This is a genomic window from Sorangium sp. So ce321, from assembly GCF_051530195.1.
Lineage (GTDB): Bacteria > Myxococcota_A > Polyangia > Polyangiales > Polyangiaceae > Sorangium.
This window is the reverse complement of sequence record NZ_CP150329.1, coordinates 9,682,590-9,797,098: the sequence shown is the minus strand read 5'-3', so window position 1 is coordinate 9,797,098 and position 114,509 is coordinate 9,682,590. Positions and strand designations below refer to the sequence as shown.

The 114,509-nt window shown below is 72.3% G+C and carries 90 protein-coding genes, 12 tRNA genes and 1 pseudogene (2 of these 103 cut by a window edge); 57 read left to right on the top strand and 46 right to left on the bottom strand.

Annotated elements, in window-relative coordinates; translation table 11 throughout:
- On the top strand, positions 1–342 hold the final stretch of the coding sequence (locus tag WME89_RS36140) for a helix-turn-helix domain-containing protein (protein ID WP_438004181.1). The gene continues 744 nt to the left of window position 1, outside the view; the window shows 342 of its 1,086 coding nt (coding positions 745–1,086); its start codon lies beyond the left edge, outside the window; it ends in the stop codon at positions 340–342.
- 100 nt (positions 343–442) lie between these two features.
- Positions 443–2,050, top strand: a complete 1,608-nt coding sequence (locus WME89_RS36135; RefSeq protein WP_438004180.1) for an ABC-F family ATP-binding cassette domain-containing protein — start codon at positions 443–445, stop codon at positions 2,048–2,050.
- Positions 2,051–2,231: 181 nt separating this feature from the next.
- Here the strand turns inward: WME89_RS36135 and WME89_RS36130 are convergent, their stop codons facing one another.
- The 3 genes from WME89_RS36130 to WME89_RS36120 all read right to left on the bottom strand — a co-directional run bounded on the left by WME89_RS36130 (position 2,232) and on the right by WME89_RS36120 (position 5,222).
- Positions 2,232–2,906 carry an HAD family hydrolase gene (locus WME89_RS36130; protein ID WP_438004179.1) on the bottom strand — a complete coding sequence of 225 codons (675 nt, stop codon included), beginning with the start codon at positions 2,904–2,906 and terminating at the stop codon, positions 2,232–2,234.
- Positions 2,907–2,982: 76 nt separating this feature from the next.
- Positions 2,983–3,930: an aldo/keto reductase gene (locus WME89_RS36125; protein ID WP_438004178.1), complete on the bottom strand. Its 948-nt coding sequence runs from the start codon at positions 3,928–3,930 to the stop codon at positions 2,983–2,985.
- A gap of 17 nt (positions 3,931–3,947) precedes the next feature.
- Positions 3,948–5,222, bottom strand: coding sequence for an MFS transporter (locus WME89_RS36120; protein ID WP_438004177.1), 1,275 nt, complete (start codon positions 5,220–5,222; stop codon positions 3,948–3,950).
- Between the two features lie 511 nt (positions 5,223–5,733).
- Between WME89_RS36120 and WME89_RS36115 the strand changes: the two genes are divergently transcribed.
- Entirely contained in the window at positions 5,734–6,543 is an 810-nt protein-coding gene (locus WME89_RS36115) for a class I SAM-dependent methyltransferase (RefSeq protein WP_438004176.1), read from the top strand.
- A 286-nt stretch (positions 6,544–6,829) separates the two neighbouring features.
- Positions 6,830–7,633 (top strand): class I SAM-dependent methyltransferase, encoded by an 804-nt coding sequence (locus WME89_RS36110; protein WP_438004175.1) that lies wholly within the window; start codon positions 6,830–6,832, stop codon positions 7,631–7,633.
- Positions 7,634–7,944: 311 nt separating this feature from the next.
- Here WME89_RS36110 and WME89_RS36105 read toward each other — a convergent pair whose 3' ends face one another.
- A complete protein-coding gene (locus WME89_RS36105; RefSeq protein ID WP_438004174.1) occupies positions 7,945–9,156 on the bottom strand; it encodes an alpha/beta hydrolase family esterase in 1,212 nt (403 codons plus the stop codon).
- Positions 9,157–10,445: 1,289 nt separating this feature from the next.
- Here WME89_RS36105 and WME89_RS36100 point away from each other — a divergent pair.
- Positions 10,446–11,315: a phytanoyl-CoA dioxygenase family protein gene (locus WME89_RS36100; RefSeq protein ID WP_438004173.1), complete on the top strand. Its 870-nt coding sequence runs from the start codon at positions 10,446–10,448 to the stop codon at positions 11,313–11,315.
- Positions 11,316–11,340: 25 nt separating this feature from the next.
- Here the strand turns inward: WME89_RS36100 and WME89_RS36095 are convergent, their stop codons facing one another.
- The 6 genes from WME89_RS36095 to WME89_RS36070 all read right to left on the bottom strand — a co-directional run bounded on the left by WME89_RS36095 (position 11,341) and on the right by WME89_RS36070 (position 17,876).
- A complete protein-coding gene (locus tag WME89_RS36095) occupies positions 11,341–12,939 on the bottom strand; it encodes an aldehyde dehydrogenase family protein (protein ID WP_438004172.1) in 1,599 nt (532 codons plus the stop codon).
- A gap of 3 nt (positions 12,940–12,942) precedes the next feature.
- Entirely contained in the window at positions 12,943–13,659 is a 717-nt protein-coding gene (locus WME89_RS36090; RefSeq protein ID WP_438004171.1) for a hypothetical protein, read from the bottom strand.
- Positions 13,660–13,931: 272 nt separating this feature from the next.
- The gene (locus WME89_RS36085; protein ID WP_438004170.1) at positions 13,932–16,295 is read right to left on the bottom strand and encodes a hypothetical protein; all 2,364 of its coding nucleotides are present in this window, start codon (positions 16,293–16,295) and stop codon (positions 13,932–13,934) included.
- A 501-nt stretch (positions 16,296–16,796) separates the two neighbouring features.
- Positions 16,797–16,973, bottom strand: a complete 177-nt coding sequence (locus WME89_RS36080; RefSeq protein WP_438004169.1) for a hypothetical protein — start codon at positions 16,971–16,973, stop codon at positions 16,797–16,799.
- 40 nt (positions 16,974–17,013) lie between these two features.
- Positions 17,014–17,286, bottom strand: a complete 273-nt coding sequence (locus tag WME89_RS36075) for a hypothetical protein (protein WP_438004168.1) — start codon at positions 17,284–17,286, stop codon at positions 17,014–17,016.
- Complete coding sequence (locus tag WME89_RS36070; protein WP_438004167.1) at positions 17,283–17,876, bottom strand: hypothetical protein; 594 nt, start codon at positions 17,874–17,876, stop codon at positions 17,283–17,285. The genes WME89_RS36075 and WME89_RS36070 overlap by 4 nt, the downstream gene beginning before the upstream one ends.
- A gap of 50 nt (positions 17,877–17,926) precedes the next feature.
- On the opposite strand from WME89_RS36070, the gene WME89_RS36065 reads away from it, so the two are divergent.
- The 3 genes from WME89_RS36065 to WME89_RS36055 all read left to right on the top strand — a co-directional run bounded on the left by WME89_RS36065 (position 17,927) and on the right by WME89_RS36055 (position 21,972).
- Complete coding sequence (locus WME89_RS36065; protein WP_438004166.1) at positions 17,927–19,585, top strand: Ppx/GppA phosphatase family protein; 1,659 nt, start codon at positions 17,927–17,929, stop codon at positions 19,583–19,585.
- A 244-nt stretch (positions 19,586–19,829) separates the two neighbouring features.
- Entirely contained in the window at positions 19,830–21,320 is a 1,491-nt protein-coding gene (locus WME89_RS36060; protein WP_438004165.1) for a hypothetical protein, read from the top strand.
- A 238-nt stretch (positions 21,321–21,558) separates the two neighbouring features.
- Positions 21,559–21,972, top strand: coding sequence for a hypothetical protein (locus WME89_RS36055; RefSeq protein WP_436622154.1), 414 nt, complete (start codon positions 21,559–21,561; stop codon positions 21,970–21,972).
- 66 nt (positions 21,973–22,038) lie between these two features.
- On the opposite strand, the gene WME89_RS36050 is transcribed toward WME89_RS36055, so the two are convergent.
- Entirely contained in the window at positions 22,039–23,760 is a 1,722-nt protein-coding gene (locus WME89_RS36050; protein WP_438004164.1) for an NAD-dependent malic enzyme, read from the bottom strand.
- Positions 23,761–23,857: 97 nt separating this feature from the next.
- On the opposite strand from WME89_RS36050, the gene WME89_RS36045 reads away from it, so the two are divergent.
- From WME89_RS36045 to WME89_RS35965, 17 genes are all read left to right on the top strand, one after another.
- Positions 23,858–25,036, top strand: a complete 1,179-nt coding sequence (locus WME89_RS36045) for a protoporphyrinogen/coproporphyrinogen oxidase (RefSeq protein ID WP_438012014.1) — start codon at positions 23,858–23,860, stop codon at positions 25,034–25,036.
- A gap of 260 nt (positions 25,037–25,296) precedes the next feature.
- Positions 25,297–25,473 carry a hypothetical protein gene (locus tag WME89_RS36040; protein ID WP_438004163.1) on the top strand — a complete coding sequence of 59 codons (177 nt, stop codon included), beginning with the start codon at positions 25,297–25,299 and terminating at the stop codon, positions 25,471–25,473.
- Positions 25,474–26,173: 700 nt separating this feature from the next.
- Positions 26,174–26,247 (top strand) — tRNA-Lys (locus tag WME89_RS36035).
- 169 nt (positions 26,248–26,416) lie between these two features.
- Positions 26,417–26,488 (top strand) — tRNA-Asn (locus tag WME89_RS36030).
- A 102-nt stretch (positions 26,489–26,590) separates the two neighbouring features.
- A tRNA-Pro gene (locus WME89_RS36025) sits at positions 26,591–26,663 on the top strand.
- 12 nt (positions 26,664–26,675) lie between these two features.
- Positions 26,676–26,750: transfer RNA gene (locus WME89_RS36020), tRNA-His, on the top strand.
- A gap of 100 nt (positions 26,751–26,850) precedes the next feature.
- Complete coding sequence (locus tag WME89_RS36015) at positions 26,851–28,530, top strand: TROVE domain-containing protein (protein ID WP_438004162.1); 1,680 nt, start codon at positions 26,851–26,853, stop codon at positions 28,528–28,530.
- Between the two features lie 66 nt (positions 28,531–28,596).
- Positions 28,597–28,720 (top strand) — tRNA-OTHER (locus WME89_RS36010).
- A gap of 7 nt (positions 28,721–28,727) precedes the next feature.
- Positions 28,728–28,799: transfer RNA gene (locus WME89_RS36005), tRNA-Asp, on the top strand.
- 186 nt (positions 28,800–28,985) lie between these two features.
- A tRNA-Ala gene (locus WME89_RS36000) sits at positions 28,986–29,057 on the top strand.
- A gap of 185 nt (positions 29,058–29,242) precedes the next feature.
- Positions 29,243–29,316, top strand: a tRNA-Gly gene (locus WME89_RS35995).
- Between the two features lie 89 nt (positions 29,317–29,405).
- Positions 29,406–29,479: transfer RNA gene (locus WME89_RS35990), tRNA-Glu, on the top strand.
- A 93-nt stretch (positions 29,480–29,572) separates the two neighbouring features.
- Positions 29,573–29,646, top strand: a tRNA-Pro gene (locus WME89_RS35985).
- 15 nt (positions 29,647–29,661) lie between these two features.
- Positions 29,662–29,743, top strand: a tRNA-Leu gene (locus WME89_RS35980).
- Between the two features lie 4 nt (positions 29,744–29,747).
- Positions 29,748–29,820, top strand: a tRNA-Leu gene (locus tag WME89_RS35975).
- A gap of 104 nt (positions 29,821–29,924) precedes the next feature.
- Positions 29,925–30,410, top strand: coding sequence for an HNH endonuclease (locus WME89_RS35970; protein ID WP_438004161.1), 486 nt, complete (start codon positions 29,925–29,927; stop codon positions 30,408–30,410).
- A gap of 124 nt (positions 30,411–30,534) precedes the next feature.
- Positions 30,535–32,673 (top strand): protein kinase domain-containing protein, encoded by a 2,139-nt coding sequence (locus WME89_RS35965; protein WP_438004160.1) that lies wholly within the window; start codon positions 30,535–30,537, stop codon positions 32,671–32,673.
- On the opposite strand, the gene WME89_RS35960 is transcribed toward WME89_RS35965, so the two are convergent.
- From WME89_RS35960 to WME89_RS35950, 3 genes are all read right to left on the bottom strand, one after another.
- Positions 32,670–33,245, bottom strand: a complete 576-nt coding sequence (locus WME89_RS35960; protein ID WP_438004159.1) for an HPF/RaiA family ribosome-associated protein — start codon at positions 33,243–33,245, stop codon at positions 32,670–32,672. The two genes, WME89_RS35965 and WME89_RS35960, sit on opposite strands and share 4 nt — an antisense overlap.
- A 1,226-nt stretch (positions 33,246–34,471) precedes the next feature.
- Complete coding sequence (locus WME89_RS35955) at positions 34,472–35,524, bottom strand: hypothetical protein (protein ID WP_438004158.1); 1,053 nt, start codon at positions 35,522–35,524, stop codon at positions 34,472–34,474.
- Between the two features lie 36 nt (positions 35,525–35,560).
- Positions 35,561–36,319, bottom strand: coding sequence for a DUF4215 domain-containing protein (locus tag WME89_RS35950; protein ID WP_438004157.1), 759 nt, complete (start codon positions 36,317–36,319; stop codon positions 35,561–35,563).
- Between the two features lie 271 nt (positions 36,320–36,590).
- Between WME89_RS35950 and WME89_RS35945 the strand changes: the two genes are divergently transcribed.
- Positions 36,591–37,559, top strand: coding sequence for an ornithine cyclodeaminase family protein (locus WME89_RS35945; RefSeq protein ID WP_438004156.1), 969 nt, complete (start codon positions 36,591–36,593; stop codon positions 37,557–37,559).
- 21 nt (positions 37,560–37,580) lie between these two features.
- Here the strand turns inward: WME89_RS35945 and WME89_RS35940 are convergent, their stop codons facing one another.
- From WME89_RS35940 to urtA, 6 genes are all read right to left on the bottom strand, one after another.
- The gene (locus tag WME89_RS35940; protein WP_438004155.1) at positions 37,581–38,804 is read right to left on the bottom strand and encodes a formylglycine-generating enzyme family protein; all 1,224 of its coding nucleotides are present in this window, start codon (positions 38,802–38,804) and stop codon (positions 37,581–37,583) included.
- 1,040 nt (positions 38,805–39,844) lie between these two features.
- Positions 39,845–40,546 (bottom strand): urea ABC transporter ATP-binding subunit UrtE, encoded by a 702-nt coding sequence (gene urtE, locus WME89_RS35935; RefSeq protein ID WP_438004154.1) that lies wholly within the window; start codon positions 40,544–40,546, stop codon positions 39,845–39,847.
- Between the two features lie 5 nt (positions 40,547–40,551).
- On the bottom strand, positions 40,552–41,409 hold the full coding sequence (gene urtD, locus WME89_RS35930) for an urea ABC transporter ATP-binding protein UrtD (RefSeq protein ID WP_438004153.1): 858 nt from the start codon (positions 41,407–41,409) through the stop codon (positions 40,552–40,554).
- A gap of 17 nt (positions 41,410–41,426) precedes the next feature.
- Positions 41,427–42,593: an urea ABC transporter permease subunit UrtC gene (gene urtC, locus WME89_RS35925; RefSeq protein ID WP_438004152.1), complete on the bottom strand. Its 1,167-nt coding sequence runs from the start codon at positions 42,591–42,593 to the stop codon at positions 41,427–41,429.
- Between the two features lie 13 nt (positions 42,594–42,606).
- Positions 42,607–43,503, bottom strand: a complete 897-nt coding sequence (gene urtB, locus WME89_RS35920; protein WP_438004151.1) for an urea ABC transporter permease subunit UrtB — start codon at positions 43,501–43,503, stop codon at positions 42,607–42,609.
- A 214-nt stretch (positions 43,504–43,717) separates the two neighbouring features.
- Positions 43,718–45,028 carry an urea ABC transporter substrate-binding protein gene (gene urtA / locus WME89_RS35915; RefSeq protein WP_438004150.1) on the bottom strand — a complete coding sequence of 437 codons (1,311 nt, stop codon included), beginning with the start codon at positions 45,026–45,028 and terminating at the stop codon, positions 43,718–43,720.
- Positions 45,029–45,673: 645 nt separating this feature from the next.
- Between urtA and WME89_RS35910 the strand changes: the two genes are divergently transcribed.
- On the top strand, positions 45,674–46,444 hold the full coding sequence (locus tag WME89_RS35910; protein ID WP_438004149.1) for a hypothetical protein: 771 nt from the start codon (positions 45,674–45,676) through the stop codon (positions 46,442–46,444).
- A 461-nt stretch (positions 46,445–46,905) separates the two neighbouring features.
- Positions 46,906–47,427, top strand: a complete 522-nt coding sequence (locus WME89_RS35905) for a hypothetical protein (protein ID WP_438004148.1) — start codon at positions 46,906–46,908, stop codon at positions 47,425–47,427.
- A 166-nt stretch (positions 47,428–47,593) separates the two neighbouring features.
- Here the strand turns inward: WME89_RS35905 and WME89_RS35900 are convergent, their stop codons facing one another.
- Genes WME89_RS35900 through WME89_RS35890 form a run of 3 tightly spaced genes read right to left on the bottom strand, consistent with a single transcriptional unit; the run spans position 47,594 to position 52,285 of the window.
- Positions 47,594–49,396 carry a hypothetical protein gene (locus WME89_RS35900; protein ID WP_438004147.1) on the bottom strand — a complete coding sequence of 601 codons (1,803 nt, stop codon included), beginning with the start codon at positions 49,394–49,396 and terminating at the stop codon, positions 47,594–47,596.
- Position 49,397: 1 nt separating this feature from the next.
- The gene (locus WME89_RS35895; RefSeq protein ID WP_438004146.1) at positions 49,398–50,561 is read right to left on the bottom strand and encodes a tetratricopeptide repeat protein; all 1,164 of its coding nucleotides are present in this window, start codon (positions 50,559–50,561) and stop codon (positions 49,398–49,400) included.
- A gap of 5 nt (positions 50,562–50,566) precedes the next feature.
- Positions 50,567–52,285 carry a protein kinase domain-containing protein gene (locus WME89_RS35890; RefSeq protein ID WP_438004145.1) on the bottom strand — a complete coding sequence of 573 codons (1,719 nt, stop codon included), beginning with the start codon at positions 52,283–52,285 and terminating at the stop codon, positions 50,567–50,569.
- A 271-nt stretch (positions 52,286–52,556) separates the two neighbouring features.
- On the opposite strand from WME89_RS35890, the gene WME89_RS35885 reads away from it, so the two are divergent.
- The 3 genes from WME89_RS35885 to WME89_RS35875 all read left to right on the top strand — a co-directional run bounded on the left by WME89_RS35885 (position 52,557) and on the right by WME89_RS35875 (position 56,144).
- Positions 52,557–53,492, top strand: a complete 936-nt coding sequence (locus WME89_RS35885) for an ATP-binding cassette domain-containing protein (protein ID WP_438004144.1) — start codon at positions 52,557–52,559, stop codon at positions 53,490–53,492.
- The gene (locus WME89_RS35880; RefSeq protein ID WP_438004143.1) at positions 53,492–54,544 is read left to right on the top strand and encodes an ABC transporter permease; all 1,053 of its coding nucleotides are present in this window, start codon (positions 53,492–53,494) and stop codon (positions 54,542–54,544) included. Before WME89_RS35885 ends, WME89_RS35880 begins: the two co-directional genes overlap by 1 nt.
- A gap of 241 nt (positions 54,545–54,785) precedes the next feature.
- Complete coding sequence (locus tag WME89_RS35875) at positions 54,786–56,144, top strand: LLM class flavin-dependent oxidoreductase (RefSeq protein ID WP_438004142.1); 1,359 nt, start codon at positions 54,786–54,788, stop codon at positions 56,142–56,144.
- Between the two features lie 377 nt (positions 56,145–56,521).
- Here the strand turns inward: WME89_RS35875 and WME89_RS35870 are convergent, their stop codons facing one another.
- The 4 genes from WME89_RS35870 to WME89_RS35855 form a co-directional block, all read right to left on the bottom strand.
- On the bottom strand, positions 56,522–56,890 hold the full coding sequence (locus WME89_RS35870; protein WP_438004141.1) for a VOC family protein: 369 nt from the start codon (positions 56,888–56,890) through the stop codon (positions 56,522–56,524).
- 5 nt (positions 56,891–56,895) lie between these two features.
- The gene (lysA, locus tag WME89_RS35865; protein WP_438004140.1) at positions 56,896–58,203 is read right to left on the bottom strand and encodes a diaminopimelate decarboxylase; all 1,308 of its coding nucleotides are present in this window, start codon (positions 58,201–58,203) and stop codon (positions 56,896–56,898) included.
- 117 nt (positions 58,204–58,320) lie between these two features.
- Positions 58,321–59,868, bottom strand: coding sequence for a phospholipase D-like domain-containing protein (locus WME89_RS35860; protein WP_438004139.1), 1,548 nt, complete (start codon positions 59,866–59,868; stop codon positions 58,321–58,323).
- Between the two features lie 238 nt (positions 59,869–60,106).
- Positions 60,107–60,328: a hypothetical protein gene (locus WME89_RS35855; protein ID WP_437303350.1), complete on the bottom strand. Its 222-nt coding sequence runs from the start codon at positions 60,326–60,328 to the stop codon at positions 60,107–60,109.
- A 962-nt stretch (positions 60,329–61,290) separates the two neighbouring features.
- Here WME89_RS35855 and WME89_RS35850 point away from each other — a divergent pair.
- Both WME89_RS35850 and WME89_RS35845 read left to right on the top strand, forming a co-directional pair.
- Positions 61,291–63,411, top strand: coding sequence for a serine/threonine-protein kinase (locus WME89_RS35850; RefSeq protein ID WP_438004138.1), 2,121 nt, complete (start codon positions 61,291–61,293; stop codon positions 63,409–63,411).
- 9 nt (positions 63,412–63,420) lie between these two features.
- A complete protein-coding gene (locus WME89_RS35845) occupies positions 63,421–64,407 on the top strand; it encodes a tetratricopeptide repeat protein (RefSeq protein WP_438004137.1) in 987 nt (328 codons plus the stop codon).
- Positions 64,408–64,655: 248 nt separating this feature from the next.
- On the opposite strand, the gene WME89_RS35840 is transcribed toward WME89_RS35845, so the two are convergent.
- Positions 64,656–65,645 carry a hypothetical protein gene (locus WME89_RS35840; protein ID WP_438004136.1) on the bottom strand — a complete coding sequence of 330 codons (990 nt, stop codon included), beginning with the start codon at positions 65,643–65,645 and terminating at the stop codon, positions 64,656–64,658.
- A gap of 461 nt (positions 65,646–66,106) precedes the next feature.
- Positions 66,107–67,891: an alpha/beta hydrolase gene (locus tag WME89_RS35835; RefSeq protein ID WP_438004135.1), complete on the bottom strand. Its 1,785-nt coding sequence runs from the start codon at positions 67,889–67,891 to the stop codon at positions 66,107–66,109.
- Positions 67,892–68,306: 415 nt separating this feature from the next.
- Here WME89_RS35835 and WME89_RS35830 point away from each other — a divergent pair, with 415 nt between their 5' ends.
- Positions 68,307–69,239, top strand: coding sequence for a class I SAM-dependent methyltransferase (locus WME89_RS35830; protein ID WP_438004134.1), 933 nt, complete (start codon positions 68,307–68,309; stop codon positions 69,237–69,239).
- Positions 69,240–69,324: 85 nt separating this feature from the next.
- On the opposite strand, the gene WME89_RS35825 is transcribed toward WME89_RS35830, so the two are convergent.
- On the bottom strand, positions 69,325–70,695 hold the full coding sequence (locus tag WME89_RS35825) for a sigma-54 interaction domain-containing protein (RefSeq protein ID WP_438004133.1): 1,371 nt from the start codon (positions 70,693–70,695) through the stop codon (positions 69,325–69,327).
- Positions 70,696–70,858: 163 nt separating this feature from the next.
- Between WME89_RS35825 and WME89_RS35820 the strand changes: the two genes are divergently transcribed.
- From WME89_RS35820 to WME89_RS35805, 4 genes and pseudogenes are all read left to right on the top strand, one after another.
- Positions 70,859–71,158, top strand: a complete 300-nt coding sequence (locus WME89_RS35820) for a 4Fe-4S dicluster domain-containing protein (protein WP_437660720.1) — start codon at positions 70,859–70,861, stop codon at positions 71,156–71,158.
- A 431-nt stretch (positions 71,159–71,589) separates the two neighbouring features.
- The gene (locus WME89_RS35815) at positions 71,590–71,958 is read left to right on the top strand and encodes a TolB family protein (protein WP_438004132.1); all 369 of its coding nucleotides are present in this window, start codon (positions 71,590–71,592) and stop codon (positions 71,956–71,958) included.
- 33 nt (positions 71,959–71,991) lie between these two features.
- Positions 71,992–72,369, top strand: a pseudogene (locus tag WME89_RS35810) (alpha/beta hydrolase family protein); the annotation flags it as partial.
- A 44-nt stretch (positions 72,370–72,413) separates the two neighbouring features.
- Entirely contained in the window at positions 72,414–73,091 is a 678-nt protein-coding gene (locus tag WME89_RS35805; RefSeq protein ID WP_437619103.1) for a hypothetical protein, read from the top strand.
- An 8-nt stretch (positions 73,092–73,099) separates the two neighbouring features.
- On the opposite strand, the gene WME89_RS35800 is transcribed toward WME89_RS35805, so the two are convergent.
- Positions 73,100–74,452, bottom strand: coding sequence for a restriction endonuclease subunit S (locus tag WME89_RS35800; protein WP_438004131.1), 1,353 nt, complete (start codon positions 74,450–74,452; stop codon positions 73,100–73,102).
- Positions 74,449–75,912 (bottom strand): N-6 DNA methylase, encoded by a 1,464-nt coding sequence (locus WME89_RS35795; RefSeq protein WP_438004130.1) that lies wholly within the window; start codon positions 75,910–75,912, stop codon positions 74,449–74,451. Before WME89_RS35795 ends, WME89_RS35800 begins: the two co-directional genes overlap by 4 nt.
- A 165-nt stretch (positions 75,913–76,077) precedes the next feature.
- On the opposite strand from WME89_RS35795, the gene WME89_RS35790 reads away from it, so the two are divergent.
- The 4 genes from WME89_RS35790 to WME89_RS35775 all read left to right on the top strand — a co-directional run bounded on the left by WME89_RS35790 (position 76,078) and on the right by WME89_RS35775 (position 79,365).
- Positions 76,078–76,713 (top strand): hypothetical protein, encoded by a 636-nt coding sequence (locus WME89_RS35790; RefSeq protein WP_437619100.1) that lies wholly within the window; start codon positions 76,078–76,080, stop codon positions 76,711–76,713.
- Entirely contained in the window at positions 76,710–77,549 is an 840-nt protein-coding gene (locus WME89_RS35785; protein WP_438004129.1) for a DUF4159 domain-containing protein, read from the top strand. The genes WME89_RS35790 and WME89_RS35785 overlap by 4 nt, the downstream gene beginning before the upstream one ends.
- Before the next feature lie 7 nt (positions 77,550–77,556).
- Positions 77,557–77,976, top strand: coding sequence for a hypothetical protein (locus WME89_RS35780; RefSeq protein ID WP_438004128.1), 420 nt, complete (start codon positions 77,557–77,559; stop codon positions 77,974–77,976).
- 420 nt (positions 77,977–78,396) lie between these two features.
- A complete protein-coding gene (locus WME89_RS35775) occupies positions 78,397–79,365 on the top strand; it encodes a hypothetical protein (protein WP_438004127.1) in 969 nt (322 codons plus the stop codon).
- 206 nt (positions 79,366–79,571) lie between these two features.
- Here WME89_RS35775 and WME89_RS35770 read toward each other — a convergent pair whose 3' ends face one another.
- Positions 79,572–81,029, bottom strand: a complete 1,458-nt coding sequence (locus WME89_RS35770; protein ID WP_438004126.1) for a PAS domain-containing protein — start codon at positions 81,027–81,029, stop codon at positions 79,572–79,574.
- Positions 81,030–81,311: 282 nt separating this feature from the next.
- On the opposite strand from WME89_RS35770, the gene WME89_RS35765 reads away from it, so the two are divergent.
- Positions 81,312–83,756, top strand: coding sequence for a glutamine amidotransferase (locus WME89_RS35765; protein WP_438004125.1), 2,445 nt, complete (start codon positions 81,312–81,314; stop codon positions 83,754–83,756).
- 60 nt (positions 83,757–83,816) lie between these two features.
- Here WME89_RS35765 and WME89_RS35760 read toward each other — a convergent pair whose 3' ends face one another.
- From WME89_RS35760 to WME89_RS35730, 7 genes are all read right to left on the bottom strand, one after another.
- The gene (locus tag WME89_RS35760; RefSeq protein WP_438004124.1) at positions 83,817–84,887 is read right to left on the bottom strand and encodes an SMP-30/gluconolactonase/LRE family protein; all 1,071 of its coding nucleotides are present in this window, start codon (positions 84,885–84,887) and stop codon (positions 83,817–83,819) included.
- 528 nt (positions 84,888–85,415) lie between these two features.
- Positions 85,416–86,372 carry an RNA polymerase sigma factor SigJ gene (gene sigJ, locus WME89_RS35755; protein ID WP_438004123.1) on the bottom strand — a complete coding sequence of 319 codons (957 nt, stop codon included), beginning with the start codon at positions 86,370–86,372 and terminating at the stop codon, positions 85,416–85,418.
- Entirely contained in the window at positions 86,369–87,730 is a 1,362-nt protein-coding gene (locus WME89_RS35750; protein ID WP_438004122.1) for an FAD-dependent oxidoreductase, read from the bottom strand. Before WME89_RS35750 ends, sigJ begins: the two co-directional genes overlap by 4 nt.
- A gap of 216 nt (positions 87,731–87,946) precedes the next feature.
- Entirely contained in the window at positions 87,947–89,500 is a 1,554-nt protein-coding gene (locus WME89_RS35745; protein ID WP_438004121.1) for a hypothetical protein, read from the bottom strand.
- 132 nt (positions 89,501–89,632) lie between these two features.
- Positions 89,633–90,739 (bottom strand): ABC transporter substrate-binding protein, encoded by a 1,107-nt coding sequence (locus tag WME89_RS35740; protein ID WP_438004120.1) that lies wholly within the window; start codon positions 90,737–90,739, stop codon positions 89,633–89,635.
- Positions 90,739–91,521, bottom strand: a complete 783-nt coding sequence (locus tag WME89_RS35735; RefSeq protein WP_438004119.1) for an ABC transporter permease — start codon at positions 91,519–91,521, stop codon at positions 90,739–90,741. Before WME89_RS35735 ends, WME89_RS35740 begins: the two co-directional genes overlap by 1 nt.
- Before the next feature lie 377 nt (positions 91,522–91,898).
- Positions 91,899–92,030: a hypothetical protein gene (locus WME89_RS35730; protein WP_437303328.1), complete on the bottom strand. Its 132-nt coding sequence runs from the start codon at positions 92,028–92,030 to the stop codon at positions 91,899–91,901.
- Between the two features lie 396 nt (positions 92,031–92,426).
- Between WME89_RS35730 and WME89_RS35725 the strand changes: the two genes are divergently transcribed.
- The 6 genes from WME89_RS35725 (at position 92,427) to WME89_RS35700 (ending at position 97,990) form a co-directional block, all read left to right on the top strand.
- Positions 92,427–93,296: a hypothetical protein gene (locus WME89_RS35725; protein WP_438004118.1), complete on the top strand. Its 870-nt coding sequence runs from the start codon at positions 92,427–92,429 to the stop codon at positions 93,294–93,296.
- 58 nt (positions 93,297–93,354) lie between these two features.
- Positions 93,355–94,002 (top strand): HAD family hydrolase, encoded by a 648-nt coding sequence (locus WME89_RS35720; protein ID WP_438004117.1) that lies wholly within the window; start codon positions 93,355–93,357, stop codon positions 94,000–94,002.
- Between the two features lie 154 nt (positions 94,003–94,156).
- Positions 94,157–95,137 (top strand): hypothetical protein, encoded by a 981-nt coding sequence (locus WME89_RS35715; RefSeq protein ID WP_438004116.1) that lies wholly within the window; start codon positions 94,157–94,159, stop codon positions 95,135–95,137.
- 294 nt (positions 95,138–95,431) lie between these two features.
- On the top strand, positions 95,432–95,929 hold the full coding sequence (locus WME89_RS35710) for an RNA polymerase sigma factor (RefSeq protein WP_437303325.1): 498 nt from the start codon (positions 95,432–95,434) through the stop codon (positions 95,927–95,929).
- Complete coding sequence (locus WME89_RS35705) at positions 95,926–96,693, top strand: hypothetical protein (protein WP_438004115.1); 768 nt, start codon at positions 95,926–95,928, stop codon at positions 96,691–96,693. Before WME89_RS35710 ends, WME89_RS35705 begins: the two co-directional genes overlap by 4 nt.
- Positions 96,694–96,703: 10 nt before the next feature.
- The gene (locus WME89_RS35700) at positions 96,704–97,990 is read left to right on the top strand and encodes a glycosyl hydrolase family 8 (RefSeq protein WP_438004114.1); all 1,287 of its coding nucleotides are present in this window, start codon (positions 96,704–96,706) and stop codon (positions 97,988–97,990) included.
- Between the two features lie 144 nt (positions 97,991–98,134).
- Here WME89_RS35700 and WME89_RS35695 read toward each other — a convergent pair whose 3' ends face one another.
- Together WME89_RS35695 and WME89_RS35690 are read right to left on the bottom strand one after the other, a co-directional pair.
- Positions 98,135–98,908: a class I SAM-dependent methyltransferase gene (locus WME89_RS35695; protein ID WP_438004113.1), complete on the bottom strand. Its 774-nt coding sequence runs from the start codon at positions 98,906–98,908 to the stop codon at positions 98,135–98,137.
- Positions 98,909–98,970: 62 nt separating this feature from the next.
- Positions 98,971–99,414: a hypothetical protein gene (locus WME89_RS35690; protein WP_438004112.1), complete on the bottom strand. Its 444-nt coding sequence runs from the start codon at positions 99,412–99,414 to the stop codon at positions 98,971–98,973.
- 583 nt (positions 99,415–99,997) lie between these two features.
- Here WME89_RS35690 and WME89_RS35685 point away from each other — a divergent pair.
- Positions 99,998–101,083: a metallophosphoesterase gene (locus WME89_RS35685; protein WP_438004111.1), complete on the top strand. Its 1,086-nt coding sequence runs from the start codon at positions 99,998–100,000 to the stop codon at positions 101,081–101,083.
- Positions 101,084–101,196: 113 nt separating this feature from the next.
- Here the strand turns inward: WME89_RS35685 and plsY are convergent, their stop codons facing one another.
- Positions 101,197–101,847 carry a glycerol-3-phosphate 1-O-acyltransferase PlsY gene (gene plsY, locus WME89_RS35680; protein ID WP_438004110.1) on the bottom strand — a complete coding sequence of 217 codons (651 nt, stop codon included), beginning with the start codon at positions 101,845–101,847 and terminating at the stop codon, positions 101,197–101,199.
- 129 nt (positions 101,848–101,976) lie between these two features.
- On the opposite strand from plsY, the gene WME89_RS35675 reads away from it, so the two are divergent.
- The 5 genes from WME89_RS35675 to WME89_RS35655 all read left to right on the top strand — a co-directional run bounded on the left by WME89_RS35675 (position 101,977) and on the right by WME89_RS35655 (position 109,172).
- On the top strand, positions 101,977–103,254 hold the full coding sequence (locus tag WME89_RS35675) for a patatin-like phospholipase family protein (RefSeq protein ID WP_438004109.1): 1,278 nt from the start codon (positions 101,977–101,979) through the stop codon (positions 103,252–103,254).
- A 245-nt stretch (positions 103,255–103,499) separates the two neighbouring features.
- Positions 103,500–105,770: an SUMF1/EgtB/PvdO family nonheme iron enzyme gene (locus WME89_RS35670; RefSeq protein ID WP_438004108.1), complete on the top strand. Its 2,271-nt coding sequence runs from the start codon at positions 103,500–103,502 to the stop codon at positions 105,768–105,770.
- Between the two features lie 335 nt (positions 105,771–106,105).
- Positions 106,106–106,822 (top strand): STAS domain-containing protein, encoded by a 717-nt coding sequence (locus WME89_RS35665; protein ID WP_438004107.1) that lies wholly within the window; start codon positions 106,106–106,108, stop codon positions 106,820–106,822.
- A 130-nt stretch (positions 106,823–106,952) separates the two neighbouring features.
- Positions 106,953–108,143, top strand: coding sequence for an oxygenase MpaB family protein (locus WME89_RS35660; RefSeq protein ID WP_438004106.1), 1,191 nt, complete (start codon positions 106,953–106,955; stop codon positions 108,141–108,143).
- Positions 108,144–108,269: 126 nt separating this feature from the next.
- A complete protein-coding gene (locus WME89_RS35655; protein ID WP_438004105.1) occupies positions 108,270–109,172 on the top strand; it encodes a hypothetical protein in 903 nt (300 codons plus the stop codon).
- An 88-nt stretch (positions 109,173–109,260) separates the two neighbouring features.
- Here the strand turns inward: WME89_RS35655 and WME89_RS35650 are convergent, their stop codons facing one another.
- Positions 109,261–110,706: a right-handed parallel beta-helix repeat-containing protein gene (locus WME89_RS35650; RefSeq protein ID WP_438004104.1), complete on the bottom strand. Its 1,446-nt coding sequence runs from the start codon at positions 110,704–110,706 to the stop codon at positions 109,261–109,263.
- A 374-nt stretch (positions 110,707–111,080) separates the two neighbouring features.
- Positions 111,081–112,154: an aldo/keto reductase gene (locus WME89_RS35645; RefSeq protein ID WP_438004103.1), complete on the bottom strand. Its 1,074-nt coding sequence runs from the start codon at positions 112,152–112,154 to the stop codon at positions 111,081–111,083.
- Positions 112,155–112,276: 122 nt separating this feature from the next.
- Between WME89_RS35645 and WME89_RS35640 the strand changes: the two genes are divergently transcribed.
- Together WME89_RS35640 and WME89_RS35635 are read left to right on the top strand one after the other, a co-directional pair.
- Complete coding sequence (locus WME89_RS35640; protein WP_438004102.1) at positions 112,277–113,221, top strand: LysR family transcriptional regulator; 945 nt, start codon at positions 112,277–112,279, stop codon at positions 113,219–113,221.
- Positions 113,222–113,504: 283 nt separating this feature from the next.
- Positions 113,505–114,326, top strand: a complete 822-nt coding sequence (locus WME89_RS35635) for a hypothetical protein (RefSeq protein WP_438004101.1) — start codon at positions 113,505–113,507, stop codon at positions 114,324–114,326.
- Positions 114,327–114,428: 102 nt separating this feature from the next.
- On the opposite strand, the gene WME89_RS35630 is transcribed toward WME89_RS35635, so the two are convergent.
- Positions 114,429–114,509, bottom strand: the final stretch of a protein-coding gene (locus WME89_RS35630; protein ID WP_438004100.1) for an alpha/beta fold hydrolase. Its footprint extends 651 nt past the window's final position; only the last 81 of its 732 coding nucleotides appear in the window; its start codon lies off the right edge, out of view; its stop codon occupies positions 114,429–114,431.

Here is a 114,509-nt window from a genome sequence, read left to right as displayed (position 1 = left end):
GATGCGGGCGATCCCAGCCTGGTGCGCGTCGGCGAGAGCTTCGGGATGAGCGCGCGGACGTTGCAGCGGCGCCTGGCCGCGGTGGGCGTCCGCCACCGGGAGCTCCTGCAGGAGCTGCGGCTGGAGCGGGCGCGGCAGGCGCTCGGCAGCGCCCAGCTCAAGGAGGTGTCCCTGGATCTCGGCTATTCGAGCCCGAGCGCGTTCCATCGCGCGTTCAAGCGGTGGACGGGGCTGACCCCCGGCGCCGCGACCACGGCCGACGGCACCTCGCCGTCGCCGGCCGGGCGGCGAGGTCCCCCCCGGCCGAGGGCGGGGGAGCCGTCCGCGCGGCGCTCGTCGTAGCCAGCGCGCGCCGCGTCCGTCGTCGCCGGTCGGCGCGGGCGCTTCCGCAGGAATTCACCGGAAACGCAGGCGCACACGTGCTACGCCCCGCGCCGCTGAGATGATCACGCTCGAAAAGCTCACCAAGCGGTACGGTCCAAAAATTCTCTTCGAGAACGTCTCGATGCGCTTCGACCCCGGCAAGCGCTACGTGCTCGTCGGCGCGAACGGCGCGGGGAAGTCGACGCTCCTCAAGGTCATCTCCGGCGAGGAGGAGTCGGATCAGGGCTCGGTCGAGATCCCGAGGCAGCTCCGGGTCGGGGTGCTCAAGCAGGACCATTTCGCCTACGAGTCCAGCCGCATCATCGACACGGTCCTGATGGGGAACCGGGCCCTCTGGGAGGCGATGCACGAGCGCGACCGGCTGTACGAGGGCGAGATGACCGACGAGGTCGGCATGCGGCTGGCCGAGCTCGAGGGCACGATCGGCGAGGAGGACGGCTACACCGCCGAGGCGCGCGCGGCCGAGATCCTCGAGGGGCTCGGGATCGCGACCGCCCGGCACACGAGCACGCTGAGCACGCTCGCGGGCGGGTACAAGCTCCGCGTCCTCATCGCGCAGACGCTCTTCGCGGGCGCCGACGTCCTGCTCCTCGACGAGCCGACGAACCACCTCGATCTCGACTCGATCCGCTGGCTCGAGTCGTACCTCACCGACACCTTCCGCGGGACGCTGCTCGTCGTGAGCCACGACCGGCACTTCATGAACGCGATCGCGACGCACGTCGCCGACGTCGATTACCAGACGGTCACGGTCTACACGGGCGACTACGACGATTTCATCGAGCAGAAGACGACGGGCAAGCGCCAGTCGGACGCCGACGCCGCGCAGAAGAAGAAGAAGATCGCCGAGCTCAAGGACTTCGTGGCCCGCTTCGGCGCGAGCGCGAGCCGGTCGAGCCAGGCCCAGTCGCGCGTGAAGGAGATCGAGAAGCTCGAGGCCGGCATCACGGTGCGGCGCTCGAGCGTCGTCCGGCCGTACATCAAGTTCGAGATCGACAAGCCCTCCGGCCGCGACGTGCTGCGCGTCGAGGCCCTCGCCAAGAGCTTCGGCGACCTGCGCGTCCTCAAGAAGCTCGATATGAACCTGAACCGCGGCGACAAGCTCGTCGTGATCGGGCCGAGCGGCATCGGCAAGTCGACGCTGCTCAAGCTCCTCGTGGGCGAGCTCACGCCCGACGCCGGGACGGTCACGTGGGGCCACGACACGAACGTGGGCTACTTCGCCCAGGACCACCACGAGGCGATCGAGCCGGGGTTCACGGCCTACGACTGGCTGTACCGCTTCGACCCGAGCGCGCCGAAGGAGCACGTCCGCTCGGTGCTCGGCAAGCTGCTCTTCAGCGGCGACGCCGGGCTCAAGAAGACGGAGAACCTCTCCGGCGGCGAGGCGGCGCGCCTGTTCCTCGCGAAGCTCATCCTGGTGAAGAACAACGTGGTGGTGCTCGACGAGCCGACGAACCACCTCGACGTGGAGAGCATCGACGCGCTCCTCCAGGCGCTCATCGACTACAAGGGGACGGTCATCGTGACGAGCCACGATCGGCACTTCGTGGGCAAGCTCGGCACGCGCGTGCTCGAGCTGTCACCGAAGGGGCCGCAGCTCTACAACGGCACGTACGACGACTACCTCGAGGGGCCGGGAAAGCCGGACGCCAAGGCGTCGTAGCCTCGCGCTCGGCGGCGGGGGCGCGGCGCTTCAGGGCTGCCGGCCCCCTTCGGCGTGGGGGAGCGCCCGCTGCATGAGGACCACGTCGAGCCAGCGGAGGATGCCTGTCCTGCTCCGGGATCGCAACGCCGGAGCCGTCATCGGTCATCGGTCATCGGGCGCGCGCCTCGTCGGGACCGCGTCAGACGAGCGCGAGGAGCTCGCTCAGGCCGTCGATCGCGGTGTGAGCGCTCTCCGGGGCCGGGAAGTGCGGCGTGCGGAGCCAGACGGCGTGGAGCCCGGCGTCGCTAGCGCCCAGCACGTCCTTCACCGGGTGATCGCCGACGTAGCAGGCCTGTCCTGCGCGCAGGCCGAGCCGCTCGACCGCCCGGAGGAAGATCGCCGGGTCCGGCTTCCGGAGCTGCTCGCGCTCGGAGATGAGCACCACGTCGAGGTACGGGAGGAGGTCGAGGGCGCGCAGCTTCGCCTCCTGCACGCGCACCCTGCCGTTCGTGACGACCCCGAGCCGATGGCCGCGGGCGCGCAGCGCGGCGAGGGTCGCGCGCGCGCCGGGGAGCGCCGGCGCCACCGCGGCGTAGGTGTCCCAGAAGTGCGCGTGGAGGCGGGCGGCGAGGGGCTCGGGCAGCCCGAGCTCCCGGACGAGGCGCGGGTAGATCTCGGACTTGTCGCCGTAGCCGTGCGCGTCGAGCTCCAGCGCGCGGCCGACGAACTGCTCCCGCGTCGCCCCGGCGAGCTCGGACGAGAAGGCCGCGTACTGGCCCGCGACGACCTCGCGCACCGCTGTCTCGCGGTCGAACAGCGTGCCGTCGAGATCGAACAGGACGGCCTGGATGTCCCGGAGCGGCGTCGAGATCATGGGCGAGCTCCCCGGCGAGGGGCCTGCGTCGTCGAGCATCGCTGCCGGCGCAGCGACGCGCGGCCGGGCCGATCCATCAGCGCGCCGGCGGCGGCGCGAGGCGGTCGATCTCCTGGAGGTCGTCGGCGGTCAGCCGCCAGCCCACGGCCGCGGCGTTGGCGCGCACCTGCTCCGGCGACGTCGCGCCGGCGATCACGGAGGCGACCGTCGGCCGGCCGGCGAGCCACGAGAAGGCCAGCTCCAGCAGCGTGTGGCCCCGGGCCGACGCGAACGCGGCGAGCGCCTCGGCGGCGCTGCGGTTCTGCTCGGTCAGGAAGCGGGCGGTCAGCCGGTCGCCGGGCGTCGAGAGCCGGGCGCCCGCGGGGGCGGGGCGGTCGGGGAGGTACTTCCCGGAGAGCAGCCCGCTCGCGAGCGGGAAGTACGGCAGGAAGGCGAGCCCGAGGCGTTCGCTCTCGGCCAGCACCTCCAGCTCGGGCTCGCGCTGGAGCAGGCTGTACTCGTTCTGGACGCTCACGAAGCGCGCCGCTCCCTTTCGGGTCGCCTCCTCGGCGCCGCGCAGCTGGGAGGCGGAGAAGTTCGAGTTGCCGATCTCGCGCACCTTGCCGGCGCGGACCAGCGCGTCGAGCGCCTCCAGGGTGTCGCCGATCGGCGTCTCGGGGTCCGGGCGGTGGATCTGGTAGAGGTCGATCCAGTCGGTGCCCAGCCGCCGCAGGCTGTCCTCCACGGCGCGCTGGATGTACGCCGGCTTCGCGCCGCCCTTGCGCTCGTCGTCGAGCGGGAGGCCGAACTTGGTCGCGATGATCACCTGGCTGCGCCGGCCGCCGAGCGCCCGGCCGAGCAGCTCCTCGCTGCGGGTGCCGCCGTAGAAGTCGGCCGTATCGAAGAAGTTGATGCCCGCGTCGAGCGCCGCGTCGACCACCGCCGCCGTGCGCTGCTCGTCGATGCGGCCGCCGAAGTTGTTGCACCCGATGCCGACGACCGACACCTCGAGCGATCCGATCCGTCTCTTTTCCATCTGAATCATCCCTTCCACACGAGAGATCACGCCAGGTCCGGCGCCGCCGGGGCGGCCGGCGCGGGCGCCGCGGCGACCCGGCGCCGGAGCGCCCGGGCCGTCACGGCGGTGTAGGCCCCGAGCAGCGCGCCCGCGGCCCCGAAGACGGCCGCATAGCCGAAGCGGTCGATGGCGCCGGCGTAGAGGAGCGCGCCCGCGCCGCTGCCGGCGAAGAGCGAGAAGGCGAACAGCGACACAGCGGTGCCGCGCGCCTGCGGGAAGGCCTCGGTGGCGCGGGTCTGCAGCGTGCTGTGGCACAGCGTGAACCCGAGGCCGGTCATCAGGCACGCGGCGCCGACGAGCGCCCAGACGGGCGCCAGCGCGGCGAGGAGGTACCCGCCGGCCATCAGGCTGCCGCCGGAGACCAGCAGCGCCCCCTCGCCCGCGCGGCGCACGAGGAGGGGCAGCATCCGGGCGCCTGCCAGCTGGGCCACGCCCGAGAGGCTCAGCACGAGGCCGCTGGCCAGGACGCCCAGGCCGAACCGCGTCTCGAGCAATCCGCTCAGGAACGAGAGGCCGCCGATGTAGAGCAGCCCCTCGACGCTGACGAGCACCAGCAGGGTGCGCAGCCCGGGCGCCCGCAGCGCGTCGAGGGCGCTGGCGCGGCGGCCCGGCGGGGCGGCGGGGGCGGGGGGCTGGCGGCGCTCGAGCAGGAACAGGGCCAGGGCCGCTGCCCCGCCCAGCGCGCCGATGACCGGGAAGACGGTCCGCCACGAGACCACGGCGGCGAGGAGACCTCCGGCGCCTGCCCCGAAGGCCTGCGCGGCGCCGGCGCTCGCCATGAGCAGGGCGATGGTCGCCTGGCGCTGCGCGTAGGGCACCGTGTCCCCGATGAAGGCCAGCGCCAGCGGGAACAGCGCCGCGCCGGTGGCTCCGGTGAGGACGCGGAAGGCCACCATGGCGGTGAACGAGCTGCCCACGCCGCACAGCGCCGTGCCCACGCTGAAGATGAGCAGGGCATGGGCGGAGACCCGCAGCTTGCCGTAGCGATCGGCGAGCGGGCCGTACGCGAGCTGGAACAGCCCGTACGGCAGCAGGTAGGACGAGACGAGGAGCCCCACGCGGCCGATCGACAGGCCGAGATCGCTGGCGATCGCCGGCAGGAGCGGCGCCACGGCGCGGGAGTCGAGGTTCACGATGAACACCGCCGTTCCCAGGGAGAGGAGCAGCGCTCGAAGCGCCGGGTCGCTGCGGTCCGAGGCGGCCGGCGACGGCGCGGCTGGCGCTGCGGGCATCGTCGGCGTCGCGGGGGCGTCGCTCACCGGCGTCCGCATGCGGCGGGGCCGGCGATCGCGGGGCCGAGGGAGACCATGACGGCCGTCGACGAGAGGGGAAGCAAGCTGTGGCTCACGGTCGGATCCTGAATGCGTTGCGCGCTGGTTGCACGGCCTGCGCGCAGCGAAAGGCCGGGTTGCATGGTCCGATGGCTCGGCCTGGCCGTATGGCCTGGTTACAGGTCTGAGTCACAGGTCTGGTTACACATCTGGCCACAGGTTGGTTACAGGCCTGGTTGCACGGCCGACTGCACGGCCGACGGCATGGCCGACTGCATGACTGCACGGCCTGTGCCGCTGCCCGCCGGCTCCCGGGTAGCCCGCCCCCGGCCGCTGCGGGGGGCGCGATGCCCGATCTGCTCGCGGCTCAGCAGCCGTGCAGCAACGCTGCTGGCCCAGGAGCAGCGGTGACCGCGGGCCGCGGCTCGCTCGCGGGGGGCGGCGGCGCGACTGGCCGCCGCCGCCTCGGCGCGGCACGGCCCCTGCTCGGCGGCCCCGCATGACGACCATCAGCCTCGCGCTCGACACCCCGGAGCTCGCCCAGGCCTACGAGCGCGGCAGCGACCGGCAGTTCAACCACGGCAAGCTCCTCATCGAGGCGCTGGGCGTGCGGCGCGGGCAGCGCGTGCTCGACGTGGGCGCGGGCACCGGCCGGCTCGCCGCGCATGTGGCGGAGATCGTCGGCGCCGAGGGCAGCGTGGCGGCGATCGATCCCCTCCCGCTCCGCGTCGACATCGCCCGGCAGCAGACCCGCGATAACCTCACGACCGCGGTCGGGCGCGCCGAGGACCTCTCCGCTTTCGCCGCGAGCAGCTTCGACGTGGTGTACCTGAACAGCGTCCTTCACTGGCTGGACGAGGCCCAGAAGCAGCGCGCCATCTCCGAGGCGGCGCGCGTGCTGAAGCCCGGCGGCAAGCTCGGGTTCAGCACCGGCTCGCGGGAGAAGCCGCACCAGCTCGAGCCGGTCCAGCGCAGGGTGCTGGCCGAGCTCGGGAAGGAGCCGCCGGGCGCCGCGCCCTACAACCACAAGGTGACGGTCGACGAGGCGCGGGCGCTGCTCCAGGGCGCCGGGTTCATCGTGGACGCGCTGGAGATCCGCACCTTCGTCGATCATGCCGCCGACATCGACGAGATCTTGCGGCAGAGCCGGTCGGGATCGTTCGGCAATCACCTCTCGCACCTGAGCGTCGAGGAGAAGCGCGAGGTGCGCGATCGGCTCGCCAGGGAGCTCGAGGCGTGGCGCACGCCGCAGGGGATCCGGCTCGAGCGATACCTCATCTTCGCTGTCGCCCACACCGCGAGGGACTAGGACCCATCGGGCTGCGCTCGCCTCGCGGCCTCGACGCGCAGCCACGGACGCGCGGCCTCGACGCGCGGCCGCGCAGAGGAGGAGCGGGATCGACCTCCAGGACATGACCGCTCGCGCAGGCCATGCTGTCCGCGGCGCAGCACCAGGACAGCAGCGCTGCTGATCTGGAAGCAGCGGTGAGCGCGCCGCTGCCCGCGGGGGCCTCCGCGGCTGCGCGGTTCTCCGGCGCGCGCGGCGCGCCAGCGCCTCCCCGGCGCGCGGCACGGCCCCTGCTCAGGCGGCCCGCATGACCACGATCAGCCTCTCTCTCGACACCCCGGAGCTCGCCCAGGCCTACGAGCGCGGCAGCGACCGGCAGTTCAACCACGGCAAGCTCCTCATCGAATCGCTGGGCGTGCGGCGCGGGCAGCGCGTGCTCGACGTGGGCGCGGGCACCGGCCGGCTCGCCGCGCACGTGGCGGAGATCGTCGGCGCCGAGGGCAGCGTGGCGGCGATCGATCCCCTCCCGCTCCGCGTCGACATCGCCCGGCAGAAGACCCGCGCGAACCTGGCGACCGCGGTCGGGCGCGCCGAGGACCTCTCCGCCTTCGCCACGGGCAGCTTCGACGTGGTGTACCTGAACAGCGTCCTTCACTGGCTGGACGAGGCCCAGAAGCAGCGCGCCATCTCCGAGGCGGCGCGCGTGCTGAAGCCCGGCGGCAAGCTCGGGTTCAGCACCGGCTCGCGGGAGAAGCCGCACCAGCTCGAGTCGGTCCAGCGCAAGGTGCTCGCCGAGCTCGGGAAAGAGGCGCAGGGCACCCTCCCGTACAAGCTGACGGTCGACGAGGCGCGGGCGCTGCTCCAGGGCGCCGGGTTCATCGTGGATTCGCTGGAGATCCTCACCTTCGTCGACCACGCCGCCGACGTCGACGAGATCTTGAGGCACAGCGGCTCGAGCTCGTTCGGCAATCACCTCTCGCACCTGAGCGCCGAGGAGAAGCGCGAGGTGCGCGAGCGGCTGGCGAGGGAGCTCGAGGCGTCGCGCACGCCGCAGGGGATCCGGCTCGAGCGGAACCTCATCTTCGCGATCGCCCACACCGCGGCCAACTAGATCAGCCAGTCGGATCGGTGACACCAGGTCGCCGGAGGCGCCCGCGCAGCGGGCCGGAGCGCAGCGGAGGACCTGGACGCGAGCGAGCACGGCGCGACCAGCCTCACGCGACGGCGGACACGCGACCATGCTGCCCAGAATCCCGGCCCCGGCCGACCCGGGCGCCATGCCCATCCGCAGCAGTGCGCCAACAGATCCTGCGGAGCAGCCCGTTTTACTTTACCTTCCCCCCTCAAAGCCGGTGGTCCTTGAGACAGCCGGCGCTTGGCGGCGCGACCACCGTTGCCCGACCTTGCGGCCGCAGCGATCGTCTACAAGGACGTGAAGAACGACCACACGTCTTCCGGGACCCAGGTACAAGGGCACGTGTCCGAGCAGGTTTTGGGAGGTGTCGCGCACGAGTTCCACAGGTCCGCGGTCCCATCTACGACGGCGTTGCCGTGACCCGACTGGTGCACGCACCAACGGAGGGGATGCCCGTCCGAGCATCCGGCGTAGTCAGTGCAGATATGCCCCCCGGAGCTCAAATAGGGGGGAGGCTGAGGCGGCTGGGGCGGGTTCTGGGGGGTGCAGCCGTTGTTCTGGACGAACTTGTCGCGCATCGGTCTCGCGTGGTCGAGAGTGCATACGTTGTCGGTAAGGCCGGCCATCTGCCAGTATGCGATGGGGTCGTTGCCGCCTTCGCAGCCGCTGAGCACGGCTCCGTCGTAGATCGCGACCCCACGGAAGACGTTCGCGCGGGCACACGCGATTGCGTAGCTCATGCCGCCGCCGTAGCTGAAACCGTTGGCGAAGAGGTGCGTCGTGTCGACGCAGTAATTCTCCTCGATCAGTTTGACCATGTCGTCGACGAACGGCAGGTTGTTCCCGCCCCATCCGCCGTTGAGCCCGTCGGGCGCGACGAAGATCGCGCCGTTGTTCGACAGTTTTTGGAGTCCGAAATGGGCCATGTTGTACCCATTCGATCCGCCGCTGTCGACTTCTTTGGAGTTGCCGCCATTCCAGTGAAACCCGAACACCAGCCAGTAGGGCTTGTTCTTGTCGTAGTTGTCGGGGAGCCTCATGGCGAAGCCCCGGTTCTGGCCGCCGCTCTGAATCCTGACATACCCGCCCTCGCCGAAGCCGTTCGGCGGCTCGTTCGGGACCGGCTCGAACCTGATCGACGATGTCTTGCCGCACCCCGGGCTCGGCACCGCGCCAGAGCTGCCGTCATCCGGCCCTGTACCGCCGGAACCACCGCTCGCGGAGCCACCGCTCGTGGAACTACCGCTCGTGGAACTACCGCTCGTGGAACCACCGCTCGTGGAACTACCGCTCGTGGAACTACCGCTCGTGGAACCGCCGCTCGGCCCGGAGCCGCCAACCGAGCTGCCGGAGCTGGTGGATGCGCCACCGCTGCCCGGGCTGTCTCCATCGCCGGAGCTCTGGGTACATGCGACCGCCATCAAGGCGAGGTACGCGGGAATTCGCGCCAGCGCTCGATAGCGCCATGCGCGGGCAAGACCTCGATTGTTGTTCATCATATCTCCAATCCTCCGGGGGGTCGGCCAGGTTGGGAGCAGGAAGTCCGAACGTTTCGGAGATGTCCAGCCTCAACTGCGGGATCTGCCCTGGCTTGACGGAACCTTGTTCGTCGAGAGCTCACCCGCACGCGGCGTGTCGTCAGCCATCGTGCCCCAGAGCAGGCGCGAGAGCCGCGTCACCATCTCGTCGCCCGTCGACCGGAGGAGCTCGGGGTCGGGGGGCCCGTTCGATGCGGTAGAGAAAATCCGGCGTCTGGAGCAGCGCCTCGATCACCATGGCGATGCCGGTGGCAAACGTCGCGTCATTTCGCCCGGCGCTGTACAGGGCGAAGTCCCATCATCGAACAACCGACCTTCCCTGAAAGCTTCATCGCAGCAGAGCGCCGATCGCGTACCAGACGTTCGCCATACGCGCGAAGCCGGCCTGGTTCGGGTGCACCCCGTCCGGACCTCTCACTCAGGATGACAGTGGTCCGAGTCGAGCAGCCGCTCGGACCGATCTCCCGCGAACCGCAGGCAAAGGTCGTGCACGCCATCGGTCGGTGTCATGGAACATTTCGATATATATCTGATGTTGCCATCCTCCCGTGGTGCTGACGGGGCACATGTACACGGGTCTTCAGGCGCCCCATGAGCCCCGGCGGCACCCCGTCGATCGCCGAAGCAAAAGGATGCCCTTCCAGGCCAATGTGAACGTTCACATTCTGGATGTCAATTCCAATCGACCAGCCTGCGTCTGTCATCGATCCCGAGGGAGGACGAGGCTTGCGGGTCTCCCTCGGAGCGCCGCGTCGAGCGAGGGGTTCGTTCGGCGCGACGCGTCGAGCGAGGGTTAGTTCGGCGCGACGCGTTCAGAGGGGTGGGCGCAGGATCGCGAGCTTCGCCGGCCCGCTCGACTGGCGCGGAGGCGATGTGGTCATCGACGTGTGTGTACGTTCATCAATGTGCGATGAGACGGAGTGCGCTCGCGGCGCGGTGCGGGGGAGCTCGCGCTCGCGGAGGCCTCCGCTCGAGCAAGCGGTCACCGGCATCTCCCATGACACGCCGTGCCCGGCGCACTGCGTGACATCGTGGTGCTCCTCGGATGGCAACACGCGTCGGCGCTCCTCGGAAGCTGCTTGAATCTGGACAGCCCTGCTCCGGCGCTTGCGGGCTGCGAGGGAGCGAGCAGGCGTCCTCGACGCCAGCCTCTCTCGCCATTCCCTGGTGGCCCCCGTAGCCCGGCTGCGGCGTCGTCCTGCCGGCGCCCGTCCACCGTGCTTCCGGCCCCCATCTGGTAAGGTTGGGGCATGTTCGCTGCCAGGCCTCCTGGTCTCACCGCCTCCGAGCGCGCCCGCTTCGACCGCGATGGCTTCCTGGCCGTCGAGGGCTTCGTGCTCCCGGCGCAGTGCGACGCCCTGAGGGCGCGCGCCGCCGAGCTCGTGGACGGCTTCGACCCGGCGGAGATCTCCATCTTCTCGACCAGGGATCAGGCGCGCTCCACCGACGCCTACTTCCTCGGCTCCGGCGACCAGATCCGGTTCTTCTTCGAGGAGGAGGCGTTCCTGCCCGACGGCTCCTTGCGGCAGGCGAAGGCCTGGTCGATCAACAAGATCGGACACGCGCTCCACGATCTCGATCCGGCCTTCGCCCGCTTCTCGCGATCGCGGGCCCTCGCGTCCGTGGTCTCCGATCTCGGGCCTTCGCGCCCGCTGCTCCTTCAATCGATGTACATCTTCAAGAACCCGTTCATCGGGGGCGACGTCGGCTGCCACCAGGACGCGACGTTCCTCTACACGGACCCGCTCAGCGTGATCGGGCTCTGGTTCGCGCTCGAGGATGCGACCGTGGACAACGGCTGCATGTGGGCGTTGCCGGGCGGCCACCGGGGCCCGTTGCGCCGGCGCTTCGTGCGCGACGGCGACGGCACGAGGATGATCGCGCTGGACGACACCCCTCTCCCGGCGGTCGCGCCGCGCGCTCCCTACGTGCCCATCGAGGCGCCCAGGGGCACGATGGTCCTCCTCCACGGCCTCTTGCCCCACTGGAGCGGCGCCAACCGGTCCGGGCGCTCCCGCCACGCCTATGCCATCCACGTGGTGGACGGCGCGTGCCGCTACCCCGAGGACAACTGGCTACGTCGCCCGCCCGACCGGCCGGCGCGCGGGTTCGAGACGTAGCGCCGTCTGCCGCCCGGCCGCCCCGTCATTCCCGCCCCCGCGGGTGTCCGGGGCGCGACCGCGCGCGCGCCGCGAGCCACCGCCTGGCCGCGCCGCGCACCATCTGGCTCGCCGACGAGAGCCGGTCGAGCCCCGGGCCCTCGCCGAGCGAGCGCACCATCCCGCGCGCCAGCGCCACGAACGCGCGGTCGTACGGGAACCACCAGAGCTCGCGCGCCGCGGTGCTCTCGTCGACCGCGACGAGCCGCGGCCTCGTCATCGCCCGCAGGGCCTCGGGGCCGTTCTGCACGCCGGAGCCCGAGCGCCCGCGCCCCGTCCACACGGCCTGCGGCGCCGCGCCCGTGAACATGTGGTTGTTGACGGTGGCGACCCCGACCCGGAGCTCGCGGGCGAGCGCCTCGCCCCGCGCGAGGTCCCGCGTCCACACGCTCCCCGTGAGGCCATAGGCGCTCTCGTTCGCCGCGCGCACCGCCGCGCCCACATCCGGGACGGCGATGACGGGGATCACGGGCCCGAAGGTCTCCTCGCGCAGGAGGTCGAGCGACGGATCGACGCCCGTGAGCACGGTCGGAAGGTAGTAGTTGCCGCGGCGCGCCCCGCCGCAGCGCACGCGCGCGCCGGCCGCGACCGCCTCGCGTACGTGCGCCTCGACGCGCGCCATCTGCGCCGGCGTGGCGATCGGGCCGATCTCCACCGTGCCCGGCGCGCCCTCGTCGTCGCCGTCGCGGAGCCGCTCCGCGACGGCGACGAGGCGCCCGACGAACGCCTCGAACACCTCCGCCTCGACGTACACGCGCTCCACCCCCGCGCAGCTCTGGCCCGCGTTGACGAAGCCCGCCCACGCGATCCCGTGCGCGGCCCGCTCGAGATCCGCGTCGCGCAGCACGATGGCCGCGTCCTTCCCGCCGAGCTCGATCTGCGCCGGGATGAGGCGCTCCGCGGCCGCGCGCGCCACCGCCCGCCCCCCAGCGACGCCGCCCACGAAGACCACGTGATCGACCTCGCCGACGAGCGACGCGCCGGCGTCGGCGCCGCCCTGCACGAGGCCGAGCAGCGCCCCGGGCAGCGCCTCCTCCAGCGCGTGGAACAGCGCCGCGCCGGTCCGGGCGGCGTGCTCGGACGGCTTCAGCACCACGGCGTTGCCCGCGAGGAGCGCCGGGACGAGGTTGTGCACCGCGATCGACACCGGGTAGTTCCAGGGCGTGATGAGGCCGATCACCCCGTGCGGCAGGCGCTCGACGCGCGCCCGCTTGCGCGGAAACATGACCGGGTTGAAGGCGACCTCCTCGGCCTCGAGGAAGGCCTCGCCGCGGGTCGTGTGGTAGCGAAACACTTCGGGGGTCGAGCCGAGATCGACCCCGTACGCGTCCGCCATCGGCTTGCCCAGCTCCCGGTGCAGCACCGCCGCGATCTCATCGGCCCTGCCCAGCAGGCGCCGCCCGGCCTCGGCGAGGATCCGCGCCCGCTCCGCGATCGGCCGCCGCGCCCACGCCGCCTGCGCCCGCCGGGCGCCCTGGACCACCCCGGCGATCGCGCCTGGCGCCGTCACCCGCACCGGAGGCAGCGGCGCGCCGTCGAGCGGCGACGCGCCGAGGATCCATCCATCCTCGATGACTCCCCCCATGGACTAGGCAGCTCGCTGGCCGAGCAGGGCGGGTGCGACGCGGCGGCAGCCCGGCATCCCCGCGTCGTGGAGGTGCGCGACGAGCGCCCGCCGGAAGGCGCCGCGGGGAAGGCGCCGGTGGCGATCGAGCGCCCGGAGCAGCGGTACTACGGTCGCGAGCACGCCGGCCGTGTGCCACCAGTAGCGCGCGGTCGCGCGGACGTACGATGGCAGCCTCGAACGGGCGAAGAAGCCGTCCAGGTACGCGCGGTCATAGGCCGTGTGCGCCTCCTCGTCGACGGCGAGGCGCCGGAACACCGGCTCGAGCGGAGGATACGAGAGGCGCGGCGCGGCGATCTCGTAGAACGCGCTCATCACCACCTCGAAGGCGAGGCAGTCGACGGCGAACTCGAGCACGTCGTGCGGGACGGCGACGCGCCGGAGCATGCTCTTCATCAGCCATCCCGGCAGCCGCGCGCGCGCGACGACCTCGGGGTAGGCGCGCGTGAAATCGAGGAGCGCCTTGCACCAGAGGTTCGCGTGCGCCTGCTCGTCCTTGAGGTGCCGGAGGCCATGCGCGAAGAACGCCTCGAGATACCCCAGATCGCCGCGCGCCAGCGCCAGATCGAGCGCCGGGAGCACGGGCAGGACGCCGAGCGCCGCCGACTCGACGACGGCGAACCAGGTGATCAGCAGGCACGTGGCGTCCGCCTCGGCCTCGGTCGCGAACGTGAAGGACATCGGCGCATCGACAGGGGCGTTCTCTTCGTCAGGTGCGAGCATTGCTTGGTGCATCCCCCGTTCAGTGCGCGAAGAGCGCGCGTGTCCCCTGACGTCCCGTGCGCGAAGCGCACACGGAGCCTCCGGGGGTCGCGTCTCGCCGCGCGCTCGCAGGGAATTGCAGCAACCGTGCCGGTCGCGACGCCGCGTGAAGCGCGGGAGCGCGGCCCCGCTCGACCCGAGCGGAGCCGCGCTCCGGCCAGCGCGCCCTGAGAAGGGCCGCTCTCGCCGCGCTACTGCTGCTTGGCGGTGTCGCCGGAGCAGATGACGAACTGCGTCGCGCCGTCCAGGGCTTCTCCCTCGCCGGTGAACCGGATCTGCCGGCGCTCCGTCGACGGGCACTGGGCGACGACCTCATCCCGGCCGAAGCCGAGCCGCGGGTCGACATAGCACCAACCGTGCACCTTCTCGCCTCCGACCTCGACCGGCGCCGGCGGCAGCGTGTTCTGGCAGGCCTCGAGCTCCTCGGGCTTGCTGAGCTGCTCGACCTCGCAGACGCAGTTCCAGCCGCTCGCCTCCGCGACCGGATCGTCGAGCACCACCCGCTCCGCGCCGAGGTGCTCCGGGGGCACCGCGCGCCGCGCCGCGCGCCCGTCGCAGCTGCACTGTCCCTCGGGCACGCTGCGCGCCTCGACGACGACGCAGCTGACCTCTCCGGTCTTGCTGGGCTGGAGGGCGCGGGGCAGGCACTGCCCGCCGAGCCGCGTCTTCAGCCGATCGACGATGGCGCCGACCGCCGGCCGGTAGCCGAAGTCGGTGTCGCCCGGCCCCGAGTTATCGAGCTGCGCCGGGCACACCGAGCCGACGATGCCCTGCTCTCCGAGGTCCCGGATGAGCTCGAGCTGCCGCAGCCCCGGGTAGGCCTTCGCCTTGACCTGGACGTTGCTGTCGGTGCCGTCGGCGTTGTCCACGCAAAGGGGGCTGTTCCGGTCCTCCTTGTCGGTCCTCTTGTCGCAATCCCCGTTCATCACGCTCGTCTTCAGCGGGAACACACAAGCGAACTGGAGGTCTCCGAAGGTCGGCTTGGGGTTCCACTCGTGGCCGTTGATGAGGTTGGCGTCATCCGGCGAGTCCGGGCCGGCGATGCGCGTCCCGGTGATCGGGTTCTCTCCCTCCCGCGGGTCCTGCGACTCGACCATGTGAGGATCCGCGGGAGGGCGTCGCGTCCTGGGATCTCCGAGGATGATGTCCCACGTGCTCGAGAAGCCGGCGATCTGGGCGCCCAGCTCCTCGGCGCCCTTGAAGCCGCCGACGGGGTTGCCATCCTTGTCCTTGCCCTCCCGGAGATCGGGCTCGCCCGCGTCGTTCTGGCGCGCGATGTCCTGCCAGGGGACGCCGACGAGCCCCGCGAAGAACACGAGCTCCGGCGGCCGGATGGTCGTGTTCTCGTCGGTCGGGTCGAGATCCGAGAAGATCGGGTTGTCGACGAGGTTGCCCTCGTGATCCGGGATCTGCGGCTCCGTCAGCGCCTGCGTGTAGCGGTCGATCGGGTAGAGCAGGTCGGCCCCGAACCGCCGCTTCTGGTCGAAGCAGCGCAGGTTGAACGGGTCCTCGAGCTCGTTGAGCACCTCGATGGGGCCACCAGGCACTCCGCACGTCTCGTCGACCGGGCACTCGCCCTGATCCTTCACCCCGCAGGACATGCAGCACGGATCGTCCGGGCCCTTCTCCGAGCACTCCTTGCGCGGCCGATAGATCGAGCCCGACTGTGCTACCTTGTAGGCCGTCCCGCCCTCGCGGATGGAACAGTCGTTCTCGTCCGACAGCATGACGATCGCGAGGAGCGAGTCTGGCCGCAGGAACGCCTGGCGCTGCTCCAGGAGCCTCGCGTCCAGTCCCTGGCGGACCGCCTTGTCATCCACCACCTCGATCTTCTCATAAGGCGCAGGGTCCACGAGGAACCGGTACCAGCTCTCCAGCTGCGACTCGAAGCCGCACCCGGCGTCACCCACCCCTTTCACCATGTTCGTCAAGGTCGGCACGAGGCCGCGGCCCTGGCCGTCGTCGAGGATCGACTCGCCGGCGGGGCTGAGCTTCTGCTCCGGATCCCAGGCGAGGAACCCCTTGCTCTGGTAGGTCGGCGGGTTGTTGTCCTCGTCGTTTCTGTCGTCCTCGTCGCTCCGGGCGATGAGGTGCCCCCGGTCGTTGTTGGAGAAGTGCTTTTCCGGCGAGCACGACGACCCCGTGCCGTGGTCGCCGATGCTCGTGCTGATGATGCCGATGTGGATGTCGGTGACAGGGTCGAACTCACGCTCCATGCCGCTCGGGCAGCGGCCGTCCGTCGCCCTGGCCGAATTCACGGGCTTCAGCGGGTCGATGCACCGGGGGTCGACCAGGCGTTCGACGAGGTCGGGCACGGCCAGCGCGAGGATATCCTGCTTGTCCTTCATCGAAGACGAGTTGTCGATCGTGAGGAGGAGGTCGATCTTGTTGACGCGCTTCGGGAGCCGCTCGACGACGGTCCCTGTCGTGCGCGTATCCTGAGTTGCGATGGGGCGGCTCAGGCACCCTGAGATGAGCGACGTCCCGCCCACGACGAGGGCGCAGACGAGCGGTGCGGCTGCGCGAGCAGCGCGGGATGGACGACGAGCGGGCATGGATCCTTCCTTGCGCGAGAGATGGAGTGGGCCCCTTCGCGCGTCGCGTGCGACGCGCGCTGCGCCGGCGCGCCTGTCTCGCGCGGAGTGGATGACAGGCCGCCTGGCGATCGCATGTCAGACGCCGAGAGGGCGTGTTCTCTTGGCTACGTGGCGCGATCGGCGCGGCGCCATCACGAAAACGCACGAGCGACGGACAGCGCGGCGCAGCGACCGCTTCGCGCCGGGCGGCGCGGCGGCGGCTCGGGCGGAGGCGACGCGGCTCAGAGCAGAGGCGGCGCGCGCCGGCGGCTCACGGCGGAGGCGACGCGCGCCGGCGGCTCACGGCGGAGGCGGCGCGGGCGTCGTCCCGAGCAGCCGCGGCGCGCGGCGTCGTCTCGAGCGGAGACGGCTCGCGCCGGCTTGCTACGTCATGGCAAAATTGAAATGAAGGCGGAAAAAGTCGCGTACAACCGAGGGGAGGGCCAGACGCTGGGGGCGCCATCGGCCGGAGGCGTTCGCTCAGCTCTCGGCGGGGGCGGCCGCCTCGGCGCCGGCGATGAGCGGCGCGTACTGCGTGAGGAACTTGCTCCAGCGCTTGGTCTTGCGGCCGGGCTTGCGGGAGCTCTGGGTGCTCCGCTCCTGCTTCTGGGTGATTTTGAGGGTGAGGTGCTGGTGCTGGCGCGTCGGGCGATTCATGGCGGCGGATGCTGCTCGAAGCCGCCGCGCTCCGCAAGCCTCAAGGCGACGGCGCCCGCGCCCGCTCGTCCCGCTCCGGCCCCAGCCGGCCGAAGCTGTGGATGCCGTAGATGAGCAAGGCCAGCGCGAGCAGCGTGAGCGCCATGCCCGCGTCCGACGGCCCGACGCCGACCAGCGCGAGCCCGGCCACGAGGAGCAGGCCCCCGCCGCCGAGCGCTCGACGCGCGCGGCCCTCGGCCTCGCTCCGGATCCCCCGGCGGCGCGCCGGGCGTCGCGCGCCCTCGCGCTTCTCCCCTGCGTCGGGTGCGCTCACTGGAACTTCTGCGTCCGCGCGTAGGTGATGAAGTCCTGCACGTCGCGCGTCAGCTGCCGCTCGGCGCTGATCGTCGTGCGCTCGTGCGACTCGCCGATGAGGTCGTCGTAGCGGTAGTTGTTCTGGTAGAGGAGCACGATGCGGATGGCCCCGTCCTGCCCGCCGCGGACGATCCGGAGCTTCTCGTCCTGGCCGTTCGCCGGCGGGATCGCGGCGCCGAGCGTCTGGGCGTCCTCCTCGGTCACGTAGACGATGCCGTACGTGCGGTTCTGCACGCCGACGTCGATGCGCACCTTGCGCCCGCTGACGAGATCTACCTCGCGCCCGGGCACCGGCTGCGCGCCCTCCTGCACCATCGCCCGGCGGATCACCTCGATCGCCCTGCGCTCGTCAAGGGCGCGCGTCGGGTTTGGCGCGCGCGCCTCGCCGCCGCTGCAACCGGCGAGCGCGAGCGCGAGCGCCGTCGCCGCGAGCCCGAAGCGCGCCGCCTCGAGCGCGCCGCCGGGCGGCCGGCGCGCGCCTGCTGAGGGTCGACGATGAAGGGGACCGCGAAGGCGGGGCCCCGACCCGCAATGAAGCTTCCTCCACATGAGCGGCATGAGAGTAGCCAACTGCCCGGAGCTTCGCTACTTCTGCCGACATGGCGCGGCTCGCTGCGATCGACATCGGATCCAACGCGATACGGCTTCGCATCGTCGACGTCGATCCTCCGGCGCTCGGGGCGTTCGGCGCGGGCTGGGATCCGGCGCTCGCCGGGCCCTCGAGCGGCGCGCCGGACGCGCCGCGCTTCCATCCCTTCCGCGACGTCCACGCGGACCGCGCGTCGGTTCGTCTCGGGCATGACGTGTTCACGAAGGGCCGGCTCGAGCCCGGGGTCATCGGCGCCGCCTGCGAGGCGCTCCGGCGCTTCCGCACCGCGATGGATGCGGCCAAGGTCGACCGCTACCGCGCCGTGGCGACGAGCGCGGCGCGCGAGGCTCAGAACGGCGACCTCTTCGTCGAGCGCGCGGCGCGCGAGGCCGGGGTCCACATCGAGGTCATCGAGGGCGTCGAGGAGGCGCGCCTTGTCCAGCTCGCTGTCCGCGAGCGGGTCCCGCTCGGCGAGCGGACCGCGCTGCTCGTCGACATCGGCGGCGGCTCCACCGAGCTCACGCTGCTCCGGGGCCGCGGCGCGCTCTTCTCGCGCTCGCTCCCCGTGGGGACGGTGCGGATGGTCGAGACCTTCCTCGAGGATCGCCGCCCCGTCAACGCGGGGCACCGGCGGCTCGTCGAGGAGTACGTGGACCGCGTCATGGTCGAGGCCACGCGCGAGATCATGGAGCTGCTCGGCTCGGGCTCGGGGGTCGATCTGCTCGTCGGCACGGGCGGCAACATCGAGACGCTCGCTGACCTGTGCCCGGTGCCGGGCGGCGCCGCGGAGGGGCGGGCGATCGACGTGGCGGCGATGTCGCGCCTGCTCGACGAGATGGCCCCGAAGACGCCGGAGGAGCGCGCGCAGATCTACGGCCTGCGCCCGGACCGCGCGGACACGATCGTGCCGGCCGCGACCATCCTGAGCCGCATCGCCCAGGCGTTCGCGCAGCCGCTCATCGTCGCGCCCGGGGTCGGGCTCAAGGAGGGCGTGCTCGTCGACCTCGCCCACGTCCATTTCCTCGGGCCCGACTTCCGCGGCGAGGCGGCCGCCGTGAGCGACGCCTGCACCCGGCTCGGGCGCCGCTACCACTTCGACGAGCAGCACGGCGCGCTCGTGGCCCGCTTCGCCGAGCGGCTCTTCGACGACCTCGCGCCGCGCCACCGCCTCGGCCAGCGCGACCGGATCCTCCTGCGCGCGGCGGCCCTGCTCCACGACGTCGGCGACTTCGTCCGCTACGAGGGGCACCACAAGCACAGCTACTACATCATCATCAACAGCGACCTCATGGGCCTCACCCAGGAGGAGCGCACGATCGTCGCGAACATCGCGCGCTACCACAGGAAGTCGCCGCCGAGCATGGAGCACGACAACTTCCGCGCGCTCTCGCGCGAGGCGCGCTCGAAGGTCAAGGCGATGGCGTCGATCCTCCGCATCGCCGACGCGCTCGATCGCGAGCACCGGGCCAAGGTCGCGGAGGTGAGCGGCCGCATCGAGGCGGACACGCTGGTGCTCGAGGTGCAGGGCGGTGAGGACCGGGCGCTCGAGGAGTGGACGGTCGTCGCGAAGGCCGGGATGCTCCGCGATGCCCTCGGCCTGGAGGTGCGGATGGTCGACGTCACGCCGCGATCGCACCCGCCCCCCGCCGCTGCGGCAGCGAGCGGCTGACGCGCGAGGAGCCGCCGCGGCAGCGAGCGGCGGACACGTCAGGAGCCGCGCGACGCGCGACGACGGCCCGCCGGCGCGCCAAAAAGTGGCGGCGGCCTTTGCGCGGAGCCCTGCGCGCCACCATGAAGCTCAGCACGGGGGCAGCTGCGCCTCCGCGGACGAGCGCGGCGACGCCGTGCCAGCGAGCGCGGCCGTGCCGCGAGCGAGGCCGGCAGCGCCGCCGTGAGACAGGGGCGAGCGACCGTTGACGCTGAAATCTCCGAAGCTGATGGAGGCCCGCCGCGCCGCTGGCATCCTCGAGTCCGCCCTGCGCGGGCACACCGGCGACCTGACGCTCGCCGACGCCTCGGCGAAGAGCGGCCTGCCGCTGCGCGACGCCGAGAGCGGGCTGCACCTGCTCGTCAGCGAGTACCGCGGGCACCTCAAGGCGACCTCCGAGGGCGAGCTGCTCTTCCGCTTCCCGCACGGCTTCACCAGGCCGTGGGAGACCCGCACGCGGCTCCAGCGCGCGCTCGGGGCGGTCCTCCGCGGCGCCGCCGGCGTGGCCCGCTTCGTCGTGCGCGCGTGGATCGCGATCGTGCTGATCGCGTACGTCGTGATCTTCGTGGGGATCCTGATCGCCCAGATGTTCGCGCGCTCGAGCAGCGACTCGCGCGATCACGGCGGCTTCTCGGGATCGTTCGCGGGCTATTTCCTGTTCCGCATGGTGTTCGACGCCATCTTCTGGACCTTCCATCCCTTTTCGCCGTTCGTGTGGACGGCCGATCCGCCGTGGTCGTCGTCGTACGAGCGCCGCGGGGCGTTCGGGCAAGCGCACGGGCGACCGAGAGACGAGACGCCGTTCTACGAGAAGGTGAACCGCTTCTTCTTCGGACCGACGCCGGCGCCGCGTGATCCGCTGGAGGACGAGAAGCTCATCCTGGCCGAGATCCGCGCGCAGCGGGGCCGGATCGGGCTCGCCGACGTGATGCGCGTGACGGGGCTGCCGCGCGACGAGGCGGATCCGCTGATGGCGCGGCTGATGCTCGACTACGACGGCACGGTCGATGTGTCGGAGGAGGGGGGCATCGTGTACCGGTTCGAGGCGATCCGGCGGACGACGGCGGAGGCGCCGCCGCGGGCGCCGGCGCCGGTCTGGGCGAAGCGCGAGGAGCTGCCGCCGCTGACCGGGAACGGCGCGGGGGCGAACGCGCTCATCGTGCTGCTCAACGGGTTCAACCTGCTGATGAGCCTCTACGCGCTCGGCGCGCACCTCACGCTGGACAACCTGGGGCTCCTGGCGCGCGGGGTGCCGATGGCGGCGCTGCCCCCCACGGGCACGGCGGTCGCGCTCGGCGTGGTGCCGCTCGTCTTCTCGCTCGCGCTCTTCGCGCTGCCGCTCGGCCGCGCGCTCCTGCGGCCGCTGAAGCGGCGGCGGCTCGCCCGGCGGAACGCCCGGCGGGCCGTGCTGCGCGCGATCCTCACCCGCCTCGGGGCGAGGCAGGGCCGGGAGCCGATCACGGAGGCGGTGCTCCAGCGGGCCTGGCAAGATGCGGCCGGGGAGGCGCCGCGCTCGGAGGAGATCACCCGCGAGGTGGTCGCGCTCGGGGGCGACGTCGACCTCGAGGCAGGCGAGGGGATCCGGTACCGCTTTCCCGATCTGGAGACCGAGGCCAAGGCCCTGGAGGCCGAGCGGGAGGCGGCCTCCGAGGAAGAGGCGCGCGCCGGGAAGGTGATCTTCTCATCCGACGCGTGAGCAACGTCACGGGCGGCCGTGCGCTACCTCACGCGTTAGCCGGCGAACGTCGTGAACGTTTGCGAATGTTGCGAACGTCACGCCTGCAAAACGTCACGCCTGCAAAACGTCACGCCTGCAAAACGCCGAGCCTGCAAAGCTCCGCTGATCTGTGTGGACGCACGGGACCGCACCGCACAGATCCGCCGTTGATTGACGCGCTCTGGCTCAAACGTCTACGGTAGGGTTAATTTCGCTCATGTACTCCGTTGACAACAAAGCCGGTCGCCTGATCGAGGTGAGGCTTGCATCACCGCTCCCGGCTGGCGAGGTCGACGCGTGCATCGCCAGGATTCAGGGCATCGTGACCCAGAACCGGCACGGGGCTGTGGTCTGTATCGAGCTGCTCCAGGTCGACGTGCTCGCGCCCGAGAGCGCGGAGAAGTTCCTGGAGATGATGCGCGTGCAGAACGCGACGGTGCACCGGACGGCGTACCTGCTGCCGGTGGCGAACGCGATCCTCGGGCTCCAGGTCGAGCGTCTCATCCGCGACGCGCACAACTCGAGCCGAAAGGCGTTTCGCGACACCACCTCGCTCGAGGCATGGCTCGTCCCGGTGATGACGATGGTGGAGGCGCAGCAGCTCAGGAAGTTCCTGTCTCAGCTCGGCTGAGCCGGCGCTCACCGGGGCTTCGGCTGGCGGCGCTCGAGTCGCGCGCCCTCCGCGGCGGGGTCGGGGCTAGCCGCGGACGAACGGCAGGTACCTTGGCTGCCAGAACCGCGCCTTCACCTGATCCTCGGCGCTCGCCGGGTCGAGCTTTGCGCTGGTCGCGACGCCTTCCGCGAAAGCCGCCCGGATGACCGCGATCGCGACGCGCGTGGAGACCTCCTGGAGCTCCTCGACGGGCGGGTAGATGAGCCCCGTGTCGAGGTGCTTCTCCGCCGTGTAGTCGACGAGCGCGTACGCCGCGGCGAGCACCATGCCGTCCGTGATCTCGCGCGCGTCGGACAGGATGGTGCCGAACCCGAGCCCCGGGAAGATGAAGGCGTTGTTGCCCTGCCCGATGGGGATGGTCTTCCCGTCGAGCTCCACGGGCGCGAACGGGCTGCCGGTCGCGACGAGCGCGCGGCCGCCCGTCCAGGCGAGGATGTCTTCGGGGAGCGCCTCGCTGGCGCTCGTCGGGTTCGAGAGGGGGAAGATGACCGGCCGCGCGGTGTTCGCGGCCATGGCCTTGATCACCGGCTCGCCGAACGCGCCCGGCTGCCCGGACAGGCCGAGGAGCACCGTCGCGCGCGCGCCTTCGACGGTCTCCAGCAGCGACGGCGCCGCGCCCGATCTCGCCCACGAGGCGATCCGCTCCGGCGCCTGCGCGAACCTGCGCTTGTACTCCTCCATCGGGCGGTCCTTCGCGAGCAGGCCCTTCGAATCGAGGACGAAGATGCGGGCGAGCGCCTCCTCCTCGGTGAGCCCGTCCCGGATCATCCCCTGGCAGATCGCCCACGCGACGCCGATCCCGCCCGCGCCCGCGCCGTGGATCACCACCGACTGGTCCTTGATCGACTCGCCGCGCAGCCTGCACGCGGCCACCACGCCGGCCAGCGCGACGGCGCCTGTCCCCTGAATATCGTCGTTGAAGGACGGGATCACCTTCCGGTACCGCTCCAGCACGGAGAAGGCGGACTCCTTGGAGAGGTCCTCCCACTGGACGACGGCGCGGGGACAGCTGTTCTTCACCGCGTCCACGAACCTGTCGAGGAAGTCGAAATAGGCCCCGTCGCGCAGGCGGCGCTGGCGGACCCCGAGGTAGAACGGGTCGTCGAGGAGCTCGACCCGGTCGGTCCCCACGTCGAGCACCACAGGCATCGTGTGGAACGGGCTCACGCCGCCGCCCGCGGTGTAGAGCGCGAGCTTGCCGATCGGGATGGCGAGCCCGCCGTAGCCCTGGTCGCCGATCCCGAGGATCGCGGAGGCGTCGGTCGCGACGATCATGCGCACGTCCTCCCAGGGGAAGCTCGCGAGCACGCGCCGGGCACGACCGATGTTGTCGGGAGAGAGCGAGACGCCGCGCGCGCTCTGGTAGAGGAAGTTGAACTGCTGCACCGCCTCGCCCACGGTCGGCGTGTAGACGATGGGCAGCATCTCTCCGAGGTGACGGGTGAGCAGCGCGTAGAAGAGGACCTCGTTGCGCTCCTGGAGCGCCCGGAGATACTGATATCTGGCGATCGGCGTCGGCTCGCGGCAAAAACCGCCGTAGACGCGGGCGAGCTGCTGCTCCAGGGTGTTGACCTGCGGCGGGAGCAGGCCGTCGAGCCCGAGCCTCACCCGCTCGTCGAGCGTGAAGGCCGTCCCCTTGTTGGTCATGACGAGCCTGAGGAGCGCGATCCCGTCGACGTAGACCTCCATGTACTCGCGGCCGAGCGCGTCTCTCTTGACGTCGAAGTACTTCGATATCCTCGCCATCGAGGGAGCCTAGGCTCGGGCGACACAGGATGCCAGTTCGGCCGGCCTCACCGCGCGGGCCGGCGGCGCCGGACAGGCCACGACCTGATCACCTCGGCTGTCGGGCGCGCGGCGCGCGGCGCTCTGTACCCGGGGACGCCGGCGTCCGCCCCGGGCGCGGGCCGATTCCTCAGGTGATCGGGGCTCGTGGTATAGAAGCGCGATGAGACGCATTGCCATCGTCGGGGGCGGTCTGGCCGGGTGCATCGTCGCGTTCCGGCGAGCGGCGGCGGGCGACCAGGTGACGCTCGTCGAGGCGGCGCCGCGGCTCGGCGGGCAGCTCTGGACCGAGCGGGCCTCTGGCTTCGTGGTGGAGCACGGCGCCGAGGGGTTCATCGCGCGGAGCGAGGCGGTCCCCGCGCTCGCGGGCGTGCTCGGCATCGCCGGGGATCTCGTCGGCCAGGAGACGCAGCGGTCGTTCGGCTTCGACGGCGCCGCGCTGCGGGAGCTCGCGCCGGGCGAGGCGGCTGCGTTCCTCGGCTTCCAGGTGCCGCGCGACGAGCTCGGCCGGGGGATCCGGACCTTCCGTCTCGGGATGGCGCAGCTGACCGACACGCTCGCGGCCGCGCTCGCGGCCAGCGGGCGCGCCGACGTGCGCGCGTCCGCCGCGGTCACCTCGCTCGCGCGGGAGGCCGGCGGGCTCCGGCTCTCGCTCGCCGACGGGGGCGACATCGAGGCCGACGCGGTGGTGATCGCCACGGGCGCCGCGGGCGCGGTCGCGCTGCTCGGCGAGCCGGCGCGGGCGCTCCGCGGCGCCGAGACGCTCTCCAGCGTGACCGTCTCGCTGGCGTACCCGCGCGCCGCGATCGAGCACCCGCTCGACGGCACCGGCTTCGTCGTCGCCGCGGGGCACCAGGCGCACGGCTTCCGCGCGTGCACGTTCACGACCTCGAAGTTCGCCGAGCGCGCCCCTGCCGGCCATGTCGCGCTGCGCCTCTTCTTCCGTCCCGAGCCGGGGGACCTCGAGCAGCTCGACGACGCCGCCTGGACCGCGCGCGCCGAGGCCTCCCTCGCGCGCGTGCTCTCCGTGCGCGGCGCCGCCGAGCGCGCGTGGGTCTCACGCTGGTCGAGCGCGCTGCCGGTCTCCACCCCCGCCCACGCGGCGCGCGTCCGGGAGGTCGAGCAGGCGCTCGCTGGCAGCGGGGTGCTGCTCGCCGGCTCGGCGTTCCACGGCTCGGGCATCGACGCCGCCGTGCGCTCCGCCGAGGCGGCCGCGGAGCGCGCCGGCGCGCTGTAGTACGCTGTCGCGCGCTGTCGCAACGCGACATGCACCGGTGTCCCATGATGCCTGGTCACGGGCCTGCTGCCGCCCGCGGCGTATCGCGTCAAGTCGCCGGAACGCCGCGGGATTCCTCGATTGCGCTGATCCATGCTGGGACCCCGTGAGTCCCGGCCATTGAGTCGGCGATGAACGCGGAGAAAAAAGAATCGACTCGAGGAACTTTTCTGTTGCGCAGGTCATCGAAGGGGAGTACTCATTCCGCACAAGGATTCGTTATGTTCAGCCGCCTCGACAACATGCAGCTCATCAGCATCCAGGCCAAGGTGGGGACGCTTGAAGCGGTCGTGGCATGGGGGCATCTGCTGGGTGGCGATTCCTTGGCGCACAACCCCGGACATCCCTGCGGCCTCCGCCTGTCGCGGAAGCTCGGTAACCCGGATAGTGGCGCCTAGAGGCAGCTAAGCACGCGTCGATCGACGACGTTCGCGAAGGCCGCCTCGGGAAACCCAGGCGGCCTTCGGCGTTCTGGGGGGGGTCGTAGCAGGTCGTCCGTTGCGGGCTGTCGGCCCGCTGGTGGGCCGTAGGCTCGTTGTGAGCTGCAGCCAGCCCACAGGCCACGCTGTGGTTGTGGGTGAGGGCTTGTTCGAGGAGAGGGGTTGTCTTGCTTGCCGCGCGGGCGACGTCGTCTTGCGTTGTGGCGGGGGATAGTTGCGCCCGGTGAAAGGAGGCGCGGTAGCGCATGCACTGGAAGCATTCGATTCGAAAACGAATGATCGCGGCGTGCATTCTCGGCGCCAGGCAATGCTCCGTGCTGATTGGCCGGTATGCATTGCTCCCGCCGAGCGCCGCGGAGCGCTCTCGCGCGCGCGCTGATGTCGCTCCGCATTCGCGGAGACCAGGCGATCTCGCGCTGGAGCAGCAGCCCTAGGCTCCCTCTCACGCGTCCATGGTGACGTGCGAGGGCCGCCCGGGGAATCGGGCGGCCCTCTCTGTTTCAGGGTCAGGGTGCGCGCTCGTCGGGGCGCGATCGATATTCGTGTGCGTGGGGCCGGACGGCCGTGGTTGTCCGCTCCTTCGATGTGGAGGCTCGAGCTTCTCAGATCATCACGGCCTGCCGATGCGGCAGGCGACGCGGAGGTACGCCCTCCGCGGGGACCCGTAGCTCAACTGGATAGAGCAGCCGCTTCTTAAGCGGACGGCTGGAGGTTCGATTCCTCTCGGGTCCACCTGGCGCACCGGTCTGCCTTAAACGCCGCCCCTCCACCCGGAGCGGGCGGCGGGGAGGGTACGCCTGTGCCGATCCCCTGCCGACGCCGCAGCACCGGCAGAGGGAACACTCGATCTGTGACAACCTGCCATGTGCAATGTAGATGGAGGCGCCCTGCGCCTCCATGTTCCGGCGTAGCTCAACGGTAGAGCGTCCGCTTGTTAAGCGGGTGGTTGGAGGTTCGATTCCTCCCGCCGGAGCCGCGCCCCTGGCGCTCGGGGGGCGGAGCCTGCCTCGTTCATGCGAGGCACCGGCTCGCCTCCCGCCGGGGGGCTGATGGCGCTTGCCACGAGCAAGCGCTGCGGGATGTAGCCTAGTGGTAAGGCGCCTCATCTGGGGTGAGGAGATCCGCCGGTTCGATTCCGGCGGTCCCGACGATAGCTTGCGTGGGTGTTACTCATCTGGTGAAGAGGGCAGGTTGTGACCCTGCGAAGGCGGGTTCGATTCCCGTACGCCCACCCAGGACGGGTCGTGTGCGCTCGGTTATCTTCGGGGATCAACCCGAGCGCGAGCAGCTTATTCGTCCTCTTTTTGCCCGGTTCACCGGGCCGGAGGTGGTATCATGGCCAATTATCTGAAGCACTTCGCCGCGCTGCTCACCCCGCAGCGCCAGAAGGCCCGCGCCGACCAGGCGAGGAACAGCGCCGGCGGCTTCGTCTTCGCCCTCGACGAGTGGGCCAGGCTCGACCGCTGGCTCATCCTCGGCGCCGAGGGGGGGACGTACTACGCGACCGAGCGGAAGCTCACCGTGGAGAACGCCCGCGCTGTCGGGGACTGTCTCGCCGCAGACGGCCCCCGCGCGGTGCAGCGCATCGTCGATATCAGCGGCTCGGGGCGAGCGCCGAAGAGCGCGCCTGCGATCTTCGCCCTCGCGATGGCCGCCGCCGACGCCAAGGTCGAGACCCGGAAGGCCGCCCTCGGGGCCTTGCCCGAAGTATGCCGCACGGGGACGGATCTCTTCCACTTCGCCAGCGATGTGCAGGGGTTCCGCAGGTGGGGGCGCGGGCTCCGGTCCGCGGTGGCTGCGTGGTACAACGGCAAGCCCGTCGACAGGCTCGCGTACCAGGCGATCAAGTACCGGCAGCGCGACGGCTTCAGCCACCGCGATCTCCTGCGGCTCGCGCATCCGGTCGCGCCGAGCCCGCAGCACGACGCCCTGTACCGCTGGATCGTCGGCGGCGTCGAGGCTCTCGGCAAGGCGTCGGCGCGCGGCAAGGCGCTGCGCCCGGAGGAGCTGCCGGACGCGGTGCGCGCGTTCGAGTCGCTCCGCGCGGCGACGAACCGGAAGCAGGTCACCGCGCTGATCCGGCAGCACCGCTTCACGCACGAGATGCTCCAGACCGAGTGGAAAAACGACCCCGCGGTCTGGGATGCGCTGCTCGAGCACATGCCCCAGACGGCGCTCATCCGCAATCTGGGCAAGATGACCGCGGTCGGCCTGCTCTCGCCGATGAGCGACGCGTCCCGCAAGGCGGCGCGACAGCTCACCGACGCCGCGCGCCTCCGCGCGGCCAGGGTCCACCCGGTCGCCGTGCTCTCGGCCCTCAAGGTCTACGAGCAGGGCCACGGCGAGCGCGCTCGCCGGCGCGAGGGCGCGCTCTCGTGGACCCCGGTCCGCGAGATCGTCGACGCGCTGAACGAGGCGTTCTATCTCGCGTTCGAGGCCGTCGAGCCGACCAGGAAGAAGCACCTCCTGGCGCTCGACGTCTCCGGATCGATGACGAGCGGCCAGATCGCCGGCGTGCCCGGCCTGACGCCGCGCGTGGCGAGCGCGGCCATGGCCATGGCGACGGCGAGGATCGAGCGCGAGGTCGCCGTGGTCGGCTTCACGTCGGCCTCGGGCGGCTACGGCGGCAAGTGGGGCGGGGGAGCGCCCGGGCTCACGCCGCTGTCCATCTCGCCGAAGCAGCGGCTCGACGACGTGCTGCGCGCAGTGAACGGCCTGCCCTTCGGCGGCACGGACTGCGCTCTGCCGATGATCTGGGCGAAGCGGAACCGGGTAGAGGTCGACACGTTCGTCATCTACACGGACAACGAGACCTGGGCGGGGGACGTGCACCCGTTTCAGGCGCTCAGGGACTACCGGCAGGCGATGGGCCGGCCGGCGAGGCTGATCGTCGTCGGCATGACGTCGACCGGCTTCTCGATCGCCGACCCGACGGACCCCGGCATGCTTGACGTCGTGGGGTTCGACGGGGCGGCCCCTCAGGTGATGGCGGACTTCACCCGGGGTGCTTCGTGACAGGCGCGACGTACGGGCTCCGCCAGCCCGTACGTCGCCGGGGGCGCGCGCTGGGCGCCCTGATTTGCCGCTGTAGCTCAGCCTGGGAGAGCACCTGAAATGCCGTCCTCCGATCCCTTGCCCGATCCGGGCCGCAGGAGGACGGTTACCGTTCATTGGGATGTCGCGGGTTCGAATCCCGCCGGCGGCGCTGCGTTGCCCTCGTATGCATCTGGTGAGGCAGCCTGATTGTCGATCAGGTGAGGGGAGTTCGATCCTCCTCGGGGGCGCCTCGTGGTGTGGTGTCATGGCGACCGCAGAGCCTCCAGCGCACCTGCGGGGGTGGTCCGGCCCTTCACGCAGTTTGCGGAAAAAAAAGCAGAGAATGGAGCCAACGAAATCGAGCGATGGTCGTCCAATGGATGGAAGGAGATAGGGAGGTGGCGATGAAGATCTGATGTAAGAGTCGTTGTTTCGGGGTGATGGTTCAACCGGGAGAACACTGCCCTCGCACGGCAGGGATCGAGGTTCGAGCCCTCGTCGCTCCACCGAACGGGCCGAAGCTCGTGGGTTACCACTTTCACTGGACTCCCCACGGCAACCCCTTGTCCGTTCGTTCGTTTTGCTGCCGAGGCGGGCCGCCGGCCGGCGAGCCGCACGTCGTGCGGGCGCGCGGTGCCCGGCGGCCCGCCTCCTTTTCCTCTCGATGCCTCCTCTTTCTCTCGATGAACATGCGGTGGTAGCTCAACGGTAGAGCGCGGGCTTGCCAGGCTCGCGACGGGAGTTCGATTCTCCTCCACCGCTCCAGCGACGCGCCGTACCTCTGGCGAGGTCCGCGCCCGCGACTTGGGACGCGGACCTCGCCCGCGGCCCGGCGCTCCTGATCACATGCTCGTGTCCCCATCTCGCTAGAGGCTCAGGCGGCCGGATTTTCGCTCCGGAGACGCGGGTTCGAATCCCGCTGGGGACGCCGGGCCGCTCCGCTCGCCTGCGTGCTACTTCGGGAGCCCGCGCCCGAGCGAGCGAGCCTGCCAGCTCGAATCGACAGATCGACGACAGAATCCTGGGTGTGGCTCAACCTGGTAGAGCACCGGCTTCGGGAGCCGGGGACTGGGGGTTCGAATCCCTCCACCCAGACCGCGGCGCGCGGACGTCACCGTGACGGAACGGCATACGTGGCAGGCTGAGATCCTGCGCCCTTCGGGGTATGTGGGTTCGAGTCCCACCGGTGACACCCTGCCCGGGTGGCGAAACGGCAAACGCTGCTGGCTTAGAACCAGCCGACTGGGGGTTCGAATCCCTCCCCGGGCACCCATCGTGCGTGCCGATTGCACGTGACCTGGAGTGACATCATGAAGAGGAAGAGACGGTAGAGGTGAGCCATGACCGCGCTGACGCTGCTTTTGACGCCATGGATGGTGCCCCATAAGGTCATCCCGTGGCAGACCGCTGTCACGATGAGCTTCCTGGGCAAGGTGGAGGTGATCGAGGAGTACGACGACGAGATCCGGTCGCCGTCGCTCTCGATCAAGGCGCCGGCGGTGGTGCGGCTGAAGCGGCCGACGCTGCAGATGAAGCGCGGCGTGCGGTTCTCGAGGACCAACGTCCTCTTGCGCGACGGCTTCCGTTGCCAGTACTGCGGGGTGAAGAAGGAGGCCCGCGAGCTCAACTACGATCACGTCATCCCGCGCGTGCAGGGCGGAAAGACCGTGTGGGACAACATCGTCGCTTCCTGCTACGCGTGCAACTCGACGAAGCGGGGACGGACGCCGGAGCAGGCCGGCATGAAGCTGCTCCGCGCCCCGGTGAAGCCGAAGTGGCTGCCGCCGGCGCCCGTCATGGGCCTGAGCGAGCGGCGGATTCCGGAGGCGTGGGCGGGCTACTGCACGAGCTCGGGATGAGCTGAGCCCCCGCGCGCGGGTGCCGTGTGTCGATGTGCCGATGGCCCGCGCGCGGGATGGGTCGGGCGCGCCGGCGCGGGTCGGGGCTTCCGCCGGCCGACGGGCGGGTGCAGGATGGCCGGGCATGCAGATGCCTCCGGCCATCGACCGCGGCGAGGACGAGCCCGCGCCGTTCCCCGCGGTCTTGCGCGGGTGGCTCATCGAGGGCGAGCTCGGGCGCGGCGGGATGGGGCGGGTGTTCCGGGCGCGGCACCCGAAGACGCGGGCGCGGGCGGCGATCAAGGTGCTGCTCGGCGACTACGCCCGCCGGCCGGACGTGGTGGCCCGCTTCCGGCAGGAGGCGATCGCCGTCAACATCATCAACCACCCGGGCATCGTCCGCGTCTTCGACTCCGGCGAGCTCGAGGACGGCTCTCCGTACATCGTGATGGAGCACCTCGACGGGCGCGGCCTGCGCGACTGGGTGCAGGCGGTGCCCGCCGCGGATCGGCCCCGGCAGGTCGTGCGGCTCGGCTACCAGATCGCCTCCGCCATGGCCGCGGCCCACGCGTCGAAGGTCGTCCACCGCGATCTCAAGCCGGAGAACATCATGGTGGTCGACGACGAGCTCGCGCCCGGGGGCAGCCGCGTCAAGATCCTCGATTTTGGCATCGCGAAGGTCCTCTGGGGCGGGCTCCCCGAGGTGCTGGAGCTGGAGGGAAGCGGCCCTGTCACGCGCGCGTCCGCGCCCGTGATCCGCACCGAGCTCTCGGCGCAGTCAGCGCCGACCGTGGGGGCCGCGCCCGGCGCCGCGGACTCGACGGCGGACGGCGGCGCGCGCGAGGAGGAGGCGCTCCGCAGCCTCCCCCTCGTGAGCGTCGGGCGGCCCGCGATCAACCCCGCGCCCGTGGAGATCCCGCTCGTGGCGGCGTGCTACGCGGCGGCGCGCGTGTCGATCGAGCCTGGCCCGCCCGCGCCGCACAGCGAGGGCGCGGGGCAGCCCACGATGCCGTTCACGCAGGAGGGCGTGTGGGGCCTCGGGACGAGGAGCTACATGGCACCGGAGCAGGAGCGCCACTCCGGCAGCGTCGACGTCAAGGCGGACGTCTACTCCCTCGGCGTCATCCTCTACGAGCTGCTCGAGGGCCAGACGCCCGACGCGCCGAGCGGGGCGTGGCCGCCCCCGATGAGCGCGGCGACGCCGCCCGATCTCGTCGCGCTCGTGCACGCGGTGCTTTCGTTCGATCCCGAGGCGCGGCCGCGCATGGCCGAGGTGGCGGTCGCGCTGCACCGGCTCGGCCGGGCGAAGAAGGAGTTCGACGAGGCGCTCTCGCAGTGGGCCGCGGGCGGCAAGGCGCCGAGGCTCCTGCCTCGCGGCAAGGCGCTGCACGAGCTGTCCGCGTGGGCCCGGGGCATCGACGATCTCTCCGTCCTGGAGCGGAGCTTCCTCGACGCGGCCGCCGCGGCGGAGGCGCGTCGCGAGCGCCTCACGCGCGCGCTGCTCGCCCTCGGGGTGGTCGTCCTGATGGGCATGGTCGCGACGACCACCGTGTTCTGGGTGCACGCGACGCGGGCGCGGCGGACGGCCGAGGCCGCGGAGCGCGCCGCGCGGGAGCACAGCCGGCTCGAGGCGGCCGCGAACGCGTCGGCGCAGGAGGCGCTCGCGAAGATGAGCGAGGCGCAGAGCGCCACCGAGGAGGCGCTCGCCCTCGCGATGAAGGCGAGCGACGACGCGCGGAGCGCCAACTCCGCCAGGGACGCGATGACCGAGGCGAAGCGCCTGGCCGAGAGCGCCGAGCAGCGCGCTCGGCGCGCGGCCCAGGCCGCCGCCGCCGCGAAGGCGGAAGCCGACGTGCGCTACGAGCAGTCGAAGAGCGCCATGGAGCGCGAGATCGCCGGCCTCGAGATCGACCGCGAGCGCCTTTCGGCGCGGCTCGAGCGCGCCGAGCACGACAGCGAGCGGGTGAGGACCGCCCTCCGCTCGCGCGAGCACGAGCTCAGGGCCGCGCTCTCCGAGCTGAGGCGCGAGTCCGCGCGCGCGGGTGCGCTCGACCGCAGGCTCGACGAGGCCTCCGAGCGGGTCGACGATCTGGAGAGGAAGCTGGAGGAGTGCGCCGCGAGGCAGCCCAAGGCGCCGCCGCGGCCCGAGCCTCCGGCGGACGGGGACTCGGTCCCTCCGCGGGAAGAGGAACAGGAGAGCGCGACGCCGCCGGCCGAGCCCCCGATGGACTGGACACCGCCGCCGTCGCCTTTCCCGCCGTTGCCGCGCGGTACGACGATCTAGCTGAGGGTGGGGATCTCCTCGCGGCCACGGTTGCCGCCGCGCGCGTCGACGATCCGGACCGTGCTCGCCTGAGGACCCTCGTCGCCGTCCTCCTCGGTGTAGGCGACCCCCATCCCGATCTTCAGCTCGGAGAACGGACCCGACAGGATGCTCCGCTCGTGGAAATAGATCTCCCGGCCATCGGTCGTCGTGATGAACCCGTAATCGTTGAACAGCTTGGTGATCACGCCGGCCGTGTCCTGCGCCGGGTGCGCCTTCACATCGCTGCGCTGCGCGCTCGCGAGCTTCTTCAGCTGGCGACCGGCGCGCTGGAACACGTCGCGCACCGCGGTCGGCAGCAGGTTCTTGGCGGCTCGCTCCTCGCTCACGATCTCGTGCTTGCCGGCCACGTGGAGGTCGACGCGCACGCGGAACTCTCCCCCCGTGCCCTGGCTCGCGTGGTCGAGCTCGACCACGACAGCGCAGCTGTTGATGTGGTCGTTGAAGCGCTGAATCTTGTTCGCTTGCTCCCGGATCAGCTCCTCGAGCGAGGGGCTTTTATCGATATGTCGGAACGTGAGCTCCAGTTGCATTCTGGCTCCTTTCATCCCGCGTCGCTGGGACGCATCACTGAAGTCGCAGGGGGGCGCTGACTCGTACCAGCCGATTCCAGTCCATGTGGGGTGCACCCGGGTTGGTGCACCAGGTACTGTCCCGACCTCGCGACCTTCTTCGCGGTGGTCTGGAGCGCGCGCCGCTCCGAGCCTGCCAGGTCGACGTAGACGGCATCTTGCAGCGGCCGGGCCCACTCAGGTAGGCCCGGGCTCTCCCGGGGCCGTCCGAGGTGGAGCACTGAAGCTGGCGCGTCGGATCGTCGATTCCCGACGCAAGCTCCACGCTCGGATTCAGGGTAGAGGGGCCGCCCTCGATGTTCTGCCCGGCCATGTGGTTCTGGTTCAAATCACGCTGTAGCTCATCGGTGGATTTCTGGTTCGCCTGCCGCGCAGGTTCCGGGTGGTTGAGCGTTGCGACCATGAAACCCTCGTGTGTGCTCAAAGAAACTGTAGCAAGTTCGCTGCCACGGCCGCCCAGCAGCACGGCAGACACGAGCGCCCGCCTCTGCGGTCGAGCGGCGCCGTGCCTGGGCGGGGAACACGGGCCCGGGTGGAGGAGCAGGAGCTTCCGACCCTCGTCGTTCTCCAGGCCGGACGACCATGTGGCGGGGCGGAAGGGGGCGTCCCCGTATGGGGCAGTTTGCGACACGCGGGGCGTCTCGCGTCATCCGCGGGGACCCGCGAGCTTCTGGCCCGGGAAATGGCGCGGACCGCTCCTGGCGGGCGCTGCCGCGAGCGGCGTCGCAAGAGCCGGCGGCCGAGGGCGGGCCTGCGCGTCGCGCCGGCAGCGCGAGCTGGCCGCTCGCCGTGCCGATCGGGATCAGGTGCGCAGGGTGGGCCGCCGTCGCTCGCGAGGACGGCGAGCACGACGGCGGAGCCGCGGTAGCGCGAGCTCCGTCTCACGCGTCCTCTGCTCGGCCCGCTTCATCGCCTCGCAACGTGCCGATGAGCTCGCTCTGTCGCCATCGCGGATGCGTGCTTTCGAGCTCGCCGTGCCGCATCGCCGGGCGCCAGGCCCCTTCGGCTGAGGAAGCGCTCGGCACCGAGAATGAGCGGCCGATGGGGCATAGCGCCTCGATGGCAGGCTGCTCCCCGAGCCGCTGCCGGAGCGCGGGGCACCCTGACGCGAAGCGCCGGGTGTCACCTGGCGCGCAAGACCGGCGCGCGGCACCCTCGGGCCGCCCGGGCGCGCCCCGGGCGACGCCTCAGCGAATATCGAAGACGTAATCCGTGTCGTAGGTGCGGACGAAGAGCTTGCCTTCCTTCTCGACGAGAACTTCAGGCCCGCTCTTCATCGGGAGCTTCGAGACGACCTTGCCGGTGGCGCGCTCGAGGACATAGAGGAAATCCGGCTCCGCGGTGAAGCCATATCCGCAGAGGAGATGATCTCCGCGCAGCACGAAGTTCTCCGCGTTGCAGACGAGCGGCGCGCTCTGCCAGAGGAGCTGCCCCGTGGCGAGATCGAGGGCCGAGAGGTAGGCGTTCTTGCCCTTCGAGGAGGCCGCGTACGTCCTGTGGCCTGACGAGACGTAGAGCACGCCGTCCTTGGCCACGGCCCAGCCGACATGGCCCCGCACGAACTCGGCCTCCTTGGGCGCGAACGCGGGCGGCGTGAGGAAGCTCTCGAAATCGAAGAAGGCGACGACCCGGTGCGCGGCGTCGAGGATCGCGACGAAGCGCGCGCCGGCGAAGCTCGGGCCGTAGAACAGCGCCAGGTGGTCTCCATGATCGATGGCCTTGACGAGCTCTTGATCTCCGTAGCGGGTGGGGACGAAGGAGGGGAGGGGGCGGGCGTTGCTCTGGGGGCCGCTCGGTACCTGCAGGACCGGCAGCGAGAGGCCGTTCCTGGCGAACCACTCCGCCTCGTCCGTGATCGTGTTCTTCTGCTCGGTGACCTTCACGAGGCGCGGCGCGGCGGAGCTTCCGGCCGGCGCGAGCCGGACGAGCGTCTGCGCGAACGGCGGCGGCGCGAGCTTCACGGGGGAGCTGCTGTCGAGCGCCGCGCTCGCCGCGCCGTCGCCTGCGGCCGCCTGTGTCGGCGGGGCGGCGCCGTCGCGGGAGGGCGGCGCGGGCTGCGGCGCCGGCGCGCCGGCGCCGGGCGCGCCGGAAGGCGCTGGCGGCCGCTGCGCGGCGTGGGCCGGCGGCGCGGGCGCCGGTTGACAGGCGCACACGGCGAGCGCCGCGGCGGCGAGCAGGAGCTTGCGGGGAGACGACTGCGCTGGAGGAGGGGTGGAGAGCACGCGCGCAGCGTAGCTCATCCGCCCCGACGAGAGGGCGCCCGGGCGCGCCGGCGCTCAGCGGGCGGGCGTGAAGGCGAGGTTGAGCGTGTAAGGCCCAGCGTCTGTCGAAAAGTACGTGTCGACGAAGATGAACAGGGGCACTCCGCCGTCGACACGAACGTCGAGCTCCTCCTCGCCGCTGTCGCCGACCTCGTCCATACACGCGACCTGGGAGCCCGAGTCCATGCAGCTCGTCCGCACGCACATCTCCAGGTCGGTCTCGGAGGAGAGCGTCAGCAACAGCGTGCCGTCGCTCGGCGGCGTGAACGTGTGGATCTTCTCCGGCCTCCGGTCGCCGAGGCAGCTGCCCTCGAACAGCGACGTGCCGGTCGTCGTGCCCCCCTCGTTGTCGTCGAGGAAGGCCACGAGCGCTTCGCTGCAGACCGCATCGAGCTCCAGGGTGCACTCGGCGGAGCAACCGTCGCCGCTGGTCGTGTTGTCGTCGTCGCACCCCTCGGGCGGGTCGATGGTCCCGTCGCCGCAGATGGTCGGAAAGAACAAGAAATCCAGCGTGCAGGGCCCTGCGTCTTCCTGCGTGTAGGCGTCGACGACGACGGGAGCCGTATGGCCCCTGCGCACGACGACCTCGATTTCCTCTTCCTCGGGCTCGCTCCCGGTGGCGGCGTCTTCATGCTGACAGTCGAGCTCGCTGACGCCGTCCGCGCACGTCGTGCGGGCGTGGAGGCCGTGATCGCTGTCCGACTGGAGCACGACGAGGAGCGTGCCCGACTGGCCGGCGGGCGGCGTGAACAGGTGGACCTGCCGTGATGCCACCGACGACGTCGCTGCACGTGTAGCAGGGATTCTCGAGACGCGAGGTGGACCCCACCCCACGACGCAGCGCTCTGCCCTCTTCAGCGCAACATCATCGTCTGCCAACCCCTCTTTCATGTCCTCCGCGCGCCCTGGCGCGCCGCGCGCGGCGGTGAGGGCCTAGCAGCGGCGCGACCACTCGTGGAGAGACGGTCCGCCGAGCGCGCGAGCACAGCCGACCGACGTGGGAACGCGTGCGTCTGGCGGCGGCCTGGCGTACGGTTCGCGCTTGATGAAGTCCGAGAAAACATTGCTCCTCTCCCAGTCCGATGTGGCCTCCCTCCTCGCCATGGACGCGGCCATCGCCGCCGTGGAGGCCGCGTTCGCGGCGCACGGCCGCGGCGAGGCCGCGATGCCGCCGAAGGTGTATCTGGGGCTTCCGGCCCACGACGGCGATCTTCGTGCGATGCCGGCCTACGTCGACGGAGCAGCTGGCGTGAAGTGGGTCAACTCGCACCCGAAGAACCCCGCGCGCTTTGGCCTGCCGTGCGTCAGGGGGCTCTACATCCTCAGCGACCCGGCCACGGCGTCGCCCCTCGCCGTGATGGACGCGACCCGCCTCACGGCCGTCCGGACAGGGGCGGCGTCGGCGATCGCGTCGAAGTACCTCGCGCGGCCGAACCCACGGACCGTCGGCTTCGTCGGCTGCGGCGTGCAGGCGCGCTTCCTGCTCGACGCCCACCGCGCCGTCTACGGCGATCAGCTGGAGGTCCTCACCGCCGACGTGTCGCGCGAGGCGAGCGAGCAGTTCGCGGCCGAGGCGAGGGGGCGCGCCGTCTCCGTGGAAGAGGCCTCGGGCTGCGACATCGTCTGCGCGTCGACGACCGCGCGCGCGCCCGTCGTGCAGCGCGCGTGGGTCCGCCCGGGGGCGCACATCAACGCGATGGGCGCCGACGCGCCCGGCAAGCAGGAACTCGAACCGCAGATCCTCCTGGACGCGCGCGTGATCATCGACGACTGGGCGCAGGCGACCGAGAGCGGCGAGGTCAACGTGCCGCTGCACGAGGGCGCCCTGCACCGCGAGCACATCCAGGGGACGCTCGGCGAGGTCGTCGCGGGCAAGCTGACCGGGCGCGGGGACGCGGCCATCACCGTGTTCGACTCGACCGGGCTCGCGATCCAGGACGTCGCGCTCGCCCGCGTCCTCTACGCCGCCGCGCGCAGCAAGGGCGCCGGTATGGCGTTCGACTTCTTCAGCTGATCCACCGCCGAGCGCTGCCTCCTAGGGCGTCCTCGCGCACCGGACGCCGAGGCTGTAGTAGGGGGCCGCGGGCGAGACGTTGACACGCTCGGACGACAGCAGGTAGCGCGGGGTGCCGAAGCTGCTCCCGCCGCGCACCGCCCGCTCGGCGGTGTCCGTCAAGTTCGCGCAATCGATGCATTCGGCCGGGTAAGCCCCGTATCCATCCAGCATCCATTCCCGCATGCTCCCGCCGAGATCCGCCTGCGTCCACCGCCCGTCGCCCTTCGGAGACCGGGACCCGACAGGCACGATGTCTCCGAAGTCGCTCTGGAACGTGCAGCCCGGGGCTGCGCTGTCCCTGCAATCGTAGGAGGCATAGCTCGCGTCGATCTCCGTCGATTCCGGCGGGTTCGACCATGGATACTGCCGCTGCTCGTCCCCTCCGGCCGCTGCGTAGTTCCACTCGGCCTCCGTCGGCAAGCGGCCCCCGTCCCACGCGCAGAACGCGAAGGCCACGTACCAGCTCACGCAGTTCAGCGGGAGGTGCTCCTGGGCGCCGGCCTCGTCGGTCCACGTCGGCATGTCCGGGTTGTCCGGCTGGCATGACACAGCGGCTCGCAGCGCCGCCGCGTCCGGAGGAAGCTCGCCGTTCCAGGCCGGGTTCCACCCGCTCCCCTGGATGCTCGGGTGCGCTCCCGCTTCCGCGGCTGGCTGGCTCCCTGGATACGCCTCCACGAACCTCCGGAACCTCCCCACGGTCACCTCGAAGCGCTCCAGCAAGAAGCCGCTCACCGTCGCGGGAAACGCTGGATCGTTGCCGCGGTTGAAGCTCCCCCCGGGCACCATCCCGGTCGCGCAGCAGCTCTCATTGCCCTCAGGCCCGCACGTGGACGGCAGTCCGTCGCAGCTCGGCGGCGTCGCGCACGCCCCGTCGCTGCACACGGGCGCATCCGCTGCGCACGGCGCCGGGGCGTCCCACTGCCCCCCGTCGTCGCACCGCCTCACCTGGTTGTCGGAGCACTGCGCGTCGCCAGGCGTGCACTGCCCGCTGCCGGTGCCGCTGCCATGGCCAGCGCTGCCGCCGCCCGAGCCCGTGTCGCCGCCGCCCGGGCCCGTGTCGCCGCCACCCGAGCCCGTGTCGCCGCCGCCCGAGCCCGCGCCGCCCAGCGGGTGATAGTCCTTGTCCAGCCCGAGGAGCGCCGTACAACCGCTGGCCATGAAGGCCAGCGCCGCCCACCACCATCCCGCGCGCCTGCTGAGCATATCCATTCCTACAGCCGCCGCTCGGTCGGTGTCCACAGCGCCGCGCGCCGGTGCTTGCGCCACGCAGGGCGAGCCGCTGCCGTCGCCGCGCGCTCCTGGGTTCGCCCGGCACGACGCGCCTGGTGCGCTCGCGGCAAAGGTGACGTCGGTGGACACCGTCTTAATTGCGCGCAAGCCATTGCGGTCATCTCTCTTTATATCAGCCCTGGAGAGCGTTTATTTACAGTGCTCCTCTGCGCGAGCGCTGGTATCCAACCGCCGTGGGCAAGCTCGACCGGTTCGCCAAGGAGACGTTTGCGGAGGAGACGTCGCGCGTCACGGGCGGCGCCGCAGCGTGGGAGGAAGCGCCCGAGGTCCGGCTCGAGCGGGTGCAGGCCGATGGCTACCTGCGCGTGCTGCGCCCCGAGGGGCTGGCTTTGCTGGCGGCGCCCTGGCCGGAGGTCCGGGCGCACGAGGAGGCGCTCGTCGAGCTGAAGCTGGCGGGCGATCACGTCGACGTGCGCGAGGTCAAGCGGGCGCTGTTGCGCCGGCAGGCGCGGGAGGTCGAGCGGGTAGAGGAGCAGGAGCCGCCCTGGATGGGGGAGGAGCCGCTCTGGTTCGTGGCGCCCCACGTGCCGTCGTGGCTGCACGGCGTGCGGGCGCTGGAGCCGGTTGCGCACGGGTGTTACCGCGTCGGGCGCTCGGCGTTTCAGTTTCTGTGGATCGCGGCCAACGAGCTGCCGTTGCGCGACGAGCTGGTGCCATTCCTGGTGGCGCGCTCGGGACGGGCGCTGGACGACTTCGCCCGGTGGGTGGCACCGCGGCGGGAAGTGGAATGGGTGCTCTCCATGGTACAGTATATGCCGATGTCAGCGTGGACGCGTGAGGACCTGAAGCGACGGTTCGGCCGCTCCGACGATCCGGAGATCGAGGCACGGCGGCAGGAGATCCTGCAAACGTTGCTCGCGGACAGCCCGGAGGTGAAGGAGCAGCTCATCGAGCAGGGGATGGAGACAAGCGAGCGTCCCCTCCCCATGTCCGGGCCCTCGCGGGGGGCCCCCTCACACCGCCAGAAACTCCCTCGCGATCGCGTCATCGAACTCCGCCACGCTCCCCCTCCGCACGATCCCCCCGTTCTCCATGATGAAGTACTCGCTCGCCGTCGAGAGCGCGAAATCCAGGAATTGCTCCACGAGCAGGATGGCCATGTCCCCCCTCTTCCCGAGCCCTTTGATCACCTCCCCGATCTCCTGCATGATCGACGGCTGGATCCCCTCCGTCGGCTCATCGAGCAAGAGGAGCTTCGGCTTCCTCAGCAGCACGCGCGCCAGGGAGAGCTGCTGCTGCTGCCCGCCGCTCAGCGTCCCCGCCGCCCGCGCCTGAAACTTCTTGAGGATGGGGAACATCTCCATCATCTCTTCCAACGCCGCCGGGCTCGGCGTCGGATCGCTCTTCGCCTCGAAGCCCATGAGCAGGTTCTCTCGCACCGTAAGGTACGGGAAGATCCCCCGCCCCTGCGGCACATAGCCGATCCCCGCGCGCGCCCTGTCGCTCGGCGACCTCGACGTGATGTCCGCCCCGTCGAGCGCCACCTTCCCGCGCCGCGGCTTCAGCACGCCCATGATCGCCTTGAGCAGCGTCGTCTTGCCGACCCCGTTGCGCCCCAGGAGGCACGAAACCCGGCCGGGCGCGACGTCCAGGCTGACCTGCGACAGGATGCAGCTCTCCTCGTAATAGACCGCGAGATCCTCGACAACCAGCATGCTCTCTACCGCTCCTCCGCCGCAGCCACGGCGCCGCCGCGCGCGCGCCCCGCGTCGTGCGACCGCCCGAGGTACACCTCGATCACCTTCGCGTTGCCCTGGACCTCCTCGACCGGCCCCTCGCACAGCCTCCTGCCGGCGTGCAGCACCGTCACGGTGCTGGCGTAGCGCCGCACGAACTCCATGTCGTGCTCCACCACCAGCACCGACCGGTGCCTCGCGATCTCCTGCACGAGCTCCCCCGTGCGGTCCCGCTCGCGCCGCGTCATCCCCGCCACCGGCTCGTCGAGCAGGAGCAGCTTCGGCTGCTGCACGAGCAGCATCCCGATCTCCAGCCACTGCCGCTCCCCGTGCGCGAGCACCGCGGCCCGCGCATCCGCGCGCCGCCGGAGCCCGATCCGGTCGAGCGTCTCCGAGATCTCCTTCTCCTGCTGCGCGGACAGCCCGCGGAGCAGCCCCGGCGCGCTCTCCCTGAACCCCATCGCCGCCTCGAGGTTCTCGAGCACCGTGAGGCTGCCGAACACCGCCGGCGTCTGGAACTTCCGCCCGACCCCGAGCCGGACCAGCGCGTGCTCCGGCAGCCGCTGCGCCTCCACGGCCTCTCGCCCGGACTCCCCACCTCCATAGAACACCACCCGTCCGCTCGACGGCCGCGTCCTACCGGTGAGGATGTCGAGCAGCGTCGTCTTCCCCGCGCCGTTCGGCCCGATCAGGAACCTGAGCTCCCCGCGCCCGATCGAGAAGTCGAGCCCGTCCAGCACCTTGAAGCCGTCGAAGCTCACCGTCACCTGCTGGACCTCGACGATGTTGCCGCGGCTCATCACGTCGCTCCTCTGCTGATTCCCTGGTTCGTGCCCGCTCATCTCCGCTCCTCCCCCGCTCAGCGCCCTGACGTCGCCGGCGCCTGCGCGCCCGCCGCGTCGACCTCGCCCGCGCGCGCCGCCCCGGCCGCCGCGGCGTCGTCCCGCGCGCCCGTTGCGCCCGCGTCGCCCCGCGCGTCCCGGCGCGCCACCTTCGCAAGGTGGCTCCGCAGGAAGCCAGCGACGCCCGTCGGGAGCAGCATGACCGACGCCGCGAAGAGCGCGCCGAAGCCGAGCTGCCACACCTCCGGATACGACTCGCTCAGGGCGCTCTTGCCGAGGCTCACCAGGATCGCCCCGACCACCGCGCCGATGAGCGTGCCGCGCCCGCCGACCGCGACCCACGTCACCATCTCGACCGACGGCATCACCCCCATCGCGGAGGGCGAGATCAGCCCGACCTGACAGACGAACAGCGCCCCCGCGATGCCGGCCATGCCCGCCGACAGCGCGAACACCAGCGTCTTCAGCGTGACCGGGTTGTAGCCGAGGAAGCGGACCCGGTTCTCGTCGTCGCGCATCGCCAGGAGCAGGCGCCCGAAGCGCGACTGCGTGAGCCGCCGGCAAAGGAGGTAGAGCGCCCCCAGGCAGAAGAGCGTCACGAAGTAGAGCACCGTCTGCGTCCCGGCCGCCCCGCGAGAGAAGCCGAAGATCGTCTTCAGGTTCGTGATCCCGTTCGTGCCGCCGGTGATCGCCTGCTGGCCGATGAAGAGGATCGACGCGATCAGCGTGAGCCCCTGGGTGATCAGCGAGAAATACACCCCCTGGACGCGGCTGCGGAACACGAGGTAGCCCACCGCGCTGGCGATCGCCATCGGCACGAGCACCACGGCGCAGAGCGCCACGGCCGGCGAGCGGAACGGCTCCCAGAAGAGCGGCAGCGCCTCGAGGCCGCTCCAGCTCATGAAGTCGGGCAAGCGCCGGCCGGACGTCTCCAGCTTGAGGTACATCGCCATCGCGTAGCCGCCGAGGCCGAAGAAGAGCCCCTGCCCGAGGCTCAGCATGCCGCCGTAGCCCCAGATGAGGTCGAGCCCGAGCGCGACGATGGCGTACGTGAGGAACTTGCCGAGCAGGTTCAGGCGAAAGTCGGAGAGCACGAGCGGCGCGGCGAGCAGCGGCAGCGCCAGGGCGAGCGGCGCTCCCCAGGTCCAGACGAAGGTGCGAAGGGCAGAGTCTCGAGGGGCCATGTCCGTGTCCTCTCTATCGAGTGCGCAGGGCGAGAAGGCCAGTCGGCCGCCACTGCAGGAAGGCGATCACCAGCGCGAAGACGAGCGCCTTGCCGAGCGACGCCGTCGTCGACAGCTCGAGCAGCGTGTTCGCCACGCCGATCACGAGCGCCGCCACCGCCGTGCCGGGCAGCCGCCCGAGGCCGCCGAGGATGACCACCATGAAAGCGTCGACGATGTAGTTCGTCCCGAGCGACGGCCCGATCGAGCCGAGCTGCGTCAGCGCGCACCCCGCGACCCCCGCGAGCCCCGCGCCGAGCGCGAACGTCGCGGCGTCGACCCGGCGCGTGCGCACGCCGAGGCACGCGGCCATCTGCCGGTTCTGCATCACGGCCCGCAGCCGCCTGCCGCTCGGGGAGCGGTGCAGGTACGTGTAGACGGCGGCGATGCACGCGACCACGAGGGCGATGAGGAAGACGCGCTTGTAGGGCAGCTGCACCCCGCCCGCGAGCGCGACGCCGCCGCTCAGCCACGAGGGGCTCGACACCTGCACGTTCGACGCGCCGAACAGGCTCCGCGCCGCCTGCTGCAGCACGAGGCCGACCCCCCACGTGGCGAGCAGCGTGTCGAGCGGCCTGCCGTAGAGGAAGCGCACGATCGAGAGCTCGAGCACGAGCCCGAGCAAGCCGGCCACGAGGAACGAGGCCGGCAGCGCGAGCAGGAACCACACCCCGGCCTCGGTCCCGCCGACGAGCGGCGCGAGGTGGTGACCGACGACGTACGTCGTGTAGGCCCCGGCCATGATGAACTCGCCGTGAGCCATGTTGATCACGTTCATCAGCCCGAACGAGAACGCGAGGCCCATCGAGATGAGCAGGAGGATCGATCCCAGGCTCAGACCGTTGAAGGCGTGGAGGAGAACTTCGTTCATCTGGTGCACCGAACAGGCTGAAACGCCGCGCAAGAGGGGTTAGGGCCGGAGAGGACAGCGCGAACCGTGACGACGACCTGTGCTCCCCGTGCCTCCGTGGTCTGGTCTCCGGGCTTCTCGAGCGGACCGTCAGGGCGAGAGGAGGAGAGGGCGATCTCCCGGCGGTGCTCCCGCCCTGACGGCCCGGCGACCGGCCTCCCTGGCCGGCGCGCCGCTACTTCGCGGCCAGCTCCTTCGCCCAGGCGTACGCCGTGAGGTACGGATCCGGCTGGATCGGCTTGCCCGAGCTCCAGACCTCGTCGATGAGGCCGTCCTTGCGGACCATGCCGATGCGCACCGTCTTCCAGGTGTGCTGGTTCTTGCCGTCGAGCCGGACCAGGCCCTCGGGCGCGGCGTACTCGATTCCCCCGGACTGGACGGCTTCCTTCACCTTCGCGACGTCCGTCGACTTCGCCTTCTCGACGGCGAGCTTCCACAGGAAGACCCCGAAATAGCCCGCTTCGATGGGGTCGTCGGTCACGCGCGCGGCGCCGTACTTCGCCTTGTAGGCGTCGACGAACTTCTTGTTCTCGGGGGTGTCGGTGGTCTGGTAGTAGTTCCACGAGACGAGGTGTCCGGCGATGTTGTCGGCGCCGATGCCGCGCACCTCCTCCTCGGCGACGCTCACCGAGAGGACCGGCACCTTGTCGGCGGTGTAGCCGGCGTCCTTGAACTGCTTGAAGAACGCGACGTTGCTGTCGCCGTTCAGCGTGTTGAAGATCGCGTCCGGCTTGGCCGCGGCGATCTTGCTGATGATCGTGCTGACCTCGGTCCCGCCGAGCGGGAGGTACTCCTCGCCGGCGAGCTCGCCGCCCTTGGCCGCGAGCTGGGCCTTGATGATCTTGTTGGCCGTGCGCGGAAAGACGTAGTCGGAGCCGAGCAGGTAGATGCGCTTCTTGCCCTTCTCGAGCAGGTAGTCGACCGCGGGGACGATCTGCTGGCTCGGCTCGGCGCCGGTGTAGAAGATGTTGGGCGACTGCTCCAGGCCCTCGTACTGGACCGGGTAGAAGAGGAGGCCGTTCAGCTCCTCGAACGAGGGCAGCATCGCCTTGCGGCTGGCGCTGGTCCAACCGCCGAACACGACCGCCACGCCGTCCTGCTGGACGAGCTTCCTGGCCTTCTCGTTGAACGTCGGCCAGTCGCTGGCGCCGTCCTCGATCACGGGCGTGAGCTGCTTGCCGAGCACGCCGCCCGCCTTGTTGATCTCCTCGATCGCGAGGAGCGTCGCGTCCTTGACCGCCACCTCGCTGATCGACATGGTGCCGCTCAGCGAGTGGAGCACGCCGACCTTGATGGTGGCGCCGTCCGCCGCTGCCGCCGCGGGCGCCCCGGGCGCCGCCCCCGGCGCCGCCGTCTCCTCGCCTTCCTTGGCGCACGCGGAGAGCAGGGCCGCGCCAGCGAGGGCCGCCGCCGCGACGCAGAGCGCCCGCCGCCCCGAGGAGACCGCCGCCGGCCGCTCCTCAACGCCCAACCGAGACGTGAACATATTCAACGCATCCTCCTTGAGTGCCGGGAGCCCGTTCAATGCCCTGCATCGACGCGGCGCGGCGGACCGACTGCACAAGAGCCGTTGGGAAGCTCGGGAGTCAGCGACTGCGCTGTGAGGCTCCCGGCTGGACACCGGAGGACCGCCCTGCGCAGCAGGGACCGGCCCTCGGAGAGGGGCCAGCGACACGACGTCGTGGTGAAATGTCTTATGCCCAGCGCCATGTTTCCTCGAGGTTTCGCCGAGATGAAATGTCGGCCGGCCGGGCAGGAGCTGCGCGCTTTCCGCAGGCCTTTGGGATTCCCGATCACAAAGCGAGCTTCTCGCTCCGGCTCCGGCTCCGGCGCCGCGCGGCGCACACGGACGGAGCCCGTCGCGGTGCGCGCCGCGCGGCTCGACAGGCTGGGCGGAGCACCGGTGTCGCTCGCCGCGACAGGGTGTGGGGAGCTCTGGCCGCCGCGCGCACGAGCGCTGAGCCGCCGAGCTGTCGTGAGCTGTCGTGAGCTGTCGTAAGCTATCGTAACGAGGGTGCGCTCTCCAGTGCGGAGAAAAAACTGTATCAAGAGCGGTAGATGCCGAGTACACTGGTGGACGCTGTCTGCGCCCTGTGCTCGGTCGACACGGAGGGCAGGCGGGGTGGAGCGTATGAGAAGCACAGAGCACTTGCCCGGTGAGGCGGATCGGCGATCTTCGGTCGGCGGCGCGGCGCCGACGAGCGCTGCGGCAGGGCCGCGCGACGAGAACTCGGTGGTGATCTCGCTGAGCGCGCTGCTCGCGGTGGAGGAGGCCGCCGCCGACAAGGCGGCCAGCGCGCGGGCCGCTCAAGGCGCGAGGAGCTCCGGGATGGTGGATATCCACGGGATGGCCGCCGACGACGAACAGCAGCGCAGCAGCTATCTGGATCTCTTCCCTTTCGGCGCGCCCGAGCTGCCGGCGTTCAGGCCTCCTGATCTCACGCCGGTGCCGTCCGAGGTCCCGATCGACCTGCGCCCGCCGCGCGCGCGGCGGGCAGCGGTCATGCGGTATGGAGTCATGGGCCTTGTCGGGGCCGCCGTCGTCGCCAGCGCGGTGTGGCTCGGCGCCCCGCGCGAGACGCTCCGCGCCGCGGCGCAGCCCGGCGTGCGGTACGCGGCGGGCGCCGCGCTGACGCGCCTGCCGAAGGTGGAGCCCAAGGCCGCGACCGCGGCGGCTCCGGTCGGGCAGGGCGACAAGCCGCGCGAGCGCGGCGCCCGCGGGGCGAAGGCGCGATCCGCCGCCACGTCAGGCGGGGACAGGGCGGCGGCGAAGCGCGCCGTCGAGAGCCGCGCCCCGGCGGCCGCCGCGCCGCCGCCGAGCCCGGGCGCGGCGCGCGCGGCGAGCGACCCCTGCAAGGGCGACCTCGACTGCGCCATGCGGCGCGCTGCCGGCGGCTCCTAGCCCCGAGGGCGAAGGCTCGCCTCGTCCGGCCGATGCTCCACGAGCGGACTCTGCCGCTCGACTCCATGGTTGACTCCGGCTGTCGATCGCGCCTGAGCTCGCCACACCCCTCCTCGCCATCTCCCCGAAGAGCAGGTTATCCGCGCGGCGGTGCTCGATCCCTCGCGTCGCCGCCGTGCTAGTGTCTGCTCCTGCTGCAAAAAGCTGTTGATGGCTGAATTTGCTCACGCGCACCCACCTCACGCACAGCTTGCGTGAACGTGCGCTCTTCGCATGTCGCGAGCGACGCGTGGGCGCCGCGGTAAGCACGCAGCAGATACCATCACGAAAATTTCTGGTGTAGGAACAGAACCCGGCGCCCACGGCGGCGCTGAAGTGCAGAGGAAGGGCTGCCGGGCGGCATCGCTCGACATCCCCTTCATCACGAGCAGCGCAAACCTTGTTGGTCGGAGGATGGAATTATGAAAGCTTTCAGTTTTGCGGCGATCCTGGTCAGCGTGTGTGCGATGGCGGCATGTAAGGTCGGCGACGGCACCGGCTCCGGGGGCGCGGGCGGTGACGGCGGCTCTGGCGGCTCGGATACCACCACGACCACCACGAGCGGTACCGGTGGCGAGGGCGGTGAGGCCGGTGGCACGGGCGAAGGCGGCGGCGGTGAGTGCGCCGAGGAGGCCGCGGAAGAGTGCGACGACTGCTGCGATATGGCGTTCCCGGATGAGTACGCAGCCCTCAACGGCCACGGGTTCTGGCAGTGCGGGTGTGTCGCGGACTCGCCGTGCGCCGACGTGTGCGATACCACCGACGCCACGACCGACGCGTGCGGTGAAGACGGCACCGTGAACCTCGAGGTGCAGAACGCCGACTGCGTGGCGTGCCTCGACGAGGTCGATCCGAGCGATGCCTGCTACGAGGCAGCCACGACCGCCTGCGACGACGATGAGGACTGCAAGCCCTACCTCGGCTGCCTGCTCTCCTGCCAGTGACAGCTCGCGATCGCTGAGCTAGCGCCGCGCGCCAGGGATCCTGGGGCGACAAGCGCCGGACGGACGGGACAGGCGACCTCCAGCAGGTCGCCTGTCCCGTTCTTTGTTGGGCTTTCCACGGCCTTGCCGGCTCGTCGGCGCGGCCCTGCCAGACACCGTCGACGCCTTACGGCGCCAGCCGGACCAGCAGGATGTCGGCGGCGGTCGACTGCGCGGCGGCGCCGTCGAGGTCCACGCTCCCCTCCACGGTGCCCGCGAGCAGGACGTGGCCGCGATCCACGAACGCCGCCACGCCGGCCGCGGACCGGCGCCCGCCGCTCTCCCCCGGGCCGGGGCCGAGCCGCTTGCTCCACACGTGGCGCCCCTCGGCGTCGAGCCGCGCCACGACGATGTCGCTGCTGGCGCCGTCGAGCGGCCCGCCGCCGAGGTCGGCCGGCTCGCTGGCGTCGCCTGCCAGGACGAGCCCGCCGTCCGCCTCGATCGCGAGGCGCGGCGGCCGCTCCGCCCGGTAAGCCCGGCTGAAGCGGTGCTCCCTGGCGACCCCGAGCTCGGCCACGAACGCCGAGACCCCGTCCGAAAACAGGGTGCTGCTCCCCAGATCGAGCAGCCCCTCGAACGTCCCGCTCAGCGCGATCTCGCCGCCCGGCCCGATCTCGATGTCGCCCCCGCGCTGCTGGCGGCCGTCGCCGAACGCCACCGACGCGATGTGATCGCCGCGCTCGTCGAGCTTGGCCAGGAACACGTCGCTCATCCCCGCCGACGAGAGCCGGGGCGCCTCCTCGCCGAACTGCACCTCGGCCTCGAAGCTCCCCGTCAAGACCACGTCCCCGCGCCCGTCCACCGCCACACCCGTCGGCTCCTGCGTCCCCTCGCCCCCGAACGCCCGGGTCCAGAGCAGCACGCCCGCCGCATTGAGCCGGGACACCGCCACGTCGCTCCCGCCGGGCTCCGCCACCGCCGACGCGACAACGACCTCGCCCGCCGCCGAGACAGCGATGTCCTGCGGCCTGCCCGGGGGGAGCAGCGTCCCCCAGCGCACCGCGCCCTCCGCGTCCAGCTTCACCACGAACCCGCGCGGCGCGGCCGCGGTGAGCCCGGCCGCGCCCATGACCCCCGCGAGCTCGCCCGTGACCGCGACCTCGCCTTCCGGGTCCACCGCGAGCGCCAGCAGCGAGCCTTGCCCCTCGTCGATGAGCCGCCGCGCCCACGCCACGGCGCCGTCCGGCTCGATCCGCGCCACGAAGATGTCCTGCTCGGCGCCGGTCGCGACCGGCCCGGCGCCGAGGTCGAGGGAGCCCTGGAACTCGCCGCCCAGGATCGCGAAGTCCCCGCCGCCGGCCGCGAGCGCCAGCGCCCGCTCCTCGCCGGCGCCGCCGAGGAGCCCGCCGGGAGGCCCGCCGGGGAGCACCGCGCCGCAGTCCCCGCCGCCGCTGCAGTCGTCGTCCGCCGGCGTCGCGCAGTCCTCGGCGCGAGGCGTGACCTCGCCGGCGCACTCGCCCCACCGGCCGCCGGCCCCGCACGTCCGCTGGCCGGCGCTGCACGCACCGACGCCCACCGTCCCCGGCGGCCCGCCGTAGGGGCACGGCTCGACCGTCCCGGGGTCGCAGGCGCAGACCTCGCCGCCGGCCGCGGGGCCCCCTCGCCCGGCTGTGATCTCGTCCAACTCGTCGACAGCGCCGTCGCAGTCGTCGTCGGCCGCGTTGCCGCAGCGCTCCGGCGCGGGCGTCACCTCGCCCTCGCAGGGGCCGTAGGCGTCGCCGGCGGCGTTGCACCGCTTGAGGCCGATCATGCAGGCGCCGACGCCGTCGGTCGCCGGCGGCCCGCTGTAGCAGGCGACTGCGGAGAGCGGCTCGCAGCGCTCCTCCACGAGGATGCCGTCCTCCAGCCCGAGCAGCGCGTTGCACCCGGCGCAGCCGAGCGCCACGAGCGAGAGCCGCGTGCCGAGCCCGATCGAGCCGCGCGCGCCCACGTCAGTAGCTCCCGCCCACGACGAGCGAAAAGGCGCCGGGGCCGGCCGCGGCCGCGGCGGTCGTCGCGGCGCGGCGCGCGGGCGTGCCGGCGGCGCTGGAGGGCGCGGTCCAGAACAGCAGGCCGGCCGCGAGCAGCGCGGCCGTGCCGGCCGAGAACGCGATCGTCGAGGCGGTGCCGGCCGCCTGCGCGTCCTCCCGCAGCGCGACCCCGGCGGCGTCGCAGCGGCTCCGCGCGTCGCAGTGGCCGCGGTTCGAGGCGTCCCGGCGGGCGAGCGCCTCCGCGCCGAACACGGCGCCGAGGCCGAGCCCCACGAGGCCAGCGCCGCCGCTCGCGAGCGCGATCACCCGCTGCGCGGGCCAGCCGCCGTCGCCGTCGCCCTGGCCGACGATCGTCAGGACCGCGGGCGCCTGCCGCCGGGGGCCTGGCGCCGCCGCGGCGCGCGCGCGGGCGGGCAGCTCTCGTGGCTCCTGCTCCAGGACGGGCACGTCGACGACGACGCGCGCGCCGTCCGGCGGCACGGCGCGCACGAGCGACCAGCGCTTCCTGCCGGGCGCCCGCGCCTCGATCGTGTGCGTCCCCGGATCGACAGGGAGCGGCTGGCCCCACTGCGCGGGCGCGACCGGCACGCCGTCGCGCCGGATCTCCAGCCCCGGCGCCGCGCCCGCCGCGGGCACCGCGATCGCCATCCGCGAGAGCCGCGGCTCGAGCGCCGCCGCGAGCGCGGCCGCGCGCGCCGCGCGGGGGTCGCCGGAGCTCTTCGCGATCGCCGCTGCCTCGCTGAAGACGTTCCAGGCGCCCGCGGTCCTGCCCGCGCGCGCGAGGCACTCGCCGAGCCGCAGGAGGAGGTTGAGCGCCGTCGGATCGAGCGTCCTGCCCTGCTCGAGCACCGCGCACGCCTCGGCGATGCGCCCGTCCGCGAGCAGCTGCCGCGCGACCTGGTAAAGCGCGAGCACCTGCTCCTTGTGTCCTGCGCCTGGCAGTCCTGCGCCTGGCAGTCCTGCGCCGGGCTGGCCCGCGCCGGGCAGTCCTGCGCCGGGCTGGCCCGCGCCTGGCCCGCTGGCGGTGCCGCTCGCCGGGGCGAGCGCCAGCGACAGCGCCGCGACGGCGCAACCGAGCCTCCGCGGGAGCGAGCTGCCGATCGTCGTTCGAGCCCCTCGGCGCATGGCGATCACCAGGGGCTCTCCGACGCGCCTGCCGACGCGGCCTCGGCGCCGCGGGCGGGCGCTTCCACGGCGGTCGGGACGCCGCCCGGCCGCAACACCGGCGCCGCGGGGGCTGCCGCGGGCCCGGCAGCCACGGGGGCGGCGGGGGCCGTCGAGGGCGCGTCCGGCGGCGCAGGCCGCTGCGGAGGCCCATGGCGCAACGCGGAGGCCGTCGAGGGCGCGTCGCTGGCGGCCGCCGCGGGCTCCGGCCGCCCGGGCCGCCCCCGCGGCTCCTGCGGCGCCGCCGGGCCCGCCGAGGTCCCGGACGCCAGCGCCGCGCGGGCCGGCGCGCGCGGTCGCCCGGAGCTCGCCCGCGCGGGCGCCGTGACCCTCGCCGGCAGCACGACGCCGGCCGCGTCGCACAGGGGCGCCTCCCTGGGATCCGCCGGGGACGCGCCGCCCGCGCTGCCGACGCCGTGCAGCGCGCCGTGCAGCGCGCCGTCGGCCGGGTCGCCGGGCGCCTGCGGCCCGGAGGCCATGGCGGTCGCCTGCGGCTCCTCGGCGAGCCCCTGCGGCACCCCCGCGAGGCGCTGCGCCACGGCGCCGTCGGCCCAGGTGGACCCCGCCGCGCGCGGCCACCCGGACGGCAGGACCGCCGCGGCCAGCGCGGCGCTCGCGGAGAAGGCGCCGGCCGCGGCCGCGAGCCACGCCCGCCTCGGGCGGCGGACCTCGGGCCTCTGCGTCTCGGGCGGCCGGACGGCGGTCGTTGGCGGGCTCTCGTCCAGCCACGTGAACGTCGGCTGGCTCCGGTGGACCGCCGTGGGCAGCGTCGCGTCGGGCGGCCCGCTCAGCGCGAAAGGCGCGAGCGCGGCGGCGAGCTCGCGGGCCGAGCCCGGACGGCGGGCCCGGTTCTTCTCGAGGCAGCGCATCACGATCTCCTCGAACCCCTCGGGCAGATCGGCGCGCGCGCTCCGGAGCGGCCGGGGCGCCTGCTCCGACACGACCAGCACGAGCTGCTCCAGCGTCTCCGCGCCGAACGGCAGCGCGCCGCTCACGAGCTGGTAGAGCACGACCCCGAGCGCCCACAGGTCCGCGCGCAGATCGACGTCCTTGGGCGTGAGCATCTGCTCGGGCGCCATGTAGCGGCGCGAGCCCATGACCGACCGCGCCGTCGTCATCTCGAGCCCGTCGTCCTCGGGCTTCGCGCACGTGAACTTCGCGACGCCGAAGTCGAGCACCTTGACGAGCGGCGTGCCGTCGGTCCGGTACGTCAGGAACAGGTTCGCGGGCTTGAGGTCCCGGTGCACCATCCCGAGCGCGTGCGCCTCGATCAGGGCGACGCAGGCCTGACGGACGTACTCGGCCGCCTCGTCGATCGGGAGCCGCCCGCGGCGCTCCACGATCGAGCGGAGGTCGTTGCCCGAGAGGTGCTCCATCACGATGAACGGCACGGGCAGCCCGCCCCCCGGCCGCGGCGCGAGCGTGCCCAGGTCGTAGACCCGCGGCACGTGCTCGGTCTTCAGCCGGAACATCCCGCGCGCCTCGCGCTGGAACCGCCTCAGGAGCGCCGCGTTGCCGCAGTACTCCGCCCGCATGAACTTGATGGCCACGAGCTCGCCCAGCGCCAGGTGCCGCGCCGCGACGACAGCCCCCATCCCGCCGATCCCGAGCAGCCGCTCGACCCGGTAGCGGTCCGCGATGACCTCGCCGCAGTGCACCGGCACCACTCCCTCTTCATCGCTCACCACGCGCCCCCCAACTCCGTCGCTCTGAGCTTGCAGAACGGCCAGCCACGATCTCGGACCGGGTTCCTTGCAGGGCCACGCTCGACGCGCTTGCCGCAGGTGTCTGGCGAGATTCGATTCTCCTGGGAGGCAAGGCGTCGCGTCGCCTGTCGAATTTTCCGGCGCGCCTGTGGGCGCGTGGAGGTGCGCTCCGTTCGTCGCGGGCGCCAGCGGCGCGCCGCGATCGAGGGGCGCGGTTCCTTTTCGGCGTGCATTGCGTTAGAGGCGTGCCGTGTCCGCCTCTCCCGCCCTGGTCTGCCGCGGCCTGGTCAAGCGCTACGGCGACGTCGTGGCCGTGAACGGGCTCGATCTCGAGGTGCGGCGCGGCGAGTGCTTCGGCCTGCTCGGACCGAACGGCGCGGGCAAGACGACCACGGTGGAGATCCTCGAGGGGCTGACCCGCCCCGACGCCGGCGAGGTCGAGGTGCTGGGCGAGCGCTGGATCGGGGACGGGATCGCGCTGCGCGCGCGGCTCGGCATCCAGCTCCAGGAGACGCGCTTCCCGGACAAGCTCCGGGTCGGCGAGGTGATCGCGCTCTTCCGCAGCTTCTACCCGCGCGGGCTCGACCCGGCGGAGGCGCTGCGCCGCGTGTCCTTGCAGGAGAAGGCGGGCGCGTTCGTGCGCGGGCTCTCGGGCGGGCAGAAGCAGCGGCTGTCGCTCGCCTGCGCGCTCGTGGGCGACCCGGAGGTGCTCTTCCTCGACGAGCCGAGCACCGGCCTCGACCCGGCGTCGCGCCGCGAGATCTGGGGCGTCGTCGAGGACCTGAAGGCGCGCGGCCGCACCATCCTCCTGACCACGCACTACATGGAAGAGGCCGCGCGCCTCTGCGACCGCGTGGCGATCGTCGACCGCGGGCGGGTGCTCTCGCTCGGCACGCCGGCGGCGCTCGTCGCCTCGCTGGGCGCCGAGCACGTCGTCGAGATCGACGTGAGCAAGGACATCGCCGAGGAGGAGCTCCAGGCGCTGCCCGAGGTGGAGGCCGTGCGCGTCGGGCAGGGGACGCTCCGGCTGACGGTGCGCGACGTGGCGCGCGCGCTGCCGCCGCTGCTCGCGCTCTGCGCGGCGCGCGGGGTCGAGGTGCGGCGGCTCACGACGCACGACGCGAGCCTGGAGGACGTGTTCATGGCGCTCGCCGGGCGGAAGCTCGCGGTCGAGGAGGCGGCGTGATGGCGCGGTGGCTCCGCTCCCTTCGCGCGGCGCCGCTCGCGCTCCTCATCCGGGCGCGGGTGGTGGAGTTCCTGCGCGAGCCCGAGGCGCTCTTCTGGATGTTCGTGTTCCCGATCCTGCTCTCGTCGGCGCTGGCGGTCGCGTTCAGGAACCAGCCCGCCGAGCCGGTGCTGGTGAGCGTCGAGGAGGGCGCCGGGGCCGAGCTGCGGCGGTCGGCGCTCGATGCGTCGGGGCAGGTCACCCCCAGGGTGGTCCCGCGGGAGCAGGCGCGGCAGGAGCTCCGGGCCGGCAAGGTCGCGCTCGTCGTGCTCGCCACCGATCCGCCGACGTACTGGTTCGATCCGACGCGGCCGGAGAGCCGCATCGCCCGGCTCGAGGTGGACGAGGCGCTCCAGCGCGCGGCGGGGCGCGCCGACGCCTTCCGCCCGGCCGCGCTGGAGATGACCGAGAAGGGCTCGCGCTACATCGACTTCCTCGTGCCCGGGCTGCTCGGCATGAACGTGATGGCGACCGGGATCTGGGCGATCGGCTTCTCGATCGTGCAGCAGCGCATCGGCAAGCTCCTGAAGCTGTTCGTCGCGGCGCCGATGCGGCGCTGGCACCTCCTCGCGGCGCACCTCGGGGCGCGGCTCGTGTTCCTGGCGCTCGAGGTCGTGGCCCTGCTCCTCTTCGCGGTCCTCGCGCTCGGCGTGCCGATCGCCGGCTCGCTCGCCGCGCTGGCGCTGGTCGTCATGATCGGCGCGCTGTCGTTCGTCGGCATCGGCCTGCTGATCGCGGCGCGGCCGCGGACCCTCGAGGGCGTCTCGGGCCTGACCAACCTGGCGACGTTCCCGATGTGGATCTTCTCCGGCGTCTTCTTCTCGACCGAGCGCTTCCCCGGCGCGCTCCAGCCGTTCGTCCAGGCCCTGCCCCTCACCGCGCTGAACGACGCGCTCCGCGGCGTGATGCTCGAGGGCACGCCGCTCGTCGCGCTCGCGCCCGAGCTCGCGCTTCTGGCCGGCTGGGGCGTTGTCTCCTTCGCCCTCGCCCTGAAGCTCTTCCGCTGGGAGTAGCCCGGGCCGGTGGCGGGCCGGCTCGCGGCGGGTGTTTCCCTGCGAGCAGCGCTTCCGCAACGCCGGCCCGTCCGCTGCTGCCCTCGCAGCACGCCGCCGCGGGGGAGGGGACGTGCTTTGCCCTCTGCCGCCGCGCCCGTGGCTCCGCCTCCGGGCACGGCGCTTGCGGTGCGCGCGGCGGCGAGCGGCAGCACGCCCGCGCGTCCGCGCGCGAACGCGAGGAACGAGACCGAGGACACCCATGAGCGACAATCAGCGGAAGATCCGTCTGGGCGCCTTTCTGCCTGGCGCCGGGCACCACGTGGCGGCCTGGCGGCACCCGGACGCGCAGGCGGACGGCGGCATCAGCCTGGAACATTACAAGCGCATCACCCAGACGGCGGAGCGGGCGAAGTTCGACGCCGTGTTCCTCGCGGACGGGCTCGCGTTGCAGAACCGGCCGGGGGCGAAGGGCCGCACCGCTTACGGCGCGAGCTTCGAGCCGGTCACGCTCTTCTCGGCGCTCGCGGCCGTCACCGAGCGCATCGGCTTCATCGCCACGGCGTCCACCACGTACGAGGAGCCGTACCTGCTGGCCCGCAAGTTCGCCTCGCTGGACCACATCAGCCAGGGGCGGGCAGGGTGGAACGTGGTCACCACCGGCGGGGGCGAGGCCGCGGGGAACTTCGGGCTCGAGGCGCACCCCGACCATGCGCAGCGCTACGCGCGGGCGCGCGAGTTCGTCGATGTCGTCACCGGCCTCTGGGACAGCTGGGAAGACGACGCCTTCCTCCGCGACAAGGCGTCGGGCGCCTACTACGACCCGGACAAGCTGCACACGCTCGATCACAAGGGGAAGTTCTTCTCCGTCCGCGGGCCGCTCAACATCCCGCGTCCGCCCCAGGGGCACCCGGTGATCGTGCAGGCGGGGTCGTCGGAAGCGGGCAGGGAGCTCGCGGCGGAGACCGCGGAGGTGATCTTCACGGCGCAGCAGACCCTCGAGGACGCGCAGGCCTTCTACGCCGACGTCAAGGGCCGGATGGCCAAGTACGGGCGCCACCCGGACCAGCTGAAGATCATGCCGGGGGTGTTCCCCGTTGTCGCCAGGACGGAGTCGGAGGCGAGGGCGAAGTACCAGCAGCTGCAGGACCTCATCCTGCCGGAGGTCGGGCTGTCGCTGCTCTCGGGGCTCTCGGGCGGGGTCGACCTGTCGGCGTATCCGGTGGACGGGCCGCTGCCGGATCTGCCGGAGACGAACAACAACAAGAGCCGGCAGGCGCTGATGTTCGACATCGCCCGCAAGCGCAACCTCACGATCCGGGAGCTTTACCTCTGGGTGGCGGGGGCGCGCGGGCACTGGACGATCGTGGGCTCGGTGGAGCAGATCGCGGACCAGCTGGAGGCCTGGTTCACGCAGGGCGGCGCCGACGGGTTCAACGTGATGCCGCCGTGGCTCCCGGGCGGGCTGGACGACTTCGTGGAGCTGGTGATCCCGGAGCTGCGGCGACGGGGCCTGTTCCGGACCGAGTACGAGGGCCGCACGCTCCGGGAGAACCTCGGGCTGGCCCGGCCGGCGAACCGCCACGCGGACAAGACGAAGTCGCGGGCGTCGGCGGCCTGACGCCGCGCGCTCTGCGGAGGACGCGCCGCCGCGGCGCACGGCAGACCTGGACCTCTGGACGATCCGAACACGAACTGCGGAGCCGTGACGGACGGCAGCTACAACGGCGGCGGCCACATCGCCTGGACCGCCTGCCACGGCACCGGACTCTGCCCTTGAGGTCGCCACGGTCGGCCACGGCGCAGACGCCCTCGGGTCGACGGCGCGGCGGCGACCCGCGGCTCGCCCGGATGCGAGGGCGTACCGAGCGCCGGAGGATCGTACTTCCCCACGTGCAAGAAGCTGAGCACCGTCCCGTGAGCACGATCGCGGCCGGAATCGATGGCCATTCCCCGCGCCGGTCGAGGTGCGCCGCAGGCCGCCCGGCCCGCGGCGCCTCAGCCGCCGTCGATGATCTCGAGGCGATTCCCGAACGGATCGTCCGTGTGAAACCGCCTCACCTCGGGCAGCTCGTCGCTCCAGCGCACGTCGTGGCCCGCGGCCCTGAGCGCGGCCGCGATGTCGTCGATGCCCTTCACCACGAGGCCAGGGTGGGCCTTGCGCGCCGGCTGGAAGTCGTGCTCCACGCCGAGGTGCACCGCCACGGCGCCCGCGCGGAACCACGCGCCGCCGCGCGACGCGAGCGGCTCGGGCTTGGGGAGGTGCTCCATCCCGAGCACGTCCCGGTAGAACGCCACCGCGCGCGGCTCCTGCCCGGGAGGCATCGCGAGCTGCACGTGGTCGATGCAGACGAACGTGAACGGCATCGCGCTCAGCCGCGGCCGGCCTGGCCCGCTGGCTCCGCGGCGGCCGCGCGCAGGCGCTCCTGGATCTCGTCGGAGAGGCACATCCGCGAGACCATGTCCTCGAACGTGTCGCGCCGCCGGATCAGCCGGCTCCGGCCGCCGTCGACGAGCACCTCGGCCGGCCGCAGCCGGCCGTTGTAGTCGTAGCTCATCACGTGGCCATACGCGCCGGCGTCCATCAGGACGACGACGTCCCCCTCGGCGACGTCCGCGGGGAACTCGCGCTCGCTGATCCACATATCGGTGTTCTCGCAGACCTGGCCGGTCATCGCCATCGGCGCGGTCCGGCCGCGGCGGCCGTCGATCCGCACCTCGTGGTAAGCGCCGTACATCACCGGGCGCGCCATCGTGTTCATCGAGATGTCCGTGCCGATGATCGTCCTGTATCCCTGCTTGATCGAGATCACCCGTCCGATCACGTACCCCGCGTCGCCCACGAAGTAGCGCCCCGGCTCCATGACCAGGCGGGGCATCTTCAGGCCGTGCTCGGCGCACTTCTTCTGGACCATCGCCGCGATCTCGCGGGCCACGGCCTCGACGTCGAGCGCCGGCTGCTCCCTCCGGTAGGGGATGCCGAGCCCGCCGCCGATGTCGAGGAACGCGAGGTCGAAGCCGAGCTTCCGCGCGACCGGGCCGATCAGGTCGAGCAGCTTGCCGGTCACGTGCGCGAAGCTCTCCGGCTTGTTCGCCTGCGAGTGAGGCATCATGTGCACCCCGAGCCGCTCGACCCCGTTCTCGAGCGCGGTGCGGTAGGCCTCCTCCACGTAGCGCGGGTGGATCCCGAACTTCGCGGACGGGCCGGCGAACGGCTTCAGGTCGGGCGTCGCGATGTCCTCGCCGCTCGGGTTGATCCGGAAGGACATGCAGCGCGGGCGCCCGAGCGCGAAGAGGCGCCGCAGGACTCCGTGATCATCCACGTTGAAGATGACCCCGGCCCGCAGCCCCGCGGCCAGATCCTCGTCCGAGAGGCTGTTGCCTGTATAGATGATCTGCTCGCCCGAGAGCCCGAGCGCCTGCGCCAGGCGGATCTCGTTGGGGCTCGCGGCGTCCACCCCCGAGCCCTGCTCGACCAGGAGCTTCGCTATCTCCAGGTTGTTGCACGCCTTGATGGCGTAGAAGACGGACACCTCCGGATAACAGCTGCGGAGAGCCCGCGTGAGTCGACGGAAGTTCTCCCGGATGCGCTCGGCATCGTAGGCATAGAGCGGCGTCCCGTACTGCTCCGCGAGCTCGCGGACCGAAATGCCCCCGATCGTGATCTCTGCCTCTTGCATACTCCTCGTCGCTTCAACGCTCCAGCGTGCGAGCCGACCTCGAGAAACCGTTCTCGGTCGTCCTTAATACACCAGCATACCATGTGCCACCGACGGTCGGCAACGGCGCGGGCGCGCCTACCTCTCGGCGGTCAGGCTGCTGACGAGGTGGCGCCAGAGCGCGCCGAGCCCGCCCACGAACAGCGAGCCGTGGCGCTTGTCGATGTCCTCCACCGCGGCGGGATCGAACGGCAGCTGCTGCGGGTCGATGACCTCGAGCAGCGCGCGCTCGTCCGCCGTGGGCGAGGGGTGGAGCCTCAGGCGGCACGAGCTGCCGGGCGTGCGCGGGCCGGTCGGCGGGCTCGCCAGCCCGTCGAGGTACGCGACGAGGTCGTCGGCCCTATCGAACTCGAGCTCCCCGAGGTGCTCGCCGATGAGCGACGCGCGCACCCGGCGGATCGAGCGGCCCAGGGCGTCGTCGGGGTCGTCCGCCTCGACCGAGGCGTTGATCTCCGTGTCGATCGAGAGGCTGCGGTTCGTCAGGTTGGCAGAGCCCATCGTGAGGAAGCGGTCGTCCACGATCATCACCTTCGAGTGGATGTACGTGGCGCGCTCGGCCGTCTCGTCCTCGCCGCACGCCGGAAGGGTGTAGTAGACGCCGAGGTGGTGGCCTGTCTCGGCCGCCACCGCGCGCAGCTTGCCGAGCATCTTGGCCTGGGAGAGCCCGACGGCGATCTGCTCCTTCATGGTCTCTGCCTCCATGTTCAGCATGAGCACCACGTCGAGCAGCGGCCGGCCCTCGGCGCGCATCCGCCGCTCGATCCCGTCGGCGATGACCTGAGAGCTGAAGTACTGCGTCTCGATGTAGATGAAGCGCTCGGCGGCGCCGATGGCGTCGAGGTAGATGTCGCGGATCTCGGTGCAGTGCTCGGCGCCGGTCGGAGAGCCGTGCGGGTCGGTGCGGCTCAGCGTGACGTGCCCGGTCTCGAGGGGGATGCCGCCCTCGGGCCGGTAGTCGGCGAACGTCGGCTCGGTCCCCTCGAGGTCCGGCAGGGTCATGGCCACGCCGCCGGCGCGCCGCCAGCGATCCGTGAAGATCTCGGTCAGCGCCCGGGCGACCGCGCGGCTGCGCAGGTAGGCCTGCACGTCGTGAAACGGCTTGTGCGGCTCACCGCGGCTGACGCGGAACGGGTTCCTGTTCGCGTGGCTGCGGTCGTCCCAGCGGTGGTCGCACAGGTCGAGGCCGCCGAGGAACGAGAGCTCGCCGTCCGCGACCACGAACTTCTGGTGATGGGAGGCGCGCTCGACGTGGGTGGAGTCGAAGAGGAAGTGCAGGCGGTGATTCGTCCACTCGAAGACGAGCTGCTGGAGCCACTCGCGCTCGAGCGCGAACACGAGGTGGAAGTCCCAGGCGAGGATGTATACCTGGAGCTCGGGGTTGATCTCGCAGAGGTGGTTCAGGAACTTCAGCAGCGTGATCGGGCTCGATACCTGCTCCTCCCGCCCGCCGCGGAGCAGGGCGACGTCGCTGTCGAACTGCCAGCCGGCGAGGAGGAGGTACCGCCGCGCCCTGGAGGCGACCCGGTAGAACTCGGGGTAATACTCGTCGGCGTCGACCAGCAGGCCGATGCTGTCCACCGGGGTGTCGCACCACGTGTGGCGCCGAGGGTCGATGATCTTCGCCATCGCCCCCTCCTTAGCGGCACGCGAGGCGCCCTGCCAGGGCATCGCTCTCGCGTCGGGGTGGACCTGCCGCCGTCGCGCGGTGAGAACGGGGCGGCGCAAGGCGCGGTGGCGCCATCGAGGATCGCACGTCAGACACCTGGCACCAAGTCGTCACGGGTTCGCTCCGCGGCCAGCCTCGTTGGTCCTTCTCGGTCGCGTGGGTCGCGTGGGTCGCGTGGGTCTTCGCGTCACGCGGCGCCTACGGCCTCGCGTGCTCTTCGATGAGCCGCTTCAGGCTGACCACGTCCGGTCGGAGATCGCTCGCTTCACCGATCGCGGCGAGCCGCTCCGCCTCATCGGGCGAGAGATCGGGGCATATCCACTCCAGCAACGCCGCCAAGTCCGGCGCACCGTCGCAGCTATAGCAGTCGTCTGGGATGGGTGTATTGTCGGGGAAATCCCGGAAAACAAGGTCCGGCATGGTATCTACCTTCGCGCCTTCATCACGGTCAGGCCGTCAGTGCGCTCCTCGTTCCTCTGCGGCTCACGGTCATGGCTCACGGCTGACAGCACGGTTCGCGCCGGGGGCGCGACGCCCACGCCCGCGGCGCGCTGGCCACCTCGGCCATGGCGCCGGTATGGCGCCGGCGCCGCGGCACGGCAAGCGCGCCCGTCGCCGCCGCCGCGCGCGCTTGCCGTGCCGGGAGGCCGGCGGCGGAGCGGGCTCGTCGAGCTGGCGCCCGCGCCGCCCGCGAGAGCGCCGCCCCCCGAGGCGCCCGGGGAACTTGCAGCGGCAACACCACCAGGAGCTCGAGCAGCACCGGCACCACCAGGTGCGACTGCGACGGGGACACGTGCGTCATGAAGTGCGATATCGAGGGCAGGTGCGACCGTCCCGTGCTGCTCGACACGCTGAAGTCCCCCGGCTCTGCTCGAGTGCAACGAGATGGGCAACGGCGCTGTCGTGGTCTGCATGGAGCCGTATCCGTGCGAGGCCCTCTGCGATGGCGGCGGCTGCCGGGACCCTGTCGTGTGTTGCATTTTGGGCGGCATTTTCTTGCTGAAGTGCAGAGACGCGGGGTGCTCGGGCAACATGATGGTTGAATGTGGGACGAATTTTTGCGCTGCGGCTTGCAGTGTCCCCAGCGGCTCGATCCGCAAGGGATGCGGGACCTCCTGCTCGTGCCCGGCGCTCGGATGCGATCGAGCCGCGCGGGCGTCGCGGCGCTCCGGAGCGGCGAAGCGGCGAGGCGGCGAGCCGGCGCGGCGGGAGGCGCCCGGGATCGGGGTAGCCAGGACCACGCGACCCCGATACGCTGGGGCTTGCATCACCACTTGCCCCGCGTGGGGCAGCCAGGACCACGCGACCCCTAGCTTCCATGGCTCAGTATGGCGACGTGCCCCAAGTGCGGTGCGGTGTACGATGAGAGCGCTACATCGTGTGTGGCGGACGGCAGTCCGCTCCTGCCTGCCGAGCTGTGCCTCCCCGCCGAGCCGCTCCTCGCCGCGGACACGATGGTGGGCGAGTACCGCGTCTCGCGGAAGCTCGGCGCGGGCACGTTTGGAGAGGTGTACGCCGGCGAGCACCCGCTGATCGGCAAGAAGGTCGCGATCAAGGTCCTGAACCGGCGGTTCGCCGCGCAGCCTCAGGCCATCGCCCGGTTCGTCGCCGAGGCCCGCGCGGTGAACACGATCCGCCAGCGCAACATCATCGATATCTTCTCGTTCGGCGTGCTGCCGGGGCTGCAGCGGCACTACTTCGTCATGGAGCTGCTCGACGGCATGACGCTGGGCGAGCTGTGCCGGCGCCGGCGGCGGCTGCCGTTTCCGACCATCGTCCCCATCGTGCGCGGCATCGCCGACGCGCTCGACGCCGTCCACGAGGCCGGCATCACGCACCGGGATCTGAAGCCCGACAACGTCTTCCTCGCAGCGGAGCGCGACGGGACCTGGTTCCCGAAGCTGCTCGACTTCGGGATCGCGAAGCTCGCGTACAGCGAGGGCCCGGAGGAGACGAGCACGGGGGTCGTGCTGGGCACGCCGCAGTACATGGCGCCCGAGCAGGCGCGCGGGCAGAAGACAGGGCCCGGCGCGGACATCTACGCGCTGGGCGTGATGATCCACAAGATGCTGACGGGAAAGGCCCTGTTCACCGGGGAGTCCGCGGTGGAGCTGATGTGCAAGCACGCGTCCGACCCGCCGCCGCGGATGTCGAGCGTCTGCGCCGACCTGCCGCGCGAGCTCGACCTGCCGGTGCTCGCGATGCTCGAGAAGCGCGCGAGCGACAGGCCTCCGAGCGCGAGCAAGGCGGTGGCCGACCTGCTGGAGATCGCGCGGAAGATCGGGCTCGGGCGGGCCCGCGCGCCGGAGGAGCCCGGCGCGGCGCCCGCGAGCGCGACGAGCACGACGTGGACCTCGGAGGAGACGGTGGCCTCGGTGATGATGGGCGGCGAGGGCCGCTACAGGGCGACGTGGACCTCGGAGGAGACGGTGGCCTCGGTGATGGGCGGCGAGGGGAGCGACAGCGGGACGTGGACCTCGGAGGAGACGGCGGGCTCGGCCACGGAGGACGCGATCGCCCCGACGACGGGCTCCATCATCGCGACCGGGCCCGCGGCGACCATCGAGCGCTGGGCCGCGGACAGCTCGGATGCCGGTACGGTCCCCGCGTCGGAGCTCTCGGGCACGCTGCCGAGCTCCACCCTCCCGGCCACGGAGGACGCGCCCGAGCCGCCGGCGAGCGCTGGAGACACGTCCACCCTGCCGTCGGAGCACACCGCCGTCGGCGCGGACGCGGCGCGCACAGCGGACGCGGCGCGCACAGCGGACCCGGCGCGCACAGCGGACGCGGCGCGCACAGCGGACGCGGCGCGCACAGCGGACGCGGCGCGCACAGCGGACGCGGCGCGCACAGCGGACCCGGCGCACGCAGCGGACGCGGCGCGCACAGCGGAGGCGGCGCGCGCAGCGGATGCGGACGGCCGGTCGTCGACGCGCGAGGTGGCCGCGATCGAGGCGCCGTCCTCCGCTCCAGTCGCGCGGGTCGCGGCGGCGAGGCGCCGGAAGCTCGTGATCGGGGCCGCCGCAGGGCTCCTCGCGGCGACGTTGGCATGGGCGGTCGGGCGGCCGTCGGGGCTCCCGCCGCTGGGCGCGCCGAGCGCCATGGCGCTCGCCCCCGCCCCCGCCGCGCCCCCGGCGCCCGTGAGCGCCGCGCCCCCGGCGCCCGTGAGCGCCGCGCCCCAGGCGCCCGTGAGCGCCCCGCCGGCGGAGACGGTCGCGGTACGGCTGTCGACGCGGCCCGCGGACGCCAGCGTCTGGATCGGCGACAGGAGAGTCGGGAGCTCCAGCGCGCCGCTCGCGCTGCCGCGCGGGAGCGAGCCTGTCGAGCTGGTCCTGCGGAAGCCAGGGTTCAAGGACGCGAGGGTGAAGCTCAGTCCCGACCGAGACCGCAAGATGGACGTGACCCTGGCGCCGCTGCCGGCGCCGCGGCGGGGCCCCAGCGCCGCGCGCGACAAGCCGCTGTCCCACGGCGGCCTCGACACGCTCCTCGACCAACGTGAGTGATCCGGCGAGATGAAGAGAGGGCTCTCGTTCCTCGGCTCCGGCGTGCTGCTCGGGGCCGTCACGCTCTCCGGCGCGGCGTCCGCGGAGCGCGCGGTCAAGCCGATGGCAGAGGCGCTCTTCCGGCAGGGGCGCGACCTCTTCAAGAGAGGTCAGTACCCCGAGGCGTGCGCCAAGTTCGAGGAGAGCCAGCGCCTCGAGCCGAAGCCCGGGACCCTGCTCAACCTCGCCGTGTGCCACGAGAAGGTGGGCAAGCTCGCGACGGCCTGGGCCGAGCTGAGCTCGGTGGAGGAGGTCGCGCGGCGCGAGGGCCCGCCCGAGCGTGAGGCGTTCGCGCGCGCGCAGCGCGCGGCGCTGGAGGAGCGGCTCGCGCGGCTCGAGCTCAAGATGGAGGCGCCGCCCGCGAGCTTGAGCCTCACCCTGGATGGCGAGCCGCTGAACGGCGCCGCCGCGCTGAACGCGCCGTTCCCCATCGATCCGGGCCGACACCGCGTCGCCGCCGCGGCGCCGGGGAAGAAGGCGTGGTCGACGGCGGTCGAGGTGCCGCCCGAGCAGGCCTCGATCGTCGTCACCATCCCGGCGCTGGAGGACGCGCCGCAGGGCGCGCTCGCGCCGCGCGCGCCGGCGGCGCCCCGGCCGCGGGAGCCGAAGCCGCCGGCGGACAGCACCGGGACGACGCTGATGGCGATCGGGTTCAGCGTGGGCGCGGTCGGCCTGGTGGTCGGAGCGGTCGCGGGCGCCCTCACGCTCTCGAAGTCCAGCGCGCTCGCCGAGGTGTGCACGGACGACGGCTGCCCTCCGAGCTGGGGCGACGAGCTCAGCACCGCGAAGACGCTGGCCAACGTCTCGAACGCCGGCTTCGCGGTCCTCGCGGTCGGCGCCGGCGTCGGCGTCGCCGGCCTGCTGATGCTGCCCTCGCGCAACGCGACGGCGGGCGCGAGCGCGGCGCTGACACCCGTGCTCGGACCGGGATCCATCGGACTGCGCGTAACCTTCTGAGAGCGGGTCTCACCCGCTTCGGATACGGGCCCACCTCGACGTTTTCGGTGCTCGGCGTGCTGGAGCACGCCTGTGCGCCGAAAACGCCGATCTGGGCCCGTCTCCTGTGCGGGTGAGACCCGCTCGGTACGCGGAGGAGCGTGGAGCAGGAGGGAAAGAGAGAGAAGGGGAGGACAGCCGGGGGGCAGGGCCGGTCGGTGCGCCGGCGCGCGGAGACGCAAACAGACGTCAAGAGACGTCAAGAGACTTCAGGAGCCGCAGCCAATCCGCTCCGGCGCGACCGCCACGTCGTCGTACCACATCGACCGCGCGGGGCCGTGGAAGCCGAGGTAACCGAAGCTGAACGTCTTGAAGTCGAGCTTGTCCCAGCCGGTCTTGTCGATGATCTTGGTGCCGTTGGCGTAGACCTGGACGTCGCCCTGGGTGCCGTCGAAATAGGCCTCCATGCAATGCCAGGTGTTCGCGGGGAGCTTCGTGCCGCTCCCGCACATCGCGGTGGCGCCCTCCTGGAGGACCAGGGCGTCGTGCAGGTTCAAGAGGACCTGGCAGAACTGCTCGGCGACCTCCACGTTGTGGCCCTCGTTCGGATCGCCGTTGCCGGTCATGGCCTGGAAGAAGGCGTTGTGCTCGGCCTGGCCGATATCCACGCTGCTGCGCACGTAGAGCCGGGCCCAGAACTTCGGCCCAGGCGCCGGGACGGAGAGCATCCTCCAGTCGTAGCCGCTGCCGCCGGGCTTCACGTGCAGCGAGTGCGCGCCGGCGTGGAAGGTCGACGCGTCGATCTCCATATTGTTCAACGCCTCTGCGGCCTGGTACGAGGGACGGTACGTCGCGCCCTCGGGGAGCCCTGCGCCCTCGAAATCGGAGCAGAACGTCGCGCTCGGCGGGCACGCGCCGGTCGGCGTCCCCGCGCCCGTGGTCGCGGTGGTGGTGCTGGGATCGCCGGTGCTGGTGGTGGTGGTGGTGCTGGGGTCGCCGGTGCCGCTGGTGGTGGTGGTGCTGGGGTTGCCCGTGCCGCTGGTGGTGGTGGCGCTGGGGTTGCCCGTGCCGCTGGTGGTGCTGGGGTTGCCCGTGCCCGAGCTCACGCTCGAGGCGCCGCCGGTCCCCGCGCCGCTGCCGCCGGCGCCCCCCGTGTCCGAGCCGTCCGAGCTGCCCGTGCAGCCCGCCACCGCAGCGGCGAGGGCCAGACAGGAGATCCCAACCAGGGTGAAGCGTGCGGTCTCGCGATGAAAAGTCATGTTGACACTCGATGGGTATCGGCCCGTTCACCGGAGCTGCGCGCTGCGCAGCGCGGCACGTTCGCCGTTAATTCTAAGGACTTGCTGCTCGCGCCGAGGCGCGACGAGCGCTCGACGCAGCCAACAGCTTTTAGCTTTTAGCAGAACTCGCCGCGCCCCGGGAGCCGTTCTTCGGTGTCCAGGCTTGTTGTAAAATTGCCGACTGGCTGCGCGCGGAGCTGTGTCTCGTCTCGCCTGCTCCCGCGGGGGGGCATCGCGACTGGCGCGCATCGCGCCGCCGCGATGCGCTGTCCTCTCGAGTCCGGCGCGCCGCTCGCCGGGGCGGCTCGACCTCGCTCACGGAGCGCGAGCGTGGGAGTGGCGACGACCTCGGCTCACTGCATGACCGCGCTCGGCCGCCCGCGCACGGCGCTCCACCGGACGCGCGACGGTCCGCCTCGCGGTCCGGTGAAGCGCGCTGCTCACGGGAGGAATGCGCTCGGCAGGGCGCGGCGCCCGCCCGGGCCGCGCAGGGCTTCGCGGATGCGCGCGACCGTGCGCGCTTGCTCGGGCGAGGGCGCGAGCGACGCCGGGGGCGCGCGCCGCTCCGCGCCCGGATCGCCCTCCCAGGCGTCCTGCGTGCCGAGGTAAGCGGCGCTCAGGTCCGGTGGGACGCTGAAGTCGAGGGGCAGGACCTCCTCCGTGCACGAGGTGTCCAGTGGCGCCTCGGGATCGGCGAGGAACTGGAGCATGAGATCCAGGTCGCACGAGCCGCCCATGAGGTCGGTCGGGCTCTCGAGGACGTGGGGGGCCCGCGGCAGCATCACGAGGGTCTGGTTCGGGCCCGTGAAGTGGCGCTGGAGCGCCTCGGGGACCGCGCTCGGGATGAAGTCGAGCTCTCCGTGCAAGAGCAGCAGCGGGACGCTCGTCGCGGCCCACTGCCCCGCGTGGGCGTCGGGGGTGTACCGCGGCCAGCTCTCGTGAAGCGCGGCGAGATCGTCGGTCAGCCCGAGCGCCACGTTGGCCTGCGCGAGGAAGGCCTCGACGTCGGACGCCGGCGGCGGCGGGTCGGCCCAGAGCTCGGACAGCATGATGTTGTTGCGGAGCACCGGGGAGTAGAACCGCAGGGTCGGGGAGAGCGGCTCGGGGAGGGGCGCGAGCAGGAGCGCCGCGAGGTGGGCGAACGCGCCGACGTCGGCGGGAGAGCACCGGCTCAGCCGGTAGATCAGCGCCGGGATGAGCGGCCGCGGCGCCCACTGATAAAGGAACTGCGCGAACACCGTCTGGAAGATCGACCGGCTGTAGCCGAGGGCGGCCACCTCAGGGCAGGCCCCCTCCTCGAAGGCGTCCAGGGTCTGCGTCATCGTCGCCCACGGATCGGCGCCGAGGTTGCCCGAGCACGCGGGATCGGCGCCGCAGGCGGTCATGTATCGCTGGCCGAGATCGTTGAGCCAGACATCCATCTCCGAGAGGGGCGCGTTGACGGCCACCCCGGTGAGCATCACCGCCGCCGGCTGGTCGGGGTAGAGCTGGAGGTAGCGGTGGCCCCAGACCGTCCCGTAGGAGCCGCCAAAGACGAGGACGTCGCTGCCCGGGACCCGCGTCCGCTCGATGATCTCGCCGACGTCTCGCGCGGCGTTCGTGACGTTGTACCCCTCGAGGTCGTCGCCCAGCTCGGCCTTGATCTCGGGCAGACAGGCGACCACCTCGGCGTCGGAGAGGTAGCTGCCGAGCTCGCTCTCCGGCGTCTCCCCGGCCGGGCAGCCGAGGCGGCTCGAGCGGCCCGTGCCGCGGTGGTCCGGCATGTACATGTCGAGCGCCGGATCGATGCCGGCGAGGGCCTGCACGAGCGGCTCGAAATCGGCGCCCGCGTAGCCCGGCCCGCCGTTCAGGAGCCAGAGCTGAGCGCGGCTCGGCTGCGTCGCGGCGAGCTTCCGCTTGACGAAGAAGGGGATCGTCTTGCCTTCCGGCTGGTCCCAGCGGAGCGGGACCTGGATCTCCGCACACTCGGCGTCCTCGCCGGTGCCGTCCGTGAAGAGTGGGCAGGGGGTCCACGCGATCTGCTCGCCGCCGCCGGCGCCACCGCCGCCCCCGCTGCCGCCGTCGCCCCCGGTCCCGCCGTCGCCCCCGGTCCCGCCGTCGCCCCCGGTCCCGCCGGTCGAGGAGCTCGACGCCTCGGTTCCACCGGGCTCCGCGTCGTCACCGCATCCCAGCGCTCCGCGCGCAAGCAACACGACCATCGCGCCGTAAGCCAGTTTCGCTCTCATGCTCGAACCTCCTGAAGGATGCATGCAGCCCCGCACCTCACGTGAAGGGCAATCGTCAGTTTCAGCACGCCTCTGCGTGCCCTGCAGGCCCGCGGCCGCGCTACAGGCAAGATCCGGTGCAGCCCATGAGGGGGCGCGCTCGCTGCGCTCCACGCCCGGATCCACGCGCGGGGCGTGCGCTCGCGCGCGGCGTGAGAGCGGGCGGGGTCGTCGACGTGTGATTCAGCGGTCACAGCGCGCCACCGCACGGGTGTTGCCGAGGGTAACAACGCCGGGCCGATGTCGTCCGGGTCGGCTTGATCCGGCGGCGCCCGCCTGCGGTCGAGGAGGCGACGGGCGCCAGGGCGGCGCGGCATGTACGCTGGGCGCCGCCGCGGGAGCTCCCTGGCGGCACCCAGCGAACCAAGGCCTCGTCGTGCGATCTCACCGCCCAAGCCTCACCGCCTCGATCGTCGCCGCCCTGCGGGCGCTCTACACCGAGATGCCCGAGCCCTACCGCCTGGCGCCGGACCCGCTCGCGGCGCGCCTCGTCCCGTGGCCGCTCGCGCTCCCGGCGCGCGCGCTGGCGCTGTCGGCGGGCTCGCCCGCAGCCAACGCGAGCGCCCGCGCCGTTCACCGCGGGCTCGGCCTCGCCCTGCTCGGCGTGAGCTACCACGTCGCGCTCCGCACCCGCGCGATCGACGACGCCCTCCGCGAGGCGGTCGCGCGGGGCGCGTCCCAGCTCGTCGTCCTCGGCGCCGGCCTGGACAGCCGCGCGATGCGCCTCCCCGAGCTCGCCGGCGTCCAGGTCTTCGAGGTCGATCACCCGAGCACGCATCGCTACAAGGCCGACCGGCTCGCCTCGCTCGACCGCGCGGGCGGCGGCGCGAGCGGCTCGGGGAGCGCCGTGCACGCGGCGGAGCTCAAGGCGGCCGGGCTCGCGCGCGTCGCGGTGGACTTCGAGCGAGACCGGCTCGACGAGGCGCTGCTGGCGGCCGGCTTCCGCCCCGCCGAGCCGGCGTTCTGGATCTGGGAGGGCGTGACCCCGTACCTGACGCGCGAGGCCGTCGAGGGCACCTTGCGCCTCGCAGCCGCCCTCTCGGCGCCCGGCAGCCGCATCGCGCTGACCTACGGAATGCTGCCCGACGACGATCTCCCCGTCTGGTCGCGGCGCCTGATCAAGGGCGTGTTTCGTTCGCTGGGCGAGCCCATCCGGGCGCCGCTCACCCGGGACGCCATGCACGCGCTCCTCGCGCGCGACGGCTTCCGCGTGCTCTCCGACGAGTCGGCGGTGGACTGGGCCGCGCGCTACTGGCCCCCGCAGCGCGGCATCCGCGCCGTCGAGCGGCTCGCCGTCGCGGAGCGTTGACGTGGTCGCAGCGCGACGCAGCCGCGGCGCTGACGGCCAGCGATGACGGCGGACCAGCCGAGGGCTGGCCGCGCCTCGCTCTCCGTCAGCCCTCCTCGCCGCCTTCTCTCCGGATACCGAGCTTCCTCATCTTGCTTTGCAGCGTCGTCGGCTTGAGCCCCAGCGCCGCCGCGGCCCCGCCCTCTCCGTAGACCTTCCCGCCCGAGGCCCGGAGCGCCTCCTCGATGCATCGCTGCGTCGCCTCTCGGTAGGTCATGACACGCCCCTTCGCCCGGGGCGCCGCGGTGAACGGCGCTGACAGGACGAGCTCGTCCCCGGTCGACATCACCATCGACCGCTCGATCACGTTCTCCAGCTCCCGCACGTTGCCCGGCCAGTCGTGCGCCCGCAGGCGCGCCACCACCTGGGCGCTCACCCGCGGCGGTGTCCGGCCGAAGCTCGCAGCGACCTTCTCCACGATGACGCGGGTGAGAGGCTCCAGGTCCTCCGGCCGCTCCCGCAGCGGGGGGACGACGATCGGAAACACCTGCAGCCGGTAATACAGGTCGTCGCGGAAGGCTCCGCTCGCCACCATGGCCTCGAGCGGCCGGTGCGTCGCGGCGATCACCCGCACCGAGACGCGCACCGGGCCCTCGCCGCCGACGCGCTCGATCTCGCCCTCCTGGAGCACGCGCAGGAGCTTCGCCTGCGCCGCCCTCGGCAGCTCGCCGACCTCGTCGAGCAGGAGCGTCCCGCCGCTCGCGCGCTCGAACAACCCGAGGTGCCGCCCGGCGGCGCCCGTGAACGCGCCGCGCTCGTGGCCGAAGAGCGCGCTCTCGACGAGCCCCTCGGGGAGCGCGCCGCAGTTCACCGCCAGGAACGGCCGCTCCGCGCGGCGCGAGAGCGCGTGGATGCGGCGCGCGATCACCTCCTTGCCCGTGCCCGTCTCGCCGCGCACCAGCACGGTCGTGTCCTGCCGGGCGACGAGCGGCACCATCTCCTGGAAGATCGCCCGCATCGCCGGGCCTGCCGCGACCACCTCCCTCGGCAGCGCGACGCGATCGAGCTCCTCCCGGAGCACCCGCTTCTCGCCCTGCGCGCGGCGCGCGATCGCCGCGACGCGCCCGAGGACCTGCACCTGCCGGAGCGCCACGGCGAGCAGGCGGCCGACGGCTTCGAGCAGGGCGGGCGTGAGGTCGGGCGCCGCGCTCCCGGCGAGCGCCATCGTGGCGCAGCCGACGGCGCCCTCCGCGTCGCGGAGCGCGAAGACGGCGACGGTCTCGCCGCCGGTCCCGCGCCGGACTTCCGGCGCGCCCGGCGCGCCCGCGCCGCGGCGGAGCTCGAGCCGCAGCAGCGGGAAATACCGCGCGAGGACGGCGCTCGCCGCAGGGACGAGCGTCGCCTCGGTGTGCGCGCGCGCCGCGGCCTCGCCGAGGTCGGCGAGCAGCTGGAGGGCGCGATCGGCGGAAGCGGTCATCGGGCGCGGCGGGCGCCACCGAAATGGCGTTGCGCCGCACCGTAGGAGCGTTGCCCGGACCGCACAAGGCCGCGCAAGCCCGGGAAAAGCCGCTCCGGCCGCGGGCACGCGCCGTGCGGAAGCGGTGGGAGCGCGGACGACCGCTCCGCGGAGAGGAACCCCCATGGCCTACGTCATCGCCGAGCCCTGCATCGCCACCTGCGACACCGCCTGCGTCCCCGTCTGCCCCGTGGAGTGCATCCACGGGCCGCTCCCGGCCGGCGAGATCGCGCTCATCCCCGAGGGAGAGCGGAAGACGCGCCTCGCGCGCCTCCAGCTCTACATCGATCCGGAGTCGTGCATCTGCTGCGGGGCCTGCGAGAACGAGTGCCCGGTGGACGCGATCTTCGATGAAGAGGAGCTGCCGGCCGAGTGGCAGCACTACCGGGAGATCAACGCCCGCTTCTTCGCGCAGCGAGGTTGACGCGCCGGGCGGGCTCCTCGGGAGAGGGCGCGTCTCGCGCGAACGACGCGTCTCGCGCGAACGACGCGTCTCGCGCGAACGACGCGTCTCGCGCGAACGACGCGAACGACGCGAACGACGCGAACGACGCGAACGACGCGAACGACGCGAACGACGCGATCGATGCGATCGACGCGATCGACGCGATCGAGCGGACGTGGCGCGCGAAGCGATGTTGCCATGCAGTCGTGTCCGGGTTTTGGCGGACAGCGTGCCGTCATGAAGCCAGACACGCACCACTGGCATGCATGAGCCTGACGGCGATTCCTTAAGGGGGATTCGTCGCCTTCCTAGGAGCGATCCCGTCCAGCGTGCGCGTCGCGTGGTTTCGTGAGGTCGCCGCTGCGCCGGGGAGGCTTGACTTTCGCCTCGTGGTTAACCTTCCTGTACGCATGCGACAATCGCCTCTGCGCCGCTTCGAGCCGGATGATTTGCTGTCCTTCAAGCTCGTATCCGAGATGATCCTCTCGCACGGCGGCCGCTGGATCGTCTACGTCCTGGAGGAGATCGACCCCGAGGCAGACACGTATGGTTCCAACCTGTGGCTGATCCCCGCGAGCGGGGGCGCGCCCCGGCAGATCACGTTCGGCTCCGACACGAACGAGAGCCCGCGCTTCTCTCCCGACTCTTCCCATGTCGCGTTCCTCTCGGATCGGGGGGGGCGGCCCGGCGCAGCTCCACGTGGTCCGGCTCGACGGCGGCGAGGCGAGGCGGCTGACCGACCTCAAGTCCGGCGCCGGTCTCCCGGCCTGGTCGCCTGACGGCGGCGCCCTCGTCTTCTCGGCGCCGTCTCGAGCGCGCCGGTGGCGAACCTCGAGTCCCACTTCGGGACGTCCGATACTGGCTATTACGTCGACCCGCACGACATGCGAGGAGACCCGTTCGAGAAGCGGGAGCTCTACCGCAAGCTCTCCCCGGTGTCCTGGGCCAGCGAGGCCACGACACCCACCCTGATCCTGTGCGGCGAGGAGGACCACCGCTGCCCGATCGGCCAGTCGGAAGAGCTCTTTGCGGCGCTCGTGCGCTCGGGCAAGGCGCCGGTGGAGTTCATCCGCTTCCCCGGCGGCGACCACCACCTCGCGGAGCACGGCAAGCCGAGCCACCGGGTGTTCTACAACCACCGCCTCATCGACTGGGTCGAGCGCTACTGCGCGAAGGAGCGGAGGGGCTGAGCCGCGCGGTGGTAGGATGCCGCCCCGATCGGGAGGAGGCATCCATGAAGGCCGCGGCCGCGCTGGTGAAGGACATTCGCGAGGAGCTCCGTAGCATCGACGATCAGCTGAGGGCCCACCCTTATCCGGACGCCCTCGAGCGGGGCGAGGTCACGCTCGAGGGGCTGAAGGCCTTTCCGGGCCACCAGCACCACGTGGCGCTCAGCGATCTGCGCTCGATGGCGATGATGCTCCAGCGCTTCGCGGACACGCCCTGGCGCGATTTCTGGAGCGGCGTCCTCCAGGGCGAGCTGGCGGCGCCCGGCGGGATCGCCGCCATGGGCCAGAAGCTCGGCATGACCAGGGACGACCTGGATCGCTACGAGGTCACCCCGGAGGGGTTCGCCTACGCCACCCAGATGGCCTGGGCGGCGGCCAACGCCTCCGCGGCCGAGATCGCGTGCGCCCTGCTGATCAACTTCCCTGCCTGGGGGTTCAATTGCGGGAGGATGGGCAAGGCGCTCCGCGAGCGGTACGGCTTCGGCCCGGAGCACACCGCCTTCCTGGACGCGTTCGCGGCCCTGCCGTCGTTCGAGGACACCGCGGTGGCGATCGTGCAGGACGGGCTGGACCGCGGCGTGGAGCCCCGGGCGATCCGCCGCACGACGAGGCTCTTCCAGGCCTATGAGAAGCAGTTCTGGGACGCGATGATGACGCTCGGAGCGCAGCGGGCGCGCGGCTGACGTCGGCCTCAGGGCGCGCGGCCGGCGCCGGGTCGCCCCCCGGACCCCGGCCGCTCACCCCGGAGCCGGCGCAGGAGCACCTCCGCCGGCTCGTAGTCCCGGCCCCCCGCCCGGGCCAGCTCCGCCTCGGTGGGGACGAGCTCACCGGAGAACGCCCGGGCGAGGATCGTCTGCGGCAGCCTGTCGGCGCGGGCGGCGGCGGCGGCCACGCGCTCCTCGATCGCGCTGGCGAGCGCGAACAGCGCCTGCGCGCGACGGACGATCTCCGCCTGCTCCTCCGTCGGCGGCACCGGAGCAGGGATGCCGTTGAGCGCCGCCTGCGTGAGCTTCGGCTGCGCGGAGCCGGTCACGTGGTGCTGGAGATCCAGCGAGTTCAGGAGCATCTCGAGGTACCCGAGCAGCACGCCGGCCTTCGGCTGGACGACATGAGCGTGGTTGTTCACCCAGAACCTCCCGCGCGCGGGGAAGGCCACCGCGGTGCTCCTGGACAGGAGGTTCGCCCCGTCCTCGGCGATGAGCAGGTAGTCTCCATCGAACAGGTATCCATCGATCGAGTCGATGATCCCCGACGCGCCGTAATACGGATACGGACCCCGGCGCCCCTCTCGAACCGTGGAGCTCAGGGGGACGCGCCGGCCATCGTGGTTGTCGACCAGGGCGCCGAACGGGCAGAGCGCCCACGACGCCGGCAGGCGCGTCGCGCCGCCGTCGCCGACCGGCCCGGGCGCCGCGGGCGACGCGCGCAGCAGGGCCTCCGCCAGCCCGGCGGCCGACGGAGCGGCGCCCGACGCGCGGAGGTCCTCGGTCAGCCGCCCCGAGCACGCCGACGCCAGCACGGCCTGGCGGAGCCGCCGGACGATGAGCGACGCCCTCGCCAGCCGGGCCTTCGCCGCGCTCACCTCGGCGAGCAGGGCCTCGACCTTCGCGACGATGCGGCGCTGCTCGGGGAGGGGAGGCAGCGCGAAGGGGCGCTCGAGCGTCTCGCGCACCTTCACGAACGGCTGCGCAGAGCCGCCCTTCACCCAGAAAGCCTCGTTGTTGAGGTGGAGGAACAGGTAGTCGAGCTCGATGGCCCCGAGGTCCGGCCAGACCACGTGGGTGTTCGCGATCGCCGACCACCGCCCGCGGGCCCGGAACGCCTTCCCGCACCGCGTCCCCACCGCCGAGACCACGAGCGCCTCGCCCTCGTGCTCCCAGCCGTCGCACCACACGTCGGGGCCGGACGCGCTGAACCCCTGGTAGAGCCCGGGCCGCCCCTCGGCGTGGAGCTTCCCCTTGATGAGCTTCGAGCTCCCGCTCCGGTGCGCGCAGATCGACGCGAGCGTCGTCTCGGCCCATCCCTCGGGCAGGTACCCGCTCACCCCCCCGCCGCCTTCGCCCCGCCCTCGAGCAGCGCGAGCACGCGGCCCAGCGCGGCGACCGCCTCCTCCAGCTCCTGGATCGCGTCGGTCGCCAGCTCCTCGGGCTCGGGCAGCTCGCCGGCGTCGTCGGGCGACTCCTCCCTGAGCCATTTGAACCCGTCGAGCTTGAACTCCCGCTCCTCGACCTCGCGGCGCTCGAGGCTCCGGAAGCGGCCCTCCCGGGAGCTCTCCGCCTCGCGCCGCGCCCGCCCGTCGGGGTCATCGCCGTAGCACCGCTCGAACTCGGCGAAGTGCGCCGGCGAGAGCGGCCGGCTCTTCTTGGTGATCGAGGGGACGCCCGTGCGCGCGTCGTAGATCCAGACCCTCTCCGTCGGGCGGCCCTTCGTGAAGAAGACGACGTTGGCCTTCACGCCCGGGCTGTACGGCGTGAACGTGCCGCGCGGCAGGCGGAGCACCGTGTGCAGGTCGCAGCCCTCGGCGAGGATCTCGAACACCTCTCCCGCCTGGTCGGCGAACAGGCAGCTGTCCGGCAGGACCATCGCCGCGCGGCCGCCCGGCCTGAGGATCGTCAGCACGTGCTGGATGAAGTTGAGCTGCTTGTTCGCCGTCGCGATCGCGAAGTCCTCGCGGCCCGGCGTCTCGTGCGCCCCCTTCGTGCCGAACGGCGGGTTCGTCAGGACCACGTCGAACCGCTCGCGGGGCGCCGGCGCGTCGAGCGAGTCGCCGAGGGCGATCCGCGGCTCGATCCCGTGGAGGTACAGGTTCATGAGGGCGAGCCGGCGGGGCCGCGCGACGAGCTCGTGGCCGAAGAACGCCTCGGCCTTGACCCGCCCCGCCGTCTCCCGATCGAGCGCCCCGCGCGCCTCGGCCTCGAGCCACTCCCAGGCGGCGACGAGGAACCCCCCGGTGCCGCACGCCGGATCGCAGACGGCGAAGCCCGGCTTGCCCCGCGGATCCGGCCGCATGCACCGCACGATCGACTGGATCAGCGCGCGCGGGGTGAAGTACTGCCCCGCGCCCTTCTTGCCCTCGGCGGCGGCCTTCTCCAAGAGGCCCTCGTACGCCGCGGCCTTGATGTCCACGCCGAGGCGCGTCCACTCGACCTCGTCGATGAGGTCGACGAGCCTCCTGAGGCTCGCGGGGCTCTTGAAGCGCGGCTGCGAGCCCGCGTAGATCTCCCCGAGGACGCCGGGCGCCTCGTCGAGGGCCCGGAGGACCTCGGCGTAGCGGTCGAGCAGCGCTTGCCCGCTCCACGCGCGCAGCGCGGGCCAGGAGCAGTCCATCGCCTCGGAGCCCGGGCGTGGCGCGCTGCGCTCGACGCGCGACAGATCGAGGCCGCGCTCGGCGGCCATCTTCAGGAAGAGCAGGTACGTGATCTGCTCGATGTAGTCCCCGTAGTCGATGCCGTCGTGGCGGAGCGTGTGGCAGAACCCCCAGAGCTTTCCAACAACGTCGGTCATTCGGCGATGGCTTCGGTCAGGTCGTGGCGGAGGCACGTCGGCGCGCGGCGCGGGAAGCGCCGCCTCGATGGCGGAGCCGCCTTACCACGGCCAGGTCCCCACGGCGGCCGCTGCGCTCCTTCACGGCGCCGGGACGCGCCGCCGCCGATGTACTAGGCTCCGGCCGTGCCGCGCGCCCCCACCTCGCTGCTCGCGCTCCTCCTGCCGCTCTCCGGCCTCGCCTGCGCGTCCTCCTCGCTCCCCGACCCGAAGGAGGCGGTGCAGGCCTACGCCGACGCGGCCGCGCGCGGCGACGCCGACGCCATCTATGGCATGCTGAGCGACCGGAGCCGCACGGCGATGTCGCGCGAGGAGGTGCGGCGGCGCGTGGCCGAGGCGCGCGCCGAGCTCGCCGAGCAGGCCAGGAGCGTCACGGCGCCCGGGGTCGTGGTCAAGACCCGCGCCCGCGTCCGCTATCCGGACGGCGAGATCGCGACGCTGGAGCTCGACGACCGCGAGCGCGCCTTCCGGATCTCGGCCGCCGACGCGCTGCCCGCGGGCGGCCGCACCCCCGAGCAGGCGCTCGAGCAGCTCCGCCGCGTCCTCGCGCGCCGCAGCTACGCCGGCCTGCTGCGGGTCCTGACGCCGGCGACGCGCAGCGCCATCGAGAGCGACCTCCGTTCGCTGGTCGAGGGGCTCGCCCAGCCCGAGGGCCTCGAGGTCAAGATTGCCGGCGACTCCGCGACGGTTCAGATCCCTGGTGGGCACGAGGTGAAGCTCCGGCGCGAGGCGGGCGTATGGCGGGTCGAGGACTTCGATTGAGGCGATGGATCGGGCCAGCTGGCCCCCTTGGGCCGCGCCGCCTCGGCGCCGCGGCGCTGGTGCTCGTCGCGACGCTGCTCCTCTCGGCGATCCCGCGCCCCGTGCGCGCCTTCGGCGAGGAGGGGGCGTGGAACCCGCGGCCGCTGCTCACGGGCAACGCGCGCTGGGAGGGCGTCCGCGCGAGCGCGCCGGCGCGTTGGTCGTTCGAGCTGGAGCGCCGGACGAGCGCGCCCGCGCGCCGCAACCCGACCACGGTGCGCGCCGATGACCCGGCGCTCCTCGCCGAGCCGTTCGCGCTCTGGGGTGGCGAGGGTGACATCCCGGCGCTCACCGAGCGCGAGGTCTTCGGCTTGCGCCGCTTCCTCGCGCTCGGCGGCGTCCTCCTCGTCGACGACTTCGCCCCGGGGAGCGGCGCGTTCGGCCGCGCCGCGCGGCGCGAGCTCGCGCGCGTCCTGCCGGAGGGCTCGCCCATCCCGATCGGCACCGAGAACGTCGTCTTCCGCTCGTTCTACCTGCTCCCTCGCGCGGTCGGCCGCGTCGAGGGGCCGCAGAAGCTCTCGGCGATCGTGCGCGGCGGCATGCCGCAGGTGATCTTCTCCGACCACGACCTCTCCGGCGCCCTGGCCCGCTCCGACGGCGGCGGCCCGAGCGTCGAGGTCACGCCCGGCGGCGAGGCGCAGCGCGAGCGCGCGTTCCGCCTCGCCGTGAACATCGCCATGTACGTGCTCTGCTCGAACTACAAGGACGACCAGGTCCACGCGCCGTTCCTGATGCGCCGCCGCGCCATCGACGACGCGCACCCCCGCTCCGCGCCCGCGCTCCCCGGGCCGCCCTGAGCCAGCGATGTCGGAGCGCCTCACCCCAGCGCCGAAGCTGATCTGGCAGGACGACCACTACACGGTGCTGCTCGACGCGACGCTGGGCATCGTCTGGAACGTGCGCAGCAGCAGGCCGTTCGCCTCGCTCGAGGAGCTCGAGGCCGTGAAGGGAGCGCTCTGTCACTGCCTGGATGGTCTCGGCCGCTCGCGGTATGCCCTCCTCGTCGACGTGCGCGCTGCTCCAGGCCGTAACGACCCCTCGTTCGAGGCCGCCATGAACCGCATCCGGCCGCGCTGGCTGCGTGGCTTTCGCAGGGTCGGCGTGCTCGTGCAGAGCGTCGTCGGCGCGATGCAGATCCAGCGCTATGCGAGGCAGGACGGCATCGAGCGGCTGATCACGAGCGACGAGCCCGCGCTCCTCCGGTACCTCACGGAACAGGGCTGAGCGGCGCTCAGCTGCGTTATCTCGAACCGTGCTTGTCCGGGGAGGACACGGTGTTTCGAGTCGCTCCGGGAGCGCGGCGCCGGCGAGGGGCGGTCATGTGCCCGGGACGCGGACGCCAGGGCGCGCGCGGGCGAGGAATGTTCCGTGATGGCGCTGGCCTCGTCGAACGCTGCCTGGCGATATCGCGCGACCGTCGCGCTCATGGACATTCGAGCTCATCAGCACAGGGGTGACCAGGGCCCGCTCTTCGTGTGTGCAAAGGCCCCGTGGGGACGGCGACGCTCGTCAGCCCCGCCCTCGGCCGATCCGCTGGAGCCAGCGCTGCCCGCGTGATACCATGGACATCCCGGCGATCGGTGTCGCACGGGACCTTGCTACGAATGGGTAGGGCACGGCGCCCCGAAGAAGAAGGAGTGCGGGATGGATCTCAGGGCATGCTGCGCGGCGCTCTGCGCAGGGATGGTGGGTCTCATGGGGTGCGGCGGGGACTCGGGCACAAACGGGAGCAACGGCTCGCCGGGCGGCCCGGGCGCGGGCGGCGCGGGGGCCGGCCAGGGGCAGGGGGGTGACCCTTTCGGCGGCGGGGGTGACCCCTTCGGCAACGGCTCCAACGGCTCCAACGGCGCGAACGGCGGCTCGGGGGGCGGCACGAACAAGTCGGGTTGCGAGCACGTCGATGTCGTGTTCGCGGTCGACAACTCCTCGAGCATGGAAGAGGAAAAGGAGTCGATGCGCGAGGTCGTGTTTCCGGCGTTCGCGCAGGCGCTGCTCGATATCAGCGGAATCAAAGATTTCCGCGCGGCCGTGCTGGACGCCTGCCCCAGCCCCGCGAATTTCCACACGCGCGGCGCCGCGGGCGAGTGCTCGTTCCAGAGCGGAAAGCCGTGGATGGAGAGCACGAGCACCGACCTCACGGGCGAGTTCCAGTGCGCCGGGGATATCTACTCGGGCGATGTCCAGTGCAGCGGTGACAGCGACGACGAGCAGCCCGCGTCCTCCGTCGCCACCGCGCTGGAGCCGCCGTTCGCGACCGGCGAAAACGCGGGGTTCCTCCGCGACGAGGCGCTGCTCGTCGTGGTGGCGATCACCGACGAGGACGAGCAGCCGGTCCCGTCCCAACAGATGCGAGCGATCCACGACCGGCTCGTCGCCACGAAGGGCGAGGCAAAGAACGTCGTGTTCCTCGGCATCGCCGGGAGGAGCGATTGCGAGGGTGCTTATGGCAGCGCGGATGAAGCCGAGGACATGCAGCAGCTCGTGGACACGTTCGCCGCCGACAACCGTGGCTTCTTCTGGGATCTGTGCGAGGGGCGCCTCGAGGACGGCCTCACGAACGCCCTCACGGCGATCGAGGAGGCGTGCACGGAGTTCGTGCCAGTCGTGAATTGACGAAGGGCGGCTCTGCTGCCGCCGCGCGCCGCGAGGCGCGCGGCAGGTCGGGCCTGCGGGATCGACACGAGGGTGAGCGCGGCAGAGCCTCGCCTTGTCCGAGCGCGATTTACCTTGCTTCTCTGACATGAGACGACGCGCCGTGCGGGCTCGCTCCGGGTCCGTCGGCGGCAAGAACCCGGGTGACGCGGCGCTCACCTCGCGCGTCAGGAACCCCTGGCGGGGTCTCTTCCATGCGAGCTACCGCCGGGCGCGTTGCGGAGCGCGTGGGCGATGCCGCTCTGCAAGGTGCTCAGCGTCGTGATGCCGGAGAGGTCCACGCCGAGCGTGACGAGCGTCTGCGCCACCTCCGGGCGGACGCCCGTGAGCACCACGCGCGTGCCGAGCAGCTGGGCGGCGCGCGCGGTCCGCGTCAGCGCATCGGCGACGAGCGTGTCGACGGCGCGCACGCCGGTGATGTCCAGGATCGCGGTGTGGGCGCTCTGGCTGCTGATACCGGCCAGCAACGTTTCCATGATCAGCTCCGCGCGCGCGCTGTCGATCGCCCCGACCAGCGGCATGGCCACGACCTTGTCGGCGAGCGGGATGAGGGGCGTGGACAGCTCCCGGAGCGCGGCCTGCTGCGAGGCGATGATCTTCTCCTGGAGCGCGGACCGATCGGCCTCCGCGCGCTTCAGGGATGTGATCTCGGTCACGATCCCTCCCATGCCGATGGGCTCGCCGCGCTCGTCGTGGATCGGGAATTTGACCGTGAAGAAATAAAGTTGAGAGTCGCCGACCGGCAGGACCTCTTCGAATTGCATGACCTGTCCGCCTGCGATCACCTCTCGCTCTCTGGCCATGAGCATCTCGGCGACGCCGGGGGCCAGGGGGCTTAGCTCGGCCTCATCGCTGCCGATGAGCTCGATGACGTGCCGCTGCATCGCCTGCGCATGAGCGCGGTTGGCGAAGACGTAGCGTCCCGCGATGTCCTTGATGAAGATCTGGCTGCGCGCGTTGTCCACCAGCTGCAGGAGCAGCTGATAACGCCCGTGCACCGTACGATCTCTCCGCCGCGGGTCGCTGGCTTCATCGATGATCGATGCGATCTCGAGCACGTCGCCCCGGTCGTCGTGCAGCACGGCATAGGTCCACTGGCAGAGGAGCGCGCGGCCCTCCTTCGTCGTGGCCTCGCTCGTCGCGGTGGCGAACCGGCTCTCCATCCGGGGAAAATTGAACGACCGCACCGCCTCCGGCGACACGGGCTCTGCAGCCACGAGGTCGGCGAGCCTGCGGCCGACGGCCTCGCCCGCCCGCCATCCGAAGATGCGCTCGGCGCTGTCGCTCCAGCGCGTCACCGTGCCGTCCGGGCGCCAGTGGATCAGCGCCGGCACCGCCGTGGGCAGCCACTCGGGCACACCGTGAGCGCCCGAGCGGAGCGCCGCGCCATCCGCGGCCCACAGCGCCGCGCCGTCGAGGCTGCCTCGCGACGCCGCGCCCTCGAGCGCGTCTGGCAGCGCCGCGCCATCGGGCGCGCTCCTCAGCGCCGCGCGGTCCGGCTCCGGCGTGCGGCCATCGGACCGCTCCGCCAGCGCCTTCTCCAGCACCTCGATGCGAGCGCGCAGCGCCGCATTCTCTGCCCTGAGTCGCCCTGTTTCCGTCTCCCCCAGATCTTCGCGCACCATTCGCCAGATAACAGAGCGTACTTGCAGCGTGCTTGGCATTTCAAGGTTGCCGACAGCTTGTCCAAGGTTGCCTGGCAGGTCACAGAGGGGGCGCTGAGCGGCGATACCCGGCGCTGATGTGCCGAGCGCCAGGCTGGGACACCCCGCCCCGATGTACTAGGCTCCGCCCGTGCCGCGCGTCATCGACCCGCTGCTCGCCCCGCCGCTCTCCCGCGCCGGCGCGGCCAGCGGGCCCTCCTCTTCACCGTCGTTCTCTCCCGCTCCTGCGCTCCTGGAGCGGCCGTGACCCGGAGCCTCGCGCCCTCGGGCGACCTCTCCTCGCCGGTCGTCGCCGTCGCCTGCGTCGTCGCTGCGCTGAGCCTCGGGTTGCTCGTGCTCGAGCTCTTCCGGGCGCGCGGCCGCGCCGCCGCGGGATCGAGCGGTGCGCCTGCGCGCGCGGCGCTCGGCACGATCCTCACCGGCGCGCTCGCCGTGCTCGGCCTGCTCGCCGCCATCCTCCGCCCGGTCGCGGTCACGTCGCGCGGGAGCCTCGTGGGACCGAAGGTCGTGGTGCTGGTCGACGGCTCCCGGTCGATGGATCTGCCGGGGCTCGCCGGGACCCGCCGCGAGGCCGCCGACCGGGCGCTCGCCGAGCTCGGCAAGCGCGCCGACGTGCGGCTCTCGCGCTACGTGTTCGGCGAGGGCGCGCCGGTGCCGGCGGAGCCGGCCGGCGCAACCGCGGCGGCGGGCGAGGGCGCCGGCGCGACGCCCGCGCCGGGCGGGAGCGCCGCCGCCCCGGCTGCGCCGGCCGGCTCCGCCGCGGCGCCCGCAGAGCGCGGCGACGCACGCGCGCAGGCCTCCGCTGGCGCGGCTGCGCCCGTCGTGTCCGCCCGGCCGCATCGCCGCTCGGACCTCAGCGCCGCGCTCGAGGCGCTCGCCCGCGCCGCCGACGAGCGCCCGTCGGCGTTCGTCGTCGTCTCGGATGGTCGCCTCGACCGCCCCGGCCCGGAGGACACCGCCGCGGCGACGCGGGCCGCGCTCGAGGGGCTCGACGTCCCGGTGCACACGGTCGCCGTCGCGACCGAGGCCGTGCGCGACGCCGGCGTGCGCGCGGTCCGGACCTCCGGCGCCGCGGTCGCCCACCAGCCGCTCTCGCTCCGCATCGACATCGGCTGCAGCGGCGGCCTCGCGTGCGACGCGGTCCCGGTCGTGGCCCGCGAGCTGCGCGAGCAGGGCGCGCCGACGACGCTCGCGACGGGCACGGCGCACGTCGACGCGGGCGGCGTCGGCACGGTCGAGCTCGGCGTGACGCTCGATCGCGCCGGCACGCGCATCCTGGAGGTGGCGATCCAGTCGCCCCAGGGCGACGAGCTCCCCGAGAACGACGTCCGGTACATCACGCTCGACGTCGCGCGCGATCGCATCCGGGTGCTCCACGTCGCGGGCCGGCCGACGTACGACGTGCGCGCGCTCCGGATGTGGCTCAAGGCCGACGCCTCGGTCGACGTCGTGGCGTTCTTCATCCTGCGCACGCCGGGCGACGAGGTGAACGCGGCGTCCGACGAGCTCGCGCTGATCCCTTTCCCCGTGGACGAGCTCTTCAGCGTGCACCTGTCGAGCTTCGACGCGGTCGTCCTGCAGGACTTCGACGCCGCTCCGTACGGCCTGACCAAGCACCTCCCGGCGCTGGCCCAGTACGTCGACAAGGGCGGCGGGCTCATCATGGTCGGCGGCCCGAACGCCTTCGTGCAGGGCAACTACGCGCGCACGCGGCTCGCCCGCGTGCTGCCGGTGGACCTCGACATCGGCCGCGCGCCCACGGTGGACCTCGGCGCCTTCGTGCCGCGCATCACCGCCGCGGGCCGCGCGGCGCCGGTGCTCGCGCCGCTGCTCGCGCTGATCGGCGACGAGATGCCGGAGATGCCGGGCACCAACGTGGTCGGCGATCCGCTCCCCGGGGCGACGGTGCTGATGACACACCCGACGCGCACGACGGCCTCGGGCGCGCCGATGCCGGTGCTCTCGCTGGGCGAGCACGAGAGCGGCCGGACGATCGCGCTGACGCTCGACGGCAGCCACCGCCTGCTCTTCAGCGCGTTCGCCTCGAGCTCCGCGGGCCGCGCGCACGGCGCGTTCTGGGACGCCCTGCTCGGCTGGCTCATGCGCGACCCCCGCTTCGAGCCCGCCGCGATCGAGCCGCGCGGCGGCTGCCTCGCGGGCGAGGAGACGACGCTCGTGCTGCGCCCGCTCGCGGGGCAGGGGGGCGAGGCCAGGGTGACCATCGCGCGCCTCGGCAGCGGCGCGGTGGTGCGCACGCTGAAGGCCCGCGTCGGCGACGGCGGCGAGCCGGTCGAGCTCGCGGCCGGCCGCTTCGAGCCCGGCGGGTACGCGGCCACGGTGGAGATCGTCCCGGCGGACGCCGCCAGCGCCGTCGCCGCCGTCGCCGCCGGCGACCGCGGCGGCGATCAGAAGCGGGCGACGACGCGGCGCGATTTCGCGTGCGAGCGCGGCGGCGACGAGTGGGCCGATCCGCGCCCCGACGTCGCCCGCCTCGAGGAGATCGCCCGCGCGACGGGCGGCGCGTCGGTGCTGCCGCCGGGCGCCGGCTCGCTGCCGCTCCCGGCGGCGACGCAGGTGGCGGCCGAGCGCCACGTCGCGCCGCTCCTGCCCCCGTGGGCATGGACGCTCGCGGCGGCCGTGGCGCTCGGCGCGCACTGGATCGTGCGCCGGCGCGGAGGGCTCGCGTGAGGTGGTGGGCCATCGCCCGCCCGGGCCGCGCCTAGGCTGCTCCGGGCTGCTCGTCTCGGCTCAAGGGAGCCACGGCTTCTCCAGCGGATCGGCCTTGTCGCCGACCCAGACCCTCAGCACCGCGAAGTGCTCCGGGTTCCCGCTGAGGAGCGCGTGGTTCACGATGAGCAGCGTCTTCGCCGAGTCGTCGAACGCGACGTTGGCGGGTGAGTCGAGGGGTATCTCGTCGCAGTGGGAGCTCTCGATGCGCGACTCCTCGTCCCCGTCCTCGTCGAGCACCGAGATCGCGTTGGCCCCGGCGAGCGTGACATAGAGCTTCCCCGACCTGCCGAACGCGAACCCATCGGGCGCCTCACCGGCGGTGTAGTCGTGGACCAGCTCGAGGTCGGCCTCCTCAGGCTCGTGGACGAGGGGGATGCGGTAGATTGAGCCCAGGGTCGGATCCGAGAGGGAGAAGGTCACCGAGACGTAGACATACTCGCGCAACGGATCGAGCCGGATCCCGTTCACGCCGAACGGCTGGGGGCCACCCCCCGCGAACGCCGCGCTCTGAAACCAGATCTCCGGCGCGCCGCCTCCGGGCGGATAGCGGAAGATCGTCGCCTGGAGCGAGTCGGTCACGTAGGCATGGCCGCCGTCGTCGAAGACGATGTCGTTCGGGATCGGCGGCAAGTCGACGGGCGTCGGCGAGCACGCCTCTCCGGGCGCGGCCGCCGCGCACGCCGGCAGGTCCGGCAGCGGAGAACCGTAGCCCTCCTGGACATATCCATGTCCAGCCTTGGTGAAGCGCAGCAGCCCGAGCTGCGTGCTGAGCGCGTAGACGCGGCCCTCGCCGTCGATCGCGATGCAGCTCAGCGCATGCTCGGCGTCCAGCGCCTCGCCCGCCACCGTGATCGTGCTCTTCAGGACCTTGCTGTCCCTGTCGTACACGAAGATCTTCGACGGGCCCCGGCCCGCAGTGCCGAACGTCGCCGGGCCAGACACGTAGACCCGATTGCCATGGACAGCGATCCCCTCGGGGAACCCGGGATCCGCGGGGGTTCTGGCGAAGGTCTTGATCTCGCCGTGCCAGCCCCCCTCTGCCCGAGCCGGAGCCGCGATCAGCAGCGAGACGGCGGAGAGAAGCACCACGGCGCCATGGACAAGCCACTTTCCGCTGGAGCGCGATAGTTTTGACAGCACAGAATACGACATTGATCCCTCCTGTGTCCGTGAGCCACGGACCGGGGTTGTCGGAATGAACGGTATCCGGAAGCCAGGATGTACTTGTATGGCCTCGTCAAGCCGAAGAGGCGTTCATGATGACAGCAGTATATGCAGATGCGCCAATCGGCTGTCGAGCCAAATTTCCTTGGCTCATGGAACCCCGGCGAGGCGGGCGCGCGCGCCGTCGTCGCTCCGGACTTTGCTCCTGAACGTCGCTCCTGATTTCATGTGCAATTCTGCTTGGTTGCGCAGTTGCGTCCCTGTCGGCTCGCGCGCTGGTGCGCTTGTCGACGTACATGATGGCGCGTTGGTGGCGTAACTATTGCTCGCCTGTTGACAGTCGCATGTCCGAGGCGCGTGTCGCCATGTCATCGATTGTCATTGAAGCGCGCGCGGAGCAGTGCCCTGTCGTCGCGCGCTCGGCGCGGCGCGCCGGCGCGCGAGCCCGCCAGATCACGCGCGCGCGTCGGGCGGGAGCAGCGGGAGCGCCGCCCCGAGCCTGGCCAGCTTGTCGGGATTGCGCATGATCCAGATCGCGTCGATTCCGGCGGGCGAGACGTCCAGGCCCAGCGCGGTCACGACCTGCGTCCCCTCGTAGACGAGGAGGGCGGGCCCGCCGTTGACCGACGCGATCCGGGTGACCGCGCCGATGCCCTTCCGCACAAGACCGATGAAGTAACGCGTGATGCGATCGCGGCCGCTCAGCACCCGGCGCGCCGAGCTGGCCTTGCCGCCCGAGTCGGGCGTCGCGCTCGCGCCCTCGGCGAGCATCGCGGCGAGCGCGCCGGCGTCGCCGCGCGCCGCCGCGTCGAGGAACGCCCCGAACAGTCGCCGTCGCTCGGCCTCGGTCGCGCGGAACCGTGGCTGGCGCGCGGCCACGTGCTCGCGCGCCCGGTGCACGAGCTGCCGGCAGGCGGCTGGCGAGCGGCCGAGCGCCGCGGCGATGGCGCCGAACTCCCAGTCGAACACGTCGCGCAGGATCAGCGCGGCCCGCTCGAGGGGCGACAGGCTCTCGAGCACCACGAGGAACGCCATCGAGATCGACTCCACCCTGTCCATGCGCGCGGCCGGGCTCTCGGCGGCGCCGTGCTCGCCCTGGTAGCCCGCCGCGGCCACCTCGCCGTCGAGCAGATCGCCCGTCGCCACGGGCTCGGGCAGCCACGGCCCGACGTACGCCTCGCGCCGCGCGCGCGCCGACTTCAGCACGTCGAGGCAGAGGCGCGTCACGATCGTCGCGAGGTACGCCCCCGGCGACTCGGGCGCCTCCTCGACGGACCGCGCGCGCAGATAGGCCTCCTGGACCACGTCCTCGGCCTCGGCGGCGCTGCCGAGCATCCGGTAGGCGAGGCCGAAGAGCGAGCGCCGGTGCGCCGTGAAGCACTCGGCGCTCACCCCCGCCGCGGCGCTCATGTCGAGGCACCGGACGGAAGCCACCCGCCGTCCGCGGGGGCGGCGGCGCTCCGCGGCCCCGGCGCCTGCCCGGGCCGTCCGTGGCGGCCGGGGAGGAGTCCCTGGGAGCGGATCGCCGCGACCGTGAAGCGGCAGACGAGCTCCTTCGCCCACGCGCCCACGCGGCCGGTGAGCACGCGCTCGAGCGGCCTGTCCCGGGGGTCGACGCGCTGGATGAGCCCGCGCCGCCGGCCGAGGCTGATGCACTGGATGACGAACGCGAAGCGAAACGGCGGCGGCGGCTCGTCGCCGGCGAGCGCGGCGACGAGGCTGTCCGCCGCGTACGCGGCCTGCGGCATCGCCGTGGCGCAGCCCATGCGCAGCGGCGCGCCGTCGGCGTCGAGGGCGGCCGCGGCGTCGCCGGCGCCCCAGATCTCCGGGTGCTCGGGCGCGCGCAGCCGCCGGTCGACGACGAGCCGCCCGCCGGCGACGGTGGCGAGCCCGGAGCTCCCGGCGAGCGCCGCCGGCCGGAAGCCCGCGGCGAGGACGACGATGTCGGCGGCCATGCGCTCGGCCGCGCCGGTCGCGGCCGCGCCGCCCGCCTCCGGCTCGACGATGAGGCCGCTCGCGTCGATCCGGGCCGCGCGCACGCCCTCGCGGGCCGCGACGCCGAGCTCGCGGAGCGCCTGGCCGACGTACGCGCGCCCGCGCTCGGAGAGGCCCTCGCCGACGCGCCCGCGGGTCGCGAGCGCGACGCGGAGCGCGGGGAACGCCTCGGCGATCTCCGCCGCGGCCTCGATCGCCGTGAGGCCGCCGCCGACGACGACAACGCCGCTGCCGGGCCGCGCCGCGCGCAGCCGCTCGTGCAGCGCGCGCGCGCTCGCGGCGTCCGCCACCGAGGCCGCGTGCTCACGGCCGCCGGGGACGATCTCCGGCGCGGCCGCGCTGCCGGGCGCGTACACGAGCGCGTCGTAGTCGAGCCGCCGCGCCGGCGCGGCCGCGCTCCCCGCCGCCGAGGAGACCGCCGCGGAGTGTCCCGGCGCCGCGGGCCTGTCGCCGACGAGCTCCACCTCGACCGCCCGCGCCGCTGCGTCGATCCTTCGGGCGTGGCCGACCACGAGCTCGATCCCCCGCGCCCCGAGCAGCCGCGCGAGCTCGATCCGGCGCGGCGCCTTGCCGGCGGCGAGCTCGTGCAGCCGGATCCGCTCCACGAAGAGCGGCGAGGGGTTCACCAGCGCGACCGAGACCGGCACGCGCCGGCGCGCCGCCTTGCCGGCGATCCGCAGCGCCGCCGCCACGCCCGCGTACCCGCCGCCGATCACCACGACCCGGGCACGACGCCCGGAGACCTTCGGCCCGCTCTGCTTCCTCTCGTCCATGAGTGCCTCCCGCCCCGCATTCCGGGGTTCGGCGACAGGACGAGAGGGCGGTCCCGGTTGTGACATGGGGTTCGCGAGGGGCGGCCGGGGCGATCCGACGTCGGCCAGGACGAGCGCCGCCGCCGTCGCGCCGCCGGCTCGCCCCGCGCGCTCCTGCGCCCAGCGTGTCACGGCCGGCGGCGCGGCGGGAAGCGCCACGCAGCCCGGAGCCCGCGCCTAGGGCCGCGCCGGCCAGGCGACGGGCGTCGGCACGGGCCGCGGCTCGAGCGTCCCGTCGCCCAGCTCGCCGTTCCTGTTGTCGCCCCAGCAGAGCATCTCGCCGGTGCGCTTCAACGCGCAGCTGTGGTCGCTGCCGAGGGCCAGCTCGACGACGTCGGTCAGCCCGAGCGCCTCCGGGGTGATCCCTGGATCCTGCGTGCCGTTACCGAGCTGCCCCTTCGCGTTGTCGCCCCAGAGGAGCACCTCGCCGCTCGCCAGCACCGCGCCGGAGTGCCGCGCGCCGAGCGAGAGCCGGAGCACGTCCACGAGCTCCGGGATCTCCCGGGGCGCCGCCTCGGTGTTCACGGTGCCTGTCCCGAGGCGGTACTGCTCTCCGAGGCCCCAGCAGGCGGCGACGCCGCGCTCGGGCGCGGCGCACGTGTGCAAGGAGCCCGCGGCCGTGAGCGCGACGCTCGTGAGCCCCCGGATGGCGAGCGGGACGCTCGACGGCTGGAAGCTGCCGGAGCCGAGCTGGCCGTACCGGTTGTGGCCCCAGCAGCTCATCGTGCGCTCGCCCATCCGCTCGATCATGCCCGCGCAGGTGTGCGAGAGGCCGGCGCTCACCGATTCCACGTCGTCCAGGACCACGGTGGGAACGAACATGTCGTTCTCGTCACCGTACCCGAGCTGGCCGAAGCTGCCCTCGCCCCAGCACCAGAGGTCGTGCGAGCTCGTCACCGCGCACGTGTGGGTCCCGCCCACGGCGACCTGGGTCGCGCCCGCGAGGTCCTTCGCGCGCACGGCGGTGGAGGAGTTGATCGCCTCGCCGTCGCCGAGCTGCCCGCTGTTGCCTGCGCCCCAGCACGCCACCGCGCCGTCCGTCAGCACCGCGCAGGTGTGCGTGCGCGCCGACGAGATGCTCGCCGCGACCGTGTCGGCGGGGCCGTCGAGGCCGACGACCTGCCGGGGGATCGGACGATCTTGCTGGAGCGTGCGGTCGCCGAGGTTGCCCCAGGTGTTCCTGCCCCAGCACCAGACCGTGCCGTCGCTGAGCACCGCGCACGTGTAATCCGTGCCGGCCGCGATGTGCCGGGGCACGACGCAGCTGCCCTGCACGCACTGGCCGCCGCACGGCGTGCCGCAGCCGCCGCAGTGCGCGGTGCTGGTGAGCAGATCCGCCTCGCAGCCGTTCTCGGGATCCCCGTCGCAGTCGCCGCGGCCCGCCTCGCACGCCGGCGGCTGGCAGGCGCCGTCGATGCAGCGGGGCGCGCCGCCGAAGGCAGAGCAGGCGACGTCGCACGCGCCGCAGTGCTCGATGTCCGTCCGCGGATCGACGCACGCCTCGCCGCACGCGAGCTCGCCGTCCGGGCACCCGCCGCCGCTCCCGCCGCCCCCGCCGCTCCCGCCGCCGGTGCTCGAGCTCGTCGTCATGTCCGGCGGGCGGGCCTCGAACTCCTCGCCGCACGCGCCGGAGGCGAGGGCGCCGGCGACGGCAACGAGCACGTACGCCGCCGCGAAGGGCAGCGAGGCGAGCGGGAGCCGGCTGGCCCGGGGTCGATGCGTGAAAGCCATGGAGGGCGCTTCTCCCTTGCGTTGTGGCGCGGCGGCGCCGTGGTCGCGCGACGGCGCGAGCCGCATTCTAGACGAATTCGCGCGCCGGGATCCCTCGCCCGCGCGCGCCGAGCGGTCTGCAGGGCGCGTCGATCAGAGCGCCGCGACGAGCAGGTCGTCGATCGTCGGCGCCTTCTGGAGCACGCCGAGGTCCACGAGCTGCTTCGCGAGCGTCTCCCAGCGCTCGCGCGTCATCGCGCCGAGGCCCTTCTCCTTCACCTCGGGGGTCTCGATGAGCGGCCGCTGCGCCTCCGCCGCGGCGACGAAGGTCTCCGCGTCCATCGAGGTGTTGAGCTTGGCCATGATCGCGTTGGCCCGGGTCGGATCGTGGAGGTAGGTGCGCCAGCCCTCCCGCGTGGCGCGGGCGAACGCGCGGACGCGCTCCGGGTTCTCCTTCCAGAGCGCCGCGCGCGTGATCACGACCACCACGTACGGGTTGAACCCCTCGCTGGCCACCAGGAACGTGGCGGGATCGCTCCCCTTGCGCCTGGCCGCGATCGGCTCGGCCGTGATGAAGCACTGCTGCGAGAAGTCCTTGTCGGCGACGAAGCGGGCGACGCCGCCGTCGTACGGCACGACCTTCACCTTGTCGAACCCGTACTTCTTCTTGAGGTACGCGGCGTAGGGCAGCCCCGGCTCGATGGCGAGCGTGCCCGACTTGAGGACGTCGGCGATGCCCTTCGCGCCGCGGCTCTCGTGGGTCATGATGGCCTGAGGCGAGGTCTGGAACACGGCGAGGAGGGGGAGCACGTCCGCCCCGCGGGCGCGGGCCGTGAGCACCTCGTCGGCGCCGGAGATGCCGAAATCGATCTGCCCGCCGGCCACCATCTGGACGACCGGCACGCCGGCGCCGCCGCCGAGGATCTCGACCTCGAGCCCCTCCTTCGCGAACGCGCCCGACTCGCGCGCCTCGTAGAACCCGCCGAACTCGGGCTCCGGGACCCAGTTGAGGGCGAGCTTCACCTTCGCGGCGGGCGCGGCGGGCGTGCCCTGCGCCGGCGCGGCGGGCGTGCCCTGGGCGGGCGCGGCGGGCGTACCCTGCGTGGAGGCGGCGGGCGCGCTTCCCGCAGGGGAGGTGGCCGAGGAGCGCCCGTCGCCCTCGGGCGACTGCGAGCGCGAGCAGGCCGGGGCGAGGACGGGGACGGCGACGAGCGAGGCGAGAGCCTGGAGGAACAGCCGGCGGCTGTCGGAGGAGTGCATCAGCGATTGATCTCCGAAGGATGCCAGCGCCGCAAGAGCCGCTTGCCGGCGAGGTCGACGGCGCCGAAGAGCGCGAGGCCGAGCCCGGAGGCGAGCAGCACGGCGGCGAAGAGCAGATCGGTGCGCAGCTGGCGGTAGGCGGAGAGGACGAGGATGCCGAGGCCGGCGGCGTCTTCCGAGAAGCCGGCGACGAACTCCCCGACGATCGCGCCGATGACGGCGAGGCCCGCCGCGATCCGGAGCCCGGTCACGATGTGGGGGAGCGCCGAGGGCAGCTCGAGCTTGCGGAGCGTGGCGAAGCGGCGGGCGCCGTAGAGCCGGAAGAGGTCGCGCAGCGCGGGCTCGACGGAGCGCAGCCCGGTGAGCGTGTTCGCGATGACCGGGAACACGGAGACGATGAACGCCGACACCGCGACCGCGCGCAGGCCGGGGCCGCACCAGAGCACGAGCAGCGGGGCGATGGCGACGATCGGGACGGTCTGCAGGAAGACCGTATAGGGGTAGAGCGCCCTCTCGAGCGGGCGCGACGAGGCGAGCGTGATCGCGGCGAGCACGCCGACCACGGCGCTGAGGCAGAAGCCGGCGAGCGCGGCCTTGGCCGTGGTGACGGCGCCGGCGAGCAGGGTGACGGCGTCTGCCGCGCCCGCGCGCGCGATGTCCGAGGGGGGCGGCAGCAGGTACGCGGGGATGCCGAGGGCGCGGGCGAGCACCTCCCAGAGCGCGAGCAGGAGCACGAGCGCGGCGAGCGGCGGCGCGACGACATGGAGCAGGGTGGGTCGCACGGCTTTGCCTCTCTAGCGCGAGGCCGCCGCGCCAGGAAGAGGGCGCGGCGCGAGAATCCCGGCCGAGGCGGGCGCGTGCGCCTCGGGCTCGCCGCCACGCCGGGAACGCGCGCCATCGCGCGCTCCTCGGCCCGTCACGCGCCGTGCTGTCCAGAGAGCCCGCCGCCGTGTCGCGACGGCGAGGGCGAGGCGACAGGCACGATGCGCCCGGTGAGCACGAGTCGCTCGTGCCGCGCGACACGGTGGTCTGCGACTCCAGCCCTCGTCACCGGCTTGCGCAACGAGCTCGTCGTCTGCCTGGAACGCCCGCGACGGCGGGCGGAGCGTGGAGCTGTGCGGGGAGGGGAGGCGCCGGGGGACGGCGCCTCACCGAGCGGTTACTTGCCCTTCTTGGCGGGCGCGGCCGGAGCAGGCGACGCCTTGGCTACCGCGGCTGCCTTCTTCTGGTTCTTCTCCGCCGTGTCCTGCTTCTTCTGTCGATCTTTGGCCTTCGGAGATTTGTCACCCATGGGAGCACCGCCTCGGTGGATGCGTTGGTAAAATCCACCTTGCGCGAGGCTAGCACCATCCTTCGCGGCGAAGTCACGAACTTTGTACTTCGTGGTGGACAGCATCTCGCGTCTCGCCCGCGGTCGCCCACCGACGGACACAGGCAGCGGGAGGCCGTCGCGTTTCTCGCTCGGCCGCTCGCCGGCGTCTGCCGGTGCGCGGCGCGCGACCGCCGGCGGGTGTCCACGGCGTGGACAGCGGCCGTCCACCGGCTGGGCGCGGGCGGGGCCGCGGCCCACGAGGAGCCTCGAAAACAAGGGGGTTCGATGCGGCACCGGGCTTGCTGAACAGGTCGACCGATGGCCCGGGAACAGCCGCGGTCTGCCGGCGTTCACCGACCCCAGAGGGAACCTGTCATGAGAGCCACGTACCGAAATGACGAGGACGTCGCCCGTTTACACATCGAGTCGCTGCTCGCGCGGCACCGCAGGCAGGTCGAGGCCCTCCCGGAGCACCTCCCTCGCCTGTACCGTCGTCGCGTCGCCCGGTCCCTCGCCGGCCAGGTCGCCCTCGGCGGCACGATCCCCGTCCTCGTGACCGCGGCCGCGCCGTACTTGCCCAGCGTCGGCGACCTCCGCCCCGGCGCCGTCACAGCCGCGCTCCTCGCCCCGTGCGCGGTCTCCGCGTGCGCATACCTCGCCGGCCTGCACCTCGCGGACGCCAGGCTCCGGCGCGCGCTCTCCCTCGAGGTCCAGCGGAGCGGCGACGTGCACGCAGACCGCGCGAGGCTCGAGGTCGCCGCGCCCGACGCGCGCGTGCGCAGCATGGTCGACGCAGAGGAGCGCCGCAGCGTCGCGCTCCCGCTCGCCGGCTTCGTGGTGCTCGCGCCGCTCCTGCTGCACCTCGTCGTCCACCGCCTCCTCGGCTGGTCCCTCACGTGGAGCGCGCTGTTCGACGGCTTCGACGGGTGGATCCGCCTCAGCGTGGCCATCGTGGGCCACGTGCACGCCGTCGCCGCGTACCTGGCCTTCCGCTACGCGCGGACGCTCCACCAGACGTCGACGCGCGACCTCGCCGACGATCCGCCGCCGGGCGCCCTCCGCGCGCTCGGCTACGCGGTGCTCGCGAGCGCGATCCCGGGCGTGGCCCTCTGGCTCCTCCCGACGCTCGTCGTCGCCCTGACGGGCGCCTTCGTCATGCCCGCGTTCGCCTTCGCCCGCGATCGCCTCCTCTTCGCCTTCGCCCGCGATCGCCTCCTCGAGGAGCGGCGACGGCTCGGGGCGTAGCGCTCGCTCCGCCGCGCGCGCTTGCCTGCATGGAGGGGCGGCGCTAGGAACGCCCGGCGTGTTCAAGGCCATCCTCTGGGACAACGATGGCGTCCTCGTCGACACCGAGGGGCTCTACTTCCAGGCGACGCGCGAGGTGATGGCGTCGGTCGGCGTCGAGCTGACCGTCGAGGACTACCGCCAGCTGTTCCTCGTCGAGGCGCGCGGCGCCTGGCACCTCGCCAGCGCTCGCGGGGTCGATGAAGCGGCGCTGCGGTCGCTGGCCGACCAGCGAGACCGCCGGTACCTCGAGCTGATCGCGCGCGGCGACACCCTGCTGCCGGGAGCGCGCGAGGTCGTCTCGGCGCTCGCCGCGCGCTTCCGCATGGCCATCGTCACGAGCAGCAAGCCCGAGCCGTTTCACCGAGCGCACGCGGTGACGGGCCTCCTCCAGTGGTTCGAGTTCGCGCTCACGCGCGAGCAGTACGCGCGCGCCAAGCCGGATCCCGAGCCGTACCTGGTCGCTCGCGAGCGGCTGGGGCTCGCCGCGCCGGAGGTCCTCGTCATCGAGGACTCCGAGCGCGGGCTCCGCTCGGCCAAGGCGGCGGGCCTGACGTGCTGGGTCGTCCCGTCGCCGCTCACCGCGCTGTCGGACTTCACCGGCGCGGACGAGAGGCTCGGCGCCCTGCACGAGGTGCTCGCCCGGCTGGAAGCGCCCCGGGCGTGACGTCGCCGCAGGCGCGCACGCGGAGGTAGCTCACAGAGCGCACCCCCGCGCACAACGACGTCGTCGCGTCGCCGCGCGACTTTTTACACCGCCCGGACGGGATGATGCAGGTGCGTATGGCGGCGCGCGGACGGTTCGTGGCACCTTCGGGCCCGTGGCTTCCGGTGGCGGCATCTCGTTCATCGAGCTCGTCGTCCTCGGTCTGTCTTCAGCCGCCGCGGCGCCGGCTCCGATCCCCATTCGCGTCGTTTTCGACGCCCCGCCCGACTGTTCCACGGCGGATGCGCTCTACGACGGCATCCGCGCCCGCACGGACCGCGTGCGTCTGGCGGAACAGGGAGAGGACGGCTGGGAGGTCCGCGTCCGGCTGACGCGCGCCGGGCCCAAGGTCCACGGCGAGCTGCGCGTGATCCACGAGCGCGGCGAGACCGACACCCGTACCGTCGATGGCAGCTCGTGCGATGTCGTGGTCCAGGCCCTCTCGCTCACCGCGGCGCTCGCGGTCGACGAGGTGGTCGAGGAGACCTCGGCGGCCCCGCCGCCGGTCGCGCCGCCGCCGAAGCCGCCGCCGAAGCCGCCGCCGCCGGCGCCGATCGCCCCGCGCCCGGTCGCGCCGTTTCGCCTCGAGCTCGGCGCCGAGGTCCTCTTGACCCAGGTCGTCACGCCCTATGTGAGCCTCGGCGGCGCGCTCGTCGCGCGCATGACCCAGCGCACCGGCAGCGCGCTGAGCCCTTCCTTCGGCCTGGCGCTGACCCACGCGCGGAACGACCTGCTGCAGGGCGCAGACCGAGCATCTGTCCAGTGGACAGCTGCCACGCTCTCCGCGTGCCCGCTGCGCTGGGACATCGCCGGCACCTTCAGCGCAGCTCCGTGCGTGACGGCGACCGGCGGCTGGCTCGCGGCGACGGGAGAAGGGATCGCGAGCCCGGAGTCCGCGGTGCGCTCGTGGTGGAGCCTCGGGGCCGCCGTGCGCGCCGCCGTGTCGCTCGGCGGGAGCACGGCGGTCGAGATCGGGGCGGGCGCCGATGTGCCGCTCGTGCGACGAAGCTTCACAATCGCATCTCCGGCGGAGACGGTCGGCGAGACGCCTGTGATCTCGCCGAGGGTCAGCGTCGGAATCATGCACAGCTTCTAGGCCGGGCTTTTGTGATCACTTCGACGATGACCGGGAATCATAGCGCATGGACGGCACCCCGAGACAGGGTCGCAAGCGCGCTAGCTCTCTCGACCCGCGGCACCCGCTCCGTTCCAGTTTTCAAGGGTTTTTTTCTCCTGAGGTCTCCTGTTTCCCGGTATCATGCTTCCCCTCGCGGTGAGCGGAAGCATGAGCGTCGGGGTGATGACGGCGGTTGCTTTGCCTGACATGGACCCGGCCAAGAGGGCGCCATCGACCGCGCGCGTGAGCGAGCGAGATGCACGCCTGCGGCGGATGGTCGACGCTCATCTGGACTTCATCGGCCGGGTGCTCCGCAACGCGGGGACCCCGGCCGCCGAGATTGACGATGCGGTGCAGCGCACTTTCATCGCCGCCGCCCAGCGGCTCGATGACGTCCGACCGGGCGCTGAGAAGAGTTTTCTGCTCCAGACGGCGCTGCACGTGGCCGCCCATGCGCGCCGCAGCGCGGCGCGCCGGCGAGAGGTCCCGGCGGCCGAGCCGCCGGAGGTCGTGGACGCTGCGACACCCGAGCAGCTCACGAGCCAGAAGCACGCCCGGCAGATGCTCGACCAGGTCCTCGATCAGATGGAGCCGGATCTACGGACGGTGTTCGTGCTGTACGAGTTCGAGGAGATGAGCATGGTGGAGATCGCCGGCGTGATCGGGATCCCACAGGGCACCGTGGCCTCGCGGCTGCGGAGGGCCAGGGCAGATTTTCGCGAGCGCGTCCGCGCGCTCGAGCTCGTCACGACGAGCGAGGTGAGACGATGACCGAACCACGTCGCCTGCTAGAAGAGAGCGACAGCCCGCTCGAGCGCGCGCTGCTGAGCGCCGGCGCGTCGTATTCCCCGTCCCAGGAGACGCGCGCCAAGACGCTGGCCGCCCTCGGCCTCGCCGGCGCGGCTGCGCTCTCGAGCGCCGCGGCGCCCGCGGCGCTCTCCGCGGCAGGGACGGCCGCTGCGTCCTCGTCGCTCGTGGCGAAGCTCGGCTGGACCAAGATCCTCGTCGCGCTCTCGACCGTCGGCGCGCTCGCCGGCATCCCGGCCGGCTACCTCGCCTGGCGCGGGTACCACCAGCCGCCGGCCTCCGAGCTCGGCCGCTTCGCCGGCTCCTTCCCGGGTCCGATCGCGAGGGCCATGCCGTCCCCGCCGCCGGCGTCCGTCGGGGCTGGCGCAGCGCCGGTCGAGGCTGGCGCGGAGGAGGCCGCCGCCCCGACGCCGGCGCGCAGCCACAGCGTCGGCACGGCCGCGAAGGTGTCCGCGGAGAAGGCCGCTCTCCAGGCGGAGCTCGAGACCCTCGACGCGGCGCGCGCGACGCTCTCGAGCGGCAACGCTCAGGGCGCGCTCTCGCTCCTGGACGCGTACACACGGGAGCACCCGCGCGGCCGGCTGAGGCTCGAGGCCGAGGTCCTGCGGATTGACGCGCTCGCGAAGAGCGGCCGGACCGACGCCGCAGCGCAGCGCGCCGAGGCATTTCTTCGCCGGCACCCGAACAGCGTGCTTGCATCCCGGGTCCGCCGCTATGTAAACGATTAAGCTCCGGGTCATGCGCTGCCCCGCTCTCCTCCGCTCGCTCCTCGGAATGTCCCGCATCGCGTGTGCGATTGGGGTGCTCTGCGCGCTGCCGGCGTGCGGAACGACGGTGGACTGGCTCGGCGACGACCGGCCGAACAGCGACGATCTCAACCCGCTGAGCGGCCCGGAGACGTATCCCAACCCGCTCCGCGACGTGCTCGGCAAGACGGACGAGGAGATCGCGACGAAGATCGAGGAGCGCTTCAATCAGCTCTTCTACGGCGATCCCTGGAACGAGGCGATCTACTACCCGGCCGGCACCGAGCAGTCCTACGTGTGGGACGTCCTGCACAGCGACGTGCGCACCGAGGGCATGGGCTTCGCGATGATCATCACGGTCCAGCTGGACAAGCGTGATGAGTTCGATCGCCTCTGGCGGTACGCCAAGGACGTGCTCGAGCACGAGTCCGGGCCCAACCGGGGTTACCTCCAGTCGGTGTGCGACAGCCCGGCGGCCCCGTCGGGCAAGGTGTTTTGTATCGACCCCTTCGGCCAGCAGCAGGCCGCGATGGCGCTGCTGTTCGCTCACGGGCGCTGGGGGAGCCGCAGCGGGAGCATCGATTACGGGTCGGACGCGCTCGCCCTGCTCGAGGTGATGCGGCACAAGGAGGAGGAGAACGGGGGCGTCGTCTCCGGCGTGACCAACACCTTCGACGCGGAGACGAAGCTCGTCTTCGACGTCCCGCACGTCGCGGCGGCGGACACCACCCGCCCCTCCATCGAGATGCCCGCGTATTACGAGCTCTGGGCGCAGGCCACGGGGGACCCGTTCTGGTCCGAGGCCGCGGCGAGCGCGCGCGCGTACTGGCAGCAGGTCGCGCACCCGCGCACCGGGCTCATGCCGGTGCGCGCCCGCTTCGACGGCACGCCGGTGCCCGGCTCGGACTACTTCGGGTCGGAGGCCTACCGCACGCCGCTGAACATGGCGCTCGACCACGTCTGGTTCGGCGTCGATGCGTGGCAGGTGGAGGAGGCGGACCGGCTGCTGGCGTTCTTCTCGGAGCAGGGCATCGACAAGTACGGCGGGGCGTACGCGCTCGACGGCGCGCCGCCCGATCCGCCGGTGCCGTACAACCGGGAGGCGGCGCTCATCCTCATGAACGGCGTCACGGGCCTGGTCGCGGAGACCGAGGATCGCGCCGCGTACATCGAGGCGGCGTGGACGCTGGAGCCGACGACCGGGATGCCGCGCTACTACGCGGGGCTGCTGCACCTCCTCTCGCTGCTGACGCTGAGCGGGCAGTTCCGCGTGTACTGACGCGCGCTGGGCGCCTGCGTCGGGCTGGCCCGGCGCGGAGCGCCGAGGGCGACCTGCTGGACGTGGACATCGCGGGTCTCCCTGGCGGAGAGCCGCCGCCTTCACGATCGGCCCCGAGCGCCGCGCGCGCGGTCGCCGCGGCGCTCATTCGAAGCGGAGGTGGAGGACGGACGACGCGCGCGCCCCCCGGAGCAGGCGAGACGCCCTGCTCACCCTCCGCAGCGCCTGCTCCAGCGCCGGCGTGACCTCGCCCTCGCCGATCGGTCGGAGCCGCGGGTAGCGCGCCACGGCGCCGTCCGCCGCCGGGACCTCCAGGCACGCGCGCAGCCGCGGCGGGGTCCGCAGCGGCGGGTGCGCCTCGTGGTCGACGATGAGCTCGGTCCCCCTGGCGAGGCGCGCGGAGATGCGCGTGAAGAAGGCGTCGACGAGCTCGGGGGGCTGACGCTCCAGGGCGCCCTCGGCGACGAGGAGCGTGGGCACGTCGCCCGCGCCCTGGAGGGAATCCATCCAGCCGGTGCATGCGATGGAGCAGCACCTCGCGATGGCGTGGCGGTCCGACGTCTGCCAGAGGCGGTGCGCGCACTTGAACTCGGCCACGTGCGGCGGATCGAGGTCCACCCAGCGGAGCCTCCCGTTGTCGACGCGCGAGAACCGCGTGCAGAGCCCGGCGTTGAGCGCGATGGCGAGGCCGTCCGGGTTCCGCTCGAAGTAGTGCCGGACGAGCCCGTCGACGACCATGGCGCGCACCGTCGAGGCCCGCAGCGCGCGGTCGTCGAAGCCCGCCGGATCCACGTCGAGCGTGGCCAGCATCGCCTCTGCCCACGGATCGGCGAACCCGAGCTCCGGAAAGCGCGCGCGCGCCTCGGCGCGCCCGACGAGCGAGAGCACGGCGTCCCAGGGGACGGCCACGGAGCTCACGCGCGCTCCTTGCGTCGCGGGAGGCGAGGCCTCGAGGGCGCGCATCCCCGGCGGCGGGCGCGTCACGACAGCACCCCGCCGCCGCCGCGGACGACCTCGGCGACGAGCGCGCGCTCGAGGCGCAGCACCGCCGACGCCTCCGGGAGCCTCGCCGCGAACAGCCCGCCGAGCAGCGCCGCGAGCTTCTCGTAGTCGGGCGCCTGCGCCTTCCAGTTCGCGATCGGATACGCCTCGTAGAGCCCGCGCGTGAGCCGCGACGGTGTCAGCACCGAGACGCGCGCTTCGGGGTGCCAGAGCTGCAGGTGCCAGAAGCCGCGCGTGACGAGGTACTCGAACCTCCGCCCGCCGAAGAGGCGCACCTCCCAGCCCGCGACGACGAGCGCGAGCTCGCGCTCGCGAGGATCGTGCGGCGGCGGAGGCCAGCCCTCGCCGCGCGCGGGCTCCACGCAGCGCGCGGGATCGGACCGGAGCGGGCGATCCAGGGAGAGAGGTGTGCGCGAGCTCACGAGGCCTCTTCCTTGTGCGCGTCGGACCAGGGGGAGGCGGCTCGCGCTGCGCGGCAAGACGGGCTCGGGGCGGGGGGCATTTCTCGGCTCACGTTGGCTCCGTTGTTGATATTGAAAATGATGTTCAATTTCGATACGTGAACACCCAGACGGGGTCAAGAGAAAACGGCGCCGGCGTTGGGGTGCCGATCGCGCGGGGCGGGGTGGGGGCAGGGGCGGGCATGGGGCGCCGCCGGACGGGCGCGAGCGCCCGGGATCGGTGTGGCGTCGCGGCCGTGGGAGCGGGCGCCGGGGCGTGTCGGTCACCCGGAGCGGGCGCAGGCAGGGTCATGGTGCCGAGGTGCCGGTGCTCGCCTCGGTTGCCTCTGATCATGAATCGCGTGTCATCACCCGTATCCGTCCTGGAGGTGAGCGCTGTAATGCTCGCGTCTGACCGTGTGGCGGGCCGTACAAAAGTCCTGGCGGAGGAGCACCGGAGACCGGCCGTGGATAGAATGCGTGCCCGATGAACCCTCTCCGTGCAGTGCGTCTTCTCGCCATGGCCCGGAATTCCCTTGCTGTCCTGCTTTTCGTGTTGCCGGCCGTGAGCGGCGGAGCGGGCTGCGGCGGGGCGGAGTTCACGACGGGGGCCGGAGGCGCGACGGGGGGCGGAGACGGAGCGCAGGCCGGATCAGGCGGTGATCGGAGCGGAGCTGGCCACGGCGAGGGCCATGGTACCGGCGCCGCGACGAGCAGCGGGAGCGTCGCCTGGGGCGGGGCGCCCGGCGCCGGAGCGGCCGAGGGCGGCGTTGTCGGCGTCGTCGACGTGGATCTCCGCGGGGCTAGGATCATCGCTGTCGGCGACACCGGAGAGGGCAACCTGGCGCAGAACCAGGTCGCCGACCGGATGAGCGAGAAGTGCATCGAGGTCGGGGGCTGTCACGCCGTGATCATGAACGGCGACAACTTCTATGATCACGGCGTGGCCGACACCGGCGATGCGCAGTGGGGGCCGAAGTTCGAGCAGCCCTACGACAGACCGGGCCTGAACGGCCTCCCGTTCTACGCGGTGCTCGGCAACCACGATCACGGCCCCAGCAGCAGCGGCGTGCGGCAGGCGCAGATCGATTACTCGCGGCTGCCCGTGGGCGACGGGCCGGGCAAGCGGATGACCGACAAGTGGCACATGCCCTCTTCGTATTACGACGTTCGCATCCGCAATGTCCATCTCTTCGGGATCGATACGGTCGACTTCACCTCTGACGAGCAAGCGGTCGACATGCGCGCGCGGGTCGCCGCCTCGAACGCCCGCTGGAAGATCGTCTTCGGCCATCACCCCCGCTACACGTCGGGAGCTCACTTCTACGACAACGAGCAGATCGGCATGAGCGGGATGTTCGACATGCAGCGGGCGATCTACTGCGGGGCCGACATGTACATGAGCGGCCACGATCACGACCTCGAGCTCATCGACAAGGGGCGCGACGCGCTGTGCCCGAACACGTACTTCGCCATCAGCGGCGCCGGCTCGAAGCTCCGGCCGTCCGGCGCCCCGATCGACGCGCGGCAGCTCTTCTACACGGACCGGGTCGAGGGCTTCGCCTACATGGAGTTCGAGGGCGACACGCTGCTCTTCCAGTTCATCGACAAGGAGGGCGCGGTGCTCTACGTGAAGGCGATCTCCAGGTGAGCGAGCGCCGCAGGTGAGCTGGCGCCGCAGGTGAGCTGGCGCCGCGCCCGGGACCGCCCGGCACGCGCGTCAGCGCCGCCCGGCACGCGCGTCAGCGCCGCCCGGCACGCGCGTCAGCGCCGCCCGAGGTCGTCCGGCGCGCGGGCGCTCGCGTCGTCGTCGGGGCGCCGGCCGAACGAGATCGTGCGCTCGGTGCCCGCGAGCATCCGCCGGATGTTCGGGGTGTGCTTCAGCCAGATGAACGCGCAGAGGAGGAGCGAGAGGCAGAGGACCGGGGCCTGCCGCTCGCCGAGGAGCCAGAGGAAGAGCGGCAGGGCGAGCGCGCCGGCGAGCGAGCCCGCGGAGACCATGCGGGTCGCCCGCACGACGACCGCGAAGACGGCCAGCGTGGCGAGCGTGGACCGTGGCGCCAGCACGAGCAGCACACCGCAGGACGTGGCGACGCCCTTGCCGCCCCGCATCCCGAGGAACACCGTGTAGTCGTGGCCCAGCACCGCGGTGAGGCCGCCCGCCGCCGCGACCCACCCTCCGGGCGCGGCGGCGAGCCACGCCGCGAGGGGCCCGGCGACGAGCGCGCCCTTCGTCATGTCGGCCGCCAGGACGGCGAGGCCGGGCTTCCAGCCGAAGGTGCGCAGGATGTTCGTGGCGCCGATGTTCCCCGAGCCGACGGTCCGGATATCGACCCCTCTGGCGATGCGCGCAAAGAGGTAGCCTGTCGGGATCGCTCCGAGGAGGTAGGCGAGGACCAGGTAGATTGCCGTCATCGAGCGCCTCCGTGCCCGCGAGCACGGTGGATGTAGCATGGGGGCGCGGCCGCGCGACGCGCGACGTGAAGAGCGCGCTGGCGTGCTTCAGGGCCGCGCTCGCGATCGCGACCATGGTACTCTGCGAGCATGGCCAACCGTTCGCCCGCTTCTACCCGGAACGGCCGCGCCCCCAAGATCGCGCTCGTGCTCGCCGGCGGGGCTGCTCGAGGCGCCTACGAGGTCGGCGTCGTGCAGCACATCCTCGAGGAGGTCTCTCGCGACCTCGGCCGCGAGGTGCCGCTCGACATCCTGTGCGGCACCTCGGTCGGCGCCATCAACGTCTGCGGCCTCGCCGCGTTCGCGGACGAGGCGCGGAGCCGCGCCCGCCGCCTCGCCGGGGTGTGGACGCGCCTGCGCATCGACGACCTCGTGCGGCTCGACGTGCGCGGCGTGCTCGCGGTGGGGCACGATCTGCTCCGCGGCGGCGGCGCGGGCGCGCCCGCGAGCGGCGGCCACGCCGCGCTGCTCGACACGTCGGGCCTGGAGCGGCAGATCGCGGACGCCGTGCCCTTCGAGCGGATCGACGAGCACCTCCAGAGAGGGCTCCTGTCGGCGGTGACTGTGTCGACGACGTTGGTGAAGTCCGGCCGCACCGTCGTGTTCGTCCACCGGCGCGAGCCGGGCTTGCCGCCCTGGAGCCACGACCCGACGATCTCCCCGCGCGCCACCGCGCTCCGCGCCCAGCATGCGCTCGCGTCGTCCGCGGTCCCGATCCTGTTCCGCCCGGTGAGCATCGACGGCGAGCTCTACTGCGATGGCGGGCTGCGCCAGAACGTCCCGCTGTCGCCGGCGCGGCGGCTCGGGGCCGACGGGGTGATCGTCGTCAACCCGAAGTACATCGAGCCCGCGTCGTCGACGGCCGAGCGCGAGGCGCCGGGCTTCCCGGGGCCCCTCTTCTTGCTCGGAAAGACGCTGAACGCGCTGATGCTCGACCGGATCGACAACGACCTGGCGCGCCTCGAGAGCATCAACGGGATCCTCGAGGCGGGGCGGCGCCGCTATGGGGAAGGCTTCATCGGCGAGCTCAACGACGAGCTCGGGCTCCCGCCGGGGCGTTCGCTCCGGCCGCTCCGGTCGCTGCTCATCCGCGCCTCCAAGGACATCGGCAGCCTGGCGGCGGAGTTCGTGCGCTCCCCGACGTTCCGCGCGCGGACCACCGGCGTGCTCGGCCGGGTGATGCGGCGCCTGGCCGACGGGGACGAGCAGCGAGAGGCGGACTTCCTGTCCTATCTGCTGTTCGATGGGGAGTTCGCCGGGGCGCTCATCGAGATAGGCCGCGCCGACGCGCGCGCGCGTCACGAGGAGCTGTGCGCGTTCTTCGAGAGGGCGCTGAGCGCCGGGGGGTTCGAGGAGCGGGCGGGGTGAGGGCATCAAAGACCTCATCTATCCTTTATCTATCCTTCCGCGCGCGCCGGAGTTGCGCGGCTCCGAGAAGCGAGATAGCGGAGCTTTTCGAAACGACGCGCTCACGATGGATGGTGGGCCAAGGTCGCGGCGGTGGTAGGGCGTGAGCACGCAGCGGGTGAGTGGCGTGCGCGCCGGGCGGATCGCGCGCTGATCTCGGTGCGATCTCCGGGCGGCGGCCGACGGTGTAGACTCGCGCCGCGAGCATGGCACCTTCGGATCCCTTCGGCTGGGTGGGCGCGACGATCGGCGGCAAATACCGGCTCGACGCCGTCATCGGCGAGGGCGGGTTCGGCGTCGTCTACCGCGGCCATCACCTCGGCCTCGACGCGCCGGTCGCGGTCAAGTGCCTGAAGATGCTCGGAGCCCTGGCCCCGGCCGAGCGCGAGTCGTTCCAGCGGATGCTCCTCAACGAGGGCAGGCTCCTCCACCGCCTCTCGCGGGCGAGCGCCGGGATCGTGCAGGCCCTCGACGCCGGCGCTGCCGTCTCGCCGTCGGGCGAGTGGACGCCCTACCTCGTGCTCGAGTGGCTCGACGGCGCGCCGCTCGACCGCGACATCGCCGAGCGGCGCGCCCGCGGCGAGGCGGCGCGGCCGCTCGCCGAGGCGGTCGCCCTGCTCGCGCCCGCGGCCCACGCGCTCGAGGCCGCGCACGCGCAGGGCGTCGCCCACCGCGACATCAAGCCGGCCAACCTGTTCCTCGCGGAGATCGGCGGCCGGCGCACGATGAAGGTCCTCGACTTCGGCATCGCCAAGGTGCTCAGCGAGCTCTCGAGCATGACGCAGGCGATGGCCGAGACGGGGAGCACGCTCCGCGCCTTCACGGTCCATTACGGCGCGCCGGAGCAGTTCCACCAGCGCTTCGGCGCGACCGGGCCGTGGACCGATGTCTTCGCGCTCGCCCTCGTGCTCATCGAGGTCGCGTCGGGCAACCGCGCCCTCCTCGGGAGCGACGTCACGCAGCTCTACATCGCCGCGACCGATCCGGCGTTCCGCCCGAGCCTGCGCGGCGCGGGCGTGAGCGCGCCCGACGCCGTCGAGGCGGTGGTGCGCCGGGCGGTCGCGGTCGAGCCGCGCGAGCGCTACCGCACGGCGGGCGAGCTCTGGGCGGCGCTCGAGGCGGCGATGGCGGCGTCAGGCTCGCCGGTCCACGCTGCCGCGCCGGCGCCGCGGTCGCCGTCGTCGCCGGCGCTGCCCGCGGCGGGCGCCGCCACGCCGACGCGGGACATCCGCGCGCAGCACGACCCGCGCGCGCGTCCCGTCGCGGGCCCGAGCGTGGTCGCGGCGGCCGACGCCGCGGCGCTGGGCCTGGCGGGGACCGCACGCGCGCCGTTGGCGCTGCATGCCGGCGAGGCGCCAGCCGCCGGGGGGCCGGTCCCGGGCGCCGCGGCGGGCTTCTCGCCAGGCGCAGCCGCGACCGCCGCCCCAGGCGCAGCGGCGTCCTTCGCGCCGGACGCGACCCCAGGCGCGCCGCCCCTCACCACCATGCGCGGCCTTGCCTCGAGCGCGGCGTCCCTGGCCGCACCGCACCCGGGCTCGCCCCCGGCCGCTCCCGCGCCCTCCCCGGCCGCGCCGCGGCGGCGCCTGCTGCTCGCGCTCGGGTCGGCGGCCGCGCTCGCCGCCGCTGCCGGCGCCGGCGCCGTCGCGCTCGTCGAGCTGCGGGCCCCGGCGTCCGCGCTGCCGGCGCGCGCGCACGGCGGCCTCGCCGTGCCGCCGGTGAAGGCGGCGCCCGCGGCCGACATGGTCCGGATCCCCGCGGGCCGGTTCACGATGGGCAGCGCGAAGGGCGGCAAATCCGAGCGGCCGCCGCACGAGGTGACGCTGACCCGCGCGTTCGACCTCGATCGCACCGAGGTGACCGTCGCCGCGTACCAGCGCTGCGTCGAGGCGGGCCGGTGCACGCCGAGCGGCCTGCACGGCCCCCGCGCCACCGACGCGGACATCGAGCAGCGCGGCGCGCTCTGCACCGCGGCGGACACGGCGAAGTCGCAGCACCCGATCTCGTGCGTCGATCAGGCGCAGGCCGCGGCGTACTGCGCCTTCGTCGGCAAGCGGCTCCCGACCGAGGCCGAGTGGGAGTACGCCGCGCGCGGCACCGACGGCCGCGAGTACCCGTGGGGCAACGAGCCGCCGGGGTGCGCGCACGCCATCGTGTCGCGACCCCCAGGGCAGGGCTGCGGCGGGCGCGGAAAGGGCACGCAGGACGTCGGCTCGGCGAAGGCCGGGGCGAGCCCGTCCGGCGCGCTCGACATGGCCGGCAACGTCTGGGAGTGGGTGGCCGACGGCTGGGACCCAGGCGCGTACGCGAAAGGCGCCCGGACTGACCCGGTGGTGCCGGCGACCGGCAGCAAGGGCGTGCTCCGGGGCGGGTCGTGGGACTTCTCGGCGAGCAGCGCCAGGTCGACGTTCCGCCTCGCGTACGACCGTGAGGCAGGCGACGTTTCGACCGGGTTCCGCTGCGCTCGCACCGTGGACTGAGCGCGAGCGCTCGGGGAGGGGAGGGCTCGCCAGGCTGGCGCCAGGGCCAGCACACGCGTGCAGCGGCTCAGCCGGCCACGCGAGCAGGTTCCTTCCAGCCGCGCCGGGGATAGGATATCTGTTTGACCTTGATCGACGATCGAACGCAGGTTCACACGGCTGGCTGTCAGGTAGGATATCAAGGAAAAGTGTAGTCGCTCGACCCCGCGCGCGAGATCGGATCCGGACGAGCGCATCGCCGGCGTGCAGGCCGCCGGCGACGCCGATACCGCGCCTGGACTCAGCGACAGAGCATCGAGCTCTGCCGATCAACCCCGCTGAGCGCATAGGAGCCCATGCAAGAATCCGAGAATGTGGTCTCTTTCGAGGAGCGCCGGATGCAGCGCGTCATCAACGCGGTCGCGCTCGCGTCCACGGGAGAGATCGAGCTCGCCCTGCAGCACCTGGAGAATGTCGAGGAAGACGCCTTCGGGATGGTCGAGGAGGCGCTGCGCATCTTTCTCTCCGAGCTCTCCGCGACCACGCAGCAGAACACGCAGGCGCTCGGCGCGCTCGCCGCCTCCAAGCGCGAGCTCGAGAGCCAGCTGGAGACGATCCAGCGCCAGGAGCGCGCGATCCGGGAGCTCTCGGTGCCGATCATCGACATCTGGCACGGCATCCTCACGCTCCCGCTCGTCGGGCTGTTCGACTCGGTGCGGGCCGTCGAGGTGACCGAGCGGCTGCTCGCGCGCGTGGCGGACGACAGCGACGTCGAGTGGGTGATCCTCGACCTCACCGGCGTGACGGTCGTCGATACGATGACCGCGCAGCACCTCATCAAGCTGGCCCAGGCGGTGCAACTCCTCGGCGCGCGCTGCATCCTCACCGGGCTGGGCGGCCACGTCGCGGGGACGCTCGTCACGATCGGCGTCTCGCTCGACGAGCTGAGCCCGATGCGCAGCCTCCGCGAGGGGCTCAGCTTCTGCCTGGCGCAACGCAAGACGTACAACCTCGCCGAGGCGATCCGCCGGAGCGCGGCGCTGGCCGCGGCATCGGACGAGGCAGAGACCTGAGCCCTGGCGACGCGCGGAGGCCGGAGATCGCCGCATCAGCTCGCCAGCTCGCCAGCTCATCAGCTCGCCGGCCGTGAGGCCTCGTCTTTGCGGAATTTCGCCGATATGCCAAGGCATTAGGCACCCTCGCATGAAGAACGCGACGATCCCTGCTCGCTTCCAGGACACCGCGGACGCCCGCCGTCGCTTCGGCGACCAGCTCGATCGTCTCGCGCCCTTCCTGCTCCGCGTCGATCCCGTCGCGGACGCTGTCGTGGAGGCGTTCGCGTCGATGCCCTCGGGCCAGGGCTTCCGCCTCCTCGAGGCCGCCCTGGCGCGCGGCGTGGACGGCGACGACGGCGCGCTGGCCCAGGCGCCCGCCGAGCTGCGCGCGCTCTTCGCGGTGGTCGATCACGTGCCCCTCTGGGTCGACTGGGAGGCGGTCAACCGCGGTGGGACGACGTTCCTGCGCACGGGCATGCTCGGCGGCATCCTGCTCGCGATGCAGTCGCTCATCCTCGGGTACGCCTCGCCCGGCGGGAACAAGCCGCTCGTCTTCTCGGGGAGGCTCCGCGAGCAGGCCCCGCGCCGCCTCGGCGAGACAAGCCGGTTCGTGCACGCCGTGAGCCAGGCGAACGGCATGCGCCGCTCCGGCGAGGGCTTCGCGATCACCGTCAAGGTGCGCATCATGCACGCCCAGGTGCGGCGCCTCGTCCGCGCGAGCGGCCGTTGGCAGACGGCGCTCTGGGGCGAGCCGGTCAACCAGCACGACATGGTCGCGACCGCGCTGCTCTTCTCCGTCGCGGTGCTCGACGGCTTCGACAAGCTCGGCTACCACATCCCGCTCGCCCAGAAAGAGGACGTCGTCCACCTCTGGCGCTACGTCGCCCACGTCATCGGCGTCGAGCAGGAGCTCATCCCCGGGTCGTACGCGGAGGCGAGGCGCCTGGCCGAGATGATCTTCGCGACGCAGGGCGCCCCGGACAACGACTCGCGCCTGCTCGTGGAAGCGCTGATCTCCAGCGGCATCGGCAGCGCGTGGAGCGAGAGCCAGCGCCGGCGCGCCGAGCAGCTCAGGTCGATCTTCTGCACCATCTCCCGCGCCGTGCTGGGCGAGGAGCTCGCCGAGCAGCTCGGCGTGCCGAGGCAGAGCTCGATCCTCGCCGTCCCGCTGCTCCGCGCCGTCGCCGTGGCCTCGAGCCGCGCGCACGCGATGACGTCCTTGCAGGACTTCGCGCTCGATCTCGGCGACCGCTACTGGCAGCGCTCCATCGCCATCGCCCTGGGCGGCCACCCGGCCGACTTCGCCCCTCCGGAGCGCTTCGTCGGGCGCCAGACGTGAGCGACGTGAGCGCGCGACAGCCGCGCGGCCAGCGCGCCGCGGGCGGATCGCGTTAGGCCCATCCCGGCAGCGCGCCAGGCGGTCGGGGTTGAACCCCGCTCCGGTTCTGCGGTACGAGCCCCGGTCATGGAGATCATCCCTTACGGCGGCTGGAAGCGCGCTGCGCGTCTCGTCTGCGGCGATACGGAGCTCGTGGTCACGCTCGACATCGGCCCGCGGATCATCCGGTACGGCGTCATCGGCGGTCCGAACGAGCTCTCCGAGATCCCCGAGGACCTCGGCGCGACCGGCGGGACCAAGTACAGGTTCTATGGCGGCCACCGGCTCTGGATCGGCCCGGAGGATGAGCAGAAGACGCTCCAGCCCGACAACGAGCCGGTCGAGCACCGCGAGGAGAACGGCGCGCACGTGTTCCGGCCCGCGCCGGACAGGTACGGGATGCAGAAGGAGATCCGCATCACGGCGGACGCCGCGGCGGGCAGGTTCGTCATCGATCACGCGATCGAGAACCACGGCGCCTACGCCGTCGAGTTCACGCCGTGGGCGCTCTCCGTGATGGCGGGCGGCGGCGAGTGCCTGTTCCCGCACGCGCCCTTCGTCCCGCACCCCGAGGGCCTCTTGCCCGCGCGGCCGCTCGTGCTGTGGCCGTACGTCGACATGAGCGATCCCCGGTGGACCTGGGGCAAGCGGGTGATCCGCCTGCGGCAGGTGGCCGGCAAGGACCCGCAGAAGGTGGGAATGCTGGTGAGCCAGGGCTACGCGGCGTACGCGAACCATGGGAACGTGTTCCTGAAGCGGTTCCCGTTCGTCGAGGGCGCCACTTACCCGGACATGGGGGTCAACTTCGAGACGTTCACGAACGCGGACATGCTCGAGGTGGAGTCGCTCGGGCCGCTCCAGCGCGTGGAGCCCGGCGCCCGCGCGCAGCACCGGGAGGCGTGGTACCTCCTCCAGGGCGAGCAGCCGCCGGCCGACGACGGCGCGTGCGCGGCGTGGCTCGAGTCGATCGCGGCCCAGCGGCCGCTGTGAACCGCCGATCCTGAACACGCCACGGTCGGGCACGCGCCGCGCGCGTGGGGCAGTAGTTAGGCTGGTGCCGTGTCGATCGAGACCGCGGTCAGCGACGCGAGATCTCCACGCGCCGCCCGTCCCTGCGCGCCACGACGGCCGCGACGATCACGAGGCCCGCGACCCAGCCGAACGAGCCCCGGGCGCCGCCGCCGACGACCCGACACCCGCAGCTCTCCTCCTCGCCGCCGTCCGTGCCGCCGTCATCGGCTCCACCCGCGCCTCCGCTTCCGTCAGCGCCTCCACCGGCGCCTCCGCTCCCGCTCGCGCCTCCGCTTCCGCCGGCGCCTCCGCCGCTGGCGCCGCTCGCGCCTCCACTCCCGCCGGCGCCGCCGCTCGCGCCGCTGCCGCCCGAGCCTCCCTCGCCGCCGACCTCGTAGGCGCCGATGTCGATCGTGCCGACCGTCGTGCGCCCCGTGGAACCGGCCGGGTGCACGTAATGAAACTCGGGGGTTAAATCGATCCCGCCGCCCATCCCCGGCGCCTCGCCCTCGTCGATGCAGGGCGAGCCGTCCTGCAGCCGGTAGTCGAAGGCGGCCTGGTCGACGAACATCGGATCCCCCTGGAAGCTCGTCCCGAGGCTCGCGTTGCCCTGGTTCGTCAGGGTTCCCGGCCCAGCGAAGATGTTGTTCCGGACGACCGCGGGGACCGCGCTCGAGCTGATGTTGAGGAAGGTGCCGCCGTTCGGGCGCTCATTGACGAACGTGTTGTTCACGACGAAGAGCTCGGTGTTCGCGTTCGCCCCGTTCGACTCGAGGCGATAGGCCACGATCGAGCCGTTGCCGGTGTCCGGCCCCTGCTGGACGAGGTTGCCGATGATGAACGTCAGGCCGCCGCTCGGGACGTCGATCTCGTAGCTGCCCGTCCCGTCCTCCTGCGTGAGGCGGTTGTAGAGCACGTGGTTCTCGAGCGCGCGCGTCTTCAGCAGGTGGCCGACGTTCGAGGCGTGCGAGTAGTTGTGCTGGAAGATCAGCCTGGCGACGTGGTTGATGTAGAGGTTGTGCGACTGGCCGTCGCCCGCGCCGTTCCTCGCGAACTCGGAGCGCTCGATGAGGATCGTGCTCGCCGCGTTGTCGCCCGCGAGGATGCCGTTCTCGTTGTCGTGGAAGAAGCAGCCGCGGACCGTGAGGTTCGCGCCCTCCTGCCGGATGCCCGCGCCGTTCTGATCCGGGACCGCGGCGCCCGTGAGCTCGATGTCCTCGACGACCGTGTCGTTCCCGGCGATGACCCAGATCGCCTTGCCGCCCGAGCTCTTCCCCGCCGCGTCGATCTTCGCGAGCCCACCGACGCCCCGCAACGTGAGCCCGTTCTTCGACCAGCCGCAGACATCGCCGGCGTAGTCGCCGGCCGCGTCGATCTCGATCGTGTCGTCGTCGCTCGCCGCCGCGATCGCCTGGCAGGGCGTCGCGTGCGTCTTCCCCGGGCCCACGGTCAACGTCGCCGCCGCCGCCGTCGCCGCCGCGAGCGCGCACGGCGCAGCGACGAGAACCGCCAAAAGCTCCCTCGAACCTCTCCGCGTCATCCTCACCAAGACCTCCTGGTCACACGCCGTCCGCCGCGAGCGCGTGTTGCTCAGGCCGCCCGCTGGCCCGCCGCGGGGCGACACATCCTCGCGCAGTTCGGCGCCGAGACCAACCGTGGTCGACCAGGCCTACCGTCGCTCGGACGCGCGCCACGCGGCGTTGCACCAGCGACCTCCACGCAGCGCTGCCTCGGCGCACCCAAGGTCCCGCCCTCACTCCGCAGCCTGCGGGGCGGCGGACCGTCATTCGCTCGACTTCGCCGGGCGCGGATACTGTGCCGATGCCGACCGGGTCGAGCAGCGCGACCGAGGCGACGCGCCGCGAGCCGCGCAGCGCCATCCTCGGCTCAGCGCCGGGCGGCGATCTTCACGTCGCCGAACATCACGCTCCGGGTCAGCGGCCGCGCCAGGAAGTCGTGCGGAAAGCCGAGCTCGACGGCGCTGGCCTTGTCGAGCCGGGCGCGCTGGCCGTCCGTCAGCCGCACGTCGAGGGCGCCCAGGTTGTCCTCGAGCTGCTCCAGGGTCCGCGCGCCCATGATCGGCGCCGTCACGGCCGGGTGGAGCAGCGTCCACGCGAGCGCGACCTGCGCGGGCGTCTTGCCGCTCTCGGCCGCGACCGCCTTCACCACCTCGGCGATGTCGAGGCCCCGCGCCGTCAGCGAGCCGTTGGCGGCAGCGATGTTCTTGCGCGTGCCGATGGCGTCCGACGAGCCGCCGCCCGCGTCCAGGTCGGCCTTCGTGTACTTCCCGGTGAGCACGCCGCTGGCCAGCGGCGACCACGGGATGACCCCGAGGCCCATCTCCTGGGCCATCGGGATGAGCTCCCGCTCGACGGTCCGCTCGATGAGGCTGTACTCGATCTGCAGCGCGACGAGCGGCGCCCACCCGCGCAGGTCCGCGATGGCTTGCATCCGGGAGACCTGCCAGGCCGGCGTGTCGGAGATCGCGACATAGAGCACCTTGCCCGCTCGGACGAGATCGTCCATCGCGCGCAGGATCTCCTCCACGGGCGCGGTCCCGTCCCAGGCGTGCAGGTAGAGGATATCGATGTAATCGGTCCTGAGCCGCCCGAGGCTCGCCTCGACCGAGCGCACCATGCTCTTGCGGTGGTTGCCGCCCGAGTTCGGGTCTCCGGGCCGCATGCTGAGCGTGTACTTGGTGGCCAGCACGAGGCGCTCGCGCCTGTCGCCGGCGAGCTCGCCGACCAGCCGCTCCGAGGTGCCGTTCGTGTACTTGTTGGCCGTGTCGATGAAGTTCCCGCCGCGGTCGAGGTAGACATCGAAGATGCGCTTTGCCTCGTCGCGGTCGCTGCCCCACCCCCAGTCGGCGCCGAACGTCATCGCGCCGAGGGCGAGCGGCGAGACGCGCAGGCCCGAGCGACCCAGCAGCCGGTAGGTGTCGAGAGAGAGTGCGTTGGTCATGGTTGGCTCCATAGGTCCCGGCAGGTGCGTCAGGTGCCCTGCCTCGACCCGGACCTTAAGGCGCTGGCGCTCCTCGAAGAATCCGACATGATCGAATCAGCCTGTTTAGCCAGGGGTACACAATGCGCGGGAGAGATTTCGCCGACCTGAAGGCGTTCGCGGCCATCGTGGAGCACGGGAGCTTCGCCCGCGCGGCGGCGCACCTGCGCGTCTCGCCGTCGGCCCTGAGCCAGACCATCCGGGGGCTGGAGGAGCGGCTCGGCGCGCGCCTGCTGAACCGCACCACGCGCAGCGTCGCGCCGAGCGAGGCGGGGGCGCGGCTGCTCTCCCGGCTGGCCCCGGCGCTGACCGAGCTGGAGGCGGCGGTCGCCGACGTGAAGACGCTGGGGGACAGGCCTGCTGGCGTGCTCCGGATCAACACGGCGCGGATCGCCGCGCTCTGGGCCCTCGCCCCGCTGTTCGGCCGGTTCCTCGAGGCGCACCCGGACATCGTGCTGGACGTGGTGGTCGAGGACGCGATCGCCGACATCGTCGCGCGCCGCTTCGACGCCGGCGTCCGGCTGGGCGAGCGCCTCGAGAAGGACATGGTGGCCGTGAAGCTGAGCGGCGATCTGTCGCTGATGGCGGTGGCGTCGCCGGGCTACCTGGCGCGCCACGGCGTCCCCGCGACCCCGCGCGACCTGCACCGGCACCGCTGCATCAACATGCGCTGGCCGACGGACGGCAGCCTGTATCGATGGGAGTTCGAGAAGGGGAAGCAGGCGCTGGAGGTCGCGGTCGACGGCCCGCTCATCGTCAACGACGTGGACCTGGCGCTGCGCGCGGCGGTGGACGGCGTGGGCATCGCCTACGTGCTCGACGAGCTGGCGAGGCCGCTGGTCGAGGCCGGCAAGCTGACACAGGTCCTTTCGTCCTGGTCGCCGTCGTTCCCCGGCTTCTACCTGTATTACCCCAGCCGCCGGCAGACGCCCCCCGCGCTGCGGGCCTTCATCGACTTCCTGCGCCGCGCTGGCCCGCCGAAGGCGAGGGCGCGGCGCGCCCGTCCCGCCGTCGGATCGAAGGGGTAGAAGGACACAGGCCGCCAGGGTGCGAAGCGGTCATTGCTCGCGACCTGCCCATCCCATTCAAGCACAGCACTCCGCGAGTCGGCCATCCCGCTCCGGGCCCGGGCTCGACACCGTCCAGATCGAGGATGTCACGGCGTCTTCCCCCACGAAATTAGCGATTTTACGATCGCCTTGAACGAGCTGGCCTCGACGGCGAGGGAACCTGGCGCCTCCCCCGAGGGAACCGGCACCAGGGGTCCGCGCGGCGGTGGACCGCGCCGGCGTGGCGGTGGTAGGAGAAGATATGGTGAAGAGGCGCGCAGCATGGATGTGGGCGGCGTGGACGCTCACAGCCGGCGGGTGCACCACGCTCGTAGGGCTGGAGGACACCTACCACCCGGTGGAGGGAGCGGGTGGCGCGACGAGCGGTAACTCGTCGGCCTCGGCCACGGGCGGCGCGGGGGCGGGCGGGGGCGAGCTGGCCGTCCCCACGGACGTCGAGCTGATCGACGACATGGAAGACGGCGACGCCGCCATCGGGGAGGCGGGCGGCAGGGCCGGCTACTGGCACAGCTACAATGATGGGACGGGCACGCAGACTCCCCCGGCCTATCCGGAAGATATGCCCGGCGAGTTCACGCCGGAGGCGCTCACTCCGCCGCGCGGCCAGAGCACGATGGCGGTGCACACGTTCGGGTCCGGCTTCACGGAGTGGGGCGCCGGGGTCCGCTTCGCGCTGAACCGCCCCGACACGGTCCCGCTCGCCTACGACGCGTCGGCGTACACCGGTATCGTGTTCTGGGCCAAGCTCGGCGACGCGGGCGCGGTGACGACCATGAGGGTCGACATCTCGGACGAGGTCTCGGAGCCCGCGGGCGGGATCTGCGATGAATCGGCGGTAGAGGGCGACGCCAATCGCTGCTTCGACCACTGGTACTACACCGCGCGCCTCGGCACGGAGTGGGCCCCGGTCGTGATCCCCTTCGAGGAGCTCGCGCGCGAAGGCTGGGGGGCCGAGCCCACCGCCCAGGCCATCGACGTCGCAGGGCTCTATGCGTTCGGGTTCCGGTTCGCGAAGGGCGAGGAATTCGACGTCTACATCGACGATATCGGCTTCTACGAGTGACCGCCTGAGAGCCGCGCGGCCAGGCGCGGCGCCAGCAGATCCTGCGAAAGCGACGGATCGCACCGGTTCGCCACCGCACCTTCGTCCCTGGCCGGTGCGGTACTAACCCCCGTGCCTCCCGGCAGCGCGCCTCAGGAAGCCCTCGATCGCCCGCGCCGACCCTTCGGGCGCGAGCTGCAGCAC

What these genes read in the sequence shown, in the direction of transcription:
- WME89_RS36135 (WP_438004180.1), top strand. Translation starts at nt 443, where the DNA reads ATGATCACGCTCGAAAAGCTCACCAAGCGGTACGGTCCAAAAATTCTC.
- WME89_RS36130 (WP_438004179.1), bottom strand. Translation starts at nt 2,906, where the DNA reads ATGATCTCGACGCCGCTCCGGGACATCCAGGCCGTCCTGTTCGATCTC.
- WME89_RS36125 (WP_438004178.1), bottom strand. Translation starts at nt 3,930, where the DNA reads ATGATTCAGATGGAAAAGAGACGGATCGGATCGCTCGAGGTGTCGGTC.
- WME89_RS36115 (WP_438004176.1), top strand. Translation starts at nt 5,734, where the DNA reads ATGACGACCATCAGCCTCGCGCTCGACACCCCGGAGCTCGCCCAGGCC.
- WME89_RS36110 (WP_438004175.1), top strand. Translation starts at nt 6,830, where the DNA reads ATGACCACGATCAGCCTCTCTCTCGACACCCCGGAGCTCGCCCAGGCC.
- WME89_RS36105 (WP_438004174.1), bottom strand. Translation starts at nt 9,156, where the DNA reads ATGATGAACAACAATCGAGGTCTTGCCCGCGCATGGCGCTATCGAGCG.
- WME89_RS36100 (WP_438004173.1), top strand. Translation starts at nt 10,446, where the DNA reads ATGTTCGCTGCCAGGCCTCCTGGTCTCACCGCCTCCGAGCGCGCCCGC.
- WME89_RS36095 (WP_438004172.1), bottom strand. Translation starts at nt 12,939, where the DNA reads ATGGGGGGAGTCATCGAGGATGGATGGATCCTCGGCGCGTCGCCGCTC.
- WME89_RS36090 (WP_438004171.1), bottom strand. Translation starts at nt 13,659, where the DNA reads ATGTCCTTCACGTTCGCGACCGAGGCCGAGGCGGACGCCACGTGCCTG.
- WME89_RS36085 (WP_438004170.1), bottom strand. Translation starts at nt 16,295, where the DNA reads ATGCCCGCTCGTCGTCCATCCCGCGCTGCTCGCGCAGCCGCACCGCTC.
- WME89_RS36080 (WP_438004169.1), bottom strand. Translation starts at nt 16,973, where the DNA reads ATGAATCGCCCGACGCGCCAGCACCAGCACCTCACCCTCAAAATCACC.
- WME89_RS36070 (WP_438004167.1), bottom strand. Translation starts at nt 17,876, where the DNA reads ATGTGGAGGAAGCTTCATTGCGGGTCGGGGCCCCGCCTTCGCGGTCCC.
- WME89_RS36065 (WP_438004166.1), top strand. Translation starts at nt 17,927, where the DNA reads ATGGCGCGGCTCGCTGCGATCGACATCGGATCCAACGCGATACGGCTT.
- WME89_RS36055 (WP_436622154.1), top strand. Translation starts at nt 21,559, where the DNA reads ATGTACTCCGTTGACAACAAAGCCGGTCGCCTGATCGAGGTGAGGCTT.
- WME89_RS36050 (WP_438004164.1), bottom strand. Translation starts at nt 23,760, where the DNA reads ATGGCGAGGATATCGAAGTACTTCGACGTCAAGAGAGACGCGCTCGGC.
- WME89_RS36040 (WP_438004163.1), top strand. Translation starts at nt 25,297, where the DNA reads ATGTTCAGCCGCCTCGACAACATGCAGCTCATCAGCATCCAGGCCAAG.
- WME89_RS36015 (WP_438004162.1), top strand. Translation starts at nt 26,851, where the DNA reads ATGGCCAATTATCTGAAGCACTTCGCCGCGCTGCTCACCCCGCAGCGC.
- WME89_RS35970 (WP_438004161.1), top strand. Translation starts at nt 29,925, where the DNA reads ATGGTGCCCCATAAGGTCATCCCGTGGCAGACCGCTGTCACGATGAGC.
- WME89_RS35965 (WP_438004160.1), top strand. Translation starts at nt 30,535, where the DNA reads ATGCAGATGCCTCCGGCCATCGACCGCGGCGAGGACGAGCCCGCGCCG.
- WME89_RS35960 (WP_438004159.1), bottom strand. Translation starts at nt 33,245, where the DNA reads ATGCAACTGGAGCTCACGTTCCGACATATCGATAAAAGCCCCTCGCTC.
- WME89_RS35955 (WP_438004158.1), bottom strand. Translation starts at nt 35,524, where the DNA reads ATGAGCTACGCTGCGCGCGTGCTCTCCACCCCTCCTCCAGCGCAGTCG.
- WME89_RS35945 (WP_438004156.1), top strand. Translation starts at nt 36,591, where the DNA reads ATGAAGTCCGAGAAAACATTGCTCCTCTCCCAGTCCGATGTGGCCTCC.
- WME89_RS35940 (WP_438004155.1), bottom strand. Translation starts at nt 38,804, where the DNA reads ATGCTCAGCAGGCGCGCGGGATGGTGGTGGGCGGCGCTGGCCTTCATG.
- urtE (WP_438004154.1), bottom strand. Translation starts at nt 40,546, where the DNA reads ATGCTGGTTGTCGAGGATCTCGCGGTCTATTACGAGGAGAGCTGCATC.
- urtD (WP_438004153.1), bottom strand. Translation starts at nt 41,409, where the DNA reads ATGAGCGGGCACGAACCAGGGAATCAGCAGAGGAGCGACGTGATGAGC.
- urtC (WP_438004152.1), bottom strand. Translation starts at nt 42,593, where the DNA reads ATGGCCCCTCGAGACTCTGCCCTTCGCACCTTCGTCTGGACCTGGGGA.
- urtB (WP_438004151.1), bottom strand. Translation starts at nt 43,503, where the DNA reads ATGAACGAAGTTCTCCTCCACGCCTTCAACGGTCTGAGCCTGGGATCG.
- urtA (WP_438004150.1), bottom strand. Translation starts at nt 45,028, where the DNA reads ATGTTCACGTCTCGGTTGGGCGTTGAGGAGCGGCCGGCGGCGGTCTCC.
- WME89_RS35910 (WP_438004149.1), top strand. Translation starts at nt 45,674, where the DNA reads ATGAGAAGCACAGAGCACTTGCCCGGTGAGGCGGATCGGCGATCTTCG.
- WME89_RS35905 (WP_438004148.1), top strand. Translation starts at nt 46,906, where the DNA reads ATGAAAGCTTTCAGTTTTGCGGCGATCCTGGTCAGCGTGTGTGCGATG.
- WME89_RS35895 (WP_438004146.1), bottom strand. Translation starts at nt 50,561, where the DNA reads ATGCGCCGAGGGGCTCGAACGACGATCGGCAGCTCGCTCCCGCGGAGG.
- WME89_RS35880 (WP_438004143.1), top strand. Translation starts at nt 53,492, where the DNA reads ATGGCGCGGTGGCTCCGCTCCCTTCGCGCGGCGCCGCTCGCGCTCCTC.
- WME89_RS35875 (WP_438004142.1), top strand. Translation starts at nt 54,786, where the DNA reads ATGAGCGACAATCAGCGGAAGATCCGTCTGGGCGCCTTTCTGCCTGGC.
- WME89_RS35870 (WP_438004141.1), bottom strand. Translation starts at nt 56,890, where the DNA reads ATGCCGTTCACGTTCGTCTGCATCGACCACGTGCAGCTCGCGATGCCT.
- lysA (WP_438004140.1), bottom strand. Translation starts at nt 58,203, where the DNA reads ATGCAAGAGGCAGAGATCACGATCGGGGGCATTTCGGTCCGCGAGCTC.
- WME89_RS35860 (WP_438004139.1), bottom strand. Translation starts at nt 59,868, where the DNA reads ATGGCGAAGATCATCGACCCTCGGCGCCACACGTGGTGCGACACCCCG.
- WME89_RS35855 (WP_437303350.1), bottom strand. Translation starts at nt 60,328, where the DNA reads ATGCCGGACCTTGTTTTCCGGGATTTCCCCGACAATACACCCATCCCA.
- WME89_RS35845 (WP_438004137.1), top strand. Translation starts at nt 63,421, where the DNA reads ATGAAGAGAGGGCTCTCGTTCCTCGGCTCCGGCGTGCTGCTCGGGGCC.
- WME89_RS35840 (WP_438004136.1), bottom strand. Translation starts at nt 65,645, where the DNA reads ATGACTTTTCATCGCGAGACCGCACGCTTCACCCTGGTTGGGATCTCC.
- WME89_RS35835 (WP_438004135.1), bottom strand. Translation starts at nt 67,891, where the DNA reads ATGAGAGCGAAACTGGCTTACGGCGCGATGGTCGTGTTGCTTGCGCGC.
- WME89_RS35825 (WP_438004133.1), bottom strand. Translation starts at nt 70,695, where the DNA reads ATGACCGCTTCCGCCGATCGCGCCCTCCAGCTGCTCGCCGACCTCGGC.
- WME89_RS35820 (WP_437660720.1), top strand. Translation starts at nt 70,859, where the DNA reads ATGGCCTACGTCATCGCCGAGCCCTGCATCGCCACCTGCGACACCGCC.
- WME89_RS35815 (WP_438004132.1), top strand. Translation starts at nt 71,590, where the DNA reads ATGCGACAATCGCCTCTGCGCCGCTTCGAGCCGGATGATTTGCTGTCC.
- WME89_RS35805 (WP_437619103.1), top strand. Translation starts at nt 72,414, where the DNA reads ATGAAGGCCGCGGCCGCGCTGGTGAAGGACATTCGCGAGGAGCTCCGT.
- WME89_RS35795 (WP_438004130.1), bottom strand. Translation starts at nt 75,912, where the DNA reads ATGACCGACGTTGTTGGAAAGCTCTGGGGGTTCTGCCACACGCTCCGC.
- WME89_RS35780 (WP_438004128.1), top strand. Translation starts at nt 77,557, where the DNA reads ATGTCGGAGCGCCTCACCCCAGCGCCGAAGCTGATCTGGCAGGACGAC.
- WME89_RS35775 (WP_438004127.1), top strand. Translation starts at nt 78,397, where the DNA reads ATGGATCTCAGGGCATGCTGCGCGGCGCTCTGCGCAGGGATGGTGGGT.
- WME89_RS35770 (WP_438004126.1), bottom strand. Translation starts at nt 81,029, where the DNA reads ATGGTGCGCGAAGATCTGGGGGAGACGGAAACAGGGCGACTCAGGGCA.
- sigJ (WP_438004123.1), bottom strand. Translation starts at nt 86,372, where the DNA reads ATGAGCGCCGCGGCGGGGGTGAGCGCCGAGTGCTTCACGGCGCACCGG.
- WME89_RS35750 (WP_438004122.1), bottom strand. Translation starts at nt 87,730, where the DNA reads ATGGACGAGAGGAAGCAGAGCGGGCCGAAGGTCTCCGGGCGTCGTGCC.
- WME89_RS35745 (WP_438004121.1), bottom strand. Translation starts at nt 89,500, where the DNA reads ATGGCTTTCACGCATCGACCCCGGGCCAGCCGGCTCCCGCTCGCCTCG.
- WME89_RS35740 (WP_438004120.1), bottom strand. Translation starts at nt 90,739, where the DNA reads ATGCACTCCTCCGACAGCCGCCGGCTGTTCCTCCAGGCTCTCGCCTCG.
- WME89_RS35730 (WP_437303328.1), bottom strand. Translation starts at nt 92,030, where the DNA reads ATGGGTGACAAATCTCCGAAGGCCAAAGATCGACAGAAGAAGCAGGAC.
- WME89_RS35725 (WP_438004118.1), top strand. Translation starts at nt 92,427, where the DNA reads ATGAGAGCCACGTACCGAAATGACGAGGACGTCGCCCGTTTACACATC.
- WME89_RS35710 (WP_437303325.1), top strand. Translation starts at nt 95,432, where the DNA reads ATGGTCGACGCTCATCTGGACTTCATCGGCCGGGTGCTCCGCAACGCG.
- WME89_RS35705 (WP_438004115.1), top strand. Translation starts at nt 95,926, where the DNA reads ATGACCGAACCACGTCGCCTGCTAGAAGAGAGCGACAGCCCGCTCGAG.
- WME89_RS35700 (WP_438004114.1), top strand. Translation starts at nt 96,704, where the DNA reads ATGCGCTGCCCCGCTCTCCTCCGCTCGCTCCTCGGAATGTCCCGCATC.
- plsY (WP_438004110.1), bottom strand. Translation starts at nt 101,847, where the DNA reads ATGACGGCAATCTACCTGGTCCTCGCCTACCTCCTCGGAGCGATCCCG.
- WME89_RS35675 (WP_438004109.1), top strand. Translation starts at nt 101,977, where the DNA reads ATGGCCAACCGTTCGCCCGCTTCTACCCGGAACGGCCGCGCCCCCAAG.
- WME89_RS35670 (WP_438004108.1), top strand. Translation starts at nt 103,500, where the DNA reads ATGGCACCTTCGGATCCCTTCGGCTGGGTGGGCGCGACGATCGGCGGC.
- WME89_RS35665 (WP_438004107.1), top strand. Translation starts at nt 106,106, where the DNA reads ATGCAAGAATCCGAGAATGTGGTCTCTTTCGAGGAGCGCCGGATGCAG.
- WME89_RS35660 (WP_438004106.1), top strand. Translation starts at nt 106,953, where the DNA reads ATGAAGAACGCGACGATCCCTGCTCGCTTCCAGGACACCGCGGACGCC.
- WME89_RS35655 (WP_438004105.1), top strand. Translation starts at nt 108,270, where the DNA reads ATGGAGATCATCCCTTACGGCGGCTGGAAGCGCGCTGCGCGTCTCGTC.
- WME89_RS35645 (WP_438004103.1), bottom strand. Translation starts at nt 112,154, where the DNA reads ATGACCAACGCACTCTCTCTCGACACCTACCGGCTGCTGGGTCGCTCG.
- WME89_RS35640 (WP_438004102.1), top strand. Translation starts at nt 112,277, where the DNA reads ATGCGCGGGAGAGATTTCGCCGACCTGAAGGCGTTCGCGGCCATCGTG.
- WME89_RS35635 (WP_438004101.1), top strand. Translation starts at nt 113,505, where the DNA reads ATGGTGAAGAGGCGCGCAGCATGGATGTGGGCGGCGTGGACGCTCACA.